The organism is Streptomyces sp. NPDC026062 (assembly GCF_055568375.1).
This window is the reverse complement of the sequence record NZ_JBVHOQ010000006.1, coordinates 1-115343: the sequence shown is the minus strand read 5'-3', so window position 1 is coordinate 115343 and position 115343 is coordinate 1. Positions and strand designations below refer to the sequence as shown.

The 115343-nt window shown below is 68.8% G+C and carries 101 protein-coding genes and 3 tRNA genes; 49 read left to right on the top strand and 55 right to left on the bottom strand.

Annotation, left to right across the window (positions count from 1 at the left end; genetic code table 11):
• Positions 1–332: 332 nt before the first annotated feature.
• The 3 genes from ACZ4LX_RS07470 to ACZ4LX_RS07460 all read left to right on the top strand — a co-directional run bounded on the left by ACZ4LX_RS07470 (position 333) and on the right by ACZ4LX_RS07460 (position 2755).
• Positions 333–992, top strand: a complete 660-nt coding sequence (locus tag ACZ4LX_RS07470; protein WP_467640288.1) for a response regulator — start codon at positions 333–335, stop codon at positions 990–992.
• A 257-nt stretch (positions 993–1249) separates the two neighbouring features.
• Complete coding sequence (locus ACZ4LX_RS07465) at positions 1250–1678, top strand: pyridoxamine 5'-phosphate oxidase family protein (protein ID WP_467640291.1); 429 nt, start codon at positions 1250–1252, stop codon at positions 1676–1678.
• 63 nt (positions 1679–1741) lie between these two features.
• Entirely contained in the window at positions 1742–2755 is a 1014-nt protein-coding gene (locus ACZ4LX_RS07460) for a phosphotransferase (RefSeq protein ID WP_467640294.1), read from the top strand.
• Positions 2756–2758: 3 nt separating this feature from the next.
• On the opposite strand, the gene ACZ4LX_RS07455 is transcribed toward ACZ4LX_RS07460, so the two are convergent.
• Positions 2759–4414, bottom strand: a complete 1656-nt coding sequence (locus ACZ4LX_RS07455) for a protein kinase domain-containing protein (protein ID WP_467640297.1) — start codon at positions 4412–4414, stop codon at positions 2759–2761.
• Positions 4415–4732: 318 nt separating this feature from the next.
• On the opposite strand from ACZ4LX_RS07455, the gene ACZ4LX_RS07450 reads away from it, so the two are divergent.
• From ACZ4LX_RS07450 to ACZ4LX_RS07425, 6 genes are all read left to right on the top strand, one after another.
• Positions 4733–6388 (top strand): protein kinase domain-containing protein, encoded by a 1656-nt coding sequence (locus ACZ4LX_RS07450; RefSeq protein ID WP_467640300.1) that lies wholly within the window; start codon positions 4733–4735, stop codon positions 6386–6388.
• A 366-nt stretch (positions 6389–6754) separates the two neighbouring features.
• Positions 6755–7315 (top strand): hypothetical protein, encoded by a 561-nt coding sequence (locus ACZ4LX_RS07445; protein ID WP_467640303.1) that lies wholly within the window; start codon positions 6755–6757, stop codon positions 7313–7315.
• An 85-nt stretch (positions 7316–7400) separates the two neighbouring features.
• A complete protein-coding gene (locus ACZ4LX_RS07440; protein ID WP_467640306.1) occupies positions 7401–8012 on the top strand; it encodes a PadR family transcriptional regulator in 612 nt (203 codons plus the stop codon).
• A gap of 239 nt (positions 8013–8251) precedes the next feature.
• Positions 8252–9025 (top strand): ABC transporter ATP-binding protein, encoded by a 774-nt coding sequence (locus ACZ4LX_RS07435; RefSeq protein WP_467640308.1) that lies wholly within the window; start codon positions 8252–8254, stop codon positions 9023–9025.
• Positions 9022–11868 (top strand): FtsX-like permease family protein, encoded by a 2847-nt coding sequence (locus ACZ4LX_RS07430; protein ID WP_467640311.1) that lies wholly within the window; start codon positions 9022–9024, stop codon positions 11866–11868. Before ACZ4LX_RS07435 ends, ACZ4LX_RS07430 begins: the two co-directional genes overlap by 4 nt.
• Positions 11869–11999: 131 nt before the next feature.
• On the top strand, positions 12000–12548 hold the full coding sequence (locus tag ACZ4LX_RS07425; protein ID WP_467640314.1) for a bacterial proteasome activator family protein: 549 nt from the start codon (positions 12000–12002) through the stop codon (positions 12546–12548).
• Positions 12549–12818: 270 nt separating this feature from the next.
• Here ACZ4LX_RS07425 and ACZ4LX_RS07420 read toward each other — a convergent pair whose 3' ends face one another.
• From ACZ4LX_RS07420 to pdhA, 7 genes are all read right to left on the bottom strand, one after another.
• Complete coding sequence (locus ACZ4LX_RS07420) at positions 12819–13808, bottom strand: NAD(P)H-quinone oxidoreductase (protein WP_467640317.1); 990 nt, start codon at positions 13806–13808, stop codon at positions 12819–12821.
• A 356-nt stretch (positions 13809–14164) separates the two neighbouring features.
• Positions 14165–15238, bottom strand: coding sequence for a potassium channel family protein (locus tag ACZ4LX_RS07415; RefSeq protein ID WP_467640569.1), 1074 nt, complete (start codon positions 15236–15238; stop codon positions 14165–14167).
• A gap of 20 nt (positions 15239–15258) precedes the next feature.
• Entirely contained in the window at positions 15259–16932 is a 1674-nt protein-coding gene (locus ACZ4LX_RS07410) for a molybdopterin molybdotransferase MoeA (RefSeq protein WP_467640572.1), read from the bottom strand.
• Between the two features lie 287 nt (positions 16933–17219).
• On the bottom strand, positions 17220–18068 hold the full coding sequence (locus ACZ4LX_RS07405; RefSeq protein WP_467640320.1) for an NTP transferase domain-containing protein: 849 nt from the start codon (positions 18066–18068) through the stop codon (positions 17220–17222).
• 236 nt (positions 18069–18304) lie between these two features.
• Positions 18305–19906, bottom strand: coding sequence for a dihydrolipoamide acetyltransferase family protein (locus ACZ4LX_RS07400; protein ID WP_467640323.1), 1602 nt, complete (start codon positions 19904–19906; stop codon positions 18305–18307).
• A complete protein-coding gene (locus ACZ4LX_RS07395; RefSeq protein WP_467640326.1) occupies positions 19906–20937 on the bottom strand; it encodes an alpha-ketoacid dehydrogenase subunit beta in 1032 nt (343 codons plus the stop codon). Before ACZ4LX_RS07395 ends, ACZ4LX_RS07400 begins: the two co-directional genes overlap by 1 nt.
• Positions 20934–22097: a pyruvate dehydrogenase (acetyl-transferring) E1 component subunit alpha gene (pdhA, locus tag ACZ4LX_RS07390; RefSeq protein ID WP_467640329.1), complete on the bottom strand. Its 1164-nt coding sequence runs from the start codon at positions 22095–22097 to the stop codon at positions 20934–20936. Before pdhA ends, ACZ4LX_RS07395 begins: the two co-directional genes overlap by 4 nt.
• A 262-nt stretch (positions 22098–22359) precedes the next feature.
• Here pdhA and ACZ4LX_RS07385 point away from each other — a divergent pair, with 262 nt between their 5' ends.
• Entirely contained in the window at positions 22360–22866 is a 507-nt protein-coding gene (locus ACZ4LX_RS07385) for an Lrp/AsnC family transcriptional regulator (RefSeq protein WP_467640575.1), read from the top strand.
• A gap of 100 nt (positions 22867–22966) precedes the next feature.
• Here the strand turns inward: ACZ4LX_RS07385 and ACZ4LX_RS07380 are convergent, their stop codons facing one another.
• Positions 22967–23560, bottom strand: a complete 594-nt coding sequence (locus ACZ4LX_RS07380) for a TetR/AcrR family transcriptional regulator (RefSeq protein ID WP_467640332.1) — start codon at positions 23558–23560, stop codon at positions 22967–22969.
• Between the two features lie 150 nt (positions 23561–23710).
• Here ACZ4LX_RS07380 and paaN point away from each other — a divergent pair, with 150 nt between their 5' ends.
• Positions 23711–25411 carry a phenylacetic acid degradation protein PaaN gene (paaN, locus tag ACZ4LX_RS07375; protein WP_467640335.1) on the top strand — a complete coding sequence of 567 codons (1701 nt, stop codon included), beginning with the start codon at positions 23711–23713 and terminating at the stop codon, positions 25409–25411.
• Between the two features lie 65 nt (positions 25412–25476).
• On the opposite strand, the gene ACZ4LX_RS07370 is transcribed toward paaN, so the two are convergent.
• The 3 genes from ACZ4LX_RS07370 to ACZ4LX_RS07360 are packed head-to-tail and all read right to left on the bottom strand — an operon-like array spanning position 25477 to position 28540.
• Positions 25477–26232 carry a TrmH family RNA methyltransferase gene (locus tag ACZ4LX_RS07370; protein WP_467640338.1) on the bottom strand — a complete coding sequence of 252 codons (756 nt, stop codon included), beginning with the start codon at positions 26230–26232 and terminating at the stop codon, positions 25477–25479.
• Positions 26229–27518: an HTTM domain-containing protein gene (locus ACZ4LX_RS07365; RefSeq protein WP_467640341.1), complete on the bottom strand. Its 1290-nt coding sequence runs from the start codon at positions 27516–27518 to the stop codon at positions 26229–26231. Before ACZ4LX_RS07365 ends, ACZ4LX_RS07370 begins: the two co-directional genes overlap by 4 nt.
• The gene (locus ACZ4LX_RS07360) at positions 27515–28540 is read right to left on the bottom strand and encodes a DUF5819 family protein (protein WP_467640344.1); all 1026 of its coding nucleotides are present in this window, start codon (positions 28538–28540) and stop codon (positions 27515–27517) included. The genes ACZ4LX_RS07365 and ACZ4LX_RS07360 overlap by 4 nt, the downstream gene beginning before the upstream one ends.
• Positions 28541–28654: 114 nt before the next feature.
• Here ACZ4LX_RS07360 and paaA point away from each other — a divergent pair, with 114 nt between their 5' ends.
• The 6 genes from paaA (at position 28655) to ACZ4LX_RS07330 (ending at position 33595) form a co-directional block, all read left to right on the top strand.
• Positions 28655–29659 carry a 1,2-phenylacetyl-CoA epoxidase subunit PaaA gene (paaA, locus tag ACZ4LX_RS07355; RefSeq protein ID WP_467640347.1) on the top strand — a complete coding sequence of 335 codons (1005 nt, stop codon included), beginning with the start codon at positions 28655–28657 and terminating at the stop codon, positions 29657–29659.
• Positions 29656–29946 (top strand): 1,2-phenylacetyl-CoA epoxidase subunit PaaB, encoded by a 291-nt coding sequence (gene paaB / locus ACZ4LX_RS07350; RefSeq protein WP_467640351.1) that lies wholly within the window; start codon positions 29656–29658, stop codon positions 29944–29946. The genes paaA and paaB overlap by 4 nt, the downstream gene beginning before the upstream one ends.
• Entirely contained in the window at positions 29943–30644 is a 702-nt protein-coding gene (gene paaC, locus ACZ4LX_RS07345) for a 1,2-phenylacetyl-CoA epoxidase subunit PaaC (RefSeq protein ID WP_467640354.1), read from the top strand. The genes paaB and paaC overlap by 4 nt, the downstream gene beginning before the upstream one ends.
• Entirely contained in the window at positions 30638–31144 is a 507-nt protein-coding gene (gene paaD, locus ACZ4LX_RS07340; protein WP_467640357.1) for a 1,2-phenylacetyl-CoA epoxidase subunit PaaD, read from the top strand. Before paaC ends, paaD begins: the two co-directional genes overlap by 7 nt.
• Entirely contained in the window at positions 31145–32203 is a 1059-nt protein-coding gene (locus ACZ4LX_RS07335) for a 2Fe-2S iron-sulfur cluster-binding protein (protein ID WP_467640360.1), read from the top strand.
• 237 nt (positions 32204–32440) lie between these two features.
• A complete protein-coding gene (locus ACZ4LX_RS07330; RefSeq protein WP_467640363.1) occupies positions 32441–33595 on the top strand; it encodes an acyl-CoA dehydrogenase family protein in 1155 nt (384 codons plus the stop codon).
• Positions 33596–33822: 227 nt separating this feature from the next.
• Here the strand turns inward: ACZ4LX_RS07330 and ACZ4LX_RS07325 are convergent, their stop codons facing one another.
• The 4 genes from ACZ4LX_RS07325 to ACZ4LX_RS07310 all read right to left on the bottom strand — a co-directional run bounded on the left by ACZ4LX_RS07325 (position 33823) and on the right by ACZ4LX_RS07310 (position 37272).
• The gene (locus ACZ4LX_RS07325; RefSeq protein WP_467640366.1) at positions 33823–34167 is read right to left on the bottom strand and encodes a rhodanese-like domain-containing protein; all 345 of its coding nucleotides are present in this window, start codon (positions 34165–34167) and stop codon (positions 33823–33825) included.
• Between the two features lie 46 nt (positions 34168–34213).
• Positions 34214–35239: a J domain-containing protein gene (locus tag ACZ4LX_RS07320; RefSeq protein WP_467640369.1), complete on the bottom strand. Its 1026-nt coding sequence runs from the start codon at positions 35237–35239 to the stop codon at positions 34214–34216.
• Positions 35240–35331: 92 nt separating this feature from the next.
• A complete protein-coding gene (locus tag ACZ4LX_RS07315) occupies positions 35332–36804 on the bottom strand; it encodes a DUF2252 domain-containing protein (protein ID WP_467640372.1) in 1473 nt (490 codons plus the stop codon).
• Between the two features lie 120 nt (positions 36805–36924).
• The gene (locus tag ACZ4LX_RS07310) at positions 36925–37272 is read right to left on the bottom strand and encodes a winged helix-turn-helix transcriptional regulator (protein WP_467640374.1); all 348 of its coding nucleotides are present in this window, start codon (positions 37270–37272) and stop codon (positions 36925–36927) included.
• 124 nt (positions 37273–37396) lie between these two features.
• On the opposite strand from ACZ4LX_RS07310, the gene ACZ4LX_RS07305 reads away from it, so the two are divergent.
• Positions 37397–38008: an FMN-dependent NADH-azoreductase gene (locus ACZ4LX_RS07305; RefSeq protein WP_467640377.1), complete on the top strand. Its 612-nt coding sequence runs from the start codon at positions 37397–37399 to the stop codon at positions 38006–38008.
• 365 nt (positions 38009–38373) lie between these two features.
• Here ACZ4LX_RS07305 and ACZ4LX_RS07300 read toward each other — a convergent pair.
• Positions 38374–38456: transfer RNA gene (locus ACZ4LX_RS07300), tRNA-Leu, on the bottom strand.
• 314 nt (positions 38457–38770) lie between these two features.
• Between ACZ4LX_RS07300 and ACZ4LX_RS07295 the strand changes: the two genes are divergently transcribed.
• The 6 genes from ACZ4LX_RS07295 (at position 38771) to pknB (ending at position 46882) form a co-directional block, all read left to right on the top strand.
• Complete coding sequence (locus tag ACZ4LX_RS07295; RefSeq protein ID WP_467640380.1) at positions 38771–39670, top strand: FhaA domain-containing protein; 900 nt, start codon at positions 38771–38773, stop codon at positions 39668–39670.
• A 10-nt stretch (positions 39671–39680) separates the two neighbouring features.
• A complete protein-coding gene (locus ACZ4LX_RS07290; RefSeq protein ID WP_148019768.1) occupies positions 39681–40196 on the top strand; it encodes an FHA domain-containing protein FhaB/FipA in 516 nt (171 codons plus the stop codon).
• A gap of 129 nt (positions 40197–40325) precedes the next feature.
• On the top strand, positions 40326–41816 hold the full coding sequence (locus tag ACZ4LX_RS07285; RefSeq protein WP_467640383.1) for a Stp1/IreP family PP2C-type Ser/Thr phosphatase: 1491 nt from the start codon (positions 40326–40328) through the stop codon (positions 41814–41816).
• 22 nt (positions 41817–41838) lie between these two features.
• Complete coding sequence (locus tag ACZ4LX_RS07280) at positions 41839–43251, top strand: FtsW/RodA/SpoVE family cell cycle protein (RefSeq protein WP_467640385.1); 1413 nt, start codon at positions 41839–41841, stop codon at positions 43249–43251.
• Positions 43248–44711 carry a peptidoglycan D,D-transpeptidase FtsI family protein gene (locus ACZ4LX_RS07275; RefSeq protein ID WP_467640388.1) on the top strand — a complete coding sequence of 488 codons (1464 nt, stop codon included), beginning with the start codon at positions 43248–43250 and terminating at the stop codon, positions 44709–44711. The genes ACZ4LX_RS07280 and ACZ4LX_RS07275 overlap by 4 nt, the downstream gene beginning before the upstream one ends.
• Before the next feature lie 167 nt (positions 44712–44878).
• Positions 44879–46882 carry a Stk1 family PASTA domain-containing Ser/Thr kinase gene (pknB, locus tag ACZ4LX_RS07270; RefSeq protein WP_467640391.1) on the top strand — a complete coding sequence of 668 codons (2004 nt, stop codon included), beginning with the start codon at positions 44879–44881 and terminating at the stop codon, positions 46880–46882.
• Between the two features lie 65 nt (positions 46883–46947).
• Here pknB and ACZ4LX_RS07265 read toward each other — a convergent pair whose 3' ends face one another.
• The 6 genes from ACZ4LX_RS07265 to ACZ4LX_RS07240 are packed head-to-tail and all read right to left on the bottom strand — an operon-like array spanning position 46948 to position 51569.
• Positions 46948–47676 carry a class E sortase gene (locus tag ACZ4LX_RS07265; protein WP_467640394.1) on the bottom strand — a complete coding sequence of 243 codons (729 nt, stop codon included), beginning with the start codon at positions 47674–47676 and terminating at the stop codon, positions 46948–46950.
• 34 nt (positions 47677–47710) lie between these two features.
• Complete coding sequence (locus tag ACZ4LX_RS07260; protein ID WP_467640397.1) at positions 47711–49162, bottom strand: class E sortase; 1452 nt, start codon at positions 49160–49162, stop codon at positions 47711–47713.
• A complete protein-coding gene (locus ACZ4LX_RS07255; protein WP_467640400.1) occupies positions 49159–49797 on the bottom strand; it encodes an aminodeoxychorismate/anthranilate synthase component II in 639 nt (212 codons plus the stop codon). The genes ACZ4LX_RS07260 and ACZ4LX_RS07255 overlap by 4 nt, the downstream gene beginning before the upstream one ends.
• Positions 49794–49982, bottom strand: coding sequence for a hypothetical protein (locus ACZ4LX_RS07250; protein WP_467640403.1), 189 nt, complete (start codon positions 49980–49982; stop codon positions 49794–49796). The genes ACZ4LX_RS07255 and ACZ4LX_RS07250 overlap by 4 nt, the downstream gene beginning before the upstream one ends.
• Positions 49983–50038: 56 nt before the next feature.
• Positions 50039–50776, bottom strand: a complete 738-nt coding sequence (locus ACZ4LX_RS07245) for a class E sortase (RefSeq protein ID WP_467640405.1) — start codon at positions 50774–50776, stop codon at positions 50039–50041.
• Positions 50777–50801: 25 nt separating this feature from the next.
• Complete coding sequence (locus ACZ4LX_RS07240; protein ID WP_467640408.1) at positions 50802–51569, bottom strand: DUF881 domain-containing protein; 768 nt, start codon at positions 51567–51569, stop codon at positions 50802–50804.
• Between the two features lie 141 nt (positions 51570–51710).
• On the opposite strand from ACZ4LX_RS07240, the gene crgA reads away from it, so the two are divergent.
• Positions 51711–51965 (top strand): cell division protein CrgA, encoded by a 255-nt coding sequence (crgA, locus tag ACZ4LX_RS07235; protein WP_136326732.1) that lies wholly within the window; start codon positions 51711–51713, stop codon positions 51963–51965.
• 318 nt (positions 51966–52283) lie between these two features.
• Here crgA and ACZ4LX_RS07230 read toward each other — a convergent pair whose 3' ends face one another.
• Together ACZ4LX_RS07230 and ACZ4LX_RS07225 are read right to left on the bottom strand one after the other, a co-directional pair.
• A complete protein-coding gene (locus tag ACZ4LX_RS07230; protein ID WP_467640413.1) occupies positions 52284–53183 on the bottom strand; it encodes a rhomboid family intramembrane serine protease in 900 nt (299 codons plus the stop codon).
• 165 nt (positions 53184–53348) lie between these two features.
• Positions 53349–53876, bottom strand: a complete 528-nt coding sequence (locus ACZ4LX_RS07225) for a peptidylprolyl isomerase (protein WP_467640416.1) — start codon at positions 53874–53876, stop codon at positions 53349–53351.
• Between the two features lie 380 nt (positions 53877–54256).
• Between ACZ4LX_RS07225 and ACZ4LX_RS07220 the strand changes: the two genes are divergently transcribed.
• A complete protein-coding gene (locus ACZ4LX_RS07220) occupies positions 54257–54982 on the top strand; it encodes a DUF5324 family protein (RefSeq protein WP_467640419.1) in 726 nt (241 codons plus the stop codon).
• A gap of 121 nt (positions 54983–55103) precedes the next feature.
• On the opposite strand, the gene ACZ4LX_RS07215 is transcribed toward ACZ4LX_RS07220, so the two are convergent.
• Both ACZ4LX_RS07215 and ACZ4LX_RS07210 read right to left on the bottom strand, forming a co-directional pair.
• Complete coding sequence (locus tag ACZ4LX_RS07215; protein ID WP_467640422.1) at positions 55104–55862, bottom strand: response regulator; 759 nt, start codon at positions 55860–55862, stop codon at positions 55104–55106.
• On the bottom strand, positions 55859–57121 hold the full coding sequence (locus tag ACZ4LX_RS07210; RefSeq protein ID WP_467640578.1) for a sensor histidine kinase: 1263 nt from the start codon (positions 57119–57121) through the stop codon (positions 55859–55861). The genes ACZ4LX_RS07215 and ACZ4LX_RS07210 overlap by 4 nt, the downstream gene beginning before the upstream one ends.
• 227 nt (positions 57122–57348) lie before the next feature.
• Between ACZ4LX_RS07210 and ACZ4LX_RS07205 the strand changes: the two genes are divergently transcribed.
• Together ACZ4LX_RS07205 and ACZ4LX_RS07200 are read left to right on the top strand one after the other, a co-directional pair.
• Positions 57349–58269: an ABC transporter ATP-binding protein gene (locus ACZ4LX_RS07205; protein WP_467640425.1), complete on the top strand. Its 921-nt coding sequence runs from the start codon at positions 57349–57351 to the stop codon at positions 58267–58269.
• On the top strand, positions 58266–59246 hold the full coding sequence (locus tag ACZ4LX_RS07200) for an ABC-2 transporter permease (protein ID WP_467640428.1): 981 nt from the start codon (positions 58266–58268) through the stop codon (positions 59244–59246). The genes ACZ4LX_RS07205 and ACZ4LX_RS07200 overlap by 4 nt, the downstream gene beginning before the upstream one ends.
• A 104-nt stretch (positions 59247–59350) precedes the next feature.
• Here ACZ4LX_RS07200 and ACZ4LX_RS07195 read toward each other — a convergent pair.
• Positions 59351–59423 (bottom strand) — tRNA-Ala (locus ACZ4LX_RS07195).
• Positions 59424–59593: 170 nt separating this feature from the next.
• On the opposite strand from ACZ4LX_RS07195, the gene ACZ4LX_RS07190 reads away from it, so the two are divergent.
• Together ACZ4LX_RS07190 and ACZ4LX_RS07185 are read left to right on the top strand one after the other, a co-directional pair.
• Positions 59594–60145, top strand: a complete 552-nt coding sequence (locus ACZ4LX_RS07190; RefSeq protein ID WP_467640431.1) for a helix-turn-helix domain-containing protein — start codon at positions 59594–59596, stop codon at positions 60143–60145.
• An 82-nt stretch (positions 60146–60227) separates the two neighbouring features.
• Positions 60228–61664 carry a serine/threonine-protein kinase gene (locus tag ACZ4LX_RS07185; protein ID WP_467640434.1) on the top strand — a complete coding sequence of 479 codons (1437 nt, stop codon included), beginning with the start codon at positions 60228–60230 and terminating at the stop codon, positions 61662–61664.
• A 64-nt stretch (positions 61665–61728) separates the two neighbouring features.
• Here the strand turns inward: ACZ4LX_RS07185 and ACZ4LX_RS07180 are convergent, their stop codons facing one another.
• From ACZ4LX_RS07180 to ACZ4LX_RS07170, 3 genes are all read right to left on the bottom strand, one after another.
• Positions 61729–63063 (bottom strand): hypothetical protein, encoded by a 1335-nt coding sequence (locus ACZ4LX_RS07180; protein ID WP_467640437.1) that lies wholly within the window; start codon positions 63061–63063, stop codon positions 61729–61731.
• Positions 63063–64979 (bottom strand): vWA domain-containing protein, encoded by a 1917-nt coding sequence (locus ACZ4LX_RS07175; protein ID WP_467640440.1) that lies wholly within the window; start codon positions 64977–64979, stop codon positions 63063–63065. Before ACZ4LX_RS07175 ends, ACZ4LX_RS07180 begins: the two co-directional genes overlap by 1 nt.
• Positions 64980–65162: 183 nt before the next feature.
• Positions 65163–65297: a DLW-39 family protein gene (locus ACZ4LX_RS07170; RefSeq protein WP_003958712.1), complete on the bottom strand. Its 135-nt coding sequence runs from the start codon at positions 65295–65297 to the stop codon at positions 65163–65165.
• A gap of 348 nt (positions 65298–65645) precedes the next feature.
• Between ACZ4LX_RS07170 and ACZ4LX_RS07165 the strand changes: the two genes are divergently transcribed.
• Complete coding sequence (locus ACZ4LX_RS07165; protein WP_467640443.1) at positions 65646–66017, top strand: DUF6344 domain-containing protein; 372 nt, start codon at positions 65646–65648, stop codon at positions 66015–66017.
• A gap of 350 nt (positions 66018–66367) precedes the next feature.
• Here the strand turns inward: ACZ4LX_RS07165 and ACZ4LX_RS07160 are convergent.
• The 9 genes from ACZ4LX_RS07160 to dnaA form a co-directional block, all read right to left on the bottom strand.
• Positions 66368–66441: transfer RNA gene (locus ACZ4LX_RS07160), tRNA-Ile, on the bottom strand.
• Positions 66442–66518: 77 nt separating this feature from the next.
• Complete coding sequence (locus tag ACZ4LX_RS07155) at positions 66519–67127, bottom strand: DUF3566 domain-containing protein (RefSeq protein WP_467640446.1); 609 nt, start codon at positions 67125–67127, stop codon at positions 66519–66521.
• A gap of 93 nt (positions 67128–67220) precedes the next feature.
• Positions 67221–69890 carry a DNA gyrase subunit A gene (gene gyrA / locus ACZ4LX_RS07150; protein ID WP_467640449.1) on the bottom strand — a complete coding sequence of 890 codons (2670 nt, stop codon included), beginning with the start codon at positions 69888–69890 and terminating at the stop codon, positions 67221–67223.
• Positions 69891–69957: 67 nt separating this feature from the next.
• Complete coding sequence (gyrB, locus tag ACZ4LX_RS07145) at positions 69958–72063, bottom strand: DNA topoisomerase (ATP-hydrolyzing) subunit B (RefSeq protein WP_467640452.1); 2106 nt, start codon at positions 72061–72063, stop codon at positions 69958–69960.
• Positions 72064–72466: 403 nt separating this feature from the next.
• A complete protein-coding gene (locus ACZ4LX_RS07140; protein ID WP_467640455.1) occupies positions 72467–73015 on the bottom strand; it encodes a DciA family protein in 549 nt (182 codons plus the stop codon).
• The gene (gene recF / locus ACZ4LX_RS07135; RefSeq protein ID WP_467640458.1) at positions 73012–74142 is read right to left on the bottom strand and encodes a DNA replication/repair protein RecF; all 1131 of its coding nucleotides are present in this window, start codon (positions 74140–74142) and stop codon (positions 73012–73014) included. The genes ACZ4LX_RS07140 and recF overlap by 4 nt, the downstream gene beginning before the upstream one ends.
• Before the next feature lie 167 nt (positions 74143–74309).
• Positions 74310–75188 (bottom strand): phosphogluconate dehydrogenase (NAD(+)-dependent, decarboxylating), encoded by an 879-nt coding sequence (gene gnd / locus ACZ4LX_RS07130; protein ID WP_363066938.1) that lies wholly within the window; start codon positions 75186–75188, stop codon positions 74310–74312.
• A gap of 143 nt (positions 75189–75331) precedes the next feature.
• On the bottom strand, positions 75332–76462 hold the full coding sequence (dnaN, locus tag ACZ4LX_RS07125) for a DNA polymerase III subunit beta (RefSeq protein WP_148022051.1): 1131 nt from the start codon (positions 76460–76462) through the stop codon (positions 75332–75334).
• A gap of 1101 nt (positions 76463–77563) precedes the next feature.
• The gene (dnaA, locus tag ACZ4LX_RS07120; RefSeq protein ID WP_467640461.1) at positions 77564–79423 is read right to left on the bottom strand and encodes a chromosomal replication initiator protein DnaA; all 1860 of its coding nucleotides are present in this window, start codon (positions 79421–79423) and stop codon (positions 77564–77566) included.
• A gap of 380 nt (positions 79424–79803) precedes the next feature.
• Here dnaA and rpmH point away from each other — a divergent pair, with 380 nt between their 5' ends.
• From rpmH to ACZ4LX_RS07075, 9 genes are all read left to right on the top strand, one after another.
• Complete coding sequence (gene rpmH, locus ACZ4LX_RS07115; protein WP_010985740.1) at positions 79804–79941, top strand: 50S ribosomal protein L34; 138 nt, start codon at positions 79804–79806, stop codon at positions 79939–79941.
• Positions 79942–79962: 21 nt separating this feature from the next.
• A complete protein-coding gene (gene rnpA / locus ACZ4LX_RS07110; RefSeq protein WP_467640464.1) occupies positions 79963–80334 on the top strand; it encodes a ribonuclease P protein component in 372 nt (123 codons plus the stop codon).
• Positions 80331–80690, top strand: coding sequence for a membrane protein insertion efficiency factor YidD (yidD, locus tag ACZ4LX_RS07105; RefSeq protein ID WP_467640467.1), 360 nt, complete (start codon positions 80331–80333; stop codon positions 80688–80690). The genes rnpA and yidD overlap by 4 nt, the downstream gene beginning before the upstream one ends.
• Positions 80691–80693: 3 nt before the next feature.
• Positions 80694–81956, top strand: coding sequence for a membrane protein insertase YidC (gene yidC / locus ACZ4LX_RS07100; RefSeq protein WP_467640470.1), 1263 nt, complete (start codon positions 80694–80696; stop codon positions 81954–81956).
• A 14-nt stretch (positions 81957–81970) separates the two neighbouring features.
• On the top strand, positions 81971–82480 hold the full coding sequence (locus ACZ4LX_RS07095; protein WP_362540011.1) for a Jag family protein: 510 nt from the start codon (positions 81971–81973) through the stop codon (positions 82478–82480).
• Positions 82481–82564: 84 nt separating this feature from the next.
• On the top strand, positions 82565–83305 hold the full coding sequence (gene rsmG / locus ACZ4LX_RS07090; protein ID WP_467640473.1) for a 16S rRNA (guanine(527)-N(7))-methyltransferase RsmG: 741 nt from the start codon (positions 82565–82567) through the stop codon (positions 83303–83305).
• A 292-nt stretch (positions 83306–83597) separates the two neighbouring features.
• On the top strand, positions 83598–84674 hold the full coding sequence (locus ACZ4LX_RS07085; protein ID WP_467640581.1) for a ParA family protein: 1077 nt from the start codon (positions 83598–83600) through the stop codon (positions 84672–84674).
• On the top strand, positions 84671–85828 hold the full coding sequence (locus ACZ4LX_RS07080) for a ParB/RepB/Spo0J family partition protein (RefSeq protein WP_467640476.1): 1158 nt from the start codon (positions 84671–84673) through the stop codon (positions 85826–85828). The genes ACZ4LX_RS07085 and ACZ4LX_RS07080 overlap by 4 nt, the downstream gene beginning before the upstream one ends.
• Positions 85829–86053: 225 nt before the next feature.
• A complete protein-coding gene (locus tag ACZ4LX_RS07075) occupies positions 86054–86671 on the top strand; it encodes a GNAT family N-acetyltransferase (RefSeq protein WP_467640478.1) in 618 nt (205 codons plus the stop codon).
• 125 nt (positions 86672–86796) lie between these two features.
• On the opposite strand, the gene trxA is transcribed toward ACZ4LX_RS07075, so the two are convergent.
• From trxA to ACZ4LX_RS07040, 7 genes are all read right to left on the bottom strand, one after another.
• Positions 86797–87126, bottom strand: coding sequence for a thioredoxin (gene trxA, locus ACZ4LX_RS07070; protein WP_219569130.1), 330 nt, complete (start codon positions 87124–87126; stop codon positions 86797–86799).
• 42 nt (positions 87127–87168) lie between these two features.
• On the bottom strand, positions 87169–88131 hold the full coding sequence (gene trxB, locus ACZ4LX_RS07065; protein WP_467640481.1) for a thioredoxin-disulfide reductase: 963 nt from the start codon (positions 88129–88131) through the stop codon (positions 87169–87171).
• A gap of 133 nt (positions 88132–88264) precedes the next feature.
• Positions 88265–88486 carry a hypothetical protein gene (locus ACZ4LX_RS07060; RefSeq protein WP_467640484.1) on the bottom strand — a complete coding sequence of 74 codons (222 nt, stop codon included), beginning with the start codon at positions 88484–88486 and terminating at the stop codon, positions 88265–88267.
• A gap of 701 nt (positions 88487–89187) precedes the next feature.
• Positions 89188–89892 carry an RNA polymerase sigma factor SigM gene (sigM, locus tag ACZ4LX_RS07055; protein WP_467640487.1) on the bottom strand — a complete coding sequence of 235 codons (705 nt, stop codon included), beginning with the start codon at positions 89890–89892 and terminating at the stop codon, positions 89188–89190.
• A 71-nt stretch (positions 89893–89963) separates the two neighbouring features.
• On the bottom strand, positions 89964–91679 hold the full coding sequence (locus tag ACZ4LX_RS07050) for a protein kinase family protein (RefSeq protein WP_467640490.1): 1716 nt from the start codon (positions 91677–91679) through the stop codon (positions 89964–89966).
• A gap of 128 nt (positions 91680–91807) precedes the next feature.
• Positions 91808–93973 carry a murein biosynthesis integral membrane protein MurJ gene (gene murJ, locus ACZ4LX_RS07045; protein ID WP_467640493.1) on the bottom strand — a complete coding sequence of 722 codons (2166 nt, stop codon included), beginning with the start codon at positions 93971–93973 and terminating at the stop codon, positions 91808–91810.
• Positions 93974–94022: 49 nt separating this feature from the next.
• Positions 94023–96317: a DUF6049 family protein gene (locus tag ACZ4LX_RS07040; protein ID WP_467640496.1), complete on the bottom strand. Its 2295-nt coding sequence runs from the start codon at positions 96315–96317 to the stop codon at positions 94023–94025.
• 179 nt (positions 96318–96496) lie between these two features.
• Between ACZ4LX_RS07040 and ACZ4LX_RS07035 the strand changes: the two genes are divergently transcribed.
• On the top strand, positions 96497–97939 hold the full coding sequence (locus ACZ4LX_RS07035) for a CCA tRNA nucleotidyltransferase (RefSeq protein WP_467640499.1): 1443 nt from the start codon (positions 96497–96499) through the stop codon (positions 97937–97939).
• A 133-nt stretch (positions 97940–98072) separates the two neighbouring features.
• On the opposite strand, the gene ACZ4LX_RS07030 is transcribed toward ACZ4LX_RS07035, so the two are convergent.
• The 4 genes from ACZ4LX_RS07030 to ACZ4LX_RS07015 all read right to left on the bottom strand — a co-directional run bounded on the left by ACZ4LX_RS07030 (position 98073) and on the right by ACZ4LX_RS07015 (position 101948).
• Positions 98073–98456 (bottom strand): LppU/SCO3897 family protein, encoded by a 384-nt coding sequence (locus ACZ4LX_RS07030; protein ID WP_467640502.1) that lies wholly within the window; start codon positions 98454–98456, stop codon positions 98073–98075.
• 251 nt (positions 98457–98707) lie between these two features.
• The gene (locus ACZ4LX_RS07025) at positions 98708–99976 is read right to left on the bottom strand and encodes an MFS transporter (RefSeq protein WP_467640505.1); all 1269 of its coding nucleotides are present in this window, start codon (positions 99974–99976) and stop codon (positions 98708–98710) included.
• Between the two features lie 123 nt (positions 99977–100099).
• Complete coding sequence (locus ACZ4LX_RS07020) at positions 100100–101182, bottom strand: inositol-3-phosphate synthase (protein ID WP_467640508.1); 1083 nt, start codon at positions 101180–101182, stop codon at positions 100100–100102.
• 61 nt (positions 101183–101243) lie between these two features.
• Positions 101244–101948 (bottom strand): PadR family transcriptional regulator, encoded by a 705-nt coding sequence (locus ACZ4LX_RS07015; RefSeq protein WP_467640511.1) that lies wholly within the window; start codon positions 101946–101948, stop codon positions 101244–101246.
• A 401-nt stretch (positions 101949–102349) separates the two neighbouring features.
• Between ACZ4LX_RS07015 and ACZ4LX_RS07010 the strand changes: the two genes are divergently transcribed.
• Positions 102350–105091 carry a transglycosylase domain-containing protein gene (locus tag ACZ4LX_RS07010; protein ID WP_467640514.1) on the top strand — a complete coding sequence of 914 codons (2742 nt, stop codon included), beginning with the start codon at positions 102350–102352 and terminating at the stop codon, positions 105089–105091.
• A gap of 135 nt (positions 105092–105226) precedes the next feature.
• On the top strand, positions 105227–106723 hold the full coding sequence (locus ACZ4LX_RS07005) for a glycosyltransferase family 87 protein (RefSeq protein ID WP_467640517.1): 1497 nt from the start codon (positions 105227–105229) through the stop codon (positions 106721–106723).
• A 44-nt stretch (positions 106724–106767) separates the two neighbouring features.
• On the opposite strand, the gene ACZ4LX_RS07000 is transcribed toward ACZ4LX_RS07005, so the two are convergent.
• The 3 genes from ACZ4LX_RS07000 to ACZ4LX_RS06990 form a co-directional block, all read right to left on the bottom strand.
• Positions 106768–107799: an alanine racemase gene (locus ACZ4LX_RS07000; RefSeq protein ID WP_467640520.1), complete on the bottom strand. Its 1032-nt coding sequence runs from the start codon at positions 107797–107799 to the stop codon at positions 106768–106770.
• Between the two features lie 133 nt (positions 107800–107932).
• The gene (locus tag ACZ4LX_RS06995) at positions 107933–109051 is read right to left on the bottom strand and encodes a lipid II:glycine glycyltransferase FemX (RefSeq protein ID WP_467640523.1); all 1119 of its coding nucleotides are present in this window, start codon (positions 109049–109051) and stop codon (positions 107933–107935) included.
• Positions 109052–109238: 187 nt separating this feature from the next.
• Positions 109239–109559: a hypothetical protein gene (locus tag ACZ4LX_RS06990; protein ID WP_467640526.1), complete on the bottom strand. Its 321-nt coding sequence runs from the start codon at positions 109557–109559 to the stop codon at positions 109239–109241.
• 280 nt (positions 109560–109839) lie between these two features.
• On the opposite strand from ACZ4LX_RS06990, the gene rpsF reads away from it, so the two are divergent.
• The 4 genes from rpsF (at position 109840) to rplI (ending at position 111561) form a co-directional block, all read left to right on the top strand.
• Complete coding sequence (gene rpsF, locus ACZ4LX_RS06985) at positions 109840–110130, top strand: 30S ribosomal protein S6 (RefSeq protein WP_018101872.1); 291 nt, start codon at positions 109840–109842, stop codon at positions 110128–110130.
• 71 nt (positions 110131–110201) lie between these two features.
• Complete coding sequence (locus ACZ4LX_RS06980) at positions 110202–110816, top strand: single-stranded DNA-binding protein (RefSeq protein ID WP_467640529.1); 615 nt, start codon at positions 110202–110204, stop codon at positions 110814–110816.
• A gap of 43 nt (positions 110817–110859) precedes the next feature.
• Positions 110860–111096, top strand: coding sequence for a 30S ribosomal protein S18 (rpsR, locus tag ACZ4LX_RS06975; RefSeq protein ID WP_003967857.1), 237 nt, complete (start codon positions 110860–110862; stop codon positions 111094–111096).
• An 18-nt stretch (positions 111097–111114) separates the two neighbouring features.
• Positions 111115–111561 (top strand): 50S ribosomal protein L9, encoded by a 447-nt coding sequence (gene rplI / locus ACZ4LX_RS06970; protein WP_073733221.1) that lies wholly within the window; start codon positions 111115–111117, stop codon positions 111559–111561.
• Positions 111562–111725: 164 nt separating this feature from the next.
• Here rplI and ACZ4LX_RS06965 read toward each other — a convergent pair whose 3' ends face one another.
• Entirely contained in the window at positions 111726–113063 is a 1338-nt protein-coding gene (locus ACZ4LX_RS06965) for an MATE family efflux transporter (protein WP_467640532.1), read from the bottom strand.
• A gap of 459 nt (positions 113064–113522) precedes the next feature.
• Here ACZ4LX_RS06965 and dnaB point away from each other — a divergent pair, with 459 nt between their 5' ends.
• Entirely contained in the window at positions 113523–115001 is a 1479-nt protein-coding gene (dnaB, locus tag ACZ4LX_RS06960) for a replicative DNA helicase (RefSeq protein WP_467640535.1), read from the top strand.
• Between the two features lie 153 nt (positions 115002–115154).
• On the top strand, positions 115155–115343 hold a 189-nt coding region (locus ACZ4LX_RS06955; RefSeq protein ID WP_467721115.1), incomplete at its 3' end, for a transposase.

Sequence of the window (115343 nt, the reverse complement as noted above, 5' to 3'; positions counted from 1 at the left end):
GCTCCTCCGTCGGTCCGGCCCCCGGGGTCTGCCGGGAAACCAGTGCGGCTCGCCTGCGTCCGTACCCGTGCACGGGGTGGGTGCCGCTCGGTTCGGAACAGGCGTGACAGGTGCCCCGGCGAGCGCCCTGTAAAAGGCACGTTACCCAGTGCCTTGCGGAACTGCGAAACCCTATCTGACCTGCGATTTTGCTTGGATATCCAAGTAAATCGAGGAATTCGGGAACTCTCGCTGGTCACAGCACTGGTAACAGCCTTGCAGGCCGCCGGAACAACGGCACGTTATCCCGCCGGACGGCGGCAGGGAAGAGGGGAGTGTGTGAGACTGCGTTTGTGCGCAAAGAAGGAAAAATCACTGTTTTTCTGCTGGACGACCATGAAGTCGTCCGCCGCGGAGTCCATGAGCTCCTCTCGGTCGAGGACGACATCGAGGTCGTCGGCGAGGCCGGCACGGCTGCGGACGCGCTGGTGCGGATCCCCGCGACCCGGCCCGATGTCGCCGTCCTGGACGTACGGCTGCCGGACGGCAGTGGAGTGGAGGTCTGCCGCGAGATCCGGTCCCGGGACGAGTCCATCAACTGCCTGATGCTGACCTCGTACGCCGATGACGAGGCACTTTTCGACGCGATCATGGCGGGCGCTGCCGGATATGTGCTCAAGGCGATCCGCGGCAATGAACTGCTGAACGCGGTACGCGACGTGGCCGCCGGAAAATCCCTGCTCGACCCCGTGGCCACCGCGCGGGTGCTGGAACGGCTGCGCGACGGGAAGAAGGGCCGGGGCGACGACAAACTCGCCGGCCTCACCGACCAGGAACGCAAGATCCTGGATCTGATCGGCGAGGGGCTGACGAACCGGGTGATCGGGGAACGGCTCCACCTCGCCGAGAAAACGATCAAGAATTACGTCTCCAGCCTGTTGTCCAAACTGGGCATGGAACGGCGCTCGCAGGCCGCCGCCTATGTGGCACGTCTCCAGGCCGAGAAGCGCTGAGCCCGACGGTCACCCGTCCACCCGTCCACTCGTCCGCACTTCCGCAGTACGTCCGCACGTCCCGCATCTCCGTTCGTCCGGACTTCCCGCATCTCCACTTGTCCGCACTTCGGCTCGTCCGTGCGTACGCGCTTCCGCACGTCCGCGTTTCTGTGCGCAAGGGGCCTCGGTCCCCGGTGATCTTCGGGACTTAGGTCCCTCCTACCCGGGGCTGCGGCCTCTTCTGCCTCTCCCCGCCGTGACGGACAGTGGAGAGCATGTCCTCAGAGGAACTCCACGCGATCCAACTGCTCGACCGGGTGCCCTACGGCCGGCTGGCGACGAGTATGCGAGCCCTCCCGATCCTGACGGTGGCCCGGCACATCGTCGCCGACGGCCGCGTCGTGCTGCGCATGCACGCCGGTCTCGGCTATCACGACGCCTGCGACGGCTCCGTCGTGGCGTACGGCGCGGACAACTACAACGCCGCCGCCTCGGCCGGCGGCAGTGACCTGTGGTCCGTGCAGTTCACCGGACCGGCGCAGCTCGTCGAGCCGACCCGCGCCCAGCGCGAGCTCTTCGGCCCCACCCCGGTCGAGGTCAACGGCGAACCCTTCGAGCCGGCGTACCTCCGGCTCGACCCCCACTTCGTCACTGTGCACACTCTGGACTTCCACGCAACTCCGCAGATCCGCAACGCAGCGTGATCTAACATCTGGCGAGTGCCGCGCTCATATGTAACCTCCCCGCCTGTTCCTCCGGTCGGCGAGGTGCTGAGCCGCTACCCGGACGCCGGAGAGCCGCTCACCTGTAAACCTCTTGCCCAAGGCCTGCTCAACCACGGTTACCGGGTGTCCACGACCCGCCGTTCCTACTTCCTCAAGCACCATCTGGACGACTCCACCGGCGACCGCGCCACGATCGTCCGCCAGCACCGGGCCACCCAGCGGCTCCAGTCACTGGGAGTACCCGTCGCGCCTCCCGTCGTGGACAGCGACGGCGACACCGTCACCGAGATCGGCGGCCGCTGTTACGCCCTGCACCCCTGGGTCGACGGACTGCACCGGGCAGGCGCCCAGCTCACCGTCGCCCAGTCGTTACGTCTCGGGGCGCTGCTCGGAGCCGTACACACAGGTCTTGAGCAGGTGATGGGCACCGGCGCGGGGATCGGTGCGGGGATCGGTGCCGGGGCCGGCGGGCGGTCCGGACACGCCAGCCCGGACCCCTCCGACACGTTCGCGCTGATCGACGAACTGCTGGCCGCGGCGCGCGGCCGGCGGCCCCGGGACTCCTTCGACGAACTGGCCGAGCACCGGCTCCTGGAGCGGCGCAAGCTGCTGGAACAGCACGCGGACCGCCGTCCGCCCGCCCCGGACGGTCCGGCGACCGGCTGGGTGCACGGTGACTTCCACCCGCTGAACGTGCTCTACCGGGGCGACGACCCGGTGGCGATCCTGGACTGGGACCGGCTGGGGGTGAAGCCGCGCGCGGAAGAGGCGGTACGGGCCGCGGCGATCTTCTTCGTGCAGCCCGCGGGGGAGCTGGAGCTGGCGAAGGTACGGGCCTACGCGCGCGCCTACCGGCGGGCGGCCGGTGCGGGGCCGGACGAACTGGCCGCGGCGGTGCACCGGGTGTGGTGGGAGCGGCTCAACGACTTCTGGATACTGCACTGGCGGTACTGCCTGAACGACCGCAGGGCCGACCCGCAGTTCCCCGCGGTGTCGGCCCTGGCGGTCTGGTGGACCCGTGAATACGCCGCGGTGCTCGACGCGTTCACCGGGTAAGGGTCACCCGGCGGTCGTGCCCCCGGCGCTCGTGGTGGCTCCTGCGGCGGTGTTCCCGGCGTCCGCACCGGCGTCCGCGCCCGTGTCCGTGCCCTCGGTGGCGCCCTCGTTACCCTCGGTGGTACCGGTGTTGCCCTCGCTGGTCCCGGTACTTCCCTCGGTGGTACCGGTGTTGCCCGCGCCGCCCCCGGTGTTTCCGCCGGTCGTGCTGGTACCACCGCCCGTGTTCGTACCCTGCGTGTTCGTCTCCGTCGGGGAGGGGGTGGGAGTCGGCTCGGCCGTCTCGCTCGGGGTGTACGACGGGGTGTACGAGGGCTGCCGGGGCGTCTCCTGCTGATCGCCCGTGGAGTTCCCCGGCTGCTCGGTGTCCTGCGTCGTCTCCTCGTCGGTCGGCGAGGCCGACGTCTCCGTCGAGGAGGACGAACTGGACGACGAGGAGGGCGGCGCCTCGGGCGTCTCGCCGCTGCCCTGTGCGGCGTTGACCGCGATCGCGACACCCGCACCGATCGCGATCAGCGCGAGCACGATGAACAGCCACATCTTGCCCCGGCCGTCACCGCCCTGCCGGGTGCTGCCGCCGTCGTATCCCCCGTCGTCCGGGTTCATCGGCGGCAGGATCGGGCCCTGCGAGGTGTCGCCGTACTGCTGGTAGTTCATCGCGCGGGTGGCGCCGGTCATGCCCCGGGGCGGGGTGCCAGGACCGTCGTTCATCACGACGGGGCCGGTGTTCCACGTACCGGTGTGACCGCCCTGCACCTGGAGCATCTGGAGGCTGTACTGGACCAGTCCGCGCATCTCCTCGGCGCTCTGGAACCGGTCGTCCGGGTCCTTCGCGAGCGAGCGCATGACGAGCCCGTCGAGCTCCGGCGGCACCGCGCCCTGCGAGATCTCCGACGGCGGGACCGGAGTGTCCTGCACGTGCTGGTACACCACGGAGAGCGGCGTCTCTCCGGTGAACGGGGGCCGCAGCGCGAGAAGTTCGTAGAGCAGACAGCCGGTGGCGTACAGGTCGGAACGGTGGTCGACGGCCTTGCCGAGCGCCTGCTCGGGGGAGAGGTACTGCGGCGTGCCCATGACCATGCCGGTCTGGGTCATCGTCGACTGCGCGCCGTGCAGGGCACGGGCGATGCCGAAGTCCATCACCTTGACCGCGCCGGAGTGCGTGATGATCACGTTGGCCGGCTTGATGTCACGGTGCACGATGCCGTGCTGGTGCGAGTAGGCCAGTGCCTCCAGCACCCCGGAGACAATGATCAGCGCCTGCTCCGGAGGCGGGGCCTCCGCGTTGAGCAGGAGGTCACGGATGGTGCGGCCCTCGACCAGCTCCATGACGATGTACGGGACGGTCTGGCCGGCCACGGTGTCCTCGCCGGAGTCGTACACCGCCACCACCGCATGGTGGTTGAGGCCGGCGACCGACTGTGCCTCACGCGTGAACCGGGCCTTGGAGACCGGGTCCTCGGCAAGGTCGGAGCGCAGCAGTTTCACCGCGACCGTACGTCCGAGCCGGACGTCCTCGGCCGCGAAGACCTCGGCCATACCGCCTCGGCCCAGGCGGCCGGTCAGCCGGTAGCGCCCGTCGCCGACGACACCGCCGATGCCCCAGGAGTCGGTGCCATCCGGAACTCCGCCGCCGTTTGCTTCGGGTTCGGGTGCCATCAGTCCTCGCCGTCGTTTCTGTCCGCGCGTCCGCGGTTCTCACGGTGCCTTGCTGCGCAGCCGGCCGCGTTGCCGGCTTCATTGCGACGTCACGCTACAGCCTTCGTCGGACACACCGTTTTCGAGAGGGACGGGCCATCCAACCGGCTCGCGCGCCCGGCACGCAAATTCCATGCGGTTCCTGTAACGCTTCCGAGACGCTTCTTGTGCGTAGGGTCACGGAACGGGCACCTGGCTTGACGTGTCGTACCCCTCGGGCAGACTTGGCCAGTAATACGGATCTTCGCGCGGTCGCGCGGACCTAGGGGGAAGCAAGTCATGAGCCAGGACGGCGCACAGGGTGCCCAGGGTCGCTACGCGGGCGGTTCGGTCGCCGGTGGCCGCTACCAGCTGCGTGACCTGCTGGGCGAAGGCGGGATGGCCTCCGTATATCTGGCTTACGACTCCGCCCTCGACCGGCAGGTCGCCATCAAGACGCTCCACACGGAGCTCGGCCGCGAGCAGTCGTTCCGCGAGCGCTTCCGGCGCGAGGCGCAGGCGGTCGCCAAGCTCCAGCACACCAACATCGTCTCCGTCTTCGACACCGGCGAGGACGAGCTCGGCGGCGCGCTGATGCCGTACATCGTCATGGAGTACGTCGAGGGGCAGCCGCTCGGCTCCGTCCTCCAGACGGACATCCGTAACTACGGTGCGATGCCCGCCGACAAGGCGCTCAAGGTGACGGCCGACGTGCTGGCCGCCCTGGACACCAGCCACGAGATGGGCCTGGTCCACCGCGACATCAAGCCCGGCAACGTGATGGTGACCAAGCGCGGTGTCGTGAAGGTCATGGACTTCGGTATCGCCCGCGCCATGCAGTCGGGCGTCACCTCGATGACGCAGACCGGCATGGTCGTCGGCACCCCGCAGTACCTCTCCCCCGAGCAGGCGCTCGGCCGCGGTGTGGACGCCCGCTCCGACCTGTATTCGGTCGGCATCATGCTGTTCCAGCTGCTGACCGGCCGCATCCCCTTCGACGCGGACTCCCCGCTCGCCATCGCGTACGCGCATGTGCAGGAGGAGCCGGTCGCCCCGTCCACCATCAACCGGTCGATCACCCCGGCGATGGACGCCCTCGTCGCCCGCGCCCTGAAGAAGAACCCCAACGAGCGCTTCCCGAGTGCCGCCGCGATGCAGGACGAGATCGCGCGCGTGCTGAACGCGAGCGGACAGACGGGCGCCCCCGTGATCGTCAGCGGCACAGGCGCACCGTCGAACAGCGGCTCGGGGGTCGGATCGGCCGTCTTCCCGCCGGTCGACCAGTCCACCCCCGCACCGCCGAACGTCCAGACGCCGTACCAGCCGGGCCCCTACCAGTCGCAGCAGCAGCCGGGCCCCTACGGCACGCCGACCCCGGCTCCCGCCCCGGCGGCGTCGTACGGCTATCCGCAGTCGGCTCCCGCGTACCAGACGCCGGCGGCGATGTCGCCGATGCAGCAGCAGACCCCGCCGCCGTACTCGGTCCCGGCACAGACGCACGCACCGTCCTCGGGCGGCGGCTCGAAGCGGAACATGCCGGTGATCGTCGGCTCGATCGTCGTCGCCCTGATCGCGATCGGCGGCCTGATCACGGCGCTCGCGATGAAGGACGACGACTCGGGCAAGGGCGGCACCGAGGCCACGTCGAGCGAATCCCCGGGCGGTGACCACAAGGATCCGGAGCGGAACCGGACGATGAAGACCGATGCCTGCACGGCCGCGAGGGAGGACACCGACGACCCGAGCAAGGTCAGCGCCCCGAGCTTCCTCTACAAGGACATCCTCTCGGCCCGCGCCTGCGCGGACGCGGCGGGCTGGACCATCAAGCAGATCAAGGTCCCGGGCAACGCCTACGCGGAGGACCAGGTCATCGATCAGTTCCCCACGCCTGGCGCCGCGGTCTCCGAGACGGGTGCGCACTTCGAGCTGCGCATCGCTACGGGCGACCCGGCGTAGGGGCGCGGGGTAGCGCGGGGGCGCACGCGAGGTAGGGCGTGGCTCAGGGGCGCGACTCAGAGGCGCCGGGGCGGGGCTTGGGGCTTATGTGCCTCTTCGCCGTACGGCGGTTCACGTGCGGCCGTTCGCGTGTGACGGTTCGCCTGCGGCCGTTCGCGTGCGGCGGTTCACGTACGTCACTTCGTCGTACGTCCGTCCGCCGTATGTCCCTTCGCGGTATATCCGTGTCGTCGTATGTCCGCGTCGTCGTATGTCCGCGTCGCCGTACGTCCGCGTCGTCGTATGTCCGCGTCGCCGTACGTCCGTCCGCCATCCGTCCGCGTCACCTGAGATGCCGGACATAACGTCACATGTGACGCTGACGTCATGGCTTCAGGACGCCCCACCTCACGGCCTTCACGGCCCTCACGGTGCGTGGCCTGCCTGGCACTGACGGCAGCCACCGCACTGGGGGCCATAACGGGCACGGAAGCCGCCCATGCCGCTCCTCCCGCCGCCGAGTCCACGGGGTCGCCCGCCACCCCGCCGGACACCCCGTCCACCGCCCCGCCCACCACCTCCGCACCGCCGTCGCCGAGCGCCGGATCACCGCGCCCGGACCATGCCAGGTCGCCGTTGGCCGGGTGGCCCGCCGGGGAGGGGCGGCCTCGGCCCGGGAGGACGCTGACGCCCCAGGAACTCGCGCGGGCCGATGCCCTCGACGAAGCCGAGGACGATGCCGAGAACGAGTCGCCGGCGACTCGGCCCGCCGCCGATCCGGCCGTCGTTCCGGAGTCGAGCGCATCCCCCGGCACCGGCCGGATCTCGCGTCAGGCCCTTGACGGAGCAGCGGTCGAGCAGGTCAAGCAAGTCTCGCTCGGCGCCGGAATCGCCCTGGTCGGACTGGGCATCGGCTTCCTCGCCTTTCGTCTGCGCCGCTCCGGCTGACCACCGCACAGCGGGGGCTGCGATCGCCGCGGCACGGGCCCGGGGAGACTTGCGTTCGGCAACATACTCGGTATACATACTCAGTATGTCGATCCGTCACGGGCTGCTGGCCCTCCTCGAACGAGGGCCCAAGTACGGCTCTCAGCTCCGCACCGAATTCGAATCGCGCACCGGTTCCACCTGGCCGCTCAACGTCGGGCAGGTGTACACGACGCTGAGCAGGCTGGAGCGCGACAACCTGGTCGTCCAGGACGGCGAGGACGACCAGGGGCACGCTCTCTACTCGATCAGCGACGAGGGACGGACCGAGCTGCGCACCTGGTTCGAGACGCCGGTCGACCGGAGCAGCCCGCCCCGCGACGAACTGGCCATCAAGCTCGCCATGGCCGTCGGCGCTCCGGGAGTCGACATCCGGTCCGTCATCCAGTCCCAGCGCCACCACACGGTGAAGGCGATGCAGGACTACACCCGTCTCAAGGCGCAGGCGCTCACCGACGCGCCCGCCAACCGCGACGAGGTCGCCTGGCTGCTGGTACTGGAACAGCTGATCTTCCAGGCCGAGGCAGAGGCCCGCTGGCTGGACCACTGCGAGTCCCGGCTGGTCCGGCTCGCCGAGGCCGCCGCCACGGAGCCCGAAGCCACCGCGCTCCCGCGCAACGGAGCACGCGCCGCCTCCCGGCCCCGCGCCCGCCGCTGAGCCGCTGAGCTGAGCCACTTAGCCGCTGAGCCGCTGAGCCGCTGAGCCGGCGTCCCATGTCGCTCAGCCACGTCTCCGGCCAAGGGCCCGGCCCGACCGCCGGGATCGCTCGGCCCCGGCCACGGCCTGCCGCCCAGGCCGCCCGCAGCCGGTGTCCGGCCGACGGCCCCTGGCCCGCCGGCCGGACACCGGCTGCGGGCCACAGACCACAGACCCGTTCCTAGGGGGAACCGACCGTCATGTCCCTGCACGTCCCCTCCCCGTCCCCAGCCGCTCCGCCCCACCCGGTGGACGCGCCGGTGCTCGAACTCCGCGACCTCACCCGCACCCACGGCACCGGGATCGCCCAGGTCCACGCACTGCGCGGGATCAACCTGGCGGTGCACCCCGGTGAGCTCGTCGCCGTGATGGGCCCGTCCGGCTCCGGCAAGTCCACCCTGCTGACGCTCGCCGGCGGGCTCGACACCGCCACCGGCGGCCAGGTCGTCATCGAGGGCCAGGACATCTCCACGCTCGGCCGCAAGGGCATAGCTGCCCTGCGCCGCCGCAGCGTCGGCTACGTCTTCCAGGACTACAACCTGATCCCCGCCCTGACCGCCGCCGAGAACATCGCCCTGCCGCGCGAACTCGACGGTGTCTCGGTCCGCAAGGCACGCAAGGAGGCCCGTGCCGCGCTGGAGGAGATGAAGCTTCTCGACGTCGCCGACCGCTTCCCCGACGAGATGTCCGGCGGCCAGCAGCAGCGCGTCGCCATCGCCCGCGCGCTGGTGGGGGACCGGCGCCTGGTGCTCGCCGACGAGCCGACCGGGGCCCTCGACTCCGAGACCGGCGAGACCGTCCTCGCGCTGCTGCGCAACCGCTGCGACCAGGGCGCCGCCGGTGTGATGGTGACGCACGAACCGAGGTACGCCGCCTGGGCGGACCGGGTGGTCTTCCTGCGAGACGGCTCGATCGTCGACCAGACCCTGGCCGTCGGAGCCGAATCGCTGCTGGCCGCCGGGAGCGCCGAGTGAGCCTCTTCACGGGGTGGCGCGCCGCCCTCCGGATAGCCCGACGCGACGCCCTGCGGTCGAAGGGCCGCAGCGCCCTGGTGGTCGCCATGATCGCGCTGCCGGTGCTCGGAGTGACCGCCGCCGACATCACGTACCGCAGTGTGGACTCCACCCTGGCCGAGCAGCTGACGGCCCAGATGGGCTCGGCAGACGCCCTGTACAGCGACCCGGGCATGGGACCGCTCCAGCAGATGCCCGAGGGGAACTGGTACGACACCGCCGGTGACGAACCGCCCGAGGAGGACGTGCCGCCGATCAACATGCGCACCGTCTTCCCCCAGGGCGCGCGGGCGATCGGCATCCAGTCCGTGCCCGCCGCGGTCACGACCGCGTACGGGATCACCAACACCGAGATCGTCGAGTTCAAGACCTCGGACCCGATGGCCCGCGGCAAGATCGACCTGGTCGAGGGCGAGTTCCCGCGCGGCACCGGCGAGATGGTGGCCACGAAGCCGTTCCTGAAGTCGTCGGGGCTGCACATCGGCTCCAGAACGACCGTCAAGAGCGCGGGCCGGAGCTACACCATCACCGGCTTGGTCGAGCAGCCCGACGACCTGGAGTCGCAGAAGCTGTACGCCGAACCGGGATCCGTCATCGCCCCGTGGCAGGCCGCGGCCGACCGCGACAAGAAGGTGCTCCCGCCCAACACCGGCTCGATCGAGTGGCTGGTCAAGGGAGCGGGCGGGACCGGAGTCAGCTGGGGCGACGTACTCGCGGCCAACAAGGCCGGCGCCCTCGTCACGTCGCGCCAGGTGGCTCTGAACCCGCCGCCGGACTCCGAGGTCCCGATGGCGCGTTCGGCGAGCGGCTACTCCGACAACGGCTCCGGCGAGCTGAGCACGGCCCTGATCACCGTGGTCGCCATGGCCCTCCTGGAGATCGTCCTGCTCGCCGGACCTGCCTTCGCCGTCGGTGCGCGCCGTTCACGCCGCCAGCTCGGGCTGGTGGGCACCTGCGGCGGTGACCAGCGCCATGTCCGCGCCGTGGTCCTGTCCGGCGGTCTGGTGCTCGGTGCCGCAGGGGCGGTGGCCGGTGTGGCCGGCGGGCTGCTGCTCACGGTGGCGTTCCGGCCGCTGATCGAGGACTGGGCGGGACGCCGCTTCGGCTCCCTGGTCCTGAAGCCGACGGAGCTGCTTGTCATCGCCGCCCTCGGCCTGGTCACCGGGGTTCTCGCGGCAGCCGCTCCGGCGATCGTGGCCGCCCGGCAGTCCGTACTGGAATCGCTCACCGGACGACGCGGGGTGCGCCGAAGCTCCCGGGTGCTGCCCACCGTGGGCTCCGTGGTGCTGGCCCTCGGCATCGTCGTCGCCGTCTACGGCGGTACCAGCGGCACCTCAGCGCTCGTCGCCGGAGGTTCGGTCATCGCCGAACTCGGTCTGCTCGCCTGCATTCCGGCGATCGTCGGCATGCTGGGCCGGTTCGGCCGCAGGCTGCCGCTCTCGCCGAGGATGGCGCTGCGCGACGCCGCCCGGAACCGTGGCCGCACCGCTCCGGCGGTCGCCGCCGTGATGGCGGCCGTCGCGGGTTCGGTGGCCGTCGCGACGTACATGTCCAGCAGTCTCGCCGAGTCCGACCACGACTACACGCCCATGCTCACCAAGGGAACGATGGTCCTCTCGGCCACCGACGCCGAGACGACCGAACGGCTCCCGCTGATCCGGGCGTCCGTCGAGCAGAACATCACGGTGACCGGCGGCCACGCCGACTTCTCCCGGGTCTGGGCCGGCAGCGACTGCAACGTCTACTACGAGGACGACGACAGCGGCTGCGGCAGCATCGAACTGGTCAAGCCCACCGGCAAGGGCCACACCTGTCCGCTCAACACGACGGGCGCCAAGCAGCTCGCCGCCCGGCTCTCCGCGGACGAGCACCGGGAGATGATGAACTCCCCTGCCTGTGTGGACGAATACCTTTCCTCCGGCAGCTTCAGCTCGGACGCGAACAACATCGTGGTCGGCGGCACGGACCTGCTCCACACCTACGCCAAGCTCGACGACCCCGAGGCCGTCGCCGCTCTGAAGGCCGGCACCCCCGTCCTGCTCAACCAGGCGTACGCGAAGAACGGCGAGGTCACGCTCAAGGTCGTCCACACGTACAACGTCAAGGACAAGAAGAACCGCAAGCTGCACCCCGGCCCGGCCCGTAGGACCACGGACCGGCTCAAGGTCTACGTCGCGGACGCCGAGTACGCCGCCACCCCCGGCATCCGCATGATCCTTCCCCGTCCGACCGCCGAGCGGCTGGGCCTGCACACCCAGCTGGCCGGCAGCGTGTACGCCGTACCCAGCCAGCCCACGGACGCCGAGGAGCAGCGCGTCTCGGCCGCCATCGACCAGGCCGGCGGCGGATTCTGGCTCCAGACCGAAGGGGATTCCGGCAGCCGGATGGACATCGCGCTGCTGATCCTCACCCTCTTCGCAGGAGTGGTGACCCTGGGTGCGGCGGCGATCACCACCGGACTCGCCAAGGCGGACGCGGAGGCCGACCTCACCACGCTGAGCGCGATCGGCGCTCCCCCACGGGTGCGGCGGACGCTCTCGGGCTTCCAGTGTCTGGTGGTGGCGCTCACCGGGGTGCTGCTCGGCACGGCTGCGGGCCTGGTGCCCGCCGTGGCACTGCGCCTCGTCGACCTGCGCAACTCGATGGCCGCGATGCGGGAGGAGCCCATGGAGTCCGCGTTCACACCGATCGTGCTGCCCTGGGCGACCATCGGGCTGCTGGCCGTGGCCGTACCGCTGCTGGCCGGGCTGCTGGCGGCGGTTCTCACCCGCTCCCGGCTGACGCTGGCACGGCGCGCCGGGTGAGCCCGCACAGGGCCGCCGCACCCGTCTGACCGGCAGCTTCGACACACATCCGGTGCCCCCGGAAACGGTGGATCATCCGTTTCCGGGGGCACCACCATGTTGTACGGCGCGTGTGCGAGACAATGAACAGCATGGAGATGCCGAGGAATGAACGGTCGCAGGAGCACCCCCAAGTCCTCGTGGTGGGGCAGGACGGAATGGCGATCGGCGGCGGTGGCACTGACGACGAGTCGCGGGAGGTTCCGGTGACGGAGATGGTCGAACAGCCCGCGAAGGTCATGCGCATCGGCAGCATGATCAAGCAGCTCCTGGAGGAGGTCCGGGCGGCGCCTCTCGACGAGGCGAGCAGAGTGCGCCTGAAGGAGATCCACGCCAGTTCGGTCAAGGAACTGGAGGACGGCCTGGCGCCGGAGCTGGTGGAGGAGCTGGAACGGCTCTCCCTGCCGTTCACCGAGGAGTCCGTGCCTTCCGAGGCGGAACTCAGGATTGCTCAGGCCCAGTTGGTCGGCTGGCTGGAGGGCCTTTTCCACGGCATTCAGACGGCGTTGTTCGCCCAGCAGATGGCGGCCCGTGCACAGCTGGAGCAGATGCGCCGCGCGCTGCCCCCCGGTAGTGGTCACGAGGAGGAGGAAGGCGGCGCGGACCCGCACGGGGCGCTCCGCTCCGGCCCGTACCTGTAGTACCGACCCGCTCCCGCTGATCCACGGACCCACCGATTCACGGATCCACCGATTCACCGATTCACGGATCCACGGATCCACGGATCCACGGATCCACTGATCTCACACGACGGGCCCAGCACACGGTTTGCGTGTGCTGGGCCCGTCGCGCGTCCGGGAGTCCGGGAGTCCGTCCGGACGGGAAACAGTCCGTCGGGGAAACAGCCCGTCGGGGAAACAGCCCGTCCGGGAATCAGTCCGTCGGGGAAACAGCCCGTCCGGGTCTCCTGATCAGGCGGAGGCGGGTGCCTGCAGGAGGACCTTGCCGACGTGAGTGCTGGACTCCATCACCCGATGGGCCTCTGCCGCGTCCCGCATCGGCAGGGTGCGGTCCACGACCGGCCGCACGACGCCGTCGGCGATCAGCGGCCAGACGTGTTCGCGTACGGCCGCCACGATCGCGGCCTTCTCCGCGAGCGGGCGCCCGCGCAGCGACGTAGCCGTCACGGCGGCCCGCTTGTTCAGCAGGGCGCCGAGATTCAGCTCGCCCTTGGCCCCGCCCTGCAGACCGATGATCGCGAGCCGCCCGTTGACGGCCAGCGCCTGCACGTTCCGCTCCAGGTATTTCGCACCGACGATGTCGAGGATGACGTCCGCGCCGGCCCCCTCCGTCGCCTTGCTGAGCTCCTCGACGAAATCCTGTTCCCGGTAGTCGATGAGGATGTCGGCGCCGAGTTCCGCACAGCGGGCCAGCTTCTCCGGGCCCCCGGCGGTCACAGCGACCTGCGCACCGACGGCTTTGGCGAGCTGGATCGCCATCGTGCCGATACCGCTGGACCCACCGTGCACCAACAGCGTCTCGGCAGGCCGCAGATGGGCCACCATGAACACGTTGGACCAGACGGTGGCCGTCACTTCGGGCAACGCCGCGGCGAGCGTGAGGTCCAGCCCCTCCGGTACGGGAAGCAGCTGCCCGACGGGAACGGCGACCTTCTCCGCATAGCCGCCGCCCGCGAGGAGCGCGCACACCTCGTCGCCGACCGACCAGCCGACGACACCGGGGCCGACAGCCGAGATGCGGCCCGCGCACTCCAAGCCCGGATAGAGGGAGGCGCCGGTAGGCGGGTTGTAGAAGCCCTGCCGCTGGAGTACATCGGCCCGGTTCACCGCACTGGACACGACATCGACGAGGACCTCGCCCTCGCCGGGTACGGGATCGGGCACCTCGGCCCAGACGAGTGCCTCGGGGCCACCGGGTTCGGGAATCGTGATCGCATGCATGGCCGCGAGGCTACTCCGTGGCGTGTGAACGGACACGATGTGCGGTGGTGCGGCGCGGAACAGCGCGGGTCCGGCCTGGGACGGGCTGAGCGGGTGCGGGGCGGGTGCGGGTGCGGGACGGGCGGGGCGGGTGCGGGACGGGCGGGACGGGCGGGACGGGCTGAGCGGGTGCGGGGCGGGTGCGGCGGTGCGGCCACCCCGGGGGCGCGGACGCGCGGGACGGCCCGCCATGGCTCCGCCCCGCCCCGAGGCGTCGGGACAGGGCGGGGCTGGGGGAGGCGGCGGTGGCGGAGGCAGTGGTGCGGAGGCAGTGGTGGCGGAGGCGGGAGCGGACCTCTGTTGCCGCCTCGACTCGTTCAGCCGCGCGGAGCCGCGTGCGGCGGGTGGTTCAGGGGCGGTTCATTGGAAGCGCGCACGATGGTGATCAGGCGGTCCGTCAGCTGCAACGGGCTGGCCGCCGGATCGTCGTACCCCAGAAGCCGGTGGCCGCGCAGGACGCTGACGACGAGGTCCTCGGTCTCCCGGACGTTCTTGCCCACCTCGGCCTTTATCACCGGCCGTTCGACGAGATCGAGTCCGCTGCCCTGCTGGATCAGGTCCTCCATCACCGTGCCCGCACTGGGACTGAGCACGGACAGCCCCAGCAGTCGGCCTGCCGCACTGGCGCTGGTGATGACCGCATCGGCGCCGGACTGCCGCAGCAGAGGAGCGTTCTCCTCCTCGCGCACTGCGGCCACGATCTTCGCACCCCGGTTGAGTTGCCGGGCGGTCAGTGCGACCAGCACCGCCGTGTCGTCGCGCTGGGTGGCGATGATGACCTGACGCGCCTTCTGAAGCTCGGCCCGCAGCAGGACATCGCTGCGGGTGGCGTCCCCGAGCACTCCGGTGAAGCCCTCGGCGTTGGCGATCTCTATCACCTTGGACGCCGGGTCGACGATGACGATCTGGTCCTTCCGCAGCCCGGTGGCGCAGAGTGTCTGGATCGCCGAACGGCCCTTCGTGCCGAAGCCGACGACGACGGTGTGGTCACGCAAGTTGGTTCTCCAACGCTTCAGCCGGAAGTCCTCGCGGGTCCGTTCCGTGAGGACCTCAAGGGTGGTGCCGACCAGGATGATGAGGAAGAGCACGCGCAGCGGTGTCACGAGCACCACATTGATGAGCCGGGCACCGGCGCTGTACGGGGTGATGTCGCCGTACCCCGTGGTGGAGAGGGTGACCGTCGCGTAGTACACCGCGTCCAGGAGGTCGACGGTGCCGTCGGCGGCGTCGTGGTAACCGCCGCGGTCGACCCAGACGATCAGCACCGTCACGGCGAGCACGGCCAGAGCCATCATCAACCGCTTGGCGACCTGCCGGGCCGGTCCGTCGACGACCCTGCGCGGAAGCATCACCCGGGTGGGAACGACATGCTCGTCGGCCCGCCTGGCCATCGCGTCATGGCCGGGAAGTTTCACGTGAAACACCCTTCAGTCCACGGCGTCGCCGAGGCCCACGGTAGATCGAGGATCTCCACCTCGGTGCCGGACCGTACCCCGCCCGGCTCCACAACGGCCAGCCCGTCCGCGACAGCGACACCGCGCAGCATGGCGGGACCGTTGTAATGCAGGGGTACGACGTGATCCGTACCCCCATCGGTTCCCCGGCCGTCCCAACGAGTTGAGGATCCGAAAGCCGGTCCCGGGGATCCGGCTGTGCGATGGACCACGGGCACCAGACGGGTGTCGTGCGGGTGCCCGTGCACGTCGTCGTGAACGGCGACGCGGTAGGGCTCCTCCGAGGTCCGGCCAGCCAATCCGCGGAGCAGCGGCTCGGCCAGGGTGAGCAGCCCGGACACCGCAGCCAGTGGATTGCCCGGCAGCCCGACCATGTACGGCCCTCCGGCCCCGAGCCTGGCCAGCAGCATGGGGTGACCGGGGCGCACGGCGACTCCATCGATGAGCAGTTCGGCACCGATCCGGGCAAGGACGGGGTGCACATGGTCGACAGGTCCGGCTGCGGTACCACCGGTGGTGACGATCAGATCTGCCTCGGATTCGGTGAGTGCCTGCTGAAGGGCCCCCGCATCGTCGCCGAGGCGGCGCGGCGCGGATACCTCGGCGCCCAGGGCACACAGCCAGGGGCCGATCATCGGGCCGAGAGCATCCCGGATCAGCCCGTCGTGCGGCAGCCCGGACGTGAGGAGTTCGTCACCCAGGACGAGAACGTCGACGCGCGCCTTCGGCCGGACCGGCAGCTCGTCGTAGCCGGCGGCAGCGGCCAGCCCGAGGACGGCGGGCGTCACCAGCGTGCCGGCCGGGAGAAGTTGCTCGCCCTTGCGGCACTCCTGCCCGCGCGGCCTGATGTCCTGCCCCGGGTCCACGTGGCGTTGTGCGTGCAGCAGCCCCTTGGCCTCGTCGGCGTGGGCGTGTTCGCTGCGGATGACGGCGGTGACGTCCGCCGGGATCCGGGCTCCTGTGGCAATGCGGATGGCGTCGCCGTCGGGAAGCGGGGTGAGGGTGGCGTGGCCGGCGAGGATCCCCTCGTTGTCCCGGATGGTCCACGGTCCGGGCCCTGAGACGGCCCAGCCGTCCATGGCGGAAGTGTCGAAGGACGGCAGGTCGGTGAGAGCGGCGAGCGGCCCGGCCAGCACCTGCCCGAGCGCCTGGCCGAGGGGAAGCCGCACCGTACGCGGAGTCACCGCCCGGCCGGCCCCGGCGGCCACGGCACGGGCCTCGCCCCACGGGGTGGCGCGGGTATGCGGCCGGCCGTGAGTCCCCGCCCGCCCCCGGTCGGAGACGGGTACGGAGGCGGCTACGGGGGCGGAGGCGGAGAGGGCGGTGGGAATGGGCGCAGGGACGTGCTCGGTGCTGCCAGGGGGGTGCGGGCCGGCGGGGTGGGCGGGAGCGGCGGAGCTCGCACGGTGGGGCGAGGCGATGGGGTCCGCGTGACGCGAAGAGGTGGCTGGATCGGCCCGGGGCAGGTCCGAGGGCGGGTTCGCGGGGTTCTCGGGGTTCGCGGGGTTCGCGGCTGGGTCCGGAGGCGGGGCCGCGCACTGGAAGCGCACGGAGGGCTGGCCCAGACGTTGGTCCGAGGGCGTTTCCGAGGACGGGTCCGAAGGCTGATCCAGACGTTGGTACGAGGACAGGTCCGCAGGCTGATCCGAGGGCGAGGGCTCGGAACCGGGCCCTCCGCGTGGACCTGTCCCCGCGTCTGCCTCCGGGCCTGTCCCCGCGTGTACTCCCGGTCCCGTCCCCGCGTCGTTCCCGGAGGCTGCCCGGACGTCCGCCGCCGGGCCTGACACCGAAGGCGCCTGTCGGCCGACCAGGGCGAGGGCCTGCGCCACGGCCCGCTCCGCGTCGGCTTCGGCTTCGGCTTCGGCTTCGGCTTCGGCTTCGGCGGCACTGTGCCGTTCGGTGCCGCCGCTGCGGCGCGTCATGGCGTCTCGGTCTCGTCCGCCCACCGAAGGGCGAGCGCGGCAGCCTTCCGGGCGGCCTCGGCCACTGCCTCCGAGCCTCCACCGTCACCGCTCGCCTTCGCCGCCGCGTAGCCGACCAAGAAGGTCGTCAGGGGCGCGGCAGGGCGGGCGACACCGTGGGCGGCATCACGGGCGAGGTCGAGCAGGACGTCGGTGTCGACGTCGAGCTCGATGCCCAGTTCGTTCTTGACTGCGGTGATCCATTCGTCCAGCACGCTCCCATGCTCCCTGATCCGGGCCCGGGCCGAAGCGATGTCCTCCCAGGTGTCGCAGTCGAACGAGGCGAGCGGATCCGCCGCCACTCTGGACAGCGTCAGTTCATGGGTGAGCAACCGCAGGGGCAGACCTGCCAGACCGCCGTGCTCGGTGGCGATGAGCGCGAGTTCGCGGCGCAATGGCTCCGCCCGGTAGACGGCGACCAGTGGCTGGTCCCGGTCGTGCTGGTCGGTGCAGACAGCGCCCTCGGCATCCGGCCGGCCGGCCGCTTCCAGCAACGAGCCGACCGTGTCCGCTCCCAGGAACGGCAGATCGGCGGAGAGCACGAGTACGTGTTCCGCCGTCGTGTGCCGGACTCCCGCACCGAGCGCGGCCAACGGGCCGCCACCTTGGGGCTCTTCGCGCGTCCAGGTCACCGCGCGCGCGGTGGGCCGCCTTCCCCCCACCACCACGGTGATCCCGGCACCGGCACAGGCGCCGAGCACCCGGTCGAGCAGCGCGCGGCCACCGACCCGGACCCCGGGCTTGTCGGCGCCGCCAAGCCGCTTGGCGGCCCCTCCGGCGAGAACGATGGCGTCATACGCGGTCATGCCCCGAGTATGCGTGCCACACCGTGAGGCGGAGCCTCCCCGTCCACGATCCCGTGGATCGACACGGAAGAAGAACGGAACGCGGGGTACCGGAACGGGAGGAACGGGAGTACTGGAACAGGGGTACCGGATCGGGGCCACCCGGTACCGGCACCGCCCGGTACCCGGGATCGCCCCGTACCGGCACCGCCCGGTACCCGGGATCGCCCCGTACCGGGATCGCCCGGCGCCGCGCCCTAAAGCGTCCGCAGCAGCACCGCCGGATGTTCCACACAGTCGGCCACGTAGCGCAGAAAGCCTCCCGCCGTTCCGCCGTCACAGACCCGGTGGTCGAAGGTCAGCGAGAGCTGGACGACCTGTCGCACAGCCAGCTCACCCTCGTACACCCACGGCTTGGGGACGATCCGGCCGACGCCGAGCATCGCCGCCTCCGGGTGGTTGATGATCGGAGTCGAACCGTCGACCCCGAACACCCCGTAGTTGTTGAGCGTGAACGTGCCGCCGGTCAGCTCCGCCGGCTTCAGCGTCCCCGTCCGTGCCGCCTCGGTCAGCCGGGCGATCTCCGCCCCGATCGACTCCACGTTGCGCGCCTGCGCGTCCCGGACGACCGGGACGACAAGACCGCGTTCGGTCTGGGCCGCGAACCCGAGGTGGACCTCGGGCAGCCGGACGATCTCGCGCGCCTCCACGTCCACAGTGGAGTTGAGCTCGGGCCAGCGGGCCAGGGCCGCCGTGCAGATACGGGCGAGGAGCGCCAGCACCGACACCTTCGGGGCCGCACCGGAACCGCCGACGCTGTTCATCGCCGACCGGGCCGCCATCAACTCGGTCGCGTCGGCGTCCACCCAGCACGTCGCGTCCGGGATCTCGCGCCGGCTGCGCGCCAGCTTGTCGGCGACCGCGCCGCGTACACCGCGCAACGGAATCCGTTCGCCCACAGGAAGTGCCGCCGCCCCGGCGGTCACCGAGGTCCGCACGGGTGTCGCCACGGCCCGCCCGGCAGTCACCGCCGTCCGCGCCGCAGACGCCGCAGGCGCCGCACTCACCGCCGTGTCCGCCAACGTGTCCGTCGCCACGGCAGCCGGTACCGCGGCCGCCGACCGGATGGCGGACTCGACATCGGCCCGCAGAATCAGCCCGTCGGGCCCGGATCCCGCGAGCCGGCGCAGATCGAGATCGTGCTGCCGCGCAAGCTTGCGCACCAGCGGAGAGACGACAGCAACCGGCCCCCGCACACCGTCCGCACCCCGCACGCCGTCCACACCCCGGCCGCCGTCCACACCTCGTCGGGAGACGGCAGCGTCACCGGGCGCCGCAGCGGCGGAGGCAACAGAACCCGCGGGTCCGACTCCGGCTTCGACTTGGACTCTGGCTTCGGGTTCGGCTTCGGCTGCGCCTCCGACTTCGGCTCCGGCTCCGGCTCCGGAGGGAGCCGAAAGTCCCTCCGGCCGGACCCGCCGACGCCGCACCGGCGGCGCCCCGGTCCCGTACCCCACCAGCACATTCCCGGACCCGGACGGCTCCGCCTCGGCGGCCCCCGCGCCGGAACCGGATCCCACACCGGAACCGGCGCCGGTCACCGAGGGCTCCACGCTCCCCACCGCGACCGTCAGCAGCGGCGCACCGACGGGGAGCTCCGTCCCCTCCTCGCCGAATCGTGCGGTCACCACGCCCCCGTACGGGCACGGCACCTCCACCATCGCTTTGGCTGTCTCGACCTCGACGACGGGCTGGTCGATGGCAACCACATCGCCGACCTCCACCAGCCAGCGCACGATCTCCGCCTCGGTCAGTCCCTCACCGAGATCCGGAAGCCTGAACTCAAGCACCTGAGCCATCAGTTGTCCGCCTCCCACTGCAATCGTGCGACGGCGTCGAGCACCCGGTCCACACCCGGCAGATGGTGGCGCTCCTGCATCGGCGGCGGATAGGGGATGTCGAAACCGGCGACGCGCAGCACCGGCGCCTCCAGGTGGTGGAAGCAGCGCTCGGTGATCCGGGCCGCTATCTCGCCTCCCGGGCCGCCGAAGCCGGTGGACTCATGGACGACGACCGCGCGCCCCGTGCGCCGCACCGAGGCGGCGACGGTCTCGTCGTCGAACGGGACCAGCGACCGCAGGTCGACGACTTCGAGGTCCCAGCCCTCCTCGACGGCGGCCTCCGCCGCCTCCATGCAGACCGGCAGCGACGGCCCGTACGTGATCAGCGTGGCGCTGCGTCCGGGGCGGCGCACGACAGCCCGCCCGACGGGTTCGACCGCAGCCGGTGCCTGCGGCGACCAGTCCGCCTTGGACCAGTAGAGCCGCTTGGGTTCCAGGAAGACCACCGGGTCGTCGGACGCGATCGAGGCCCTCAGCAGCCCGTACGCGTCCTCGACCGTGGCGGGCGTGACGACATGGAGACCCGGGGTCGCCATGTAGTACGCCTCCGAGGAGTCGCTGTGGTGCTCGACGCCGCCGATGCCACCGCCGTACGGGACCCGGACCGTGATCGGCAGCGGCATCGCGCCCCCGGTCCGGTTCCGCATCTTGGCGACATGGCTGATGAGCTGCTCGAACGCCGGATAGGCGAAGGCGTCGAACTGCATCTCCACGACGGGCCGGAGCCCGTACATCGCCATGCCGACAGCCGCCCCGAGGATTCCGGCCTCGGCCAGCGGGGTGTCGGTGCACCGCTCGTCGCCGAACTCCTTCGCCAGGCCGTCGGTGATCCGGAAGACCCCGCCCAACGTGCCGACGTCCTCACCGAGGACGTGCACGGAGGGATCCTCGGCCATCGAGTCGCGCAGCGCGCGCCCGAGTGCCTGCGCCATGGTGGCGGGCTTGGCCTTCGCCGTCCGCTCCCGGGCCGTGGCCGCTGCGGTGGTCATCGCCCTGCGCTCCCGTCATCCGTGCCGTGCTCGTCGTGCTCCGCGTCCAGCTCGACCTGAAGGCGGGCCACCTGCTCGCGCAGTTGCGCGGTCTGCTCCGCGTAGACGTGGGCGAACAGATCCATCGGATCGAGCACCGGGTCCGCGTTCATCCGCTCCCGCAGCCGCGCCGCCATCCGATCCGCGGCCACGCGTGCCTCCTCGATGCCGTCGTCCCCGAGCAGCCCGCGACCGGTCAGCTCCCGCTCCAGGATCCGGACCGGGTCGTGGGCCCGCCAGGTCTCGACCTCGCCGCTGTCGCGGTAGCGCGTCGCGTCGTCGGCGTTCGTGTGCGCGTCCATGCGGTAGGTGACCGCCTCCACGAGCGTCGGACCGCCACCGCTCCTGGCGCGCGCCACCGCCTCGGAGAGCACCTGATGCATGGCGACCGCGTCGTTCCCGTCGACCAGCCGGCCGGGCATGCCGTAACCCACGGCCTTATGGGCCAGGGACGGTGCAGCGGTCTGTTTGGCCAGGGGCACGGAGATGGCGAAGCCGTTGTTCTGCACGAGGAAGACGACCGGGGCCCGCCAGACAGCCGCGAAGTTCAGCGCCTCGTGGAAGTCGCCCTCGCTGGTGCCGCCGTCACCGACCATGGCGAGCGCCACCACGTCGTCCCCCTTGAGCCGTGCCGCATGGGCCAGACCCACGGCATGCGGCAGCTGGGTGGCGAGCGGGGTGCACAGGGGAGCAATGCGGTGCTCGCGCGGGTCGTACCCGGTGTGCCGGTCGCCGCGCAGCAGGGTCAGCGCCTCGACCGGGTCCAGTCCCCGCGCCACGGCCGCGAGCGTGTCCCGGTAGCTGGGGAAGAGCCAGTCCTGCTCCTCCAGCACCAGGGCGGCCGCCACCTCGCAGGCTTCCTGCCCGGTGCTCGACGGGTAGACGGCGAGCCGGCCCTGCTTGGTGAGCGCGGTCGCCTGTGTGTTGTACCGCCGGCCGCGCACGAGCTCGGCGTAGAGCCGCAGCAGCAGCTCAGGGTCTGCGTCGGCCACGGCGTCCGTACCGAGCACGCGGTACGGCTCGGGGTCCGGGAGCAGGGGCGCGGGATCGGTGAGCGGCTTCCAGGCCGGGGGCGGCGTGGGCCGGTAGGCGGCCGCACCGGGCAGCTCTTGGACCGTCATGACAAGCACCTCCTGGCGTCGAGGGGTATCGAGCGGCATCTGTCGATACCGGGGGTACCCGATACCGAGGGGTGTCGAAATACATCGAAATATCTAGATCGGTGCGAGGCGCACATGTGGTGCGCCTCACCTACCGATTGTTCGGTCGCGAGCGCATTTTGGCTACAGGCACCTTCAGCCTGTGGACAAACGGTTCTCCACAGCCTGGGATGGGCACAGGTTGTCCAGGACGGGAAGGCACGGGAACATGGCAGCTGAACAAATGGCCGACGGGGACTGGGAGCCCGGCCGAATTCCTCCGGCGCGCCCGCTGGACGCCATCGACGACGCCATCCTCCGACTGCTCCAGACGGACGGCCGCGCCTCGATACGGTCGGTGGCCGACCGCGTCCACGTATCGCGGGCCAACGCGTACGCCCGGATCAACCGGCTCATCGACGACGGTGTGATCCGCGGCTTCACCGCGCGGGTGAACCATGAGCGGGCGGGGCAGGGAGCCTCCGCGTACATCACACTCAAGATCGTCCAGAATTCCTGGCGCACCGTGCGGGAACAGCTCCAGGCCCTGCCGGGAGCTGTGCACATCGCGCTGGTCAGCGGCGATTTCGACGTCCTGCTACTGGTGCACACCCCGGACAACCGGTCACTGCGCGAGCTGGTCCTGACGAGAATCCAGGCCATTCCGGAGGTGCTCTCCACCCGCACACTGCTCGTATTCGAGGAAACGGACCTGACCCCGGGCTCCGACCGGCCCGCGGAACTCACCTGATCCAGGGTTCCGACCGGCCGACGGAACTCACCCGCCCCCTGCCCCCGACCGGCCCGTGGAACTCACCTGGGCCGGGCCACCCCGCCCGCCGGACAGCGCGTCAGCGGCTGGACTTCATGCCTTCGAAGGCCAGCTTTACGACGGTGTCGGCGAGCCGCTCCCCCTCCGCGCCACCGTCCGGCAGCGGCCGGAACCACTCCACCAGCGAGTTGACCATTCCGAACAGCAGCCGCGTCGCCAGCCGTATGTCCACGTCCGAGCGGAGATCACCATCCGCGACCGCCGCCTTGAGCAGGTCGGCCACACGCTGGTCGAACTCGCGCCGCCGCTCCAGGGCCCAGCGCTCGGTCTTCGTGTTGCCCCGCACCCGCAGCAGCAGCGTGACATGGGGCAGTTCGGCTATCAGCACCTCGACGGTGCGCCGGGTGACGTACTCGACGCGCTCGATCGCACGGCCCCGCGTCGCACCGGACTCGTCAAGGATGCCGAAAAGCCCGTCCAGCGCCCGGCTGACCGCACGCCGCAGCAGTTCTTCCTTGCCCGCGACATGGTGGTAGATGGACGACTTGGAGATGCCGGCCGCCTTTGACAGGTGCTCCATCGACGTGCCGTCGTAGCCGCGCTCGTTGAAGACACGGACGGCGACGGTGAGCAGAGTCTCCGGGGTGTACGTGTCCCGCTTGGCCGTGGTCATGCCCGCGATCCTCCCCTACGAGTGGGGCCGGCGGGAAAATGGGGCGGACTTGTCCACAGGTTTCGCGGGCCCCCTTGTCCCGACCGATCGTTCGGTTACTCTAACTCTGTCTACCCGTCCCTGCCCAGCTCGATGAGGAGTTGGTCCGTCATGGCCGCCGAGCTCTCCCCGCACCTGCTGTCCGAGAAGCACCGCCCCACGCTCGACCAGGCCCTCGACGCGATCCGTACGCGTGCCTACTGGTCGCCGCACCCCGAGCACCCGAAGGCGTACGGCGAGGGCGGCGCGCCCGGCAGCCTGGGCGCCGCCGAGGGCAAGGCCGCCTTCGACGCCGTTCTGCGCACCCGTCTCGACCTGGGGCAGCCCGGGACCGACGGCTGGACGGGCGGCGAGATCTCGCCGTACGGCCCGGAGCTGGCCGTCGAGTATCCGCACGCCGACCTCGACGTGCTGCTCCCCGCGATGCGCGCGGGCATCCCCGCCTGGCGCGAGGCCGGCCCGGAGACCAGGGCACTGGTCTGCCTGGAGATCCTGGCGCGGATCAGCGCCCGCACACATGAGTTCGGCCACGCGGTGATGCACACCAGCGGGCAGGCCTTCATGATGGCTTTCCAGGCCGGCGGCCCGCACGCCCAGGACCGCGGTCTGGAAGCGGTGGCGTATGCGTACGAGGAACAGATGCGGGCGCCCCGAAGCGCCGACTGGTCCAAGCCGCAGGGCAAGCGCGACCCGCTCGACCTGCACAAGACGTTCACCGCGGCCGGACGCGGTATCTCGCTGCTGATCGGCTGCAACACCTTCCCCACGTGGAACGGCTACCCCGGCCTCTTCGCCTCCCTCGCCACCGGCAATCCGGTCCTGGTGAAGCCGCATCCCCGGGCGGTGCTCCCGCTGGCCCTCACCGTTCAGCTGGCGCGCGAGGTGATCGCCGAAGCCGGCTTCGACCCCAACCTGGTCGCGCTGGCCGCCGAGCGCCCCGGCGAGGGCATCGCCAAGACGCTGGCGGTCCGTCCGGAGATCAGGATCATCGACTACACCGGCTCCAGCGAATTCGGCGACTGGCTGGAGACCCACGCCCGCCAGGCGCAGGTGTACACGGAGAAGGCCGGCGTCAACACCATCGTCGTCGACTCCACGGACGACTACCGGGGCATGCTGTCCAACCTGGCGTTCTCGCTCTCCCTCTACAGCGGCCAGATGTGCACCACCCCGCAGAACCTCCTGATCCCCCGGGACGGCATCACCACAGACGTCGGCGACAAGTCGTACGACGACGTGGTCACCGATATCGCCGCCGCCGTCACCGGCCTCCTGGGTGACGACGCGAGGGCGAACGGGCTGCTCGGCGCCCTGGTCAACCCGGATGTGAAGGCCCGCCTGGAGGCCTCCGCACAGCTGGGCGAGGTCGCTCTCCCCTCCCGCGAGGTGACCAACCCGGACTTCCCCGAAGCGGTCGTCCGCACACCGCTGATCGTCAAGCTCGACGGCAGCAAGACGGACGACGAGTCGCCGTATCTGTCGGAGTGCTTCGGCCCGGTCTCGTTCGCGGTCGCGGTCGATTCGACGGCGGACGCACTGGAACTGCTGCGCCGCACCATCAGCGAGAAGGGAGCGATGACGGTCGGCGCGTACACCACCTCACCGGAGGTGGAGCGCGCGGTGGAGGACGTCTGCCTGGACGAGTCGGCGCAGCTCTCCCTGAATCTGACCGGTGGCGTGTACGTCAACCAGACGGCGGCGTTCTCCGATTTCCACGGTTCGGGAGGAAACCCCGCGGCAAACGCGGCCCTGTGCGACGGCGCCTTCGTGTCCAACCGCTTCCGCACCCTGGAAGTCCGCCGCCAGCGCTGAGCCCCGCGCCCACGCCCACCGGTCCGCAGACCCCAGGGGCCCCAGGCCCCTGGGGCCCCGTCCGGCTACTTCGGTCCCTCCCCCGCCCCGGTTCCACTGCCCGGGCCCGGAATATCCGCGTACCGCTGCACCCACGCATGCATCGCGATCGCCGCCGCAGCCCCCGCGTTGATCGACCGTGTCGACCCGAACTGCGCGATGGAGCACACCATCGAGGCGTGCTTGCGAGCCTCCTCCGTCAGTCCTGGCCCCTCCTGCCCGAACAGCAGGACACACCGGCGCGGCAGCTCGGTCCGCTCCAGCGGCACCGCGCCCGGCAGATTGTCGATACCGATGATCGGCAGTCCTTCGGCCGCCGCCCAGGCGGTCAGATCGGCGGTGTCCGGGTGGTGGCGGACATGCTGGTAGCGGTCGGTGACCATCGCACCGCGCCGGTTCCAGCGCCGCCGCCCCACGATGTGGATCTCCTTGGCGAGGAAGGCGTTCGCGGTGCGCACCACCGAACCGATATTGAAGTCGTGGCCCCAGTTCTCCACCGCCACATGAAAGTCGTGCCGCCGCAGATCGAGATCGGCGACGATCGCCTCCCGGGTCCAGTAGCGGTAGGCATCGCCCACGTTGCGCCGGTCGCCGTGGGCGAGCAGCTCGGGGTCGTACCGCTCGCCCTCCGGCCAGGGCAGTGGATGCGGCCCGACGCCGACCTCCGTCCCGAACCCTTCGTCGTACTGCGCGGGCTCGCCCGCCGTCGGCTCCACTGCGGACGGTTCGGCCGCCCCGTCCGCACCATCGGTACTGCCTGTACTGCCTGTCTCACTGCTCACCCGACGAGCGTATGGCCCCCGCCTGCGTGGTGCCGCCCCGCGTCCCGGTCCTCGACGCCGGCACCGACGCCGGCACCGACGCCGTCACGGCCACCGCCACCTTCACCGTCCCGCGCCCCTGCCTCCAGCCCCGCCCCCGGCACCTCACCGCGTCGCCGGAACAGCCGATCCCGCCCGAGGGCCGCCTTTCCGCCGAGCCACACCAGGAAGACGGTCGGGAGGAAGACGGAGTCAGCGGCGATCATCGCCATCGAGAAGAAGGGGAGCCCCAGCAGCAGGGCGATACCGAGGTGCTCGCAGATCATCGCAACGAGCAGCACATTCTTGACGCGCCGGTTGAACAGGGTGAACGGGAAGGCGACCTGCACGATGACCGTGGCGTACGTCAGCACCATCACCATCACACCGCTCGACGCGAGAAGGCCGGAGAGGCCGGGCCAGGGTGTGAAGTAGTCGAGGTTGAGCGGGTAGTACAGCGCGGTGCCGTCCTGCCAGCGTGAACCCTGGATCTTGTACCAGCCCGCGGTCGCGTAGATCAGACAGACCTCGACCATGATGACGACGAGGGTGGCATTGTGCGTGAGGTTGGCGATGAGATCGAGCAGAGTGCGCGACTCGCTGTGCGGCGCGTACCGGTTCACGGCCCACCAGACGCCGTGGCCGATCCACAGGATCCAGAAGAAGACCGGCAGCCAGGCGGTCCCGCCCAGGTTGTCCGTCACCGTTGCCCCGCAGAGGACCGCGCCGAAGGCCACCCACAGCAGTGGGCCGGCCACATCCCCCCGGCGAGGCCCCGCACCGGCCGTACGCCGCGCACGGCGGGCGTCCAGGGACCAGACCTGCCCGCACCGGGTCAGCACCAGATAGATCGCCATGAGGTGGATGACGTTGTCGCCGCCGTCGCCCATGAAGATGCTGCGGTTCTGGAGGGAGAGCACACCGGCCATGAACAGCACGGACATGGCCCGCGTGTGCCATCCCACCATCAGCAGAGCGGAGGCGATCAGCGCCAGCGCGAACACGATCTCGAACCAGACAGCGCTGTCCGACCACATCAGGGTGGTGAATGCCTGATTGCCGGAGATGAGCTGCTGCGCCATGTCCCAGCGCCACGGTCCGTCGGGGCCGTACATCTCGTGCCGGTGCGGAATCTCGCGCAACAGGAACAGGAGGTACGTGGCGGAGAAGCCGATCCGGATGACAGCGCTCTGGTACTGCCCCAGGGACGCGGCCGTGATGCGCTGGATACCGCGGGCGAGCGTGCGGTCGAAGCCGGCTGTGCTCACTGGTCCGCCTCCTTCGATTCGGCCGAACCCTCGGGGAGGTCGGCCGCGGTGACGGTCCACCAGGGCAGTACCCGGTAGGACGGCTTGGTGCTGATCGTCTCGCCGCTCCAGGCCGGGGCCGCCACCGACCGGGCCTCGGACCGGACCTGGATCCTCAGGATGTCGCCGCCGTAGTCGTGCTCACTGAGGCGCAGCATCACGATGCGCCGTATGTACTGCTCGGACAGCCTGCCGCGCAGGCCGTTGGCCTTGTTCTGGTTGTCGTGCGAGCCGACGTAGAAGTCCCAGCCCCGGCGGAGTTCGTTCTGCTGAACGTGGCTGGGCAGCAGATTGCCGCGTATCGCCTCGCTGTCCTCGCCGGTGAGGCTCATCCAAGAGGTGGTCCGCCGCTTTTCGGGGCCGGATATCTCGGCGCGCACATGCACGGCGATGTTCTGTTGCAGAGGGTTGGGGGCGAAAAGCTTCCAGTTCTGCTCGAACTCGGGGTAGATCCATTGGTCGACCGCCTCGCCGTGCTGCTTGGTCAGCGTGTTGGACGGGGCGACGTGCAGGAACACCATGGCCAGCTGGATACCGGCGATCACCCCGATCACCGACAGCGCCACAGCGGCGACGACCTGGTACGGAAACGAGAGTCCGGCCATACCGACGGGCGGCTCGGTATCGGCGCGCATCTCGGTACCGGCGCGCGGCTCGGCATCGGCGACAGGGCCGACGGCATCGGTGCGCGGGCCCGACCCGGCGGGGGACACCGCGTCAGCGGGCAGACCGGCATCCGGCAGAAGCCCGGCACCACCGGTACGAGGCCCCGCATCCGTATCCGGCACCGGCTCGGTGCCAGGCCCCGCATCGGTACCCGGGCCCGGAGCAGCCCGCAGACCCCTTTCCGTACGGGGCTCGGGAACGGTCCGCGTATCGGGGCCGGCCACGGCACCGGCCCCACCGCCGCCGCCAACCCCGCTGCCCTCGCCCCTGCCCTCGCCCCTGCCCTCGCCGACGCCCTCGTCGTCGTACGAATTCATCCCGCCCCGATCCCCGTCGATCCCGGTCAGTTATCCACAGGGTTGACACCCTACGGGCCCCGGACTCACCATTGAAGACATTGAACCGAACGATCGGTCGGTAGGGAGTCCGGGATGGCGGCAGTGACTGCGGGCCAGACAGCGCAGGCGACAGCAGGCAGCAGCGAAGGGGCGGACGAGGTCCTGGAGGCGGCCTTCGACGCCGCGGTGGCGGCCGACGAGCGCATCGAGCCAGGCGACTGGATGCCCGACGCCTACCGCGCCTCGCTGGTCAGGCAAATGGCCCAGCACGCCCACTCCGAGATCATCGGCATGCAGCCCGAGGCCAACTGGATCACCCGGGCCCCCTCCCTGCGCCGCAAGGCCATCCTGATGGCCAAGGTGCAGGACGAGGCGGGGCACGGGCTGTATCTGTACAGCGCGGCAGAAACCCTCGGCACGAGCCGCGAGGAACTGCTCGACAAGCTGCACGCGGGCCGCCAGCGATACTCGTCGATCTTCAACTATCCGACCCTGACCTGGGCGGACGTGGGTGCCATCGGCTGGCTCGTGGACGGCGCCGCGATCACCAACCAGGTCCCTCTCTGCCGCTGCTCCTACGGCCCCTACGCCCGGGCCATGGTCCGCATCTGCAAGGAGGAGTCCTTCCACCAGCGCCAGGGATACGAGCTGCTGCTCGCCCTCAGCCACGGGACACCGGCGCAGCACGAGATGGCTCAGGACGCCGTGAACCGGTGGTGGTGGCCGTCCCTGATGATGTTCGGCCCGCCGGACGACGCCTCGTCGCATTCGGCACAGTCGATGACCTGGAAGATCAAGCGCCATTCCAACGACGAGCTGCGGCAGCGCTTCGTGGACATCTGCGTGCCGCAGGCCGAGGTCCTGGGCCTCACCCTCCCCGACCCCGACCTCCGGTGGAACGAGGAGCGCGGTCAGCATGATTTCGGGGCGATCGACTGGACGGAGTTCCAGGAGGTCCTGAAGGGCAACGGGCCGTGCAACGAGCAGCGCCTCACCCAGCGCCGCCGGGCACATGAGGAAGGCGCCTGGGTCCGGGACGCAGCCGCCGCGTACGCACAGAAGCACACGGATGTACCGAACGGGGAGGCGACAGCATGAGCAGCTCGACCGACTGGCCGCTGTGGGAGGTCTTCGTGCGCTCGCGGCGCGGGCTCGCCCACACCCATGCCGGGAGCCTGCACGCCCCGGACGCCGAGATGGCCCTGCGCAACGCGCGCGATCTGTACACGCGCCGCTCCGAGGGCGTCTCGCTCTGGGTGGTGCCGTCCAGCCAGATCACGGCGTCCTCGCCGGACGAGAAGGACACGTTCTTCGAACCGGCGGGTGACAAGGCCTACCGGCACCCGACCTTCTACGCGATCCCGGACGGGGTGAAGCACCTGTGACCGCTGCCCTCGCACTCGGCGACGACGCGCTGGTGCTGTCACACCGGCTGGGGGAGTGGGCGGGCCACGCCCCGGTACTGGAGGAGGAGCTCGCCCTCGCCAACATCGCCCTGGACCTGCTGGGGCAGGCCCGGGTGCTGCTCTCCCTGAGCGGTGACGAGGACGAACTGGCGTATCTGCGCGAGGAGCGCGCCTTTCGCAACGTCCAGCTGGTCGAGCAGCCGAACGGCGACTTCGCCCACACCATCGCCCGCCAGCTGTACTTCTCGGTCCACCAGCACGGCCTGTACGAGCAGCTGGCGGCCGGTGACGGCGAATTCGCCGGGCTGGCTGCCAAGGCCGTCAAGGAGGTCGCCTACCACCGGGACCACGCGGAGCAGTGGACCCTGCGCCTCGGTGACGGCACGGCCGAGAGCCATGGGCGCATGCAGAACGGGGTGAACGCCCTGTGGCGCTACACCGGCGAGCTGTTCCAGCCTGTCGAAGGCGTGGACGTGGACTGGCAGGCGCTGCACAGCCGTTGGCTGGACGCCATCACCACCATGCTGGAACGGGCCACGCTGACCGTCCCGGCCGGACCGCAGTCCGGCGCCTGGACGGCCGGTGCCGGCCGTCAGGGCATCCACACCGAGCCCTTCGGCCGGATGGTCGCCGAGATGCAGCATCTGCACCGAAGCCACCCGGGGGCGTCATGGTGACCTGGACGCCCCTGGAGGAGGAGCTGCGCAGCCTGGCGGGCGCAGTCCCCGATCCGGAGCTGCCCGTACTGACCCTGGAGGAGCTGGGCGTGCTCCGGGGCGTGGAGGTGCTCGCACCGGGCCATGTCACGGTCCGGATCACTCCGACCTACACCGGCTGCCCCGCCATAGAGACCATGTCCACGGACATCGAACGCGTACTGCACGACCACGGTATGACCGAGGTCTCCGTCGTCACCGTCCTCTCTCCCGCCTGGTCCACGGACGACATCAGCGCGCAAGGGCGGCGCAAGCTCGCCGAGTTCGGTATCGCGCCCCCGAGGCCGCACACCGCGCAGGGCGCCGCCTCAGGACCTGTGCCCCTCACCCTGTCGGTGCGCTGCCCGCACTGCGGCTCGACCGACACGGAGCTTCTGAGCCGATTCTCGTCGACCGCCTGCAAGGCACTGCGCCGCTGCGCGTCGTGCCGTGAACCGTTCGACCACTTCAAGGAGTTGTAGATGTTCCATCCGCTCCGGGTCAGCGCGATCGAGCGGCTCACGGACGATTCGGTGGCCGTCACCTTCGCCGTGCCGCCCCAGCTTCGCGAGACCTTCCGCCACAAGCCCGGCCAGCATCTCAATGTCCGTTACACGCTAGGCGGAGAGGAGATCCGGCGCTCGTATTCGATCTGCGCACCGGCCACCGAGCAGCCGGCCGACCCGGCGCTGCGGGTAGGCATCCGACTTGTCGACGGCGGCGCGTTCTCCACGTACGCGCTCAAAGAGCTGGCGGTCGGCGACCAGGTGGAAGCCATGCCTCCGATGGGCCGCTTCGTCCTCGCCCCACGCGCCGGACAGTTTGCGGCGATCGTCGGCGGCAGCGGCATCACCCCGGTGCTTTCCATCGCGGCGACCCTGCTGGCCCGGGAGTCCGATGCCTCGTTCTGCCTGATCCGGAGCGACCGGACCGCCGCTTCGACGATGTTCCTGGACGAGGTCGCCGACCTCAAGGACCGCTATCCGGACCGATTCCAGCTGGTCACCGCGCTCTCCCGGGAGGAACAGCAGGCGGGTCTCCCCTCCGGCCGTCTCGATCGCGAACGGCTCACCGGCCTGCTTCCGGCACTGCTGCCGGTGACGGAGGTCGAGGGCTGGTACCTCTGCGGTCCGCTCGGCCTGGTCCGGGCCTCCGAGGGCGCGCTGCACGGTCTGGGTGTCGACCGGACCCGCATCCACCAGGAGATCTTCCACGTGGAGGACAGCCCGGAGGCCTCCATCCGGCCACGGACGGAGGCCTCCGCGCACAGCACGCTCACAGCGACTCTGGACGGCCGCTCGGGCACATGGCCGGTGCAGGAGGGCGAGTCCCTGCTGGAGACGGTGCTGCGCAGCCGTTCCGACGCGCCGTACGCCTGCAAGGGCGGAGTGTGCGGGACCTGCCGGGCCTTTCTGGTCTCGGGCGAGGTGCGAATGGACCGCAACTTCGCGCTGGAGCCGGAGGAAACGGACGCGGGGTACGTACTGGCCTGCCAGTCCCATCCGGTGACCGGGGAGGTCAGTCTCGACTTCGACCGCTGACCGTCAGCCACCAACCGCAGGCCGGGGCCGGGGGCGTTCTTGGCACAGCACCGGGACGGCCTGGACGGCAACGCCGCTGACCCCAAAGCACGCCTCACATCCCACATCCCACACCCCGCGCCCCGCGCCCGCGCCCCGCCGGACTGTTCCCTTCTTGTAGAACCTGTTCTATCTTGACGCTCCGTCAGCTTCAGGTAGGGCCCATACGGTCACAGCGGTTCGCGGGAGGCCAGGACAGTGGACTTCACCTTCACCGAGGAACAGCAGGCAGCCGTCGAGGCGGCTCAGGCAGTCTTCTCGGGCGTCGCCCTCGATGCGGTGCCCAGCCCCGCCCTCGTAGCGGGGGCGGTGGCCGAGGACATCGACCGGGCGCTGTGGGCCTCTCTCGCCACCGGAGATCTACTGAGCCTGACACTGGCTCCTAAGCACGGCGGAGCAGGCCTCGATCTGGTCGCGCTCTGCCTGGTCCTGCGCGAGTCCGCGAAGGTGCTCGCCAGGGTTCCGCTGCTGGAGACATGCGCGATCGCGATGGCGCTCCAACGATACGGCGAGCAGGACCTGGCGGCCGAACTGCTGCCGCGCATCGGCAGGGGAGACCTGGTCCTCACGGTCGGTGCCAACGGCCGGACAGGCCACGACCCGGCCGAACTCGCCGTCACGGCAAGGCCGGACGGTACCCACAGCAACAGCAACGGGACGGACTGGGTACTCGACGGCGTGCAGTCGGGGGTGCCGTGGGCAGGGGCCGCAGACTGGATCGCGGTGCCCGCCCACACGGACGACGGCCGGGCCGTGGTGGCCCTGGTCCGCCGGGACGACGACGGGGTCACCGTCGCCGAGCAGTTCTCCACCAGTGGCGAACTCTTCGGCGAGGTACGGCTGGACGCGGTCCGGATCGAGAGCCGCAGGCTGATCAGCACCACGGGCGCCTGGGAATGGCTGCGCTCCGTTCTCACCACAGGAACGTGCGCGCTCGCACTGGGACTCGGTGAGGCCGTACTGACCATGACGAGCCAGTACACCGGAAAGCGCGAGCAGTTCGGCTTCCCCGTGGCGACCTTCCAGGCCGTGGCCGTACAGGCGGCAGACCGCTACATCGATCTGCGGGCCATGGAGGTGACCCTCTGGCAGGCGGCCTGGCGGATCGACGTCGGCGGGACCGGCGCGCTGCCACCGGCGGGCGACGTCGCGGTGGCGAAGATCTGGGCATCCGACGGAGTCCGACGGGTCGTACAGACGGCACAGCACCTGCACGGCGGCTTCGGCGCGGACACCGACTACCCCCTGCACCGCTTTCACGCATGGGCGAAACAGATCGAGCTCTCACTCGGGCCGGCAGCAGCCCACGAAGAGGCCCTGGGGGATCTGCTGGCCGCACACCCCCTCGGCTGAGACCACCGCCGGACGGGCCACGCACGCACCCGGACCAGGAGCGTCCACAGCACGGCCGACCGACAGAGCCCGGGTCCTCTCAGCGAGGACCCGGCGGGCCGGCCGAACAGCAATGAGCGAAGGACGAAGAACAAGGGACGAAGAGCGAAGGACACAGAGCGAGCACCGAACGCCAAAACCCGCACGCCGAAACCCGAACGCGGGACCTCGAACCCCGTACGCCGAGATCAGACGACGAAAGCGGGAGCACCGGTGTCGGTGACCATCGGGCGTCCCGCACCGTCCCAGGCGAGCATGCCACCATCGATGTTCACGGCATCGATGCCCTGCTGCACCAGGTACTGGGTGACCTGGGCGGACCGGCCGCCGACCCGGCACATCACATGCACGCGTCGGCCGTCCTCCACCGCTTCGGTCAGCTCACCGAAGCGGGCCACGAAGCCACTCATCGGAATGTGCAGGGCGCCGTCGACATGTCCGGCCGCCCATTCGTCGTCCTCCCGGACGTCCAGCACGAAGCCGTCCGCCGGCACCGCCGTGACGTCGACCGCGGGGAGCGGAGCGAAATTCATGGGTCATGCCTTCTCTCGTAAGTGCGCACCGAAGTCACCGGAAACGCTACTGCACCAAGCCCGCCAGCTCGGTCTCACGCTGTGAGACCTCACCCAGCAATTGCTCGGCGATCTCTTCCAGCAGGTGATCGGGATCGTCCGGAGCCATCCGCAGCATGGCGCCGATCGCGCTCTGCTCCAGCTCCTGGGCGAGCACGGTCAGAAGTTCCTTGCGCTGGGTCAGCCAGTTCAGCCGGGCGTAGAGCTCGTCGGCCTCGCTGAGCTCCGCCTCGGGCAGTACCGGCCCGGCCGCCCATTCCTGGGCCAGCTCCTTGAGCAGCGCCTCGTCCCCGCGCCCGTACGCGGCGTTGACCCGGGTGATGAACTCGTCCCGGCGGGCCCGCTCCTTCTCGTCCTGGGCCAGATCCGGGTGGGCCTTGCGTGCCAGTTCACGGTAGAGCTTGCGTGCCTCGTCGGTCGGCCGGACCCGCTTCGGCGGCCGGACCGGCTGCTCCGTCAGCATGGCCGCCGCCTCGGGGGACAGCCCGTCGGAGTCGATCCAGTCGTGGAACAGCTCGTCGATACCCGGCATCGGCATCACGATCGACCGCGCGTCCTGTGCCTTGCGCAGATCCTCGGGATCACCTGTTCTGGCGGCGCGCGCCTCCGCGATCTGCGCATCGAGCTCGTCGAGCCGCGCGTACATCGGTCCCAGCCGCTGGTGGTGCAGCCGGGAGAAGTTCTCGACCTCGACCCGGAACGTCTCGACCGCGATCTCGAACTCGATCAGAGCCTGTTCTGCCACCCGCACGGCATGCGCCAGCCGCGCCTCGGGACGCTCCTGCTCAGCAGTCTCACCGGCTGCGGGAGCACCGGCCGCGGGAGCACCCGCGTCGCCGTCCGCGCCGTCCGCGCCGTCCGCGCCGGGCGCGACGGCACCGGCATCCGCATCGGCTGCGGCGTCTCCGGCAGCCCCGGTGGGGCCGTCCGCGACCGCCTCCGCAGGGGAGGCGGACTGCTCGTCCTGCGGTGCGTCGTCCTGCCGGGCATCTTCGTTCCGGGTGGTCGGCACCCCGGGGGCTTCGTGGGTCACCCGTCCAGCGTATGGCCACGGCCCGCCCGCCGAGGACGCACGGTCGGCACAGCGGACCTGCACCCCCGCGGCAGCGGGCACCACGACGAGCGTCACACCCCCCGCTCAGCGGCTATCCGGCCCGCACCGATGGCCCGCACCAGTTCCGCGTGGTCCGCCTCGGTGCGGTCCGCATACGTCACCGCGAAAGCGGCCACCGCCTCGTCCAGCTCGTCGTTCTTCCCGCAGTACCCGGCGATGAGTCTCGGATCGGCACTGTGCGCGTGAGCCCGTGCCAGCAGCGCACCGGTCATGCGGCCGTAGTCGTCGACCTGGTCGGCCGCCAGCGCCGCCGGGTCCACGCTGCCCTTCCGGTTTCTGAACTGCCGTACCTGAAAGGGCCGGCCCTCCACGGTCGCCCAGCCCAGCAGAATGTCGCTGACGACCTGCATCCGCTTCTGCCCCCTCACCACCCGGCGTCCCTCGTGCCCCACCTCCGGTACGTCGAAGCCCACGGCCGGCAGATAGGGCGCCAGCACCGAAGGCCTGGCCTCCTTCACCTGCAGGACCAGCGGTTCACCCCGGTGGTCCTGCAGCAGCACCACGTACGACCTGGTGCCCACGCTCCCCGTGCCGACCACCCGGAACGCCACATCGTGGATCGCGTACCGGGCCAGCAACGGCACCCGGTCCTCCGAGACGGTGCCCAGGTAGTCGCCCAGCCCAGCCGCCACGGCTGCGGCCTCCGCGTCCGGTACCCGGCGCAGCACCGGTGGCGCGTCGACGAACCGGCGCCCGCCGTCCCCGGAGTCCTCCGTGGATTTCGCGGCGAAGCGGGCGCTGGTGTTGCTGCGCGCCTTCTCCGACACCCGCTCCAGGGTGCCCAGCAGATCCCGCGCGTCCGTGTGCGAGACCAACTCCTCGTCGGCGATGGCGTTCCACGCGTCCAGCGCGGGCAGCCGTGCCAGCAGCCGCATGGTCCGCCGGTACGCGCCCACCGTGTCGTACGCGCCCCTGCGACAGGTGTCCTCGTCAGCACCGGCCTCGCGGCCCGCGAGCACCAGCGAGGCCGCGAGACGTTTGAGGTCCCACTCCCAGGGGCCGGACACGGTCTCGTCGAAGTCGTTGAGGTCGATGACCAGGCTGCCCCGGGCATCCCCGTACAGCCCGAAATTCGCCGCGTGCGCGTCACCGCAGAGCTGAGCGGCCACCCCGGTGACGGGTGTCCCCACCAGGTCGTGGGCCATCAGGCCCGCCGAACCCCGCAGAAAAGCGAACGGCGTGGCGGCCATCCGCCCCACCCGTATCGGTGTGAGACCCGGCACCCGGCCCTGATTCGACTCGTCGACCGCCCGCACCGCGTCGGGCCGCCCCGCCGGCAGAACCAGGGAGCTGTGGGAGGCGCGGGGCACGGACCGGCGCAGGGCCTTGCCCGCATGCTTCGGCGACAGCGATGCGCACCGGCCCCTCGGGTCCGCGCGCCGGGCGAACCCGGGCACGACGGGAATGCGCGCACTCCCCTCAGCGGCCCGCTCACCGGCCTTCGCGGCCTGCTGTGCCGGCACGGTCGCTTCGATCTCGCTCATGGCGCGCAGCCTCCCCCGACCGCACCCGGCGCCGCCGTCGGCGTCCGGTGTCCCGGTCCAGCATCAACTGCCGGAGACCGTACCGCTGTCCACCGATCTCCCGCCCGGACTCCGGCTCGGTCAACAGCCGCCGAAGTCGTCCTTCAGGTGGGTCTTTGCCCAGCTGCCCAGTTCCTTGAGTGCGGGCTCCATCGCGGCGCCGGCCTGGGTCAGCCGGTACGACACCCTCAGCGGCGGCCCCTCGTCGACCTCCCGGACCACCAGCCCCGCCGCCCCCAGTTCGGTCAGCCGGTCCGAGAGCATGCGCTCGCTGATGCCCGGAATGGCACGGCGCAGATCGGCGAAGTGCACCGGCTGCTGCATCAGTACGGAAACGATCGGCCCCGTCCAGCGCTTGCCGAACAGCTCGAAGACGCGGCTGATCCCCACGTCCACCCGCCTGCACGCCTGCTCGCTGCGATCCGCCATGGGCCCAGGGTACTGCGTGGAGGTGATGGACTTACTATTCGTAAGCCACTATGTTATTACTAGCTACATACGAAATATTGGGCCGCCGCACAGACCCATCCCTTACCGAACCGTGGAGACCCTCATGGCCACCCTTCTGCACCTTGATTCCGCCGTCTTCCCCCAGGGTTCCGCGTCACGCGAGGTCACAGCCGCCTTCGTGCGGACCTGGCAGGAGCAGCACCCCGACGGGAAGGTCGTCTACCGCGACCTCGCCGCCGAGCCCCTGCCGCATCTGAATGCCGAGGCCGTCGCGGCCGGAGCGGAGCACCCGCTGCGCGGCGAACTCGCCGCGGAGCTCGCCGCCGCGGACGCGGTCCTGATCGGCGCCCCGATGTACAACTTCACGATTCCGTCGACGCTCAAGGCATGGCTCGACCACGTGATCATCGTCGGACACAACGCCGGCCCCGACAGCCCGGTGGCAGGCACCCCGATCACCGTCGTCGCCAGCCGCGGCGGCTCGTACGCGCCGGGCACCCCCCGCGAGGACGCCGAGTTCGTGCAGAACTATCTGGGCAAGCTGCTGACGTCGATGTTCGCCGCCGAGGTCGACTTCATCGTCCCGGAGCTCACCCTGGCCCACACCAATCCGCAGATGGCCGAGCTCATCCCGCTCGCCGACACCTCCCGCGCCAAGGCACTCACCGACGCCTCCGAGAAGGCCAAGACCCTCGCTTCCCGGCTCGTCGCCTGAGACACCTCACCCACACCGAGACGTCCGAAACCCAGAACGGGGACGACTCAGGACGAGGACGACTCAGGACGAGGACGACTCAGGACAGGTGAAGAGCAAGAAGGGCCGGGGCTCCGTAAGCCCCGGCCTTCTTCGGATCTTCGGTCCCTCATGCTCCGAACACGAGAGACCACGAGCGCGGAGCCCGGGAGCTCTGGAGCCCACAAGCCCGGAACTCGAAGCCCGGATCTCGAAGCCCGGATCTCGAAGCCTGGAGCCCGGAGCGCGAATCGGGCGTTTCACGTGAAACCAAATCGCCCCGGCACCTGTCTGCACCGAAACTGAAGAAGCCCCACAGACCGTTGGCCTGTGGGGCTTCCTGCTTGTGCGCGAGGGGGGATTTGAACCCCCACGTCCCTAAGGACACTGGCACCTGAAGCCAGCGCGTCTGCCGTTCCGCCACTCGCGCATGAGTGGTGTTTCCAGACTCTCACTTGTTTGGTGAGCGCCTGGCGACAAACGGAAGATTAGCACGCTGGACAGGGTGGATTCACATCCGTTTGTTTCGCGGAACGTGCGGAGGGAACCGGGAACCCGGAACCGCATCCCCCCACTCCTTCTGAGTGCACCCAAGGTGCGGGACACTGTGAGGAGGCCCCCTCTACGATCCGTGTGAGGGGGGACACTCATCCACAGCGCAGACAAGGGGAACCAGCCGATTTCCCGACGCGTGGATACGATCAGTAAGCAGTACAGGGACGACGACACCGGAGGAGGTGCCCCATGGGAGTCATGAAGCGTTTCGAGCAGCGTCTCGAAGGTCTGGTCAACGGCACCTTCGCCAAGGTCTTCAAGTCCGAGGTCCAGCCGGTCGAGATCGCCGGTGCCCTCCAGCGGGAGTGCGACAACAACGCCACCATCTGGAACCGCGAGCGGACCGTCGTCCCCAACGACTTCATCGTCGAGCTCAGCGCCCCCGACTACGAGCGGCTCAGCCCGTACTCGGGCCAGCTGGGAGACGAGCTCTCCGGGCTGGTCAGGGACTACGCCAAGCAGCAGCGGTACACCTTCATGGGACCCATCAAGGTTCACCTGGAGAAGGCGGACGACCTCGACACCGGGCTCTACCGGGTGCGCAGCCGCACCCTGGCGTCGAGTTCGTCACAGCAGGAACAGCACGGCCAGCACGGCCAGCAGGGCCAGCAGGGATTCCAGAACCACCCGGGACAGCAGGCCGCGCCGCCCGCCCGCCCCGGACGTCCCCAGGCACCCGGCGGCTACGGCTACCCGCCCAGCTCCGCCCCGCCCATGCCCGCGGCCCCGCCGCCGGGCGCCAGGCACGGCGGAGCACCAGGATCCGACCGGCGCCCGCCGGCCACCCCCAGCCCCCTGTCGAACACGCAGGTGCGACGCTGGATCGAGATCAACGGCACACGTCACCAGATCTCCCGGCCGACGCTGGTGATGGGACGCAGTACCGACGCCGACGTGCGGATCGACGACCCCGGCGTATCCCGTCGGCACTGTGAGATCAGGACCGGAACTCCCTCGACGATCCAGGATCTCGGATCCACCAACGGCATCGTGGTAGACGGGCAGCACACAACCCGCGCTACGCTCCGCGACGGCTCGCGGATCGTCGTGGGCAGCACCACCATCGTTTACCGGCAAGCCGAAGGGTGAAGCGGGGGCAATGTCAGAGCTGACCCTTACGGTCATGCGGCTAGGATTCCTGGCTGTTCTGTGGCTGTTCGTGATCGTGGCCGTCCAGGTCATTCGAAGTGACCTGTTCGGAACGCGCGTCACGCAGCGCGGCTCACGCCGCACTGCTACCGACGCGCGGCCTCCACAGGCACGCCAGACCGCTGCGGCACCGCCGCAGCAACGCCAGCAGCCCGGCCGCCAGCGCCGGGGAGCACCGACCAAACTGGTCGTGTCCGAAGGGACGCTCACCGGCACCACGGTGGCGCTCCAGGGCCAGACCATCACGCTGGGCCGGGCCCATGATTCAACGATCGTGCTGGACGACGACTACGCGTCCAGCAGGCATGCCAGGATCTACCCCGACCGTGACGGCCAGTGGATCGTCGAGGATCTCGGTTCCACCAACGGCACGTACCTGGACCGGACCCGTCTCACCACCCCGACGCCTGTTCCGCTGGGCGCGCCGATCCGGATCGGCAAGACCGTCATCGAGCTGCGGAAGTAGTACGACAATGAGCGAGCGGAGCGAGCGAGCCGCGGCGGCCCGGGCATCGGACCCGGCCAGGCTCCCGACCGGAGGGTGGGCAGTGTGGCTCGAGACCGGTTGTACCCCGAACCGACGGGCGAGGTGCGCATGAGTCTTTCCCTGCGCTTCGCCGCCGGATCGCACAAGGGCATGATCCGCGAGGGCAACGAGGACTCCGGCTACGCCGGACCGCGTCTGCTCGCCATCGCCGACGGCATGGGCGGTCAGGCGGCCGGTGAGGTCGCCAGCTCCGAGGTGATCTCGACGCTCGTCCAGCTCGACGACGACGTGCCCGGCTCCGACATCCTCACCTCGCTCGGTACGGCGGTCCAGCGGGCCAACGACCAGCTGCGCATGATGGTCGAGGAGGACCCCCAGCTGGAGGGCATGGGCACCACGCTCACCGCGCTCCTGTGGACGGGCCAGCGCCTCGGCCTCGTACACGTCGGCGACTCGCGCGCCTATCTGCTGCGGGACGGCGTCCTGACGCAGATCACGCAGGACCACACCTGGGTCCAGCGGCTGGTCGACGAGGGCCGGATCACCGAGGAGGAGGCCACCACCCATCCTCAGCGCTCCCTGCTGATGCGCGCGCTGGGCAGTGGCGACCACGTCGAACCCGATCTCTCCATCCGTGAGGTCCGGGCCGGCGACCGCTATCTGATCTGCTCCGACGGGCTCTCCGGTGTCGTCTCCCACCAGACGATGGAGGAGACGCTCGCCAGCTACCAGGGCCCGCAGGAGACCATCCAGGACCTCATCCAGCTCGCCCTGCGCGGCGGCGGTCCGGACAACATCACCTGCATCGTCGCCGATGTCCTCGACGTCGACAGCAACGACACCCTGGCCGGTCAGCTCAATGACACCCCGGTCATCGTCGGAGCCGTCGCGGAGAACCAGGCCGCCCAGCTGAACGACGGCGGCGCCATGGAGACCCCCGCCGGACGGGCGGCCGGTCTCGGCCGCCCCGTCCCGCCGCCCGCGGGCGGCTTCGGCCCTCCCGGCAGCGGTGACGACGTCGGCTACGACGGAATGCCGGACGGGGCCTTCGGGTCCTACTCCGACGACGACTTCGTCAAGCCCGGCGGCGGCCGCAAGTGGCTCAAGCGCTCCCTGTACGTCGTGCTCGCCCTGGCGGTCATCGGCGGCGGTCTGTACGGCGGATACCGCTGGACCCAGACGCAGTACTTCGTCGGCGCGAAGGACGACAACGTCGCGCTGTACCGGGGCATCAGCCAGGACCTCGCGTGGGTCTCGCTCTCGAAGGTCGAGAAGGACCACCCCGAGATCGAACTCAAGTACCTCCCGCCCTACCAGCGCGAGAAGGTCGAGGCGACCATCGCCGAGGGCAGCCTGGCCGACGCCCGTGAGAAGGTCACCGAGCTCGCCGCCCAGGCCACCGCCTGCAAGAAGGACGCACAGCGCCGCGCAGCCGAGAAGAACGCCCCCAAGGACACGGGCCAGGCCGCAGGTACGGACACGGACGCCGCCAAGACGTCCAGCACCACGAAGAGCAAGCAGACTTCAGCGACTCCCGCTCCCGGACCCAGCCTCTCGGAGGAAGAGAAGAAGCTGGTCCCGCAGTGCGGTAAGCAGTAAGCCGTAGGGGGCCTTCAGCACCATGAGCGTTGTCACCAACACGACCACGATCGGCGCGATCGACGCGCCGAGCCGGCGCAACACCGAACTGATGATGATGGTCTTCGCCATCGTCATCTCGGTGTTCGCCTACGCCAACGTGGGCCTCGCCATCGACGGCTCGCTGCCTTCCGGCATGATCGGATACAGCCTCGGCCTGATCCTGCTGGGCGGCGTGGCCCACCTCGTGGTGCGCAAGTTCGCCCCGTACGCGGACCCGCTGCTGCTGCCCCTGGCCACACTGCTCAACGGGCTGGGCCTGGTGCTGATCTGGCGGCTGGACCAGTCGGAACGACTGATCCAGCGGGCCGAGAACCTGTTCGGGACGTACACCCCGGACGCTCCGAAGCAGCTGATGTACTCGGCGATCGGCGTAGCGCTGATGGTCGGCGTGCTGGTGGTCCTCAAGGACCACCGCATCCTGCAGCGGTACACCTACATCTCCATGGTCGCGGCGCTGATCCTGCTGATCATGCCGATGTTCTTCCCCGCGGTGAACGGCGCGAAGATCTGGGTCAGCCTGGGCCCCTTCTCCATCCAGCCCGGCGAGTTCGCGAAGATCATCATCGCGGTCTTCTTCTCCGGCTACCTCATGGTGAAGCGCGACGCCCTGGCCCTGGCCAGCCGTCGCTTCATGGGTATGTACCTGCCGCGTGGACGGGACCTCGGCCCGATCCTCGTCATCTGGGCGCTGTCGATCCTGATCCTCGTCTTCGAGACCGACCTCGGCACGTCCCTGCTGTTCTTCGGCCTCTTCGTGATCATGCTGTACGTCGCGACGGAGCGGACCAGCTGGATCGTCTTCGGCCTGCTGATGTCCGCCGCCGGCGCCGTGGGTGTCTCCACGTTCGAGTCCCATGTCCAGCAGCGAGTGAACGCCTGGATGGACCCGTTCGCCTGCTATGCGAAGGACGGCGCCTGCGAGCAGATCGGCAACGCCATCATGTCCTTCGGGTCCGGCGGCACCCTGGGCACCGGCTGGGGCCAGGGCCACTCCGACCTGATCGGCTTCGCCGCCAACGCCGACTTCATCCTCTCCACCGTGGGCGAAGAGCTCGGGCTGGCCGGAATGATGGCCGTCCTGCTGATCTACGGTCTGATCGTCGAGCGCGGTGTCCGCACGGCCCTCGCCGCGCGTGACCCCTTCGGAAAGCTCCTCGCGATCGGCCTCTCCGGTGCCTTCGCGATCCAGGTCTTCGTCGTCGCCGGTGGCGTCATGGGCCTCATCCCGCTGACCGGTATGACGATGCCCTTCCTCGCCGCCGGTGGTTCGTCCGTGATCGCCAACTGGGCGCTGATCGGAATCCTGATCCGGATCAGCGACACCGCCCGCCGCCCCGCCCCGGCGCCCGCTCCTTCCTCCGACGCCGAGATGACCCAGGTGGTCCGACCGTGAACAAGCCCCTGCGCCGGATCGCGATCTTCTGCGGCGTCCTCATCTTCGCCCTGCTCGCACGGACGAACTACCTCCAGTACGTGAAGGCCGACGAGCTCAACACCCGCGACGAGAACCGCCGCGTCCGTATCGAGCGGTACGCGCACGAGCGCGGCAACATCATCGTCGACGGCGGCGCCGAGATCACCGGCTCCACCGAGACCGAGGACAGCGACTTCAAGTACAAGCGGGTCTGGAAGAACGGGCCCATGTGGGCGCCCGTCACCGGATACTCCTCGCAGGCCTTCGGTGCCACGCAGCTCGAATACATCGAGGACGGCATCCTCACCGGCAACGACGACCAGCTCTTCTTCGACAACACGATGTCGATGTTCACCGGCGACGAGAAGCAGGGCGGCAACGTCGTCACCACGCTCAACAGCGCCGCCCAGAAGGCCGCGTTCGAGGGCCTCGGCAACAAGAAGGGCGCCGTCGCCGCCCTCGATCCGCAGACCGGTGCCATCCTGGCGCTCGCCAGCACCCCGTCGTACGACCCCTCGACCTTCGCGGGCAACTCCGACAAGGACTCCAAGGCCTGGCAGAAGCTCCAGAAGGACAAGGACAAGCCGATGCTCAACCGGGCATTGCGCGAGACCTACCCGCCCGGCTCGACCTTCAAGGTCGTCACGGCGGCCGCCGCTCTGGAGAACGGGCTCTACACCGACATCGACGCGGACACGAAGTCGCCGCTGCCCTGGCGGCTTCCGCTGACCACTGGACAGCCCCTGGCCAACGAGGGCAACATCCCGTGCGAGAACGCCTCGCTCCGGGAGGCGCTGCGGATGTCCTGCAACACCGTCTTCGGCAAGATCAGCGATGACCTGGGCAACCAGAAGATGATCGACCAGGCCGACAAGTTCGGCTTCAACAAGGAGCTCTTCACTCCGGTGCGCTCCGCCGCGAGCGTCTACCCCAAGGACAACCGTCCGCAGAACGCCATGGCCGGCATCGGCCAGGCGTCCAACCGGACCACCCCGCTCCAGATGGCCATGGTGGCCGCGGCGGTCGCCAACGACGGCAAGCTGATGCAGCCGTACATGGTCGCCAAGCGGCAGTCGCCCAGCCTGGACGACATCTACACCCACGAGCCGGAGCAGCTCAGCCAGCCGGTCTCGGGTGAGAACGCCCAGAAGCTCCAGCAGATGATGGAGACCGTCGTCAGCTCCGGCACGGGCACGAACGCCAAGATCGACGGCGCCACCGTCGGCGGCAAGACGGGTACCGCCCAGCACGGCCTGAACAACAGCGAGAAGCCGTACGCCTGGTTCATCTCGTACGCCAAGACCGATGACGGCTCCCCCGTCGCCGTCGCGGTGGTCGTCGAGGACGGCGAGGCCAACCGTGACGACATCTCCGGTGGCGGCCTGGCCGCTCCCATCGCGAAGGCCGTCATGAAGGCCGTCATCGACAGCAAGAAGTGACGCCGCTCATACCGGGCACCGTATCTGCACATTGGGATACCGGTCAGGTATCAGGTATTGCCTGCGGGCTGATCACGTAGTGCGCGGCCGGTAGCGTATGCGCGAACAGCACACCGCCGGACCGCACACCGGTGCGGTCAGGACTGACGGAGAGGGCTGGAACAGTTATGGAAGAGCCGCGTCGCCTCGGCGGCCGGTACGAGCTGGGCTCGGTGCTCGGCCGTGGTGGCATGGCCGAGGTCTACCTCGCTCACGACACCCGGCTCGGCCGCACCGTAGCTGTGAAGACGCTCCGGGCGGACCTCGCCCGCGACCCGTCCTTCCAGGCCCGGTTCCGCCGTGAGGCCCAGTCCGCCGCCTCGCTCAACCACCCGGCGATCGTCGCGGTCTACGACACCGGTGAGGACTACGTCGACGGGGTCTCGATCCCGTACATCGTCATGGAGTACGTCGACGGGTCGACGCTCAGGGAGCTGCTGCACTCCGGTCGCAGACTGCTGCCCGAGCGCACCCTCGAAATGACCGTCGGCATCCTCCAGGCGCTCGAATACTCGCACCGCGCCCAGATCGTCCACCGCGACATCAAGCCGGCGAACGTCATGCTGACGCGCACCGGCCAGGTCAAGGTCATGGACTTCGGCATCGCCCGCGCCATGGGCGACTCCGGCATGACGATGACCCAGACCGCGGCCGTCATCGGCACCGCCCAGTACCTCTCCCCGGAGCAGGCCAAGGGCGAGCAGGTCGACGCCCGCTCCGACCTGTACTCCACCGGCTGTCTGCTCTACGAGCTGCTGGCCGTCAGACCGCCGTTCGTCGGGGACTCCCCCGTCGCGGTGGCCTACCAGCACGTACGGGAAGAGCCTCAGCCGCCCAGCAACTTCGACCCCGAGATCACGCCCGAGATGGACGCGATCGTGCTGAAGGCCCTCACCAAGGACCCCGACTACCGTTACCAGTCGGCCGACGAGATGCGTGCCGACATCGAGGCCTGCCTCGACGGTCAGCCGGTCGCGGCGACCGCGGGCATGGGCGCGGCCGGTTACGGCGGCTACGGCGGTTACGACAACGACCAGCCGACCACCGCCCTGCGGGCCGCGGACCAGCACGGCGAGCGCACCTCGATGCTGCCGCCGGTCAACCCCGACGACGACGGCTACGGCTACGACGACCGCCCCGACCGCCGCCGGCAGAAGAAGGGCAACACCTCGACGATCCTGCTGGTCATCGCGGGCATCCTGGTACTGGTCGGCGCGATCCTCATCGGCAAGGCGGTCTTCGGCGGCGACGGCGACAGCGGCGACGGCACGTTCAAGGCGCCGAACATGATCGGTTCGACCTTCAAGGAAGCACAGCTGCTCGCGGACAACACCAACACCCTCCTCAAGCAGGGGCCGAAGGAGGAGTGCGAGGAGCAGCCCGCCGGCAAGATCTGCCGGCAGACGCCGGCGAAGGGCGAGATGGTCTCGGAAGGCGACACCATCACGGTCTTCGTCTCCAGCGGAGCGCCGAAGGTCAGCGTCCCGGACGTCACGGAGAAGTCCGAGGCCAACGCACGCAAGGTCCTCGAGGACCAGGGGTTCACCGTCACCGTCAATTCGGTCGAGTCCGCCGACGCCGATCCGGGCACCGTCCTGGACCAGACGCCGAAGGGCAATGCCAAGGCCGAGAAGAACTCCGAGGTGAAGCTCTCGGTCGCCACGGAGAAGCTCCTCACCGTGCCCCCGGTGACCGACCGGTCGTACGACGACGCGCTGGCTCAGCTCACGCAGCTCGGCTTCACCAATGTCGGCAAGTCCGAGGTCGACAACGCCGAGAAGGAGGCGGGCATCGTGGTCGGCCAGACCCCGGGCCCCAACGAGAAGGTGGGCAAGGACACCGCGATCCTCCTCAAGGTGTCCAAGGGGCCGACGCAGCCCCCGACGGTCGCCGTCCCGGAGATCCGGGGCCACAGGGTGGCACAGGCCAAGCAGGAACTGGCCCAGGCCGGCTTCGTGAACGTCCAGTTCGCGGAGGGCAACTCGGGTGACGACAACGCCATCGTCACCGGCAGCGACCCGCAGCCGGGCACCCAGGCCGACCCGGCCGCCACGACCATCACGCTCACCACCATGGGCGGGAACGGCAACGGCAACGGCCTGCTCGGCGAGAACAACGGGCAGCAGCGCTGATCACGGCAGAGCGAGGCCCCGGTCACCGTTGAGGTGGCCGGGGCCTCTGTTCGTCGTGGTGCGGGTCAGCGCAGTTCCGCCGGCTTCGTACGGTCGCGGTCGACCTTCTCCGTACGCACCAGCTCACCCCACACGATGTAGCGGTACTTCGACGTGAAGACGGGCGTGCACGTCGTCAGCGTGATGTAGCGGCCGGCCTTCTTCGCGCCCGAGCCCTTCGGGACCGGCTGGAGTACGTCGACGTTGTACTTCGACGTCTCGGGAAGCTCCTTGAAGACCTTGTAGACGTACCAGGTGTCCTTGGTCTCGAAGACGATCGGGTCCCCGGTCCGTACCTTGTCGATGTTGTGGAACTTCGCCCCGTGGCCGTCCCGATGCGCGGCCAGGGTGAAGTTGCCCTCCTTGTCCGAGGGAAGCGCCGACTTCACGGGATCGGTGTAGTAACCGGCGATCCCGTCGTTGAGGTTCTCGGTGTCGGTGCCCTTCTTGACGAGCACCTCGCCGTTCTTCATCGAGGGCACGTGCAGGAAGCCGATGCCGTCCCTGGTGTCCAGCGCGCCCGGGCCGTCGGCCCAGCGGTCGCGGACGGTGTGGCTCTGTTTGGTGGCCTCGCGGTCGGCGAGCACGTTCGTCCACCAGAGGGAGTAGACGACGAAGAGCCCGAGCACCAGGCCTGCGGTGATCAGGAGTTCACCGAAGACGCTGATGGCGGTCGCGACGGGATGACGCCCTCGGGGCCGCACCGGCGGCGCGGCCTCACCGGTCTGCTCTTCGTCCTCGGTCCTCGCTGCCACCGCACCGCCCCTGTCGTGATGTCGTTCGGCCCGTTCAGTCCAGGAGCGCGTCGGGCTTTCCCTTGCTGCGCGGCCGTTCGTCGACCATCTTGCCCCAGACGATCAAACGGTACGTACTCGTGAATTCGGGCGTACAGGTCGTGAGGGTGATGTAGCGGCCGGGCTTCTTGAATCCCGACTGCGGCGGCACCGCGCCGATGACCGACACATTGGACGGCGAGGTCTGGGGCAGGACGCTCGTCATCTCGTACGTGTAGTAGGCCTCCTGCGTCTCCACGACGATCTTGTCACCGGGTGTCAGCCGGTTGACGTAACGGAAGGGCTCGCCGTGCGTGTTGCGGTGGCCGGCCAGGGCGAAGTTGCCCTGTTTGTCCGAGGGCATCGCCGTGCGCAGCGGTTCCTCGCCGTAGTGCCCGACCATGCCCCGGTCGAGGACCTTCTCCTTGCTGATGCCTTCGGCGATCGGCGTGACCACGTCGAGTTTCGGGATGTGGATGATGGCGAAGCCCTCACCCGGCGCGAACGCACCGGGGCTGCGTTTGCCCTTGGCCCAGTCGTCCTGGATCTTGTGCGTCTCCTTGCCGGCCATCTGCTCGGCGCGCACGTTCGTCCACCACAGCTGATAGGTGACGAACAGCAGCATCAGTACGCCCAGCGAGATGAACAGCTCGCCGACCACCCGGCTCACGACGACCGCCGGGCTGTCCTTCGCCGCCTTGGCCGCCCGTCGCGCCTCGACGCGCGACATCGGCTTCGGGGGTATGCCGCCCTCGCCGTCGGCCCCCGCCGCCCCGGCCCCCGCCGGTGCGTCCCCGCGCCTGCGCCCCCGGCCCTTCGCCGCCCGGCGCCGCTCGGCCCGCCCGCCGGTGACCGGGGTGGCGACGTCCGGTTCCCCGGCGTCCCCAGGACCCGATTCGCGCGCGTGGTCCGGCCGCGGACGGGCCGTCGCCACCGGAAGCACCTCCGTCACCGCCTGGTCGGCGACGACCGCGTGCCGGATCTCCGCCTTCCGCAGCGCGACGGTCTCGTCGTGGCGGGGCAGCTGAGCGGCGGGCGCGACGGGTGACGCGGCGGCGGGCGGGATGACTGACCCGATGGCGGGCGGGACGGGTGGCGTCTCGCCGGCCGGAGCCCGCGTGGGCCCCTGGTGGCCGTACCAGTCCCGTTCGTAGCCCTCGGGGTCGTACCACTCACGTGGAGGTTCCTGGGCCGCCTGCGGCCCGTACGACGCCATCGTCGACGCCGTGCCGCTGCCTGGATCCGTCGCCCCGCCCCGGTCCGCGGCCGCCGGCGTCGCGGAAGTGCTCTCCGCCCGGAACCACGGCGACGCGTGACGCCCCGGCAGCGGGTCGTTCAGCGGGTCCGCCAGGTGGTCCACCGCTGCCTCGAACGCACCCGCCGCCCCGAACCCGTCCGGTTCGTACGGTCGGTCCGGTTCGTACAAACCGTCCTGTCCGGCGTCGGATCCGTGACGGGGTGGGGTCACGCGACGGCCTTGCCCACCACCGGCGCGAGTCCCGCCGACCTCTCGACGGCACCGGCGTCACCGCACTGCGCCAGCCAGTTCGCCAGCATCAGATGACCGTGCTCGGTGAGCACCGACTCCGGGTGGAACTGCACGCCCTCCACCGCCAGCTCCCGGTGGCGCAGCCCCATGATGATTCCGTCGGCCGTCCACGCGGTGACCTCGAGCTCCTCCGGAACCGTGGCCGGCTCGGCGGCGAGCGAATGGTAGCGGGTCGCGGTGAACGGCGAGGGCAGACCCGCGAAGACGCCTCTGCCCTCGTGGAGCACCGGGGACGTCTTGCCGTGCAGCAGCTCGGGGGCGCGGTCCACCACGCCGCCGTACGCCACCGCCATCGACTGCATGCCCAGGCAGACGCCGAAGACCGGGACGCCGGTCGCCGCGCAGTGCCGCACCATGTCGACGCAGACGCCCGCGTGCTCGGGGGTGCCGGGGCCGGGCGAGAGCAGGACGCCGTCGAAGCCGTCCTGGGCGTGGGCCGTGGTCACCTCGTCGTTGCGGAGCACCTCGCATTCGGCGCCCAGCTGGTAGAGGTACTGCACGAGGTTGAAGACGAAGCTGTCGTAGTTGTCCACGACCAGGATGCGGGCGCTCATCGAAGGGCCCCCATCGCGTTCGTGCCGTCGCCGTCCACCGTCACGTCGCCGAACGGAAGCAGTGGCTCCGCCCATGGGAAGACGTACTGGAACAGGACGTAGACGACCGCCAGGGCGAGCACGAGCGAAATGAACCCACGCACCCACGCGTTGCCCGGCAGATGCCGCCAGATCCAGCCGTACATGCTGACCCCTCCATTCGGTACGGGACCAGACTAGAGCCTGCCCCGAGAGCCGTGGGTCAGCTGTGGAAAGCCGCCGGCCTGCCCGCGGTCACGGGCTGGGTCGCGTCCAGGTGCGCCCAGGCGATCAGCCGGTGGCTGCTGCCCCATTCGGGATCGCACGTGGTCAGCGTCAGATAGCGGCCCGGCCCGTCGAATCCGGACTTCCGGGGAACCGGGTCGATGACACCGACATCGCTGGGCACGGTCCGGTAGGGCTTCTTGTCGATGCGGTACGTGAACCACGTCGTCCCGTCCGTCAGGAGCACCGCGTCACCGGGGCGCAGCTGCGGGAAGTCCTTGAACGGATCGCCGTAGGTGCGCCGGTGCCCCGCCACCGCGAAGTTGCCGGTCGCACCCGCCGCCGCGGTGCCCCGGTAGTGCCCGAGACCCTTCTGCAAGGTCTTGACCCCGGTGTTCTCCAGGACGGGCCACTCCCAGTCCTTCCCGAAGCGGGGTATGTAGAGCATCGCGAACGGCTTCCCGTCCCGGTACCCCGCGGCTGCGGGCCCCGGAACCGACGGCTTCGCGTCGGACGGCTTCGGGACGGACGGGGACGCCGATGTGGACGGGGTGGGGGCGGGCACGGCAACCGCCCCCCGCGCCCACTGTTCCTGCAGGTCGTCGATCTGGCCCTCGGTCGCGCCCGCGGCCTTCACCCCGGTCCAGAACAGAACGTAGACGACAAAGAGGACGATCAGGGTGCCGACGGTGAGGCACAGCTCGCTGAACGTCCTGACGATCAGTCGCACCGACACCGGTCGGCCTCCCCGCAGCTGCTCGCTACTTCACCGGCTCCGCATAGTGGAGATCCACTGTGCCCGAGTAGCCGGGAAGAGTCACCGCCCCGTGCTCGTCGACTTTCCAGCCGAGCCCGTACGCCTTCACGTACAGCAGGTAGTTCTGGATCGCCGGGGAGGCGTCGAGGGCCCCCTCCAGCTTTCCGGGATCACCGACGGCGGTGATCTTGTACGGCGGCGAGTAGACCCGCCCCTGGAGGATCAGGGTGTTGCCGACGCAGCGCACCGCGCTGGTGGAGATCAGCCGCTGGTCCATGACCTTGATGCCGCGGGCGCCGCCCTTCCACAAGGCGTTGACGACCGCCTGGAGATCCTGCTGGTGAATGACCAGGTCATTGGGTTGCGGATCGGGGTAGCCGGGGCTCGCGGTGGCGTTCGACGGGGCGTCGTCCAGGGTGACGGAGACCGCGCGGCCGGACAGCTTCGCGGTGCCCGCGGCGCGTTCCAGCGCCCTGAGCTTGACGTCCTCCGCCTTGGTGCTGCCGTCGTCGCGCTGGGCGAGGGTGTCGATCTCCTCGCGCATGGAGGCGGCGGACTCGTCCAGAGCGGCATTCTTCTCGCTGCGCTGCTGAATGAGATCGGAGAGTTTCAGCAGCGAGGAGTCCGTACGGATATTGGTGCCCTTGGCGGTATTGGCACTGGTGACGAAGATGAGGCCGGCCAGGGCGAAAACGGCAGCGGTGAGCACTTTGGCCGGATGCCGGAAGGTGCGCCGGACCGGCCCTGGGGGAGAGTCGGCAGAATTGCTCAACGTACCCTTATCTCCTTAGGCGCCACGGAAGCACTACGCTAACGGACGCCCGGGGGAGGCATCATTCCCCCTCGCGCCCAGCCCCGGCGCCAGCCACAGTTCCCTGCGCGGTCACGCAGCGCATCGACAGGAGAGTTCCTCGTGCCGAAGTCACGTATCCGCAAGAAGGCCGACTTCACGCCCCCTCCGGCGAAGCAGGCAACCAACATAAAGCTGACCAATCGCAGTTGGGTGGCGCCGGTGATGCTGGCGCTGTTCCTGATCGGTCTGGCCTGGATCGTCGTTTTCTACGTGACCGACGGCGACCTGCCGATCGACTCACTGGGCAACTGGAACATCGTCGTCGGCTTCGGCTTCATCGCCGGCGGCTTCGGCGTCTCGACCCAGTGGAAGTAGCTCCACGGACCGCGTAGGACCACAGCGGGCACCCGTCCCGCAACCCTTGCCCTGAGTTACCCACAGCGTTATCCACAGGCGGGGGAAAAGGTCAGACGATCTGTGGATAACTCATCGGCCGTTGACGCCGGTGTGACTGCGCCCGCCGCCCGACACAGACGGCACGCCCCTTGTCCTAGCTGGAGAAAGCTGGAAATGCCCAGCTCAGCGACAAGGGGCGCAGTTGTATCCGCAGGATGCACACGATCGCGCGCACGCTGTGGACAACTTCGATCACAAACGGTCCATAGAGGGCTCACGGCTTGCGTGGCACGGCACTCAGGTGAGTGCGGCCGTTCTGGCGACCACGATCAGGACCACCGCGGCCAGCACCACGGCGCAGGTGCCGTACTGCACGAGATTGCGCCGCTCCCGTGGGGCATGCACCATGCCGATCGCGATCAGCGCGCCGGCGATCAGCCCTCCGACATGCGCCTGCCAGGCGATTCCGCCCCAGGGGTTGAAGGTGATGACCAGGTTGATCGCCAGGATCGTGAAGACCGGACGCATGTCGTAGTTCAGCCGGCGCATCAGCACCACGGTGGCGCCCAGCAGGCCGAAGATGGCGCCCGAGGCACCCAGCGAGGGCTGGTTCGGCGCGGCGAGCCAGTAGGTCAGCGCGCTGCCCGCCAGCCCGGAGATCAGATAGAGCGCGAGATAGCGGACCCGGCCGAGGGCCGCTTCCAGCGGACCGCCGAGCCACCACAGGCCCAGCATGTTGAAGGCGATGTGCCAGATCTCCTGGTGCAGGAACATCGCCGTCACCAGCCGGTACCACTGGCCTTCCGCGACACCCTCGACCGGGCTGCCGATGTCATAGGGAGCCCGGCCCAGCAGCGCCAGGTCGTAGACCAGCGTCTCGTTGGCCAGCACCGCGGCAAACACCGCGATGTTGATCCCCAGGAGGATCTTGGTGATCAGCCGGGGGTCGGCCGCGATTCTGCCGCCGGCGAGCGTACGCGGGCGGGCGGCCGCCGGGTGGTGTCCCGTACCCGCCCCCTGGCGCACACAGTCCGGGCACTGGAAGCCGACCGAGGCGCTGACCATGCAGTCGGGGCAGATCGGGCGGTCGCAACGGGTGCAGCGGATCGCCATCCCCCGGTCCGGGTGGCGGTAACAGCCGGCCGGACCGTCGACGGACGGGGTCGGGTCCTGGCCGCGCGGCGGCTGCTGGTCCATCGGTCCCATCACTCCCGGTCCCCTAGGTCCTCGTCGCGGCGGAGCACGCACGGCGCCGCCCTGCGTGTCCGCTCTCTCAATCAAGTACGGACAGACAGGGCGGTTGGTTCCCGACGGAGGATCCGGACGGCGACCGGATAGTGACCGGACGGTGACGGCAGGCGATCAGCGCTTCTCGACGACGACCGACTCGATGACCACGTCCTGCAGCGGGCGGTCGGTGCGGTCGTTGGTCGGGGTGGCCGCGATGGCGTCCACCACCTTCTGGCTCGCCGGGTCCACCACCTCTCCGAAGATGGTGTGCTTGCGGGTCAGCCACGCGGTCGGCGACACCGTCACGAAGAACTGCGAGCCGTTGGTGCCCGGACCCGCGTTGGCCATCGCCAGCAGGTACGGCTTGGTGAAGGCGAGGTCGGGGTGGAACTCGTCACCGAACTCGTACCCGGGACCGCCGGTTCCGTTGCCCAGCGGGTCACCGCCCTGGATCATGAAACCGCTGATGACGCGGTGGAAGACGGTGCCGTCGTAGAGCCGGTCCGTGGTCTTGGCCCCGGTCGCGGGATGGGTCCACTCACGCTCACCGGTGGCGAGCTCGACGAAGTTCTTGACCGTCTTGGGCGCGTGGTTCGGCAGAAGCCGGATCTCGATGTCGCCCTGATTGGTCTTCAAGGTGGCGTAAAGCTGCTCGGCCACGATCTGCCTTCCGTAAGTCTGCTCTGAGGTCATCCGATCCTCGCACGGACCGCCCCGCCCGGCGCCCGGCCGCACTGCGCCGCACAGGCCCGGTACACCGTTCCGCCCCTCCCCGGCCGACGGTCCGCGGCTTCCCGCGTCGGCCGCCGGCGGAGGCCGGCGGAGACATGCGCCCCCGCGCGTGACGAACTGGCGCATGCCGGGGCAAACCGTGGCATTGTCGTCGGCAGGCTCCCCTTGCACCTGCTTGCCGCGAGGCATCCCTGATGGCCCGAATGACCCGGATGCCCGCCCCGCGTGCCGCACAGGTCCTCTGCAGGCATGATCTCGAATTGGGTGGAAAGGCGGAGTACCAACCCGCCACCAAGGAGGAGGATCCCGTGACCCGCATCGACAGCGTGCGCGCCGCAACCGACTCGGCGAGGGACAGCGTGCAGCACGCCGCGGTAGCGGTGGCGCCCTACGCCGACTCGGCCAAGGAACAGGCCGTTCACTACGCGCACGAGGCCCGCACACTGCTCGCGCCGAAGGTGTCGAAGGCAGCTCAGCAGGCCCGTGTCCAGTACGACGCGCACCTCGCACCACGTCTCGAACTCGCCCTCGCACACGTGCCCCCCAGAGTCGACGAGGCCGCCCGGAGCGCCGCGCTGCGCAGCCGCCGGGCCGCCCGGAGCGCCGCGGACTACACCGTCCCCCGCTTCGAGCACGCCATCGCCGCCGCTCAGCCCGTGGCCGAGGAGGCCACGGCCCGCAGCTCGGCCGCGCTGGCCGCGCTGCGCGGTCAGGTGACGGCGAAGGAGATCAGGAAGCTGACGCGGAAGCACGAACGGCGGGCCAGGTGCGGCCGCGCGTTCAAGGGACTGGCCGTGGCCGGAGTCCTCGCGGGCTGCGCCTACGCCGTCTGGCGCTGGTGGGACAAGCAGGCCAACCCCGACTGGCTGGTCGAGCCTCCCGCCCCCACCGAGGTCGACGACCGTGACCCGCTGACCTCGGTCGACGGGAGTGACCGGACGATCCTGGACCCGGAGGTCCGGGCCAAGCAGTCCGACGCGGAGGCGGAGGGACTGGACGCCCCGGACGGACAGGACCCGGACGACCGCCCCTGACCTCCCGCTGACGGGCCGCCGGCCTGTCGGCGCGCGGAGCGGAAAAGACCCCCTTGGCCTGCGACTTCGCAGATCAAGGGGGTCTGATCATGCGCAGCCTGGGAGATTCGGACGCCGGACGTCACCTTCGCGTCCCGGCCCCGCCGAACGGTGAGTCCCCGCCCGGATTCGTCGGGCCGGGAGCCGGGGCCGTGGCCCCGTCCCCCGCCCTGACCAGACCGGTCTCGTAGGCGAGAACCACCGCCTGGACCCGGTCGCGCAACTGGAGCTTGGCGAGGATGCGGGAGACGTGGGTCTTGACCGTGGTTTCGGAGAGGCTGAGACGGACGGCGAGTTCGGTGTTGCTCAGGCCCTGGGCGAGCAGGTGCAGAACGTCCCGCTCTCGCGGAGTCAGGGCGTCCAGGCCGGGATGCGGCGCGGCGGCCTCCGCTTCGGGCACCCGGCGGCCATGGCGCTCGATGAGGCGCCGGGTGATGGACGGGGCCAGAAGCGCATCGCCGGTACGCACGAGCCGGACGGCGGCGACGAGGTGTTCCGGGGTGACGTCCTTGAGGAGGAAGCCGCTGGCACCGGCCGACAGTGCCTCGTGGACGAGGTCGTCGAGGTCGAAGGTGGTCAGCATGATGACGCGGGGTGCGGTGACCGGGTCCGGAAATTCGCGCAGGATGCGGCGCACCGCCTCCAGGCCGTCGAGTCCGGGCATCCGGATGTCCATGAGGACGACATCGGGGCGCGTACGGAGCACGGCGTCCACGGCCTCGGCGCCGTTGGCCGCCTCGGCCACCACGTCGATGCCGTCAGCCACGAGAATCATGCGGAATCCGGTACGCACGAGCGCCTGGTCGTCGGCGACCACCACACGTACGGGGTGCCCGGTCACGACGGCTCCAGAGGGATCATGGCGGCAAGGCGATACCCTCCGCCGGGGGTCGGCCCGGTGTGGAGCGTGCCGCCGTAGACCGCGATCCTTTCCCGCAGTCCGATCAGCCCGTGCCCTCCGCCTCCCGCCGCGCCGGGACCCGGTGTGCCGCCCGTGTCCACGACCTCTGTGTGCAGGGCGCCGGAATCGTAGGCGAGCGCGACGCTCACGCTCGCGCCCCGCGCGTGCTTGGTGGTGTTGGTCAGCGCCTCCTGGACCACGCGGTAGACGGTGAGCCCGATGCCGGACGGGACCGGACGGCGGCTGCCGGTCACCGTCAGCCCGACGCTCAGGCCCGTGTCCCGTACCCGGCCCACGAGCGCGTCGAGTTCGTCCAGGCCGGGTTGCGGAGCGAGGTCCCTGGCCAGGGCAGCGGGATCGTCTTCCGCGTTCAGGGTGAGCAGCCCCATCGTGTGCCGCAGTTCCACCAACGCCGACCGGCCGGCGGCCTCCACCGCCAGGAGCGCCTGGCCGGCCGTCTCGGGTTCGCTGCCCATGATCTTCCGTGCCGCGCCGGCCTGGATGACCATCATGCTGACGTTGTGGGTGACCACGTCGTGCAGCTCGCGGGCGATACGGGCCCGCTCGCGCTCGGCAGCACGGCGCAGCTCCGCGGCCTGTTCCCGCTCCAGGTCCGCCATACGTTCCTGACGTGCGTCGGCCCGCAGCCGCCACTGCCGCATGCCGTCCGCGACGACGGCGAGCGGCAGCACGATGAGCAGCGCGACGTACTCGTTCTGAATGGTGGGTACGTCCGGGGTCCTGGCCCCGTTCAGGACGAGCAGCGCCACGGCGACGCTCACGAGCGTGGGTATCCGGTACGGGCTGTGCACAACGGCGGAGTACGTCGCGACCAGGGCCGCGTAGAGGATCATCCGCGCCTCACTGCCCGGCGCCATCAGTCCTGCGGCGATCACCGCCCAGAGCACGGCCAGCGGGTACCGGCGGCGCAGGGCGAGGGGCAGGGCGCACAGGAGCATCGGTCCCAGCGCGCCGACGTAGTTGCCGGAGCCCTCGACCACGCGCACGGTACCGTCGACGATCTTGTACGTACGGTCCATACCGACGCTCAGCCCGGAGTTGACCGCGGCGATCACGGCGAACAGGGCGAAGACACCGTCGAGGATCAGCTCACGCCTTGAGGGACGGGGCAAGGGACCCGTCGGCCGCTTCAGCGCCGCGAACCCGGCTCGCAGGCTGTCCGTCGCCGATACGTTCATCACCCGCCGATTGTCACAGGCCCCGCCACCCCGCGGCGTCCTCCTTTCAGCCCGTGCTCGCACGCCGGCGTACTTCGCTCGTCTACATCTCCCGGAGGACCCCGGCCCTGGTCCTCCGGGCGCAGGAGAGGAAAGGGTCCGGGCGCCGGACGCGCCCGCCCGCCCCCCGCTCGTAGCGTCCCAGCGACGCAGGTCACAGGGACCCGCACCGCCGAGGAGGACAACACGTGACTGCCGCATTGAGCGCCCGGGGCCTGGGCAAGAGATACCGACGGCGCTGGGCCCTGTCGGACTGCACCCTCGACGTTCCCGCGGGCCGCGTCGTCGGCCTGGTCGGCCCCAACGGAGCCGGCAAGTCAACCCTGCTGAACCTCGCCTCCGGCATGCTCGCCCCGACCACGGGCACCATCGAGGTCTGCGGGGGCCGCCCCGCCACCGGCTCCGCGCAGCTCGCCAGGGTCGGCTTCGTCGCCCAGGACACCCCCACGTACTCCGCCCTGACCGTCGCCGACCACCTCGCGCTCGGCGCCCGCCTCAACCCCGGCTGGGACGCCGCGCTCGCCCGCGACCGGATCCGCCGCATCGGCCTCGGTCCCGACCAGCGCGCCGGACGTCTGTCCGGCGGGCAGCGCGCCCAGCTCGCCCTCACGCTGGGCCTCGCCAAACGCCCCGATCTCCTCGTCCTCGACGAGCCGGTCGCCGCCCTGGACCCGCTGGCCCGCCGCGAGTTCCTCGACGACGTCACGGAGGCGATCGCCGGGCAGGAAATGAGCGTCCTGCTCTCCTCCCACCTGGTCTCCGACGTCGAACGGGTCTGCGACCACGTGATCGTGCTCGTCGACTCCCGCGTGCAGGTGAACGCCGGGCTCGCCGACCTGCTGACCGGACACCTCCGTGTGACCGGCCCGGCCGGTGTCCCGGCAGGCCTGCCCGCCCCCCACCACGCCCTCACCACGTCCCGTACCGCCGATGGCTGGACCACACACGTCGTACGCACCGACGCCCCGGCGCGGCTCCCCCACGATCCCGCGTGGACGGTCGAACCACTCTCCCTCGAAGACATCGTCCTGGCCTGCATCGGCCGCCGCACCACCTCCGCCCCGGGCCCCGGCCTCCGTACCGTCGACGCTCGGGAGACCCGCCGATGATCTGGCTGACCTGGCGACAGTTCCGCACCCAGGCAACGGTGTTCATCGGAGCGCTGACAGCCCTCGCCGCCCTTCTCGCCGCAACCGGTCCTCGCCTGGCCGACCTGCGCACCACCGCGGGGCGCGGTCTCGTGGCGCAGCTCACCGGCACCGAAACCGCCCTCTACTTCGTCGGCGGTGTCACCGTCCTCCTCGTACCGCCCCTGATCGGCATGTTCTGGGGCGCCCCGCTCGTCGCCCGCGAGCTGGAGAGCGGCACCCACCGCCTCGCCTGGAACCAGGGGGTCACCCGCAGCCGCTGGCTGCTGACCAAACTCGCCTTCACGGGTCTCGTCACCGTGGCCGCGAGCGGCCTGATCAGCTTCGCGGTCACCTGGTGGAGCAGCCCCGTCGACCAGGCCGTCGCCGCGGGCGGATCCGACAACACCGACAGCTTCGTCCCACGCATCGACCCGGCGGTCTTCAGCGCCCGCGGCATCGTTCCGCTCGGCTACGCCCTCTTCGCCTTCGTCCTGGGCGTCACCTTCGGCGTCATCATCCGCCGCACGCTCCCCGCCATGGCCGCCACCCTCGCCACGTACACCGCGGTTCTCCTGGCGATGCCGCTGTGGATCCGGGCCCACCTGGCCCCGGCCACCACCCTCACGGTCCCCTTCACCCACGACCGCATGGCGAACTACCTCCTCGACTCCGTCTCCCACGTCGACATCGGCAGACCGGACACCTGGACCGTCGCGGAGCAGACCCTCGACGCCACCGGACACCCCGCCCACGCCCTGCCACCCGCGTACACCGACTGCGACTCGATCAAGGCATGCGTCGACGCCCTCGCCCGGGCCGGCTACCACCAACGCGTCACCTATCAGGCCGCCGGCAACTTCTGGACCCTGCAGTGGGCGGAGACCGGTGTCTTCCTCGGCCTTGCCGTCGCCCTGGGTGCGCTGGCCGTCCGGTGGACCCGCAGACGTCTGGACTGACGGATTCGGCCGCACCAGCGGTGCTGCCGCACCAGCAACAGGAAAGCGGGATAAAAAAGGACCCCTCTGACTACGTTTCCGCAGTTCAGAGGGGTCCACCGAGGTGGAGCCTAGGAGATTCGAACTCCTGACATCTGCCTTGCAAAGGCAGCGCTCTACCAACTGAGCTAAGGCCCCGAACAGCGGGCAGCGTCCACCATCAGGTGTCGTGCGCCACCGCCGCAGACCAGAGTACCGGGTGACCCCCTGAATCCTCCAAAAAGATAGGGACTCCCGGTTGGCAACCACTCTCCGTAAGATGCTCGTCGAGGTTCGCAGCAGCGAAGCCGCAGCGAAGGGGAGACGCCATGGATGCAGCGCAGCAAGAGGCAACGGCCAGAGCCAGGGATCTCCAGCGAAGCTGGTACGGGGAGCCGCTGGGCGCGCTCTTCCGACGGCTGATAGATGATCTGGGCCTGAACCAGGCCCGGCTCGCCGCGGTGCTCGGGCTGTCCGCTCCCATGCTCTCCCAGCTCATGAGCGGCCAGCGGGCGAAGATCGGCAATCCCGCGGTCGTCCAGCGTGTCCAGGCGCTCCAGGAACTGGCCGGCCAGGTCGCGGACGGCAGCGTCAGCGCGGGAGAGGCCACCGAGCGCATGGAGGAGATCAAGAAGTCCCAGGGAGGCTCCGTGCTCACCGGTACCGGCCAGACCACGACGCACGGCGGCGGCGGCCCCACCGTCCGCCGCGTGGTCCGCGAGATCCAGTCACTGCTGCGGTCCGTCGCGGCCGCCGGTGACATCATCGATGCCGCCGACTCCCTCGCCCCGACCCACCCCGAACTGGCAGAGTTCCTCAGGGTGTACGGCGCGGGGCGCACCGCCGACGCGGTGGCGCACTACGAGGGACACCAGAACTAGTACCCCGCCCGGCAGCCGGAGGATCCGGGTCCGGGCGCAGGCACAACGACGCACGGACCTGGACGGGAGCGGGCGCAGCGCAATGGGTGAGGTCTTCGCCGGTCGGTACGAACTGATCGATCCGATCGGACGGGGTGGGGTCGGCGCTGTCTGGCGTGCCTGGGACCACCGACGCCGCCGATATGTGGCGGCCAAGGTCCTTCAGCAGAGCGACGCGCACACACTGCTGCGCTTCGTGCGTGAGCAGGCGCTGCGGATCGAGCATCCGCATGTGCTCGCCCCTGCGAGCTGGGCGGCGGACGACGACAAGGTCCTGTTCACCATGGACCTGGTCAGTGGCGGTTCGCTGGCCCATGTCATAGGCGACTACGGCCCGTTGCCCCCGAGGTTCGTCTGCACGCTGCTCGACCAGCTGCTGTCCGGGTTGTCGACGGTGCACGCCGAAGGGGTCGTACACCGGGACATCAAGCCCGCCAACATCCTGATGGAGGCCACCGGAACCGGCCGGCCGCATCTGCGGCTGTCCGACTTCGGCATCTCCATGCGCAAGGGCGAGCCCCGTCTCACCGAGACGAACTACGTGGTGGGGACTCCGGGTTACTTCGCACCCGAGCAGATGCTGGGCGCGGAGCCGGACTTCTCCGCGGACCTCTTCGCCGTCGGCCTCGTCGCCCTGTATCTGCTCCAGGGCCGGAAGCCCGACTCCCAGGCGCTCGTCGAGCACTTCGCCTCGCACGGGACGCCCAGCGCCCCCGAGGGCATTCCCGAGCCGCTCTGGCAGGTTCTCGCCGGGCTGCTGCAGCCGGACCCGCAGGCCCGGTTCCGTACCGCCACAGGCGCGCGCAAGGCCCTGACGGCAGCCGTCGAGATGCTGCCGGAGCCCGGGGCCGACGAGGAGCCCGTGGAGGTCTTCGACCAGATCGGCCCGCTGCCCGCGGGATTCGGCCCGACCGGCCCCGTACAGCCCCCGCAGGACCCGCAGACCTCCCAGACCTCTCAGACCTCGCAGAACCCACAGCCCCCGCAGACCTCCCAGGCTGCCCAGATCCCCCAGCCGGCGGACGGACAGCCGGTGACCGAGCAGCACGCCCACGAACACCGGGCCACCGGACAGCAGTCGTACGGGCACCCTCCGGCCGCGATGTCGGAGACGGGCAGCTTCCACCTCCCGCCGCCCCCGCCGCAGGCCGCACCCGTACCCGTACCCGCGCCCCAGGCCGCCGCGCATCCCCTCACTCCGCACTCCCCGGCCCACCCGGCAGCCCCCTTCCCCGCCGCCGTACCGGATCCCTCGCAGGCCCCCACCTCCCCGGTGCGGCACGAGCAGCCGCCCACCCGCGCCTATACCGGCCAGTACCCGCACGCCCCGGTCGCGGCACACGTCCCGTCGCCCGCGTCGCACGCGGCTCCGCACGCCCCGCGAACGCGTCCGGGACCGTCCCCGAAGGTGGCGGTCCCGGTGCTGCTGGTGGCGCTGGTCTGTTTCGCCGTGGGCATCTGGGCGCTGACCCAGGCCTGAGCCGAGGCCGAACCGGCCCGGGGACCGCGCCGGTTCGGCCTGCCGCACCGGCGCGGTCCCCGGCCTACCAGGCCTGCGGCGGCGGCCCTCCGTACGGAGGCTGCCCGGTGACGGCGGCGACACGGCGCCGGGCGATGAGCATCCACGCGCCCAGCGCCAGGACCAGCACGGTGCCCGCGCCGATCCCCGCCGCGCCGATCAGCTTCATGTGGTCGCTCTTGCTCGCGGCGGCCTGCGGGCCGCTCCGGCCGCTCCTGGCCAGGTCCTTGTCGTCATCCGTGACCGCGAAGATCCCGGGATCGCCCGCGTACGGCGTCTTGCCGGCCGTGCCGTCGACCTTGACCGACAGCGTCAGCGGGAACGGCTCGCTGCCGTAGTCCTTGGCGACCTCGGGGCTCAGCGAGACGGACAGGTAGTACCAGCCCGCGAAGCGCATGGCGCTGACGCTGCTGCTGGAGTCGAACCTGTTCCGGTACGCGACCGGAGGCACCGGGTCCAGCGAGACGGATGCCGGCTTGCCCGCGTACGCCATCGGCGACGCGTCGTCGACATGGCCCTGGGCCGGGTTGTCCAGGGACAGGGCGAGCGCGCTGCCGATGTACTCGTCGGAGGCGGGGCTGTTGCCGAGGCCGGCCGTGGCGAAGATCTGCTGCCCCCAGTCCAGCGGAACGCGGTAGAAGAGGGTCTGTCCCGGCTTGATCCCGTCCTTCCACTCACCCGTGTCCAGACTCGTCGCGTCGTAGTAACTGGTGCCGCCGTGCCTGCGGTTGTCGGAGACGGGCGTGGGCGGCGCGGGTGAGGCGGACGGCCAGTCCTCCGGCGCCTCGGTCGGCATCGCGGCGTCGTCGGCGAGCTGCGGCTCCGAGGTGTAGCGCAGTTCGAGATCCCACTCCTCGGGCCCCGAGGTGGCCTTGGTCTCGCGCTCGACCAGGACGTTGTACGTACCGGGGCCCTGGCAGGTGCCGCTGTCCTTCTCCACGACCCGGTAGGCGTACGCGGTGATCGGGCGGGGGAACTCGGCGGACGCGAAGTTGGCCTCCTCGGAGCTGCACCGCAGGTCCGAACTGTCCCTGATGCTGACCGTGATTCCGTCCCCGTAGGCGACCTTGCCGCCGCCCCTGGGCACGGCGACGGCCGAGACGTACGCGTTGGTCGTCGCGTCCAGGTTCAGGCGGTAGTAGAGCTTCTCGCCGACCTTGATCGAACTCTTGTGGACCGAACCGGCCTTGAGCTCCGTCGCATCGGTGTTGACCGCAGCGCCGCTCACCGCCTTCGCCTCCGGGTCGAAGGCGTACGGAGCGGCGTCACCGGACCCGTACGCCGCTCCCGGCAGCGCCACCACCGCGCACATCGCCGCGACCACGGCCGGCGCCACCCGGCCCCTGCTGCGCTGCCTCATCACGCGCTTCCCCTCGTCGTCCGTGCGGCTGCCCCGCGGCGGCTGCGTACATATACGAACACAGCGACCAGCACAGCCATGACGGCCGCCCCGGCAGCAGCCGCGATGCCGGTCCATCCTGCCCCTCCCGCACCACCGGTGTCTGCGGACGCGATCGAATCGGCCTTGTGCCCGGGGCCCCGCGCGGCCGTACCACCGGGCTTCTTCGCCGCCGCGGGAGCGCCGTGCTCGGGACCGGTCCGTTCCTCTCCGGGCACCGACACCCTCAGCACCAGACCGATCTGCGGATTCTCGGCGATCTCCGCGGCCTGCGCGCCCAGCGTCACCGAGATGTAGAAGCCGCCGTCGGTGTGCACCGGCTGGACGTCGGTCCGGTTCTCGTAGCGGTTGGTCCAGGCGACCGGAACCCCGCCCATCGCCACGGCCGCGGGACGGCCGCTGTATATCGCGTGCGGGTTGAACTCCGTGCCTCCGGTGAGCGGGTGGCGCGCCGGCGTGTAGAGCCGGGTCGCCCCGTAGGAGTACGTGACCGTGGAACGGTCCACCGTGGGCTCGTTCGCGAACTCCACGTCGTAGCGCACCTGCTGGCCCCAGTCCGCCGGCACCTTGTACCAGAGCGTCTGGGACGGCAGGATCCGGTCGCGCCACACGCCCTCGCCGATCGTCTCGGCGTCGTTGAAGCCGGTGCCCCCGCGAACGTCACGGGGCTCACCCGTCGGCAGGGCGGCCTTCCTGCCGCCCGAGCCGTACTCCGTCTGCGACTGGGCGGGGGTCACCCCCTCCGCCAGCGGTGCCTCGACCCCGTACACCAGCTCAACGGGCCAACGCGCCGCGTCGGAGCCCTTCTTGCTCTCCCGCTCCACCACCAGCCGGTACCGGCCGGCGCGGTCACAGGTGCGGGTTCCCTGCTCCGAGCGGACGCGGGCGACCGCCGAAGTGAGCGGAACCGCTCCCTCCTTCTGCAGGAAGCGCTCGGTGTGCGTCCCGCAGGAGCCGTTCCCGTCGTACTCGATCGTGGTGCTCAGCGCGTCGAACGTGTCCACGGCGGCCCCGGGTTGCGGCACCGCCGTCGCCGCGAAGTCCACCGTGGACACGGCGTCCAGATCGACCGCGTAGTAACGCTTCTCACCCGGCCCGATGGTGTCCAGATACTGCCCGGGCACGAGCACGGGGGCCCTGTCGGCTGTGGCAGCGCCCGCCACCCGCTCGCCCCGCAGGCGGTAGCCGTCGGCGGAGAGCTGGGAGGCGCGCTGGAGCTGACGGGCCAGCGCCTCGGCGTCCGGTGCGTCGTAGTAACGGCCGTTGCCCGCGTTCGCGATGCACTCCAACTGCTTGCGGGCCGCGCCCTTCACCTGGAATCCGACGGTGTCGATCCGCAGCCCGACCCCCTCCTTGCCGAGCTGCTCGGCGACCTCGCAGGGCTGCGGCGTACCGCAGTTGTCCTCGCCGTCGGAGATCAGCAGGATCGTTCGCGTACCGATGGCCCCGTGCGCGGGCTGAGGCAGGTCCTGCGCGGCCTTGCGAAGCGACAGGCCGATGGGGGTGTCCCCCCTGGGACGCACGGCCTCCACCGCCCGCTTCATCGCGGCCCTGTCGAGCGTGCGCACGGGGCGTACGAGCCGGGTGTCCGCGCAGCCCTGCGGCCGGTCGGCCCCGTACACCCGCAGTCCGGTGGGAAATCCGTCCGGGAGGCCGTCCACGACCGTGGAGACGGCCGTACGGGCACTCTCCATCCGGGTGCGCCCCGTACCGTCTTCGTCCCCCATGGATCCGGACGAGTCGAGCACCATGACCAGGCTGCCGCTCCCCTGGGACCGGACCGTGTCAGGTGCGCCGACGGCGACCGCCGGGTCCGCCATGACCGGCACCGCGCCCACTGCCAGGGCGAGCAGCGCCCCGCCGGTCCATGTCCTCATCCGCACAGTGCGGTGGTGATCGCGTGCCCTCACGCATGCCCCCTCGACCGAGTTCCCGGCTTCTTTGCTTAAGCAACCTATTGATTTGCTTAGGTGAACTCAAGGGCACAGGCGTCACGGTCCCGCAACAGCACGAAGCCCCGGCCGCATCCGCGACCGGGGCCCGCTACAGGCTGTTCCGTCTCACACACCCGAACCTGCGGGCACGGAGTCAGTCGCCTCCGTCCACAGATCCTGCTCGGCGCGATCCGCCTGGATCTGGCGGTACACGAGGAGCCCGCCGATGGCGGCCAGTGCGACCAGGAGAAGCTTCTTCACCGCGCGACCTCGTCTTTCCTTGGCATTGGGGAGTTCTGCTGACCGACTATACACATCGGCCGATATCGACCGGTGACCTCCCCGCAACCCAACTGGCGCCTACGGAGGAGCGATCACCGGAGGGATGTGCACCGGCCGGCCGTCGAGTACGGACGCCCGCCGGGAGCCCCCGGGCCGCGCCCGCCCCGGTCCGGCCCGGCCCGGACCGCGCGTCCCGGAGCCGGTTGCACCATACGAGTGGTGTTCATCTGAAGAACGGCATATCGGTGGCGTCGGTCCACGAAAACGCGAGCCGGATCCACATCATCAGAAAGGTAAGCAAAACGGACCACCTGAAAGTGAGGGGCCATGAGCACCTTCAAGGCCAAGAGCATCTGGACCGCCCTCGTCACCGCGTTCTTCGCCCTGCTCGCGTCGCTGGGCTTCGCGAGCACCACCGCCTCGGCCACGGAAGCCACGGTCACGGAGCCGGCGGCCACGAGCCACGAGCACAGGGCCGCGACCCCGGCAACTCCGAACGCCCCGTCGGTGCGATGGACCCTTCCGCGTGACCGGGCGCTGCCACCCACGATGAAGCAGCGCATCCGCGCCGAGGCGCACGGCTCCTCACCCGCGACCCGGCAGCTGTCCGCGGACACGACGGACACCGCGCACACCACCGGCACCGCCCGCGCCTCGCACGGCGCCCCTGCGGGAGACGCGTCCCTCCTCCCGCCCTGAGAGCGGCGCACCTGACACTGCGAGGCCCCTGGCCCGGGATTCCCCGGCGGGGGCCTTCTTCATGCCCGGACACGTTTCCGCCCGGTACACCGATGCCGCGCCCCGGCGAACTCGCACAGCACCCGCCCACCGCCGCACCGCCCGCCGGGCGGCAACGGAGCGCGCGCAGTGCTCCGCGGTACGGCCGACGCCCCGGGACGGTCCACGGCTTCGGCCGCGAACCCGGCCCCACGCCGCTGCGCCCCGGTACCGGTCATGGCTGCCGCCCCTGGCCCCTGGTTCTTGACGGGACAACGCAAGACATACGCCGAAGGCCCCCCACCGGTACCGGTGGGGGGCCTTCGTTGAAGTGGGGCTAACAGGATTTGAACCTGTGGCCTCATCCTTATCAGGGATGCGCTCTAACCAACTGAGCTATAGCCCCGCCGCGCTTTTGTGTCGCGCTGACGTGAAGAAGATTAGCGCACGTCGGGGCCAGTCCCAAAATCGATACCCGCGTCGCTACTCGTCCTCGGCCAGCGTCAGCTCGACGCCGCCCACGAAGCCCGCCGACAGGTTGTAGATGAAGGCGCCCAGCGTCGCCAGCGCGGTCGCCAGCACCACGTCGATCACGGCGATGACCGAGGTGAAGATCAGCACCCGCGGCAGGGACAGGAACGACTGCAGGTCGAAGCCGTTGCCCTCGTTGGAACCGGTCGCCTCGCTGATCGTGCCGCCGACGGTCTCGAAGACGCCCATCGCGTCCATGACCATCCACAGCACCGCCGACGCGACCACCGTGCAGATGCCGAGCGCGATGGACAGCAGGAAGCTGACCTTCATCACCGACCACGGATCGGCCTTGGCCACACGCAGACGTGCCTTGCGGGTACGCGGAGTCGTCCGCGCCCCCGTCCGGGGTCTACGGGTCGCCTGGGCAGCTCCCGCGCCCTGCATGGCGCCCTGCCGCCCCCCGTGGGACCGGCCACCCTGGGTCCCGCCCGGGGGCGAGGGGTAGGCCTGCGGCGGGTGGTACGGGCCCGCCTGGCCCGGTGCGGGTTCGCGTTCACCGGGCAACGGCCCGGTCGCGTAACCCTCGTACTGGGGCTGAGGGCCCCTGGTATCCGTCACAGTGCCCCCTTGGGAGTCCGTGGCAGAGCCACGGGCGCCGTTCCCGCCGGCTTCGGAAGCGGCCGAACCGGCGCCCGTGGCTCCACTCACGCTCTACTCCTCGTGCTCCCCGGTCGAGGACGTGTTGCCCTCGACTGTGCCGTCGGCCGTGTTCTCGGCAGTCGCGTCGGCCGTGGTGGCCTCTGCTGTCACTGCCCCGGCCGACTCGCCTTCGGCATCGGGGTCGACGGATCCGTCGACCTCCTCGGCCTCACGGCCTGCCTCGGCGTTGCGCGCGATGCCCACAACGGCGTCTCGCTTGCCCAGATTGATCAGTTGGACGCCCATGGTGTCACGGCCCGTCTCCCTGACTTCATTGACTCGCGTACGAATCACACCACCGCCGAGCGTGATGGCCAGGATCTCGTCCGTCTCCTCGACCACCAGCGCACCGACCAGCGAGCCCCGGTCCTCCACGATCTTGGCGGCCTTGATGCCCAGGCCGCCGCGACCCTGAACGCGGTACTCGTCGACAGGGGTCCGCTTCGCGTACCCGCCGTCAGTGGCAGTGAACACGAAAGTACCGGGCCGGACGACATTCATCGAGAGCAGTTCGTCTCCCTCGCGGAAACTCATGCCCTTGACACCCGAAGTGGCGCGGCCCATCGGGCGCAGCGCTTCGTCCGTCGCGGTGAACCTGATCGACTGGGCCTTCCTGCTGATGAGCAGCAGGTCGTCCTCGGACGACACGAGCTCCGCGCCGATCAGCTCGTCGTCACTGCCATCGGCCGTCTCGCGCAGGTTGATGGCGATGACACCGCCGGAACGAGGCGAGTCGTAGTCCTTCAGCGCGGTCTTCTTCACCAGACCGCCCTTCGTCGCGAGGATCAGGTACGGCGCGGCGTCGTAGTCGCGGATCGCCAGGATCTGCGCGATCTCCTCGTCCGGCTGGAAGGCCAGCAGGTTGGCCACGTGCTGGCCGCGGGCGTCGCGGCCGGCGTCCGGGAGCTCGTAGGCCTTGGCCCGGTACACCCGGCCCTTGTTGGTGAAGAACAGCAGCCAGTGGTGCGTCGTCGACACGAAGAAGTGGTTGACGATGTCGTCTTCCTTGAGCTTCGTGCCGCGCACCCCCTTGCCGCCGCGCTTCTGCGAGCGGTAGTCGTCCGTCTTCGTGCGCTTCACATAGCCGCCGCGGGAGATCGTGACGACGATGTCCTCCTCGGCGATCAGGTCCTCGATGGACATGTCGCCGTCGAAGGGCACGAGCTTGGACCGCCGGTCGTCGCCGAACTTGTCGACGATCGCCGCCAGCTCCTCGCTGACGATCTGCCGCTGCCGCTCGGGCGACACCAGGATCGCGTTGTACTCGTTGATCTTCGCCTGGAGCTCGTCGTGCTCGGCGGTGATCTTCTGGTGCTCCAGCGCGGCCAGCCGGCGCAGCTGCATCTCCAGGATCGCGTTCGCCTGGATCTCGTCGATCTCCAGCAGGCCCATCAGGCCCTCACGCGCGACCTCGACGGTCTGGCTGCGCCGGATGAGGGCGATGACCTCGTCGATGGCGTCCAGGGCCTTGAGCAGCCCGCGCAGGATGTGCGCGCGCTCCTCGGCCTTGCGCAGCCGGAACCTCGTACGCCGGACGATGACCTCGATCTGGTGCGTCACCCAGTGGCGGATGAACGCGTCGATCGACAGGGTGCGCGGCACCCCGTCCACCAGCGCCAGCATGTTGGCGCCGAAGTTGGACTGCAGGTCGGTGTGCTTGTACAGGTTGTTCAGTACGACCTTGGCGACCGCGTCCCGCTTCAGCACGACGACCAGACGCTGGCCCGTGCGCGACGAGGTCTCGTCACGGACGTCCGCGATGCCGCCGACCTTGCCGTCCTTGACCAGGTCGGCGATCTTCTGGGCGAGGTTGTCGGGGTTGGTCTGGTACGGAAGCTCCGTCACGACCAGGCACTGGCGGTTCTGGATCTCCTCAACCGCCACGACCGCGCGCATCGTGATCGAACCACGGCCCGTGCGGTACGCCTCCTCGATGCCCTTGCGGCCCACGACGAGCGCGCCCGTCGGGAAGTCCGGGCCCTTGATCCGTTCGAGGAGGGCGTCCAGGAGCTCCTCCTGCGAGGCCTCCGGGTGCTCCAGGTACCACTGGGCGCCGGACGCGACCTCGCGCAGGTTGTGCGGCGGGATGTTGGTCGCCATGCCGACCGCGATGCCCGCCGAACCGTTGATCAGCAGGTTCGGGAAGCGCGCCGGCAGAACCACCGGCTCCTGGTTGCGGCCGTCGTAGTTGTCCTTGAAGTCGACGGTCTCCTCGTCGATGTCCCGGACCATCTCCATGGACAGCGGCATCATCTTGCACTCGGTGTACCGCATGGCGGCGGCCGGGTCGTTGCCCGGAGAACCGAAGTTGCCGTTGGAGTCCACCAGCGGCATGCGCATCGACCAGTGCTGCGCCAGGCGGACCAGGGCGTCGTAGATCGAGGAGTCGCCGTGCGGGTGGTACGTACCCATGACGTCACCGACGACGCGGGCGCACTTGTAGAAGCCCTTCTCGGGCCGGTAGCCGCCGTCGTACATCGCGTACAGCACCCGGCGGTGGACGGGCTTGAGACCGTCCCGCACGTCGGGCAGGGCGCGCGACACGATGACGGACATCGCGTAGTCGAGGTAGGAGCGCTGCATCTCCGTCTCGAGCCCGACGGGCTCGACACGCATGCCCACGCCCTCGACGGGCGGGACCTCTTCGGGCGTCACGGGGGCAGGGGTGTTCTCGTCGGCCATTGCTGGTCAAAGTCCTTTCGCGCTGCGGCTTGGAGGGTCGCCGGACCCTCCTCCTTGTACGGCCGACTCAGATGTCGAGGAAGCGGACGTCCTTGGCGTTGCGCTGGATGAACGAGCGCCGCGCCTCGACGTCCTCACCCATCAGCACCGAGAACAGGTCGTCGGCCTGCGCCGCGTCGTCGAGCGTGACCTGGCCGAGCACACGGTGGTCGACGTCCATCGTGGTGACACGCAGCTCCTCGGCGTTCATCTCGCCGAGGCCCTTGAAGCGCTGGATCGAGTCTTCCTTGATCCGCTTGCCGTTCTGCTTCCCGAGCTCGACCAGGGCGTCGCGCTCGCGGTCCGAGTACGCGTACTCGAAGTCGTCCCGGCCCCACTTGATCTTGTAGAGCGGCGGGCGCGAGAGGTAGACGTGGCCGGCCTCGACCAGCGGTCGCATGAAGCGGAAGAGGAAGGTCAGCAGCAGGGTGTTGATGTGCTGACCGTCGACATCGGCGTCCGCCATCAGGATGATCTTGTGATAGCGCAGCTTCTCGATGTCGAAGTCCTCGTGGACCCCGGTACCGAAGGCCGAGATCAGCGCCTGGACCTCGGTGTTCTGCAGGATCTTGTCGACCCGGGCCTTCTCGACGTTCAGGATCTTGCCGCGGATCGGCAGAATGGCCTGGTACATCGGGTTGCGGCCGGACTTCGCCGAGCCGCCGGCGGAGTCACCCTCGACGATGAAGATCTCGCACTTGGTCGGGTCGTTCGACTGGCAGTCGCTGAGCTTGCCGGGCAGCGAAGCGCTCTCCAGCAGGCCCTTGCGCCGGGTCAGATCGCGCGCCTTGCGGGCCGCCACGCGGGCGGTCGAGGCGGCGATGCCCTTGCGGATGATGTCGGCGGCCTCGTTGGGGTTCCGGTCGAACCAGTCCGTCAGCTGCTCGTGGACGACCTTCTGTACGAAGGTCTTGGCCTCCGTGTTGCCCAGCTTGGTCTTCGTCTGGCCCTCGAACTGCGGCTCGCCCAGCTTCACCGAGATGATGGCCGTCAGGCCCTCGCGGACGTCCTCACCGGTGAGGTTGTCGTCCTTCTCGCGCAGCAGCTTCTTGTCGCGCGCGTACCGGTTGACCAGCGAGGTCAGCGCCGCACGGAAGCCCTCCTCGTGCGTACCGCCCTCGTGCGTGTGGATCGCGTTGGCGAAGGAGTAGACGCCCTCGCTGTACTGCGTGTTCCACTGCATGGCGATCTCGACCGAGAGCAGCCGCTCCTTGTCCTCGGCCTCGATGTCGATCACCGACTGGTGAATGACGTCGCCCTTGCGGGAGTTGAGGTATTTGACGAAGTCGACGATGCCGTTCTCGTAGTGGTACGTGACCGAGCGGGCCGCCTCCTCCTCGGGGACGTCCGCGGCCTCCGTGCTGTCCGCACCGGCCGTGGCCTTCGCCGACTCGCGCTCGTCGGTCAGCTTGAGGGTGAGGCCCTTGTTGAGGAAGGCCATCTCCTGGAAGCGGCGCGAGAGCGTCTCGAAGGAGTACTCGGTCGTCTCGAAGATGTCGCCGTCGGCCCAGAAGGTGACGCTGGTGCCCGTTTCACCGGTCTCCTCGTTACGGGCCAGCGGGGCCGTCGGGACGCCGAACTTGTAGTCCTGGGTCCACCGGTAGCCGTCGGTCTTCACCTCGACGGCCACCCGGGTGGACAGCGCGTTGACCACGGAGACACCGACTCCGTGCAGACCACCGGAGACGGCGTAGCCGCCGCCGCCGAACTTGCCGCCGGCGTGCAGCACGGTGAGGACGACCTCGACGGCGGGCTTGCCCTCGGACGGCACGATGCCGACCGGGATGCCACGGCCGTTGTCGATCACGCGCACCCCGCCGTCGGCGAGGATCGTGACGTCGATGGTGTCCGCGTGCCCGGCCATCGCCTCGTCGACCGAGTTGTCGACGACCTCTTGCACGAGGTGGTGGAGACCGCGTTCACCGGTCGAGCCGATGTACATGCCAGGTCGCTTGCGGACCGCGTCCAGACCCTCCAGCACGGTGATCGCGCTGGCGTCGTACGAGGCTTTCACCTCACCCGAGGCCTTCACCTCGGCCGAGGCGGGAGCAGCGCTGCTCTCGCCGGGGGTGGACGGAATGTTCTCGTTGGGGTTGCCGGAATCGGCCACGAAGCGCCCTTTCTGGCACAGCACAGGCCGTTCTCCGGGCAGGCGGGAGCGGCTGCGTCGTTCGGCTTGTATCGACGAATCCCGCAAGGACGCGGGATTGTCCACCAGTCTACCGGTAGCGCCGACCCGAATGGGGGTTTGCCGGTACCTGAGTCCGCATGTGCCGCCCTGAATGAGAGCCTGACGACTCCCCATATCCGGGAAGGGGCCTCAAGAGGCTCACACGGGCATTGAGCGCTTCTGCCTGTCAGCCTTCCACTACGGTGAGGGACGCCCGCTCCCCGCCGTACGGTTGCAACCACCACGCATCTCCACAACGGAGACAACCGGCCTATCGGTGACAAACAGGGCACACCGCATCCCCGGTGTCTCGCGCACAGCACGGTGATCGCGCCAGGTCAGAAGAGAAAGCCCAGGTCAGACGCCGTCATCCATAGGTGTCGCCCGGTCCGGTACTCCCCGGAGCGCGCAGCGGACCATATCTGCGCGCGGGCCCTCCAGGCCCCAGGACCTTGATCATCCGCACGGTTCCATGCCCCAGATCCGCGTTCAGCCGGGCCACCAGCTGCGGCGCCAGCAGCCTCAGCTGCGTCGCCCACGCCGTGGAGTCGCACTGCACCGTCAGTACCCGCTCATCAGGGGCCTCGTCATAACGCAACGGCACACAGTGATTGGCGAGATCATCACCCACGATCTGCGGCCAGCGGCCCATCACACCGCCCACCGCGGCCGGTGTCTCCCAGCCACGCTCGGTGATGAGACGGTTGATCGCGGCCCCCAGCGGCAGCGGATCCCGGCCGTCCGCCCGCGCACCGGAACGCAGCCCGCCGCCCCGCCGGGCCTGCTTCTTCTGCTGCGCCGCCGCACCACGCGCCCGCGCCTGCTCCTTCGCCGCACGCAACGCCACCCGTGCCAGGTCCACGCCGGAGGGCTCCGGCTGCTTCGCCGGGTCCTTGCCCTCTCCCTCGCCGCTCACAGCCGCTCCACCTCCCCGGCGGACACCGCGTACCGCGTACCGGCCAGCACCCCGGGAACGTCGTCGTCCACCGCGGCCGTCACCAGCACCTGCTCACCGGGGGCCACCAGCTCCGCCAGCCGCTCCCGTCGCCGGGCATCCAGCTCGGCGAAGACGTCGTCCAGCACCAGCACCGGCTCATTGCCCTCGGAGCGCAGCAGATCGTACGAGGCCAGCCTCAGGGCCAGCGCGTACGACCAGGACTCCCCATGGCTCGCGTACCCCTTGGCCGGCATGCCGCGCAGGCCCAGGACCAGGTCGTCGCGGTGCGGGCCCACCAGCGTCACACCCCGCTCGATCTCCTGCTTGCGCACCTCGGCGAGGGCCGCGATCAGCTGCGCGTACAGCTCCTCACGGGTACGGGCGGGCTCCACCCCGGCGCCCACCGAGCTCCGGTACTCCAGAGTCACCGGACCGCCGCCGGGCGCCACGTCCGCGTACGCCTTGTCGGCCAGGGGCTGAAGCGTCGCGATCAGGTCCAGCCGCTGTGCCAGCAGCTCGGCGCCCACCCGGCCCAGATGCTGGTCCCACACATCGAGGGTCGACAGGTCCATGGACCGTCCGCCGTGCCGGCGCGCCATCGCCGCGGACTTCAGCAGAGTGTTGCGCTGTTTCAGCACCCGCTCGTAGTCGGAGCGCACCCCGGCCATCCGCGGCGACCGTGCCGTGACCAGCTCGTCGAGGAACCTCCGGCGCTCGCCCGGGTCGCCCTTGACCAGCGCCAGGTCCTCCGGCGCGAACAGCACCGTACGCACGATCCCCAGCACGTCACGAGGTCTGACCTGCGACGATCGATTGATTCGGGCGCGATTCGCCTTGCCCGGATTCAGCTCGAGCTCGACCAGCTGGGACCGTTCGCCCTGGGTGACGGCCGCCCTGATGACAGCCCGGTCCGCGCCCATGCGCACCAGCGGGGCGTCGGAGGAGACCCGGTGGCTGCCGAGCGTCGCGAGATAGCCGACGGCCTCGACGAGATTGGTCTTCCCCTGGCCGTTGGCCCCCACGAACGCGGTGACGCCCGGGTCGAGAGGCACCTCGACCCGGGCGTACGAGCGGAAGTCGGCCAGCGACAGATGCGTGACATGCATGGTGTACGCCGACCTTCCCGGCTTCCTGCTCCGTGCTCCGCGGTGTGGGACGGACCGTCCGGTCCGGCCCGCACCTCGTTGTGGTTACAGCGTGTTCCCGACCGCTGCTTCTTGTCGTTACCGACCGCTGTGGGTCGTTCTCGACCGCTACCGCGTGTTCTCGACGGTTACTTCTTGTTCTCGACCGCGTGGCCGCCGAACTGGTTGCGCAGCGCGGCGATCATCTTCATCTGCGGGGAGTCGTCCTGGCGCGAGGCGAAGCGCGCGAAGAGCGACGCCGTGATCGCCGGCAGCGGCACGGCGTTGTCGATGGCCGCCTCCACGGTCCAGCGGCCCTCACCGGAGTCGGCGGCGAAGCCCCTGAGCTGGTCGAGGTGCTCGTCGTCGTCCAGCGCGTTGACCGCCAGGTCGAGCAGCCAGGAACGGATGACCGTGCCCTCCTGCCACGAGCGGAAGACCTCGCGCACATCGGTGACGGAGTCGACCTTCTCCAGGAGCTCCCAGCCCTCGGCGTAGGCCTGCATCATGGCGTACTCGATGCCGTTGTGGACCATCTTCGCGAAGTGGCCGGCGCCGACCTTGCCCGCGTGGACGGAACCGAACTTGCCCTCGGGCTTCAGGGCGTCGAAGACCGGCTGGACCTTCGCGACGTGCTCGGCGTCGCCGCCGTACATCAGCGCGTAGCCGTTCTCCAGGCCCCAGACGCCGCCGGAGACTCCGCAGTCGACGAAGCCGATGCCCTTGATCCCCAGCTCGACAGCGTGCTTCTCGTCATCGGTCCAGCGCGAGTTCCCGCCGTCCACGACGATGTCGCCGGGGGAGAGCAGCTCGGCCAGCTCGTCGATCGTGGACTGGGTCGCGGCACCGGCCGGGACCATCACCCACACGACGCGGGGACCCTTGAGCTTGCCCACAAGCTCTTCGAGGCTGTGGACATCGGCGACGTCCGGGTTGCGGTCGTAACCGATGACGGTGTGGCCGGCGCGGCGGATGCGCTCGCGCATGTTGCCGCCCATCTTGCCGAGGCCGACGAGACCGAGCTCCATCAGAGATTCCTTAAGCGTTGTGCCGATTCGTACCCAGGAACGAGCCTACGCCCGCCGGGGGACAGGACGCCGGGCATGCTCGGCGCTGAACATGCCCGTCGGGTCCTGCCGCGATTTTGGCGGCGGCAGGACCGGTGACCGGGTCAGCCGGAGAGGCGGACCGGCATGATCAGGTACTTGTACGCGTCGTCCGCCTCGGCGTCCACGGCCGGCCGGCCGCTGAGCAGCGCGGGCTTGGTGGACGTCGTGAAGGAGAGCTGGGCGACCGGGGAGTCGATGGCGCTCAGGCCGTCGAGCAGGAAGGTCGGGTTGAAGGCGATCGAGATGTCGTCGCCCTCCAGCACCGAGTCGACGCGCTCCACAGCCTGTGCGTCGTCACTGGAACCCGCTTCCAGGATCAGGACGCCCTGCTCGAAGCTGAGCCGCACCGGGGTGTTCCGCTCGGCCACCAGCGCCACGCGCTTGACGGCCTCGACGAAGGGGGCTGTCTCGATGACCGCGACCGAGTTGAACTCGGTGGGGAAGAGCGTGCGGTACTTCGGCAGATCGCCTTCGAGCAGTCGGGTGGTCGTACGCCGGCCCGCGCCCTCGAAGCCGATGAGGCCTTCACCGGCACCGGAGCCCGAGAGCGCCAGCGTCACCGTGTCCCCGCTGGTCAGCGCCTTGGCGGTGTCCAGCAGCGTCTTGGCGGGGACCAGCGCGACGGCGGAGGCGTCGGCGTTCTCCGGCTTCCAGAGGAACTCGCGGACCGCGAAGCGGTAGCGGTCGGTGGAGGCGAGGGTGACGGTGTCGCCCTCGATCTCGATGCGCACACCGGTGAGCACGGGCAACGTGTCGTCGCGGCCCGCCGCGATGGCGACCTGGGCGGCTGCCGAGGCGAAGACCTCACCGGGCACGGTGCCGGTCGCGGTCGGCATCTGGGGCAGGGCGGGGTACTCCTCCACAGGAAGGGTGTGGAGTGTGAACCGCGAGGAACCGCAGGCCACGGTCGCCCGTACACCGTCTGTGGAAATCTCCACCGGCCGGTTGGGCAGGGCGCGGCAGATGTCGGCGAGCAGGCGCCCGGAGACGAGCACCGTGCCGTCCTCCTCGATCTCGGCGTCCACCGAGACCCGGGCCGAGACCTCGTAGTCGAAGCTCGAGAAGCTGAGGGCTCCGTCCTCAGCCTTCAGCAGAAGGCCCGCAAGAACGGGCGCCGGCGGACGGGCCGGGAGGCTACGGGCCACCCAGGCCACAGCCTCCGCGAGTACATCGCGCTCCACCCGGATCTTCACCGGAACCGCCTCCTGCTGTTGCTCGCTCGCCCTGCTGGCCTTCGTCGTCTGGTCGGGCCGCTCCACCGATGCCGGGGGAGGAGGCCGGGGACCAGTCTGACGTACGGCACCGACACTCGGTGCTGCTCGGGGTCAAGTCGAGACAAGAGGCTCGGTGAGCTCCGGCGCCGAGTTGTGCACAGCCCCCACTTCGAAGCGGATTCCGGGCTAACTATAGGTGGCAGTAGTAGTAGGGCCTGTGGAAACGGTGGATAACGTCGTTTTCGCAGGTCAGGCCCACTTTTTTGTCCACTGGTCCTGTGGGTGGAACCGGTGGACAACCCGGGGTTTCTGTGGACACCCGAAAGTTGTGCACACCCGGTACACAGGGCAGGGGGGTTTCTCCCCAGGGCTGTCCCCAGTTTTACCCACGTTCCCCACAGCCCAACCGGCCCTCTTGGTGTGACGCCTTTCACTCGGCGCGGTGAAGGCGGGTGTTGCGTTGCCGAACAGTGGACAGCGGTGTGGAGAAGCCCGTCCTTCCTGGGGAAAACGATCGCCGGCCTGTGTACCGACAGTGGACAACCTCGACAGGCCCCTGTGGACGAAAAACTTGTCCACAGGCTGTGGATCATTGTTGACCACAAATCCCCAGGCCTCTGAGCTGGCCTGATGGAGTATCGGCTGTCGCGCCTGTGGAAGCAGTATGGACAACTTTTGGATCCCCAGGCTGTGGAGGGAAAATTCTCCCCAGATCTGTGGAGAACAGCCCTTCCGCGGCAGGTATTCGAACAGCGCGGCCGGTCAGCGGGCCTGCTCGATGGCCTGAGGAACGGTCAGGAACCGTCGATCGGGCCGCTCGTGGAACCTTCCGCGCCCCTTTGGAGGCGGCTCTCAGCGACGCCGGGCGAAGCGCGGCGTCGCATGGCGACGCACGGCCGGCGGCCGAGCCGCCCTCCCGTCCGCCTCGTCGCCGGCCTCCTGGCGACCTCGTGATCCGCCTCTTCGACGGGCCTGCTGGAACGCGGAAGGGCGCTCAGCGGACTCTTCGGGAGTCCGCTGAGCGCCCTTCTCGACGGTGCCCCGCCGCGGCGTGTGCGGAAGACGGTGCGGGAGAGCTCGTCAGCCGTTCTTGATGCGGTTGGTGAGTTCGGTGACCTGGTTGTAGATGGAGCGGCGTTCCGCCATAAGCGCACGGATCTTGCGGTCGGCATGCATCACCGTCGTATGGTCACGGCCACCGAACTGCGCACCGATCTTGGGCAGTGACAGGTCCGTCAGTTCACGGCACAGATACATGGCGATCTGGCGTGCCGTCACCAGCACACGGCTGCGGGACGATCCGCAGAGATCCTCCACGGTCAGGCCGAAGTAGTCGGCGGTCGCCGCCATGATGGCCGACGCCGTGATCTCCGGAGCCGAGTCCTCGCCGCCCGGGATCAGGTCCTTCAGCACGATCTCGGTCAGCCCGAGGTCCACCGGCTGACGGTTGAGGCTGGCGAAGGCCGTCACCCGGATGAGAGCGCCCTCCAGCTCACGGATGTTGCGGGAGATACGGGAGGCGATGAACTCAAGCACCTCGGGCGGGGCGTTGAGCTGCTCCTGCACCGCCTTCTTGCGCAGGATCGCGATGCGCGTCTCCAGCTCCGGAGGCTGTACATCGGTGGTCAGACCCCACTCGAAACGATTCCGCAGCCGGTCCTCCAGGGTCACCAGCTGCTTGGGCGGGCGGTCCGAGGACAGCACGATCTGCTTGTTGGCGTTGTGGAGCGTATTGAAGGTGTGGAAGAACTCCTCCTGCGTCGACTCCTTGCTCGCCAGGAACTGGATGTCGTCGACCAGCAGGATGTCGACATCGCGGTACCGCTTGCGGAAGGTGTCGCCCTTGCCGTCGCGGATCGAGTTGATGAACTCGTTGGTGAACTCCTCCGAGCTCACGTACCGCACCCGGGTGCCCGGATAGAGGCTGCGGGCGTAGTGCCCGATGGCATGCAGCAGGTGGGTCTTGCCGAGCCCCGACTCCCCGTAGATGAAGAGAGGGTTGTACGCCTTCGCGGGCGCTTCGGCCACGGCAACGGCTGCGGCGTGCGCGAACCGGTTGGACGCCCCGATGACGAAGGTGTCGAAGAGGTACTTCGGGTTCAGCCGCGCATGCGGTTCGCCGGGGCCGGGCGCCGGCGCGGGCTGCGCGCCCATCGGGCCGGTGCCGCCGCCGGGCCGTCCGGTACCGGCGCCCTGCCGGTGCTGGGGTTCCTGCATGTCGTGGCGCTCGGGGCGCTGCGGCTCGTACCCCTGGCGCTCCGGGGACTGTGTCTCGTATCCCTGGCGCTCGGGAGGCTGTGTCTCGTATCCCTGGCGCTCGGCATGCTGCGGACGGTAGTCGTGCTGAGGCTGCTGCTGGGGGCGGCCGCCGTACGGCTCGCGCCACTGATCGGCCGACGGCTCACGGTCCTGGAACCCGCCGAGCCGGGGCTGCTGCCAGGAGAGGTCTTCCTGGGTGCGCGGCCATGCGCCCGGTTCGGGGCGCTGCTGCTGGTAGTCGGGGTACGCGGGACGGGCGGTCGGCATGCCGTCGTCCGAGGGCCGGTGACCGTAGCCGTCGTAGGCGTCGTTGTGCTGACGCTCATCGTGCTGAGGACCCTGGTAGCGGTGCTGCGGCGGCTGCGGGGACTGGTGCATCGGGGGCGCCGGCGGGTTCGGCGGTTCTCCGGCGGAGTCGTCGACCGTGATCGCGATCCGGATCGGCCGGCCGCACTCGCGGCTCAGTGTCTCGCTGATGAGCGGGGCGAGCCGGCCCTCCAGGACGCGCTTGCCCCATTCATTGGGGACGGCGAGCAGCGCGGTGTCGGCAACCAGGGCGAGCGGCTGACAGCGCTCGATCCACTGCTTGTCCTTCGGCTCGATGCCCTGCTGGCCCTCCCCGAGGAGTTGCTCCAGCACTCGTGGCCACACTGCGGCAAGATCGGCAGGTACGTCAGCCACAAGACACGCTCTCTCGCTGGTCCCACGAATGTGTGTTTCTCGGGACGTATGGGTCGGGATGGGTGAGGACCGGCAGGCGGGAAGAAAAAGAACCGGGGTTCAGCCACGGTAGGCGGGCCGACCCGTGCGGTTCAAGTCGTTGTCCACAGGCTGTGCACAATGGGGGGTCCGACAGGGTCGGTTTGACCGGATGGCGTAGCCGCGCGTACCGTGACCAGGTCGAGTTGTCGATGGCTGCTGCCGCCTGCCTCCGATGGGCAAAGATCACGATCTGTGATTGTGAAGCGGTGCAACTAGGGCGTTTACGCGAGTCTCTCGTGGGCGCACGGTGACAGCCAGGCGATGTCCCGCCAATACACGATCATTACTGGAGCCCCCGAGTGAGCAAGCGCACCTTCCAGCCGAACAACCGTCGTCGCGCGAAGACCCACGGCTTCCGTCTGCGTATGCGGACCCGTGCCGGCCGCGCGATTCTCGCGTCCCGCCGTGGCAAGGGCCGCGCCAGCCTGTCCGCCTGATCGCGTACAGGTCGTCATGACGTGCTGCCTACCGAGAATCGGCTGAGGCGGCGCGAGGACTTCGCGGCCGCGGTACGACGAGGACGCAGGGCGGGCCGCCCTCTGCTCGTCGTCCATCTGCGCAGCGGTGTAACGGACCCGCACGTGACTGGGGAGACTGCTCCCCCGCCGCGTGCGGGTTTCGTCGTCAGCAAAGCAGTGGGTGGCGCGGTCGTCCGCACAGCGGTGAAGCGAAGGCTTCGCCATCTGGTCCGAGAACGGCTTCCCCTGCTGCCCCCCGGTAGCCTGGTTGTCGTACGCGCGTTGCCCGGTTCGGGTGACGCCGACCATGAACAGCTGGCCCGAGACCTGGACGCCGCCCTTCAGCGGCTGCTGGGAGGGGGCGCGCGATGAAGTACCCGCTGCTGGCTCTCATCAAGATCTACCAGTGGACGATCAGCCCACTTCTCGGTCCTGTCTGCCGTTATTACCCGTCGTGTTCCCACTATGGATATACGGCGATCGACCGGCACGGAGCGATCAAGGGAACGGCGCTGACAGCCTGGCGCATCCTGCGATGCAATCCGTGGTCACCCGGCGGCGTGGATCACGTTCCACCACGCAAACGTCCGCGTTGGCACGAACTGCTGCGTAGTGCCATGCGCGGCGACAAGGGCGGGGACTCCGCCGCTGATGTGCCTCCCGGGAAGTCGGCCACCGGCCTCCCGAGCTCGGCCGCAGAGACTTCGCCCAATGCTCAAGGAGCCTGATTAGTGGACACGATTGCCAGTCTGTTCAGCTTCATCACATGGCCTGTTTCCTGGGTCATCGTCCAGTTCCACAAGTTGTACGGGGCGATCTTCGGCCCGGACACGGGGTGGGCCTGGGGTCTTTCCATCGTGTCCCTCGTGGTGCTGATCCGTATCTGTCTGATCCCGCTGTTCGTCAAGCAGATCAAGTCGACGCGGAACATGCAGGTGCTCCAGCCGAAGATGAAGGCGATCCAGGAGCGCTACAAGAGCGACAAGCAGCGTCAGTCCGAAGAGATGATGAAGCTGTACAAGGAGACGGGTACCAACCCGTTGTCCTCGTGCCTTCCCATCCTGGCGCAGTCGCCGTTCTTCTTCGCCCTGTACCACGTGCTCTCGGCCATCGCGTCGAACAAGAAGATCGGTGTCATCGACCAGTCGCTGCTGGACAGCGCGCGTCAGGCGCACATCTTCGGGGCGCCGCTCGCCGCCAAGTTCATGGACAGCGCCGAAAAGGTCGAGGCACTGGGCGCCTCGCTCGTGGATGTCCGGATCGTCACCGCGGTCATGATCGTGATGATGTCGGCCTCGCAGTTCTTCACCCAGCGCCAGCTGATGACGAAGAACGTCGACCTGACGGTCAAGACGCCGTACATGCAGCAGCAGAAGATGCTCATGTACATCTTCCCGCTGATCTTCGCCGTCATGGGCATCAACTTCCCCGTCGGTGTCCTCGTCTACTGGCTGACCACGAACGTCTGGACCATGGGTCAGCAGATGTACGTGATCAACCAGAACCCGACCCCGGGCAGCAAGGCGCAGGAGCAGTACCTCAACCGTCTCCTGAAGAGCGTCACCGCGCATGGTGAGGTGCGGGGACGGACCAGGCGCAACACGGTCAAGCGGATCACGGCCAAGGGGCCTGACCGCAATGACATCGAGCGGAAGTTCGTCACGGGACTGGCCAAGCTCGGTCTGGCCCCGCAGGAGGACGGCACGGTGGCCAAGAGCGATACCGCCGTGGCCGAGGCCGAGGGCGGTACCGCACAGCGGCGTCACCAGCCCAAGCGCCAGACGAAGGCGAAGCGCCAAACCGCCGCAGGTCACCCGACGGGGGCCAAGGACACCGATTCCAGCGATTCCGAGTCCAAGACCTCCTTGCAGAAGAGCGCACCGCAGGACGACAAGTCCAAGCCGGCGGGCAAGCCCGCGTCCGGCTCCTCACGCCAAGCCAAGTCCGGACAGCGCAAGGGCCCGCAGCGGCCCAAGCACCCGTCCAAGAAGTAAGAAGGAGTCCATCCGTGACGGAAGGCACCACCTCCACGGCCGCTGAGGGCAGCGACACCTTGACCCGTCTTGAGCAGGAAGGGGAGATCGCAGCGGACTACCTTGAGGGCCTGCTCGACATCGCCGACCTGGACGGCGACATCGACATGGACGTCGAGGCGGACCGGGCCGCGGTCTCGATCATCAGCGATTCGGCACGTGAACTGCAGAAGCTCGTGGGTCGCGACGGTGAGGTGCTGGAGGCACTTCAGGAGCTGACGCGGCTGGCTGTGCACCGGGAAACCGGTGACCGGAGCCGTCTGATGCTGGACATCGGTGGTTTCCGGGCCAAGAAGCGCACGGAGCTCGCCGAGCTGGGTGCCAAGGCCGCGGACGAGGTCAAGAGCACCGGTGAGCCGGTGAAGCTGGACCCGATGACCCCGTTCGAGCGCAAGGTCGTGCATGACGCGGTTGCGGCCGCAGGTCTGCGCAGTGAGTCGGAGGGCGAGGAGCCGCAGCGCTTCGTCGTCGTCCTTCCGGCCTGACCGGACCCTCTTTTGTCGGCCCCGTCTGTTCGCAGGCGGGGCCGATCTTTGTCAGCCTGATAGTCAGCCACCCATGGTGCGGTGATGCGGTATGGAAGGACGGTTCCCGTGACGGAGGAAGTAGAGCTTGCCCAGGCGCCCGATGCGGCCCGGGATGTGTTCGGCGAGTGCTTTCCCGAGGCCGTTCGGTACGCGGAACTGCTGGCCGACGCGGGGGTCAAGCGAGGACTGATCGGTCCGCGCGAGGTCCCGCGTCTGTGGGAGAGGCATCTGCTGAACTGCGCGGTGCTCTCCGAGGTCGTTCCCGACGGCGTCACGGTCTGCGATGTGGGTTCGGGTGCCGGCCTTCCCGGGATTCCGCTGGCGCTGGTGCGGCCGGATCTGAAGATCACCCTGCTTGAGCCGCTGCTGCGGCGGACGAACTTTCTTCAGGAGGTCGTCGAGCTTCTGGGCCTGGACCATGTGACGGTCGTCCGAGGCCGGGCTGAGGAGGTTCTGGGCACGCTCCAGCCGGTGCATGTGGTGACGGCGCGGGCGGTGGCACCCCTGGATCGCCTGGCAGGCTGGGGGGTGCCCCTGCTTCGCCCGTACGGGGAGATGCTGGCCCTCAAGGGGGATACCGCCGAGGAGGAGATCAACGGCGCGCGAGCGGCCCTCAGCAAGCTCGGGGTAGTGGAGACCGAGGTGCTTCACGTGGGGGAAGGCTTCGTTGATCCGATGTCCACCGTGGTGCGTGTGGTGGTGGGCGAGAGCCCTGGTGGTGTGAGGTTCGCCGCGAAGCGAGCCAAGGCCGCGAGGGTCAGCCGGACACGGCGTCGTCGCTGAGCGGTGTAATGACGCTAAGTATCTGACCGTTACCTAACGTTTAGTTCCGATATCGGTCCTGTGTCGGTCAAGGAGCTGTGCGTACCCCGCGCGGAGTGTCGTGCCCCTGTAGCTACGCTGCAGGGGCATCGTGTTTCACGTGAAACGTCGCTCTCTGCTGCATGGAATCATCGGCCGCGGTCGTGCGGCTGCCACCCCTCGCCATCGCAGGCCCGTTAGGGCTACGGAGTTGTCCACAGAAGTGGATTCATCCACAGAAGAGCGGGCCTCGCTGGTTCACGACCCCGAAACCATGGCAGGCTCTGCTCATTACGAGCCTGAAGTCGAGGAGAGTGAATCCTTGCGGTCCGACGCCAACATCGCGGGACCGATGACCGATCCGGTCCCCGGTCCCCGAACCGAATCGGCGGGGGACGGTGTTTCACGTGAAACACCGCCGCCGATGGATGACACACCTATCGGTCGTGCGGCCCAGCTGGCGGTGGAGGCCCTCGGGCGTGCCGGCGAAGGCCTGCCGCGCCCTGACCAGACGCGAGTCATGGTGGTGGCCAATCAGAAGGGCGGGGTGGGTAAGACCACCTCGACGGTCAACCTTGCCGCGTCGCTTGCACTGCACGGTGCACGCGTTCTGGTGGTCGACCTTGACCCGCAGGGGAACGCCTCCACGGCTCTGGGTATCGACCACCATGCCGAAGTTCCCTCGATCTATGACGTCCTGGTAGAGAGCAAACCGCTCTCCGACGTGGTTCAGCCCGTCCCGGACGTCGAAGGTCTCTTCTGCGCCCCAGCCACCATCGATCTCGCCGGTGCGGAGATCGAGCTGGTGTCGCTGGTGGCGCGGGAGAGTCGACTTCAGCGGGCGATTCAGGCGTACGAGCAGCCGCTTGATTACATCCTGATCGACTGCCCGCCTTCGCTCGGCCTGCTGACGGTCAATGCCCTGGTGGCCGGTGCGGAGGTGCTCATCCCGATCCAATGCGAGTACTACGCGCTGGAGGGGCTGGGTCAGCTGCTGCGAAACGTCGACCTGGTGCGGGGGCACCTCAACCCCGATCTCCATGTGTCGACGATCCTGCTCACCATGTACGACGGCCGGACCAGGCTTGCGTCACAGGTTGCGGAGGAGGTGCGCAGCCACTTCGGCAAGGAGGTGCTGCGGACCAGCATCCCTCGCTCGGTACGGATCTCCGAGGCGCCGAGCTACGGGCAGACCGTGCTGACCTACGACCCGGGTTCGAGCGGTTCCCTGTCATATCTCGAAGCAGCCCGCGAGATCGCGCTGCGCGGGGTCGGGGTCCAGTACGAGGCCCAGCATGCCCACACAGGCAGTCTGAACAGCCAGCAGAACACTTCGGAGGGGATCCAGTGAGCGAGCGTCGTAGAGGTTTGGGGCGAGGGCTCGGTGCCCTGATCCCCGCCGCTCCGCAGGAGAAGCAGGTACCGTCCGCCGGTATGGGCACGTCCTTGCCCGGGACGCCGCCGGTGCTGACCTCCGAGCGGGGCGTGGCTGTCGCGAAGGTGACCACCCTTGGTTCGGGTTCCCCTGTGGTGCCGGAGCCGAGCGCACCTGTCTCGGTGCCCGAGGGGACCGGCGGGCCGGCCGAGGTGGCCGGGGCCTATTTTGCTGAGCTGCCCATTGACTCGATCGTGCCGAACCCCCGCCAGCCCCGCGAGGAGTTCGACGAGGACGCTCTTGCCGAGCTGGTCACCTCCATCAAGGAGGTCGGTCTCCTTCAGCCTGTCGTTGCGCGGAAGACGGGGCCGGGGCGCTTTGAGCTCATCATGGGTGAGCGCCGCTGGAGGGCCTGCCGTAAGGCCGGTCTGACGCAGATCCCAGCGATCGTACGGGCGACAGACGACGAGAAGCTGCTCCTGGACGCGCTCCTGGAGAACCTTCACCGGGCTCAGCTGAACCCCTTGGAGGAGGCGGCTGCGTACGACCAGTTGCTCAAGGACTTCAAGTGCACCCACGACCAGCTGGCCGACCGGATCGGTCGCTCACGGCCGCAGGTTTCCAACACCTTGCGCCTGCTGCGGTTGTCACCACGGGTTCAGCGCAGGGTCGCGGCCGGAGTGCTGTCGGCGGGGCATGCACGGGCGCTGCTCTCGGTGAATGACTCCGAGGAGCAGGACAAGCTGGCCCATCGCATTGTGGCCGAGGGGCTTTCGGTGCGTGCGGTCGAGGAGATCGTCACGCTCATGAGCTCCAGGCCCACGAGCTCCGCAAAGCCCAAGGGGCCTCGGGCAGGCGGCCGGCTTTCGCCGGCGCTGACTGACCTGGCGTCCCGGCTGTCCGACCGTTTCGAGACCAGGGTGAAGGTCGATCTCGGTCAGAAGAAGGGCAAGATCGTCGTCGAGTTCGCCTCGATGGAAGATCTGGACCGCATCCTCGGCAGCCTGGCGCCGGGCGAAGGTCGTGTTCTGGACCGTGCGGCTTCGGATGAGGCGGCCTCCACGGACGAGACTGCTTCTTCGGACGGGGCAGCGTCTTCGGACGAGACGGCCGAGGACGACAAGGGCTGACGTTTGAGCGGTGAGGGGCGGGCTGCCTTCCGATGGTGACGGAAGGCAGCCCGCCTTTTGCTCTCTGCAGAAGACGGTCCGCCCTTTGCTTTCTCACGGTGTCGGCTTGATCTCTTGGTGGATACGATGCGCTCTGGTAGAGCACATCCATTGATCCACCTCCGTGAACGGAGTGCACCAACCGTCGCGCGAGGGGGCGGGTGAGGGAAATGAGGAACGACCTTCATGGGGCGTCGGCTCGCACCGCTCACGCTGGACAACCTGTCTGATCTCCCCCGGAGCTGTCGTGCCTGTGTGTTCTGGGAGCTCGATCCTGTGCGTGGTGCCGCCGCGGTCAAGGGCGGGAGGGCCGAGGAGGAGAAGGAGGCCTGGATCTCCGCTGTTCTGCTTGAGTGGGGTTCCTGTGGCCGCGTGGTCTATGTGGATGATGTGCCTGTGGGCTTCGTCCTTTACGCGCCGCCCGCCTATGTGCCGAGAGCAACGGCCTTTCCGACGAGTCCTGTCTCCCCCGACGCGGTCCAGTTGATGACTGCCCTGATCCTCCCGGGCTATCAAGGCCAAGGACTGGGCCGAGTCATGGTGCAGACGGTGGCCAAGGACTTGCTTCGCCGAGGATTCAAGGCAATCGAGGCGTTCGGGGATGCCCGGTGGAAGGAACCTGCCTGTCTGTTGCCGGCGGATCACCTTCTGGCGGTGGGATTCAAGACCGTGCGGCCCCACCCGGTGCACCCGCGGCTGAGGCTGGAGCTGCGTACGACGCTTTCGTGGAAGGAAGACGTCGAGATGGCTCTGGACCGACTCCTGGGCGTCGTGCAGAAGGAACCGGCGCTGCGGCCGCTGTGAGCACTGCGTGGTCAGGAACGCGAAACGGGCCCATCCCTCAGGGATGGGCCCGTTTCGCGTTCACCTCTCACGCTTCACGCTTCACGCTTCATGTTTCACGTGAAACGAGGAGCTGCCGTCCTGCCCTATTCGGTGATGAAGCCTTCGAGGTCGCGAAGGATCGCGGCCTTCGGCTTGGCACCGACGATGGTCTTGGCGACCTCGCCACCCTGGTAGACGTTCAGCGTCGGAATGGACATGACGCCGTACTTCGCAGCGGTGGCCGGGTTCTCGTCAATGTTGAGCTTGACGATCTCGATCTCGCCGTGCTCGGCCGCGATGGCCTCTAGAGAGGGCGCGATCTGACGGCACGGGCCGCACCAGGCAGCCCAGAAGTCCACCAGCACGGGCTTGTCGCTCTTCAGGACGACCTCGTCGAAAGAGTCGTCGGTCACGTTCTTCAGGGCGCCGGCCACGGCGGCCTCCTTAACTTCGCGGGGTGTGGGGTGAGACGTGGATCAGACGGTGGCTGCGGCGGCCGTCTCGTCGTCGGCGAGCGCGGCCAGGAAGCGCTCGGCGTCGAGAGCAGCGGAGCAGCCGGTGCCGGCAGCGGTGATGGCCTGCCGGTAGGTGTGGTCGACGACGTCGCCGGCACCGAAGACACCGGCGAGGTTGGTGCGCGTCGAGGGGGCGGCGACCTTCAGGTAGCCCTCGTCGTCGAGGTCGAGCTGGCCCTTGAAAAGCTCTGTGCGCGGGTCGTGGCCGACGGCGATGAACAAGCCGGTCACGGGAAGCTCGGACGTCTCACCGGTCTTGGTGTTGCGCAAGGTCAGAGCGGAGAGCTTCTGCTCGCCCTGCACACCGGCGACCTCGCTGTCCCAGGCGAACTTGATCTTCGGGTCGGCGAATGCGCGGTCCTGCATCGTCTTGGAGGCGCGCAGTGAGTCGCGGCGGTGGACGATGGTGACCGACTTGGCGAAGCGGGAGAGGAATGTGGCCTCTTCCATGGCGGTGTCGCCGCCGCCGACCACGGCGATGTCCTGGTCCTTGAAGAAGAAGCCGTCGCAGGTCGCACACCAGGAGACGCCGCGTCCGGAGAGTGCGTCCTCGTTGGGCAGACCGAGCTTGCGGTGCTGCGAGCCGGTCGTGACGATGACGGCCTTGGCGCGGTGAACTGTGCCGGCGGTGTCGGTGACCGTCTTGATGTCGCCGGTGAGGTCCACGGAGATCACGTCGTCCGGGATGAGCTCTGCGCCGAAGCGTTCGGCCTGGGCGCGCATGTTGTCCATGAGGTCCGGGCCCATGATCCCGTCCTGGAAACCGGGGAAGTTCTCCACGTCGGTGGTGTTCATCAGCGCGCCACCGGCGGTGACGGCGCCCTCGAACACCAGCGGCTTCAGCGAGGCGCGGGCCGTGTACAGGGCGGCTGTGTAGCCCGCGGGGCCGGAGCCGATGATGATCACATTACGCACGTCGCTCACGGGTTTCTTCCTCGTCTCTGCAGACTGCCTACTGTCCACGCCTACTGGGGTCGGTTCAACGACTCTCACCCCACCCAACGGATCCTACGGGGGATGCATTCCCGACGTGCCAGGGCGCCATCCGGCGGGATTCTCAGGGGCGTGCGTAGGCGCGCGTCAGCAGGAGCTTCCCCTTGGCCGCGGGCTCGGCCCCGACACACGCCGCGTCGACGACGTAGGCCTGGACCCTGTTTGTGTCCGTGGGGTGCGGCAGCACGACGAGGAAAGCATCGGCGCCCCGGTAGGTGCCTCGCTGCACGGCCAGGGCGACGCTGCCCCGGCCGATGCCCTGCTCCACACAGGAAGGGACCTCCACGCTCGGAGCACGGAGTGGAGCCTGGGTTGACGGGGACCCGGAGGGATCGGATGCCGACGACTCTGTGTCGGAGGAGGGGTCTCGTACCTCGTCGCTGGCTTCCTGCGGGGTGGCAGCATCCGTGCGAGAACCCATGAGGCTGCGGACCCGGTCCTCCAGAGTGCTCTGAGAAAACGTGTCCGAGCTGCGCTTCGAAAGGGCGGATCCTCCCATAGCACTGCTGTCGTCGCTGCTCTGGGACAGCTGGACATTCTGCAACAGGAAGATAGTTACGCCTACCAGGGCGGCTCCAAGAGCAGTACTGAGCACCGCAGTACGCCGATGCCGCCGCTTAGGGCGACGGCCGGGGCCCGTTCCAGCACGTGGGTGTCCGGCTGGGCGGTCTGTGAGCCCCGGGGAAGTTCCGGCAGATGCGGTTTCACGTGAAACATCTGTCGCCTCCGACACGGCTCCGGCGGATCGGGCCTCCTCAGCGAGAGCGGCATCGATGCGATCTGCGATCTCGGAAGGCATGGGCTCCGGGGCGGGCAGAGCGCCAAGCAGACTGCGGATCTCCTCCAGCGAGTCATGGACGGCGGCGCAGAGCTCGCAGTCGGCTATGTGGCGCTGGATGTCAGCCGTTCGGGAGGAGGAGAGCAGGCCCTCGGTGAGGTCGGAGATCTCGGAGACGTCCGGGTGTTGGGCCATGTCGGTCGTCGATGTCATGCGCGTCCGCCTCCGCCCTTCACTGCCGCCTGATCGCCCGTGTTTGCGTCTCTTGGTTCTGCCGGCGGTGGGACGGATGCTCTCGGCGTCCGGTTCCCTTCCGTCTGCCGTCCGTCTTCGCTGCCGCTCCCGCTGCGGAGGTGAGTGAGCTGAGGGGCCAGTCTGGCGCGTCCCCGGGCGCAGCGGCTCTTGACGGTACCGACCGGCACGTCGAGGACACGGGCCGCCTCGGCCACCGGGTAGCCCTGCATGTCGACGAGGACAAGGGCAGCGCGTTGTTCAGTGGGAAGGGTGGCCAGGGCAGCGAGAAGCTCGCGGTGGAGATCCTGACGCTCGGCCGGCTCCGCGGCGGACTCGTGCGGCTCCAGCAGTTGGTCGAATCGCTCGGGGTCGTCGACGGATGCGGTCTTCCGGGAGGACGCTTTACGGACCCGGTCGAGGCAGGCGTTGACGGTGATGCGATGCAGCCAGGTGGTGACGGCGGACTGGCCGCGGAAGGTGTGTGCGGCGCGGAACGCGGAGATCAGAGCGTCCTGTACGGCATCAGCCGCCTCTTCGCGATCGCCCAGGGTCCGCAGCGCTACGGCCCACAACCGGTCGCGATGGCGGCGTACGAGCTCACCGAAGGCGTCAGGTTCGCCGGCGACGTGGCGAGCGAGGAGGTCTGAGTCGCTGAGTGTTCCGGACGGCTCGGCGGCCACCTCCCCCTCCCTCCCTCTTTGAATCAAGGTCCGTCTGTCTATCACGGTTCAGGAGGCAGGGGGAGGGGCGATCAGCCGAGAACAGAGATCTCCGAGATTCCTCCGCGGTATCCACTGCCGGTGGTGTTCGGCGGGAGCTCCGTGATGTGGATCAGGATGTACCGCGTGCGAACGGGCTTGGCGAGGGTTTCCTTGAGGCTGCTTCCCACCGTGCCGAGCTGGGTGAGGTGTTGCGGGAAGTCTGCGAGGGACGAGGGCGCGGAGGCGTTTTCGTCCGCCGCCAGCACCTCGGTCTTCTGCCCACTGCTGTACATGGTGATGTCGATGCCGGAGACGTTCTGGACGCTCCCGAGGTCGACGACGATCCCGCTGCCGTCCTTACGGGGTGCGAGATTGCCGAAGTTCGGGTAGCCCTCGTAGCGCGGGGTGATCCATGAAGTGCCTGGTTGCCCGTCGACGGTGTTCGGTGCCTCATCCTGGCTGATGCCTGAGCCGCCAGGCATGAACTCCGCGGCATTGGCGATCTTCAGGGGCACAGCGGGCCGAGGCTTCGGCGCGTCGTTGTTCTTCGGGTTGGTCTGGGTGGTTCCCGGGGTGTCGGAGCTGCTGTCACGGTCGAGCAGCGTCTCGGCGAGCTGCCAGCTGCCGAGACCCAGCGCGGCGATGAGCAACGCGGAGACCGCCCACTTGAGCGCCTTTCCGGTGCGGCTCTGAAGCGGGGCGGGAGGCGCCACGACCGGCTGGGTGACACCGGCGCCGGGGCCGGCCGGGCGACCGTAGGTGCCCTGCTGGTACGTGGTCCGCTGATACTCGGGCGGCGCGGTGAAGGTGGGCTCGGGCGGGCGGATGCGCGGCATCGCCGCAACGGCCTTGGCAAGCTCGTCCGGGGTGGTGCACGGCTGTTCCTGGCGGGAGGCCGTGGCTCCGTCATTGGCGAGCGCCCGCATGGCGATCTCGGAGAGACCGCGGTGCACTCCGGCTCGCACCTGGTCGGGCGCGATCAGCCCCACACCCTTGGGAAGGCCGGTGAGGCCGTAAGCGTCGCTCTCGTAAGGCCAGCGCTGGGTGAGCGCGGCATACAGAAGCGCACCGATCGCCTCGGTATCGGCGCGTTGGGGTCCGTCGGAGGTGATACCTCGCAGCGCGGCGTTCACCGCGAGGCCACGGATGCGGTACTGGCCGGATGAACTGCGCAGCACCGCTCCGGGCGTGAGCCTCAGATGGGCCAGCCCCTCGCGGTGTGCGGCAGCCATGGCCTGGGAGAGCTGGCTGACAAGCTGGTAGGCGTCGTGAGCGTCCATCGGCCCCGCGCCCAGGAGGGCGGTCAGCTCGGTGGCGTCCGGAAGCCACTCGTGGACGACGTAGACGAGATCGTTCTCCTCCACGGCGTCGAGGACCTGCACGAAGCGGGGATCACCGAGAAGGGCGGACGAACGGGCCGCGGCCAGCACGGAGCGGGCTCGCGGGTGGTCTGCGGGCAGGAGGTGTACGCCCACCGCGCGGCGCAGTTTCTCGTCGACAGCACGCCAGCTGCTGAACCCGTCCAGACGGGTGACGCACTCCTCGAGCCGGTAGCGCCCGGCAAGTTTGTGCCCGCTGTGCAGATCAGGGGTCGGCACAGCGGATTCGGAGCCGCTCGGCTCGTTGTCCGTGTCCTTGGGGCCTTTGCCCGTTGATTCCTGCGCTTCTGCCGTACCGTCGCTCGTGGCCTCGTCCGCCTTCGCGGCCAGCGGCTCGTCGCCACTGTTGTCGGCCACGTCGACAGCAGCCGTGCTACGTTCCGCCACCGTCGTTCCTGCCTCCCCATCCGTTGGGCGATGCCAGCCAGCCCCGCACAGTCACGCCAATTGTGCCCACACTCCGGCGCTATGCACGACACGCGGAGTCCGGCGATGGTTGTGCGTGCCGGTGATCCTCAGCGGCCGAGCCGTCCTCGGACCATGCCGACCATGCCGTTGATCTCCTCGATCCGCATGCGTTTTGCCGCGACGAAGAAGACGCCCAGCAGAACTGCCCCACCGCAGACCAGCGCGATGAGTGAGCCTCCTGCGCCGTCGCCCAGGCCCTTGAGAAGGGCGAATCCCACACTGCCACCGACCACAGCTGCCGGAACCGCGGCGAGACACAGCCGGGCATAGGTGCGCAGCACGTGGGCACCGTCCAGATCACCGCCCAGTCGGTTGCGCAGCCGCCGCCAGGCGATACCGACCCCGACGGCGTAAGCGAGCCCGTACGAGGCGGCCATGCCGACCACAGCCCACTGAGCGGGAAGCACGACGTAGCAGACAGCCGAGGCGGCCGCGTTGACCAAGGCGACGATGACCGTGTTGTAGAAGGGCGTACGGGTGTCCTCGTACGCGTAGAACCCTCGCAGCACCACGTACTGGACGGAGTAGGGGATCAGGCCGAGGCCGAAGGCCATCAGGATGAAGCCCATGGAGCGGGCGGCCTCGGGGCCACTGGAGGCATAGAGCAGGGTGCACATCGGAACACCCAGAGCGAGGAACGTGAAGGCGACAGGCACGATGGCCACCGCCGAGTTGCGCAGGCCCTGAGAGATGTCGTCACGCACCGCACCCGGGTCGTTGTCGTGGGCAGCACGGGAGATGCGCGGCAGCAGTGCGGCCATGACCGAGACGGTGATGATCGCCTGCGGCATGCCCCAGATCAGCTGTGCGTTGGAGTAGGCAAGGAATCCCGCACCGTTCTGGCCGGATTCCTTGCCTGCGGAGGTCGCGAGCTGGGTGACGACCAGCACGCCGGCCTGGTTGGCGAGGACGAACAGAACCGTCCACTTGGCCAGCTTGACCGTCTTGCCGAGGCCGTGGCCCTTCCAGTCGAAGCGCGGGCGGAAACGGAATCCGGCCTCGCGCAGATACGGGATCATGGCCAGAGCCTGGACGACCAGGCCGAGCAGGGTGCCGATGCCCAGCAGGCGGATGCCCTCCGGCGGAATCGTCGTGACGCCCATCTGGGACTCGTGCGAAGTGCCGTATACCCAGATGAACAGGCCGAACGTGACGATCATGACGATGTTGTTGAGGACCGGGGTCCACATCATCGCGCCGAACTTCCCGCGGGCGTTGAGGATCTGCCCCATGACGACGTGCACGCCCATGAAGAAGATGGTGGGCAGGCAGTAGCGGGCGAACGTGGTGGCCACGTTGTTGGCCGCCGGGTCGGCGGCGATCGTCGAGGACATCAGGCGGATGAGCAGGGGTGCCGCAAAGACCGCTACGGCGACGATCAGCCCGAGCGCAACCATCACAAGGGTGAGCAGCCGGTTGGCGTAGGCCTCCCCGCCGTCCTCGTCGTCCTTCATCGAGCGGACGAGCTGGGGGACGAAGACCGAGTTGAGGCCGCCGCCTACCGTGAGGATGTAGATCATTGTCGGCAGGGTGTACGCGATGGTGAAGCTGTCGCCGAGGAAAGCGGCACCGAGCGCGGCAGTGATCACAAGGCTGCGGATGAAGCCGGTGAGCCGTGAGACGAGAGTTCCGGCGGCCATGACAGCGCTGGACTTCAGCAGACCGGACGCCCTGCCACCACCGGACTTCGCCGGCTGCGGGGCAGGAGCCGGAGTCGGCTCGGGCCGTTCCGGGCCCGGGGACCCGGCAGGACCCTCCTGATCCCGGAAGAGATGGGCGAACGCGTCCGGCTCCTCGCGGTTCACCGACGCCTGGGTGACGAGATCGTCCACGCCCACGAACTGGGTTGTGGCGGCATCGTCCCCGTACGGAAGGTGGCGCGACGGGCCGTCCGGCTCGGGGGGCGGGGTCTGCGCCCAGATCCGGGGGTCGGGGGGGTACTGGGCGGCCGGCGGCTGCTGGTAGAGCGGCTGCGGCTGCTGGTAGTAGCCGGGGGGTGGCGGCGGATGCGCGGCGCGGTCGTACAGCGCCTCCCCCACCGGGTCCTGGGCGGAGAGATCCTGGGACCGGTAGGGGTCGTAGCCGTAGGCCGTCTGCAGGTAGGGGTCGGCGGGCGGGGGCATCTGCTCCGGCCCGGGCGGCACCGGTGGCCCGCCGGATGACCCAGCTCCGCCCGTACCCTGACCGCGGTCACCGTCGTACGGCGCGTTCATCGAAACCCCACCTCATCGTCCCCGGCCGACCGGCCACGACAGACATCGCTCAACGGTCCACTTTCTCACCCGTGCCAGGCGGCTTCGTGCTTTCGGGACCGGTGTCCGGCGTCGGGTCACTCGGCTGCTCGGGTTGACTGCCGTCGTCGCCCGCCGCGCCGCCTGTGTTGGCGCGCTTGCGATGTGCATACATCCGGATGCCGGCGAGAACCAGGAGCAGGAGCCCTCCGGCGATCACGAGCAGCACGGTCGGAGTGAGCTCGGACACCTTCACGGTGAACGCCATCTCCTCGCCGTACGGCCGGCCGTCCTCCGTGTAGAGCTGGGCGGTCATCTGTACCTGACCGTTGATGTTGGCCGCAGCGTCGAATTTCACGGACTGGCTGTGGCCGGCGCCGACCTGGATCGGCTGCTCCGCAACTGCGCCGCCGTCGTTCAGCTCAAGACGCGTCGCATTCTCCGACTTCAACCGGAGCACCAAGTGCTTGACGTCCTGGAGCAGCCTGTTCTGCACCGTCACGGGAATCGTGGCGCTGCGGCCGGACAGGGTGACATCCGACTTCGAGATGAGCTGGACCTCGTTGGTGAGGCCCTGGAGGTAGGTGCGTACCGAGTCCCGGTACTGCTGGGCCTCCAGAGGCTTGCCCCGCCACGACGTCGACATGGAGCGGTTGATCGCGTTGCCGAAGGGGGTCACCACCCGCTCGGGCTGGGTGAGGATGACCTGGAAGTTGTCGAGAGAGGCCTGGGTGGACTTGATGTCCTGGAAGGCCTGGGTGGGCAGCTCCTGGCTGCGCAGCTTCTTCGGGTACTGGGATGCCCGGGGGACCGTGGTGGTCGCCTCAGCGTCGGGTTTCGCCGCCGAGGCCTGCAGCAGGGTCTGGGACTGAGTCCAGCGCCCGTCGTCGAGGGCGTGAAGCGCGCGGGCCATCGACTGGGCCTGGGCGATGGTCGGCATCCGCTGGGGCGCCACGACGACGCTTCGGTCCTCGTCCGTGTCCTGCTCGGACAGGGCGAGCGTGAGGGCCAGGAACTTCTGCACGGCGAGAGTGGAGTCCGCCGCCTTCGTCATGTCCCCCTGGAAGGCTGTGGAGAGCCGGGCGTCGGAGACCACCGCGGTGGTCCCGCCGCCGATGGGCCGCGCAGCGGTCGGCGTGTACAGGAGGCCCGCGGTCTCCTGGAGACTGTCGCTACGGGCGATCACATTGTGGGCACCGGCCGAAGTGGCGACATCCACGATCGACGGATCGACAGCACCGTCGACGGGCCAGGCGAAGTCGGTCGACGGCTTCAGGTGCAGGATGGTCTCCACGGTCACCCCGGCAACCTCGCTCGCCTTCTGGAGATGGCTGAGCGTGCCCGACACGTTTTTGCCGCGATGCGCGATGGATGCCAGATCGGGGTCCCCAAAGGGCAGTGCGACGACCTTGCCGTCGGACACTGCCGCTTCCAGGGAACTGAGCCACTTCTTGGCCACGGCCTGGTTCGTACCGGCAACCGTGGTGTCACCCGACTTGACGCGGTAGCTCTTGGTCATGGCGTCGACACTGGAGAGCAGATCCGGGTCGACGACCCAGGTAACGGGCAGCTGACTGCCGAGCGACACCATCCGTTCGAGACGGCCGCCCGGCGCGATCTCGGTGGCCAGGTCGTCGTCGGCGAACACCGGGGTCTGCTGCTCGTCGGAACCGGTCTCCGCAGTGAGATGCGCCGACGCGATCAGCGGCCAGAGGTAGCTGATCCCGGTCTTGGTGTCACTGTCCTTGTTCTGCCAGGGCAGGAAGGTCCGCTTGATCCCGAGCACGTGGTCGTACGGTGCGCTGGCTGTCCGGCCCGACAACGAGACGCCCAGCTGGTAGACCCCCTCGTCGTCCAGGCCCAGCTTGCTGACGGGCACGGAGAGAGTGAAGTCCTGGCTGACGCCCGATGACAGCTTGTCGAACTTGACCGTGTATTTGCCTCCCAGCGGATATGGATCCACCCCCGGGACAAATTCGGTGCGCTGCGCTGCCGCGTCGACCGACGTCCGGCCGTAGAGACGCGGGCTCACGCGCAGATCGACCTGCGCCTCGGTGACAGCTCTCTTGCCCTTGTTGGTCAAGGTGCCGGCGATGGTGAGCGTGTCCCCCTTCACAGGGGCACTCGGCGTCACGGTGTCCAGGGACACCGAGACGGTGGACCCCGTCGGAGCCTTGCTCGTCGGGTCGGCCTGCGCCTGCGGGGCGGCCACCCCGGCCAGCAGGGCGGCGACGAGTGGAGCCCCGGCGAGCGCCGCGGCGGTGCGCCGCAGCCACCGGCGGGCAGGAGGAGGACTCATCCCCTGAATGTCTGCCGCCTCGGCCACGCGTATCCGTCCCTCGTCGTCGTCAGCTGCGTCACTCGTTGTCCGTCGCTGCGTCCCCGCATGGTAACGATCTGCGCCGTGGCCAAGTGCCGGGGAGTGCGTCACATGATCGGGAGAGTCTCACAGGCGAGCGGAAACGATGACGCCCGGGCCGGTCCGGGCACGTACCCTTTTCTGTTGTGCCGAACGCCAATGAAGACAACTCCAGCGCCCTGACCCAGGTGCAGCTCCGCGCAGTCAGCGAACTGCTGCGGGTCTCCCCGGTCGCCGACGACCTCGCACGCCGATTCCAGGATGCCGGATTCAGTCTTGCCCTGGTCGGCGGCTCGGTCCGGGACGCACTCCTCGGCAGGCTGGGGAATGACCTGGACTTCACGACCGACGCACGTCCCGAGGCCGTACTGAAGATCGTCAGGCCGTGGGCGGACTCGGTCTGGGAGGTCGGGATCGCCTTCGGCACGGTAGGTGCCCAGAAGGACGGCTACCAGATCGAAATCACCACATACCGGTCAGAGGCGTACGACAGAACTTCGCGTAAGCCCGAGGTCTCCTACGGCGACTCCATTGAGGAAGACCTGGTCCGCCGCGATTTCACAGTCAACGCGATGGCGGTTGCACTGCCGCAGAAGGAGTTCGTCGATCCGCACGGCGGCCTCGCGGACCTGGCGGACCGAGTGCTGCGTACCCCTGGAACGCCCGAGGATTCCTTCTCCGACGACCCTCTGCGTATGTTGCGTGCCGCGCGGTTTGCGGCACAGCTGGACTTCGAGGTTGCTCCCGATGTCGTCGCGGCCATGACGGAGATGGCCGGCCGGATCGAAATCGTCTCTGCCGAAAGGGTCAGGGAGGAGCTCAACAAGCTCCTGCTCTCCTCGCACCCGAGGAAGGGGCTGGCCCTCCTCGTCGACACGGGACTGGCGCAGCAGGTCCTTCCGGAGCTTCCCGCGCTCCGACTGGAAAGTGACGAGCATCACCGTCACAAGGATGTGTACGAGCACTCTCTGACCGTTCTGGAGCAGGCGATCGACCTGGAGGAGGGCGGCCCGGACCTCGTTCTGCGTCTGGCTGCGCTGCTCCATGACATCGGCAAGCCGAGGACTCGGCGGTTCGAAAAGGACGGTCGGGTCTCTTTCCACCATCACGAGGTGGTCGGGGCCAAGATGGTCAAGAAGCGAATGACCGAGCTCAAGTACTCCAACGACATGGTCAAGGACGTGGCGAAGCTGGTGGAGCTGCATCTGCGCTTCCACGGGTACGGCGACGGAGAGTGGACCGATTCGGCGGTGCGCCGCTATGTGCGTGACGCGGGTCCTCTGCTGGGGAGGCTGCACAAGCTGACCCGATCGGACTGCACCACGCGGAACAAGCGCAAGGCCGCCGCCCTCTCGCGAACCTATGACGCGCTGGAGGAACGCATTGCTCAGTTGCAGGACCAGGAGGAGCTGGACGCCATCCGGCCGGACCTGGACGGTAACGAGATCATGCAGATCCTGAGCATCGGTCCTGGACCGGTCATTGGTAAGGCCTATGCGTTTCTGCTGGAACTGCGTCTGGAGAACGGGCCGATGGAGCATGACACCGCGGTAGCAGAACTGAAGAAGTGGTGGGAATCGCAAGACTGAGGCTTGCAGGCTGGTTCGGTCTTCGAGAGCGGGGGGCATGTTTCACGTGAAACATGCCCCCCCGCACACGCCAAGGGCGCTGTTTCACGTGAAACAGCGCCCTTGGCGTTCTGTCCTGCTGCCGTTTCGGGGATCAGCTACCCGGCTTCACCGGTATCAGGCAGAGCACCACACTGCTCCGGCTCTTACGCCTGCCCGAGGTCTCGCTGTACGCCACGTACTTCTCCGCGTCGCAGAGGGTCGTGTCGGAGGTGTTGTCGTGCACTTCGGCGACCTTGAACTCAGCTGCGGTCGACTCGCAGTCGGCAGACTCCATGTCAGGGCTGAAGTTGGTTCCCTTGTTCTGGAGGCAGTCACCAACAGTTGCGGCCCTGGCGTCGGACTCGAATACCTTGTCCCAGCCGAACTTCAGACCGGCAAGCACAGCGAGCGCCACCACGATGAGAATGATGTTGCGTGTGGCGAGGAATGCCTTCTTGCCGCCGGACATGTTCTGCGGCGGTCCCTGCGGAGGCATCCCCTGTGGAGGCATCCCCCGCGGAGGCATTCCCTGGGGGAACGGGCCGCCGGGCTGGCCGCCGTAGGGCTGCTGTGCCTGGTGCGGAGGATAGGGCTGTGGAGGGTAGGGCTGCTGAGGAGCGCCGTAACCCTGCTGCGGCGGATAGGGCTGGGCAGGCTGCTGCCCGTATGGGCCCTGACCCTGCTGCGGCGGATAGGTCATGTGTATACCCCCGTGGATCGTGCGCGCATGTTCTTGACGCGGGCACGCTATAGGACATCCCCGCTTCGACTCCAGCGAGTCATGGGTACGGCCACGGCTGCGTAGAGCACCGCCACTCCGATCACCACTGCGGATGACTTGCCGTCAGGAGGCAACAACAGTGCCGAGGTTGCGGCAGCTCCCACAAAGGCCACGTTGAACAGCACGTCATAGAGGGAGAAGATCCTGCCGCGGAAGGAGTCGTCCACCGAGGTCTGCACCACCGTGTCCGTCGCGATCTTCGCCCCCTGGGTGACGAGACCCAGGACGAACGCCGCGACGAGTATCGGCGCAGGGGAGAACCAGAGACCCAGCGCGGGCTCAAGGACGGCGGCGGTTGCTGCGCATACGGCAATCCAGCGGAAGCGGCCGAGCCGTTCCGCTGCCCAGGGAGTCACCACGGCCGCCACGAAGAAGCCCGCACCGGATGCCCCCACGGCCAGACCCAGCAGCGCGAGGCCGCCGGACTCGCTGTCCGCCCAGGCGTACCGGCACAGCATCAGGACCATGACGGTCAGCGCCCCGTAGGAGAAGCGGATCACCGTCATCGCGGCCAGCGCTCGTGCGGCGTGTCTTCGCTCCGCCAGGTGGCGCAGCCCGTCGACGAGTCCGTGCGCGGTGAGAGCGAAGGCCTTTCTCAGGCGCAGAGGGCTGTCGCTCCGGTCCGGCCCGAGGAGCCCGGAGGCGAGGCTCAAGGAGGCCAGTGCCGAGGCGAGGTAGAGCGCTGCCCCCAGAAGCACTACTGCGGCATCCGAGTCCGCCAACAGCAGCCGCACGGTGAAGGCGAGGCCCCCGCCCGCCGTGGCTGCGAGGGTGCCCGCAGTCGGGGACAGTGAATTGGCCAGCACCAGCAGGTCCCGGTCGACGACGCGTGGCAACGCGGCGGAGAGGCCGGCCAGGACGAATCGATTGACTGCGGTGACGCAGAGCGCCGAGGCGTAGAAGAGCCAGTCGGGGGCGGAGTCGAGGATCAGTAGCGCGGTGCAGCAGGCGAGCGCGGCGCGCAGCAGATTGCCGTAGAGGAAGACCTGCCGGCGTGGCCAGCGGTCCAGCAGCACCCCGGCGAACGGACCGATGAGCGAATAGGGCAGCAGGAGTACCGCCATTGTGGAGGCAATGGCACCTGCGGATGCCTGCTTCTCCGGGGAGAAGACGACATGTGCCGCGAGGGCCACCTGATAGACGCCGTCGGCCGACTGGGACAGGATTCGCACGGCCAACAGGCGGCGGAAGTTCCGGAGGCGCAGGAGTACGCGCAGGTCACGTACGACGGGCATGGAAGCAAGGGTCACATACGTTGAGGGTCCCCGGGCGGATTACCCGGGGACCCTCAACAGTGCGGGAGTCAGGGAGCGTTGCCGTTCCCTGCCATGCCGCGCCGACGCACCGTTTCCGGTGGGTCAGTTGGAGACGTCGCCACGGATGAACTTCTCGACGTTCTCGCGGGCCTCGTCGTCGAAGTACTGGACCGGCGGGGACTTCATGAAGTACGAGGACGCGGAGAGGATCGGGCCACCGATGCCGCGGTCCTTGGCGATCTTCGCAGCGCGGACGGCGTCGATGATGACACCGGCCGAGTTCGGGGAGTCCCACACCTCGAGCTTGTACTCCAGGTTCAGCGGAACGTCACCGAAGGCGCGGCCCTCAAGGCGCACGTACGCCCACTTACGGTCGTCCAGCCAGGCCACGTAGTCCGACGGGCCGATGTGGACGTTGTCCGCACCGAGATCGCGGTCACGGATCTGCGAGGTGACGGCCTGCGTCTTGGAGATCTTCTTGGACTCCAGGCGCTCACGCTCGAGCATGTTCTTGAAGTCCATGTTGCCGCCGACGTTCAGCTGCATCGTGCGGTCCAGGACGACGCCCCGGTCCTCGAACAGCTTCGCCATCACGCGGTGCGTGATGGTGGCGCCAACCTGCGACTTGATGTCGTCGCCGACGATCGGGACACCGGCCTCGGTGAACTTGTCCGCCCACTCCTTGGTACCGGCGATGAAGACCGGGAGAGCGTTGACGAACGCGACCTTGGCGTCGATGGCGCACTGCGCGTAGAACTTCGCGGCGACCTCGGAACCGACGGGCAGGTAGCAGACAAGCACGTCCACCTTGCGGTCCTTGAGGACCTGGACGATGTCGACCGGGGCCTCGGCCGACTCCTCGATGGTCTGGCGGTAGTACTTGCCCAGGCCGTCGTGGGTGTGGCCGCGCTGGACGGTGACGCCGGCGCTCGGCACGTCGCAGAGCTTGATGGTGTTGTTCTCGCTGGCGCCGATGGCGTCCGAGAGGTCGAGGCCGACCTTCTTCGCGTCGACGTCGAAGGCGGCGACGAACTCGACGTCCCGCACGTGGTAGTCGCCGAACTGGACGTGCATCAGGCCGGGCACCTTGCCGGCCGGATCGGCGTCCTTGTAGTACTCGACGCCCTGGACCAGCGAGGCGGCGCAGTTGCCCACGCCGACGATGGCTACGCGAACCGAACCCATTCCGGTTGCTCCCTGTGTGTAATGGATGTTTCTGATGAGTCCCCGCGGATCTGCGGAGAACTCACTTGGCGGTGTCGCCGGACGGATCCGGCGGGTTGTCATCCCGCCGGGGCAGGCCGTCCGGCTCTCCTGCGGTGTCCCGCTGAGCTGAGCCCTCGGGCGAGGATCGCCGATGATCCCGTCCCGACCGCTCGCTCTCGATGAGCTCGTTCAGCCAGCGCACTTCGCGCTCCACGGACTCCATGCCGTGTCGCTGAAGCTCAAGTGTGTAGTCGTCGAGGCGCTCGCGGGTGCGGGCCAGAGAGGCGCTCATCTTCTCGAGACGCTCCTCCAGCCGGCTGCGACGGCCTTCCAGTACCCGCATGCGCACCTCGTGCTCCGTCTGCCCGAAGAAGGCGAAACGAGCAGCGAAGTGCTCGTCCTCCCAGGAGTCGGGGCCGGTGTGCGAGAGCAGTTCCTCGAAGTGCTCCTTACCTTCTGCCGTCAGCCGGTAGACGATCTTGGCGCGGCGCCCTGCCAGTGAAGAAGCGGGTGCGACCGCGCGGCCGGTGCCGGGCGGAAGGTCTGCCGGAGCATTTCCCGGCTCCTCGATCAACCAGCCGTTGGCGACCAGCGTCTTGAGGCAGGGATAGAGGGTTCCGTAGCTGAAGGCACGGAAGATCCCCAACGAGGTGTTGAGGCGCTTACGCAGCTCATAGCCGTGCATCGGGGACTCGCGGAGCAGTCCGAGGACGGCGAACTCGAGGATGCCTGAGCGTCTGCTCAACCTCGCCTCCTCCCTCTCCGAGTGCTCTCGCGTGACCCTGTGCCGAGCCGATGTGCTGAGTCGATGTACCGAGCTGATGTATCGACTCGATACATCAGCACGATAGATCGGACTGTGGACCGCGACAAGGGGTGCCTCAGTGAGCGGCGTCACATCGCTAATTCGTAGCAACCGACTTGCGTATTTTGGGGTGAAGTTCGGCCCCGGGGGGGTTTTGACCGTGCGTAGTCTGTGCGGCATGCAGACCACCGGGAACCGCGTGACGTGCGAGCGCGTCAGTCTTCGCGGACTGACCGGACGCATTGCGGATGAGCCTCTCGTGGGGCTGGTCCGTCATTCGGGGGACCGGATCTCAGCTGCCGCTTCCAGGCGCTCTCGCCTGCCCGAGGAGTAGTCGTTCGATGAGCGAGCACCGTCGCAAGATGCCGCAACCGCAAGGTGGCGGGCGTGCCGCGGCCAGACGAGCCGCCCAGCAGTCCTCCGGACGCCGCGCAGCGCCGTCACGCGGAGTAACTTCTGAATCACCTTCCGGTTCGTATGGGGACGAGACCCCGTACGGCGGGCGTGCCGCGGCCAGACGGGCCGCTCAGCGTGGCGGCGGTGGCCGCGGTGGTTCCGACGGCGGCGGTGGCCGGCGTCGCGGAAGCGGGGGCGGCGGCCAGGAGGGCCCCGGCCGAGGCCGTGGGCGCGGCAGCCAGCGCCCGGCCAAGAAACGCTTCATCGACTACCCGCGCTCCGGCAGGCAGGGCCTGCGGCGCTGGATGCCGTCGTGGAAGCTCGTCTCCGGTCTCTGTATCGGCTTCCTCGGCCTTCTGATGGGGCTTGCCGGTCTCGCGTACGCGATGGTCGCCAAGCCTCAGGTCCAGGCGGCCGCGAGGGCGGAGAACAACGTCTATTTCTGGAAAGACGGCTCGCAGATGGTGGCCACCGGCGGTGAGGTCAACCGTCAGATCATCGACTACGCCCAGATCCCGGAAGCAATGCGCAACGCGGTCATCTCCGCCGAGAACAAGACCTTCGACACCGACCACGGCATTGACCCGATGGGTATCGCCCGCGCCGTGTTCAACATGGCCAAGGGCGGCCAGACCCAGGGTGGCTCGACGATCACCCAGCAGTACGTGAAGAACGCGCAGCTGTCGCAGGAACAGAGCCTGAGCCGTAAGTTCCAGGAACTCTTCATCACGCTGAAGGTCGGCAGCGAGATGGACAAGAAGGACATCATGGCGGGGTACCTCAACGTCTCGTACTACGGACGTGGTGCCTCGGGGATCCAGGCGGCGGCGCGCACGTACTACGGCAAGGACGCCAAGGACCTGAACCCGAGCCAGTGCGCCTTCCTGGCGACCTTGCTCAAGGGAGCCAGCTACTACGACCCCGCGGGTGCTCCGGAGATCGACTCCGTCGAGGCGACCGCGGAGAAGAACAGGGAGCGGGCCGAGAAGCGCTGGAGCTGGATCCTCGACGAGGAGGTGAAGGACGGCCGGATGGAGCAGTCGGAACGCGACAAGTACACGAAGTTCCCGATGCCCCAGAAGCCGAAGAAGAACGCCCAGCTGGGCGGTCAGATCGGCTATCTCGTCAATACGGCCAACACCTACATCGTCCAGAACGACAAGGACATCACCCGCGAGAAGCTCGCCCAGGGCGGCTACGAAATCCACACGACCTTTGACGAGAAGAAGGTCGAACAGCTCAGCAAGGCCGTCAAGAAGATCTACGACACGAAGATCGACACGAAGAAGCGGCCGAAGACGGACACCCACGTCCAGTTCGGTGGCTCCTCGGTCGACCCGAAGACCGGCGCGGTCGAGGCCATCTACGGCGGCCAGGACGCGACGAAGCACTACACCAGCAACGCCGACCCCACCGGGGCCGCAGTCGGCTCCACGTTCAAGCCGTTCGTGCTGGCCGCCGCCATGGAGTACGGGAAGCGGGACCCTTCCGGGGGCTCGGAGCAGGGTGAGTCGGAGCGTACGAAGGTCTCGCCGAAGAGCATCTACAACGGTGACGACAAGCTGAAGATCAAGAAGTACAACGGCGAGATCTGGACCGACGAGAAGGGCAGGGAGTGGCTCCAGGCCAACGACGGCCATGAGTCGAAGGGCAACATCACGCTTCGTGAGGCGATGCGGGTGTCGGCCAACTCGCCGTACGTCCAGCTGGGCATGGACGTCGGTACCGACAAGGTGAAGGCCGCTGCCATGGCGGCCGGTCTGAAGGACGACCGGTACATGGCGAGCTCCATCGTTCCGTCGTTCTCCATCGGTACCTCCTCACCCAGCACGACCAGCATGGCGGGCGCGTACGCCACCTTCGCGGCCAGTGGCCAGCAGCGTGAGCCCTTCTCGGTGACCGAGGTGAAGAAGCGCGGCGAGATCGTCTACCAGCACAAGGTGGTTTCCAAGAGCGCCTTCTCCAACGTCATCGCCGACAACGTGACGGATGTCCTCAAGAACGTCGTCGAAAAGGGAACAGGTACCCCGGCCAGGCTTCCCGGACGGGATGTCGCGGGCAAGACGGGTACGACGGACGGCAACAAGTCCGCCTGGTTCGTCGGGTACACCGCGCAGCTGTCGACCGCGATCAGCATGTACCGGATGGACGACGACGACAGCCACAAGAACCGTGCCTTCGAGGAGATGTACGGCACCGGTGGCGAGAAGACGATCCACGGTGCCTCGTTCCCTGCGCGGATCTGGCACGACTACATGGCCGGGGCGATGGAAGGCCAGGAGAAGATCTCCTTCCCGAAGCCGGAGCCGATCGGCGAGACCGTCTTCGGCGGCGGCGCCAAGAGCCCCGAGCCGACGCCGACGCCGACCCCCACGCCGACCCCGACTCCCAGTGAGACGGCGCCCGTCACGCCTTCGCCGACACCCACGGTTCCGACGCCCGACCCGAGCGAGACCTGCAGTACGTGGGACGTGACCTGTCAGAACAACGGCGGCAACTCCAACGGCTGGACCGACGGAGGCGCCGACAGCGGGACGACCGACGGCACCACGGGCAGCACGGACGCCGGGACCACTACCGGAACCACGGAGGGTGAGAGCACCGGAGGAGTCAGTCCCTCACCCGATACAGGTGGCAACGGGAACGGCAACGGCAACGGCAACCCCTGGGGTGGTGCGGTCGGCTAGCGCCCGGCAGGCAGCTCGTCCCACGCGTTCGCCGGAGCGGGCCGAAGTGGGCCGAGCAGTGTGATGAGGGCCGCGGCACCACAGGGTGCCGCGGCCCTCATCGTTTCCACACTTCGGTACGGCAGGATGTGCGGCATGCCAAGCGCAGAGGATACGAGCGTGCACCAGGAACCGTCTGTCGTACGGCCCACGCACCAGGACGAGGTCGCCGCGGCCGGCAGTGAGCTGATCGGCGGGAGGTCGGGCCGCTGGACGCGGCTGGGCAGCACCGCGCTCACGCCCGTGGGTGCCGTCGCGCTGGTGGCGATCGGGATGTTCGCGCTCGGCATGGTGCAGAAGCTGCCCTGCTACAACTGGGCATGGTTCAGAGGCGCCGGCTCCCAGTACACCCACGCCTGCTACTCCGATATCCCGCACCTGTACGCGGGACGTGGCTTCGCCGAAGGGCTGGTGCCGTACTTCGACCGGCTGCCCGGTGACATGCAGTTCCTGGAGTACCCGGTTCTCACCGGTGTGTTCATGCAGATCGCCGCCTGGCTCACCCCGGGTGGCTCCATCCAGGAGCAGGAGCAGGCCTACTGGCTCGTCAACGCGGGCATGCTGATGATCTGCACCGCCGTCATCGCCGTGTGTGTGGCACGCACGCACCGCCGCCGCCCCTGGGACGGGCTCCTGGTGGCGCTGGCGCCCGCGTTCGCGCTCACGGCCACCATCAACTGGGACCTGCTGGCGGTCGCTCTGACGGCTGCGGCGATGCTGATGTGGTCCCGGAGCCGCATCCTCGCCTTCGGCATCCTGATCGGGCTGGCCACGGCTGCCAAGCTCTATCCCGTCTTTCTGCTGGGCCCTGTTTTCGTGCTGTGCTGGCGGGCGGGGAAATGGCGGGAGTTCGGGGTGGCGGCGCTCGGCGCCGTCGGATCCTGGCTGGTGGTCAACCTGCCAGTGATGGTGTTCGCGCCCGAGGGCTGGAAGAAGTTCTACTCCTTCAGCCAGGAGCGCTCGATCGACTTCGGCTCCTTCTGGCTGGTCATCACCCAGCGCACCGGCGAATCCATCGATGTCTCCACGGTCAACACCGTCTCCACACTGGCGACGCTCGCCCTTTGCGTGGCGATCGGGGCGCTGACGCTGGTGGCACCACGCAGACCGCGGTTCGCTCAGCTCGCCTTCCTTGTCGTCGCGGTGTTCATTCTCGTCAACAAGGTCTATTCACCGCAGTACGTGCTGTGGCTGATCCCCCTCGCCGTGCTGGCCAGGCCGCGCTGGCGGGACTTCCTGATCTGGCAGGCGTGCGAGGTCATGTACTTCCTGGGCATCTGGATGTACCTCGCCTATACGACGAGCGGGGACAAGCACCAGGGCCTGCCGACGGAGGGCTACCAGCTGGCGATCGTCCTGCATCTGCTGGGCACGCTCTACCTCTGCGCCGTGGTCGTACGGGACATCCTGATGCCGGAGCACGACGTGGTGCGGCGGGATGGCTCGGACGACCCGTCGGGCGGTGTGCTCGACGGGGCCGAGGACGTCTTCGTACTGGTTGACGCGGCGGCACACCCGCCGCGCCAAGCCGCACTGGACGAGGCGGGCCCGCGGGTGGAGTGGGGGACGGCGGGCACAGCGGCCGCCGACTGAGCGGCCGCCGGCCTCAGCCGGTCCCTGAGCTGATGCTCAAGGCCTCAACGGTCCACGAGCCGGTCGAACTGCGTGGTCGTATGACGCAGATGGGCCACGAGTTCGTCGCCCACCCGCGGCTCCTCGGCGTCCGAGGGCACGAACAGGATGGAAACCTGCATGTGCGGTGGCTCGGCGAACCAGCGCTGCTTGCCGGCCCAGACGAACGGCGACAGATTGCGGTTGACGGTGGCCAGCCCTGCCCGGGCGACCCCCTTGGCGCGCGGCATCACGCCGTGCAGGGCCTTCGGGGCCTCCAGGCCCACGCCGTGCGAGGTGCCGCCCGCGACGACGACCAGCCAGCCGTCGGAGGCGGCCTTCTGCTGCCGGTAGCCGAAGCGGTCGCCCTTGACGACGCGCGTGACGTCGAGCACGGCGCCCCGGTACTCAGTGGCCTCGTGGTCGCCGAGCCACAGCCGGGTACCGATACGGGCGCGGAACCGGGTCTGCGGGAACTGCTGCTGCAGCCGGCCCAGTTCCTCGGCACGCAGATGGCTCACGAACATCGTGTGCAGCGGCAGCCTGGCCGCCCGAAGACGGTCCATCCAGGTGATGACTTCTTCGACCGCGTCCGAGCCGTCCGTGCGGTCCAGCGGGAGGTGCAGCGCGAAACCCTCGAGACGTACGTCCTCGATCGCGGCGTGCAGCTGTCCGAGCTCCTCCTCCTTGACGCCATGGCGCTTCATCGAGCTCATGCACTCGATGACGACCCGGGCGCCCACCAGCGCGTGCACGCCGTCCACTGACGAGACGGAGCGGATGACGCGGTCGGGCAGCGGCACCGGCTCCTCACCCCGCCGGAACGGCGTGAGCACCAGCAGATCACCGCTGAACCAGTCCTTGATGCGGGCTGCTTCGTAGGTGGTGCCGACCGCGAGGATGTCGGATCCGAAGCGGATCGCCTCGTCGGCCAGACGCTCGTGGCCGAAGCCGTACCCATTGCCCTTGCAGACCGGTACGAGACCGGGGAACTGGTCGAGCACGGATTTCTGGTGCGCCCGCCAGCGCGCGGTGTCGACGTACAGGGAGAGCGCCATGGCCGGTCCGGGACCTTTCTGGTGGCTGCGGTGGTGTCAGAGGGGTGCGGAGTCTCCGGAACGGATTCCGGAAGAGCCCATTGAAACGAATAAAGTCGGTTTCGTCAGCCTTGCGCGGCGGAACAGTGGGCGATCAGCGGCGCGACATGTAGATGTCGAGGGCCTTGTGCAGCAGCTTGTTGAGCGGGAAGTCCCACTCACCGAGGTACTCCGCGGCCTGGCCGCCGGTGCCCACCTTGAACTGGATCAGGCCGAAGAGGTGATCGGTCTCGTCCAGCGAGTCGGAGATGCCGCGCAGGTCGTAGACGGTGGCGCCCATCGCGTACGCATCGCGCAGCATCCGCCACTGCATCGCGTTGGAGGGACGGACCTCACGCTTGTGGTTGGCCGAGGCGCCGTAGGAGTACCAGACGTGCCCGCCCACGATCAGCATGGTCGCGGCAGCGACGTTCTCGCCCTCGTGACGGGCGAAATAGAGCCGCATCCGGTTGGGGTCCTCGTTGTTGAGAGCCGTCCACATGCGCTGGAAGTAACCGAGCGGACGCGGCCGGAAGCGGTCGCGCTCCGCCGTGATCTCGTACAGGCGCTGCCACTCGGCGAGCTCCGCGTAGCTGCCCTGGACAACCTCGACACCGGCCTTCTCGGCCTTCTTGATGTTGCGTCGCCAGAGCTGGTTGAAGCCCTTGTGCACGTCTTCGAGGGAGCGGTTGGCCAGCGGCACCTGGAAGATGTAGCGGGGCTGTACATCACCGAACCCGGCGCCGCCGTCCTCGCCCTGCTGCCAGCCCATCTTCCTCAGCCGGTCGGCGACCTCGAAGGCACGCGGTTCGATGTGCGTGGCCTCGACGTCGCGCAGACGCTTCACGTCCGGGTCCTGGATGCCGGCCTTGATGGCTGCGGCGTCCCAGCGGCGGATCACGACGGGCGGGCCCATCTTCACCGAGAAGGCGCCCTGCTGCTTGAGGTGTGCCAGCATCGGCTGCAGCCAGTCGTTTAGGTTGGGGGCGTACCAGTTGATGACCGGGCCCTCGGGCAGATACGCCAGGTACCGCTTGATCTTGGGCAGCTGCCGGTAGAGCACCAGACCGGCGCCGACGAGCTGGCCGCCCTTGTCGAACCAGCCCAGACTCTCCGAGCGCCACTCGGCCTTCACATCCGCCCATGCCGGGACCTGCATGTGACTGGCCGCGGGCAGGCTCTGGATGTACGCCAGATGCTGCTCTCGGCTGATGGTCCTCAGGGTCAGGCTCATGCGGGGCGCTCCTCGGCAGGTGTGTCCCCATCGGTCAGGGGCTCCGGCTCTCGCGCCGAAGCCTACTGTGACCGGGAAGCGCGCGGTCTGGCCCCGTCGTACCCGTGCGGTCCGGGTAGGGCGTACGGGGCGGCCCCGTCCGTGGACGGGGCCGCCCCGCCGGCTGCCGGGCGGTGCTGTGCCGAGGTCAGCTGATCACGCCGCCGAACAGCCCTCCGTGGGCCATACCGAGGAAGAAGCCGAGACCGGCAGCGCCCATGCCGAGGAACAGCGGGAACCTCTCCCGCGTGGTCGCGGAGATGTACAGCCCGTACCCGCCTGTGAAGATTCCGACGAGTCCGGCCCACGAGCTGATCAGATGCAGGTTGTGGAACATCGCCGTCACGAACGCGAGGGCGCCGAGCACCACCGTCACAGCCACCAGGGTGTCCTGGAGCGGGTGGGGCTTGCCGTCCGTCGCGAAAAGGGAGACGGAAGAGCGGGAGCGGGATCGCATTGCTTGTGCCATGGAGTACCTCCTGGCCGAAAGGCGGCGCATCGTGGCGCCGCTCACACCCGATGTGTACAGATTGCGTCTCCTGACCACCGGATTTCAACCGGAAGCCGGTCTGCGGGTACTCTGTACGGTCTGCACCGGTGTCTTCCCAGGCCAGCACAGTCAGCCCCTCCTCGAAGGAGGGTGTTGTCGGTGGCGGCCGTTGTGCTCGGAGACACTGATGCTTCACGCATCACGACCCTCCTGCCACGGAACGACCGTGGCCGCTGAGTCCAAAGGAGGTGGGTTCCACATGCGTCACTACGAGGTGATGGTCATCCTCGACCCCGATCTCGAGGAGCGAGCAGTCTCCCCGCTGATCGAGAACTTCCTCTCCGTCGTCCGTGAGGGCGAAGGAAAGGTTGAGAAGGTCGACACCTGGGGCCGTCGTCGGCTCGCTTACGAGATCAAGAAGAAGCCCGAGGGCATCTACTCGGTCATCGACCTGCAGGCCGAGCCTGCGGTCGTCAAGGAGCTCGACCGCCAGATGAACCTGAACGAGTCGGTCCTCCGGACCAAGGTCCTCCGTCCCGAGATCCACTGAGCTTCTAGCTCAGTGGTCATCGGGTTCGAGTAGCAAGCAGCCAGAAGCAATCCCCGCCGAGAGGTTCATCCATGGCAGGCGAGACCGTCATCACGGTCGTCGGCAATCTCGTCGACGACCCCGAGCTGCGCTTCACCCCGTCCGGTGCGGCGGTCGCGAAGTTCCGTGTCGCGTCCACTCCCCGCATCTTCGACCGGCAGACCAATGAGTGGAAGGACGGCGAAGGCCTGTTCCTCACCTGCTCGGTCTGGCGTCAGGCGGCGGAGAACGTCGCCGAGTCGCTCACGCGAGGCATGCGCGTTGTCGTGCAGGGCCGGCTGAAGCAGCGGTCCTACGAAGACCGCGAGGGCGTCAAGCGCACGGTCTACGAGCTGGACGTCGAGGAAGTCGGCCCCAGTCTCAAGAACGCCACCGCCAAGGTCACCAAGACCACCGGTCGCGGTGGTCAGGGCGGCCAGGGTGGATACGGCGGCGGTCAGCAGGGTGGCGGTAACTGGGGCGGCGGTCCCGGTTCTGGTGGCCAGCAGGGTGGTGGCGGTGCTCCCGCCGACGACCCGTGGGCCACGAGCGCGCCGGCCGGCGGCCAGCAGGGCGGGGGCCAGCAGGGCGGCGGAGGCGGTTGGGGCGGAAGCTCCGGCGGTTCCGGCGGCTCTGGCGGCGGCTATTCGGACGAGCCTCCCTTCTAGGGCAGCTCGTACCCCCACTTCTTGATCACACAGGAGAAACACCATGGCGAAGCCGCCTGTGCGCAAGCCTAAGAAGAAGGTCTGCGCGTTCTGCAAGGACAAGACCCAGTACGTGGACTACAAGGACACGAACATGCTGCGGAAGTTCATTTCCGACCGCGGCAAGATCCGTGCCCGCCGCGTCACCGGTAACTGCACGCAGCACCAGCGTGACGTCGCCACGGCTGTCAAGAACAGCCGTGAGATGGCGCTGCTGCCCTACACGTCCACCGCGCGATAAGGGAAGGGTGACCGAATCATGAAGATCATCCTCACCCACGAGGTCTCCGGCCTCGGTGCTGCCGGCGACGTCGTTGACGTCAAGGACGGGTACGCCCGTAACTACCTGGTTCCGCGTGGCTTTGCCATTCGCTGGACCAAGGGTGGCGAGAAGGACGTGGCGCAGATCCGCCGCGCCCGTAAGATCCACGAGATCGCCACGATCGAGCAGGCCAACGAGATCAAGTCCAAGCTCGAGGCCGTGAAGGTTCGTCTGGCTGTTCGCTCCGGCGACGCCGGCCGTCTCTTCGGCTCTGTCACCCCGGCCGACATCGCTTCGGCGATCAAGGCTGCCGGTGGCCCGGATGTCGACAAGCGTCGCGTCGAGCTCGGCTCGCCGATCAAGACGCTCGGCGGACACCAGGTGTCCGTGCGTCTGCACCCCGAGGTCGCTGCGAAGCTCGGCGTCGAGGTTGTTGCTGCCTGATCGGGCCGCACCTCAGCAGAACAGTGAAGGGCCACACCCCTCGGGTGTGGCCCTTCACCGTGTCCGTCGTCCTGGGCCTGCCTGAAACACGGTGAGCATGCCTCACGGCTGGCCGGTTTCACGTGAAACCGGATGTTTCACGTGAAACCGTCTGGGTGTACGGCTCAACGAGTGGCGCCGGTGACCATCCAGGCGCCGGAACGGGTGCGCAGCCAGAGTGTTGCCATTCGGACAAGCATCATCAGGGCCATCGCACCCCACAGCGCGGTCAGGCCGCCCCCGAGGACGGGAACAAGCAGGGCCACCGGAGCGAAGACGGCCAGGGTGATGAGCATGGCCCAGGCCAGATAGGGCCCATCCCCGGCGCCCATCAGCACGCCGTCCAAGACGAAGACGACCCCAGCGATCGGCTGGGTCAGTGCTACCACCAGCAGGGCCGGGAGCAGAGCGTGCTGAACGGACTGATCGCTGGTGAAGAGTGGTACGAACAGCGGACGGGCGAGAATGATCAGGGCTCCGAACACTACGCCGGAGACGATGCCCCACTGCACCATGCGGCGGCAGGCCTCGCGCGCGCCCTTGGTGTCACCCCCTCCCAGATAGCGCCCGATGATGGCCTGTCCGGCGATGGCGATGGCATCCAGCGCGAAGGCCATCAGGCTCCACAGCGACAGAATGATCTGGTGCGCCGCGATGTCGGTATCGCCCAGCCGGGCAGCGACGGCCGTGGCGATGAGCAGGACGGCGCGGAGCGACAGCGTACGGACCAGGAGAGGGACGCCTGCCTGGGCGCTGGCTCTGATGCCTGCGAGGTCGGGGCGCAGCGAGGCCCCGTGGCGCCGCGCGCCACGGACCACGACCACGAGATAGGCGACGGCCATGCCGATCTGTGCGATCACCGTGCCCCAGGCCGATCCTGCGATACCTAGGCCTGCGCCGTAGACGAGGCCTGCGTTGAGGGCCGCGTTGGCGGCGAATCCGCCGATGGCGACGTAGAGCGGAGTACGGGTGTTCTGCAGGCCCCGGAGCACGCCGGTCGCGGCCATCACCACGAGCATCGCGGGGATTCCGAGGCTGGAGATCCGGAGATAGGTGGTGGCGTAAGGGGCTGCGGTGTCGGAGGCGCCGAACACCTCGACGAGCCAGGGAGCAAGGGGGAGAGTGAGGGCGATGACGGCAAGGCCCAGCAGGATCGCCAGCCAGATGCCATCCATGCCCTGGCGGATCGCTGAGGCCAGATCGCCGGCGCCAACCCGGCGGGCGACGGCTGCGGTGGTGGCGTAGGCGAGGAAGACGAAGACGCTTACGGCGGTCGTCAGCAAAGCGGCGGCGACGGCAAGGCCGGCCAGCTGCGGAGTGCCGAGGTGGCCGACGATGGCGCTGTCGACCATCACGAAAAGGGGCTCGGCCACGAGCGCGCCGAAGGCGGGGACGGCGAGCGCGATGATCTCACGGTCGTGCCGCCGACGACGGGACGGCGGGGTCGCCGGTGCCTGGATCATGGGAGTCAATCTAATCTTCCACAGGTAATGGACGCAACTGTCTAGCGATCCTTACATTTCCCGGGGTGTGACGTTCTGGCATGTGCCGGATGTCGCGATCTTGTGCTGACTCGGAAAGTTTTTCTCCCCCACAGCCCGTGGATGGAGAAAGTGCAGGTCAGGCGGTTAATAGTGATGGCGTTATGAGTTTTTCCACAGCGCTGTCCCCTGGTCCGTGCACAGGTTCCGGGGAGTTCTCCACAGCATCTGGTCCGTCATCCACATGCCCTGTGGATAACCAGATTGGCTGACGCTTCCAGGCCGCCTACCGTGGTCCGGCGCCCCCACCTCGTTTCGGCTCTGGAAGCCCGCGGAACCCGACACACCGGAACCGGAGTCGGGCGTCCTAATTGTCGGTGCCGTGCCGTAAGAAAGAGTGGCACGGCTAGGTCCGCGGAGCGGACGGGAGGAGGTGGCCGGATGAGCATTCCCGAGCCTTTGGACGACCCCTGGGCCGACACCGGTCCCAGCGACCGGCTGCCTGTTTCCCGTCCTCGAAGGGGCGAGGGCAGGGACCGCGGTGAGCAGCACGACCGGGGCCGGGAGAGCGGCGGCTGGGAAGGCGGTTCCCCTGGCTTCGAGCGGGTCCCGCCTCAGGACCTCGACGCAGAACAGTCCGTCCTCGGTGGCATGCTCCTGTCCAAGGACGCCATCGCCGACGTCGTGGAGATCATCAAGGGCCACGACTTCTATCGCCCCGCGCACGAGACCGTGTACCAGGCGATCCTTGATCTGTACGCCAAGGGCGAGCCGGCCGACCCGATCACGGTGGCGGCCGAACTGGTCAAGCGTGGCGAGATCACCAAGGTGGGTGGAGCCCCGTATCTGCACACCCTGGTCCAGTCGGTGCCGACCGCGGCCAACGCTTCGTACTACGCGGAGATCGTTCACGAACGGGCCGTCCTTCGACGTCTCGTCGAGGCCGGTACGAAGATCACGCAGATGGGATATGCCGCCGACGGCGACGTCGACGACATCGTCAACTCCGCCCAAGCCGAGATCTATGCCGTCACCGAGCAGCGGACCAGTGAGGACTATCTGCCGCTGGGCGACATCATGGAGGGTGCCCTCGACGAGATCGAGGCGATCGGGTCACGCAGCGGTGAGATGACCGGTGTGCCCACTGGGTTCACCGACCTCGACGCCCTGACCAACGGTCTCCACCCGGGCCAGATGGTCGTCATCGCGGCTCGGCCCGCCATGGGTAAGTCCACGCTAGCCCTGGACTTCGCCCGCGCCTGCTCGATCAAGAGCAACCTGCCCAGCGTGATTTTCTCCCTTGAAATGGGGCGGAACGAGATCGCGATGCGTCTGCTGTCAGCCGAGGCGCGGGTAGCGCTCCACCACATGCGCTCGGGCACCATGACGGACGAGGACTGGACACGGCTGGCGCGGCGGATGCCCGACGTCTCGGCGGCCCCGCTCTACATTGATGACTCCCCGAACCTTTCCATGATGGAGATCCGGGCCAAGTGCCGCCGCCTCAAGCAGCGGAACGACCTCAAGCTCGTGGTCATCGACTATCTGCAGCTGATGCAGTCCGGCGGTTCGAAGCGTGCCGAGAGCCGTCAGCAGGAGGTCTCGGACATGTCCCGAAACCTTAAGCTGCTGGCCAAGGAACTCCAGCTCCCGGTGATCGCGCTTTCCCAGCTGAACCGTGGACCGGAACAGCGCACCGACAAGAAGCCCATGGTTTCCGACCTCCGTGAGTCCGGATCGATCGAGCAGGACGCCGACATGGTGATCCTGCTGCACCGTGAGGACGCCTACGAAAAGGAGTCACCGCGTGCGGGCGAGGCGGACCTGATCGTGGCCAAGCACCGTAATGGTCCGACGGCGACCATCACGGTCGCCTTCCAAGGGCACTACTCGCGCTTCGTGGACATGGCGCAGACCTGAGCCCGGATTGCGGATCTCAGGATTCTGTGGCCGAGTCTGATGAAGGATGGCCAAGCGGCGGGGAGACAACGCGACAACTACCAGGTCGCAGTGTCGCCTTAGCTGCCCCGGCCTGCCAGCCATCCGCCACCTCGAACCTGAGGTTCCCCCGAGATGCGGAGGATAGTGACAGAGGGTCAGATGGTTTTCATGAGAGGAACATCGACCATGGCTGCCCCCAGGAAGTACTCGCTGGAATTGCGTGAGTGTGCGGTGCGGATGTATCGCACCTCGGATCCGAAGCCACAGATCAAGAAGCTGGCCGTCGACCTCGGCGTCCACCCCGAGGCCCTGCGAGGCTGG

What these genes read in the sequence shown, in the direction of transcription:
- ACZ4LX_RS07465 (WP_467640291.1), top strand. Translation starts at nt 1,250, where the DNA reads ATGTCCTCAGAGGAACTCCACGCGATCCAACTGCTCGACCGGGTGCCC.
- ACZ4LX_RS07455 (WP_467640297.1), bottom strand. Translation starts at nt 4,414, where the DNA reads ATGGCACCCGAACCCGAAGCAAACGGCGGCGGAGTTCCGGATGGCACC.
- ACZ4LX_RS07450 (WP_467640300.1), top strand. Translation starts at nt 4,733, where the DNA reads ATGAGCCAGGACGGCGCACAGGGTGCCCAGGGTCGCTACGCGGGCGGT.
- ACZ4LX_RS07445 (WP_467640303.1), top strand. Translation starts at nt 6,755, where the DNA reads ATGGCTTCAGGACGCCCCACCTCACGGCCTTCACGGCCCTCACGGTGC.
- ACZ4LX_RS07440 (WP_467640306.1), top strand. Translation starts at nt 7,401, where the DNA reads ATGTCGATCCGTCACGGGCTGCTGGCCCTCCTCGAACGAGGGCCCAAG.
- ACZ4LX_RS07435 (WP_467640308.1), top strand. Translation starts at nt 8,252, where the DNA reads ATGTCCCTGCACGTCCCCTCCCCGTCCCCAGCCGCTCCGCCCCACCCG.
- ACZ4LX_RS07425 (WP_467640314.1), top strand. Translation starts at nt 12,000, where the DNA reads ATGGAGATGCCGAGGAATGAACGGTCGCAGGAGCACCCCCAAGTCCTC.
- ACZ4LX_RS07420 (WP_467640317.1), bottom strand. Translation starts at nt 13,808, where the DNA reads ATGCATGCGATCACGATTCCCGAACCCGGTGGCCCCGAGGCACTCGTC.
- ACZ4LX_RS07415 (WP_467640569.1), bottom strand. Translation starts at nt 15,238, where the DNA reads ATGGCCAGGCGGGCCGACGAGCATGTCGTTCCCACCCGGGTGATGCTT.
- ACZ4LX_RS07405 (WP_467640320.1), bottom strand. Translation starts at nt 18,068, where the DNA reads ATGACCGCGTATGACGCCATCGTTCTCGCCGGAGGGGCCGCCAAGCGG.
- ACZ4LX_RS07400 (WP_467640323.1), bottom strand. Translation starts at nt 19,906, where the DNA reads ATGGCTCAGGTGCTTGAGTTCAGGCTTCCGGATCTCGGTGAGGGACTG.
- ACZ4LX_RS07395 (WP_467640326.1), bottom strand. Translation starts at nt 20,937, where the DNA reads ATGACCACCGCAGCGGCCACGGCCCGGGAGCGGACGGCGAAGGCCAAG.
- pdhA (WP_467640329.1), bottom strand. Translation starts at nt 22,097, where the DNA reads ATGACGGTCCAAGAGCTGCCCGGTGCGGCCGCCTACCGGCCCACGCCG.
- ACZ4LX_RS07385 (WP_467640575.1), top strand. Translation starts at nt 22,360, where the DNA reads ATGGCCGACGGGGACTGGGAGCCCGGCCGAATTCCTCCGGCGCGCCCG.
- ACZ4LX_RS07380 (WP_467640332.1), bottom strand. Translation starts at nt 23,560, where the DNA reads ATGACCACGGCCAAGCGGGACACGTACACCCCGGAGACTCTGCTCACC.
- paaN (WP_467640335.1), top strand. Translation starts at nt 23,711, where the DNA reads ATGGCCGCCGAGCTCTCCCCGCACCTGCTGTCCGAGAAGCACCGCCCC.
- ACZ4LX_RS07360 (WP_467640344.1), bottom strand. Translation starts at nt 28,540, where the DNA reads ATGAATTCGTACGACGACGAGGGCGTCGGCGAGGGCAGGGGCGAGGGC.
- paaA (WP_467640347.1), top strand. Translation starts at nt 28,655, where the DNA reads ATGGCGGCAGTGACTGCGGGCCAGACAGCGCAGGCGACAGCAGGCAGC.
- paaB (WP_467640351.1), top strand. Translation starts at nt 29,656, where the DNA reads ATGAGCAGCTCGACCGACTGGCCGCTGTGGGAGGTCTTCGTGCGCTCG.
- paaD (WP_467640357.1), top strand. Translation starts at nt 30,638, where the DNA reads ATGGTGACCTGGACGCCCCTGGAGGAGGAGCTGCGCAGCCTGGCGGGC.
- ACZ4LX_RS07335 (WP_467640360.1), top strand. Translation starts at nt 31,145, where the DNA reads ATGTTCCATCCGCTCCGGGTCAGCGCGATCGAGCGGCTCACGGACGAT.
- ACZ4LX_RS07325 (WP_467640366.1), bottom strand. Translation starts at nt 34,167, where the DNA reads ATGAATTTCGCTCCGCTCCCCGCGGTCGACGTCACGGCGGTGCCGGCG.
- ACZ4LX_RS07315 (WP_467640372.1), bottom strand. Translation starts at nt 36,804, where the DNA reads ATGAGCGAGATCGAAGCGACCGTGCCGGCACAGCAGGCCGCGAAGGCC.
- ACZ4LX_RS07310 (WP_467640374.1), bottom strand. Translation starts at nt 37,272, where the DNA reads ATGGCGGATCGCAGCGAGCAGGCGTGCAGGCGGGTGGACGTGGGGATC.
- ACZ4LX_RS07305 (WP_467640377.1), top strand. Translation starts at nt 37,397, where the DNA reads ATGGCCACCCTTCTGCACCTTGATTCCGCCGTCTTCCCCCAGGGTTCC.
- ACZ4LX_RS07295 (WP_467640380.1), top strand. Translation starts at nt 38,771, where the DNA reads ATGGGAGTCATGAAGCGTTTCGAGCAGCGTCTCGAAGGTCTGGTCAAC.
- ACZ4LX_RS07290 (WP_148019768.1), top strand. Translation starts at nt 39,681, where the DNA reads ATGTCAGAGCTGACCCTTACGGTCATGCGGCTAGGATTCCTGGCTGTT.
- ACZ4LX_RS07285 (WP_467640383.1), top strand. Translation starts at nt 40,326, where the DNA reads ATGAGTCTTTCCCTGCGCTTCGCCGCCGGATCGCACAAGGGCATGATC.
- ACZ4LX_RS07280 (WP_467640385.1), top strand. Translation starts at nt 41,839, where the DNA reads ATGAGCGTTGTCACCAACACGACCACGATCGGCGCGATCGACGCGCCG.
- pknB (WP_467640391.1), top strand. Translation starts at nt 44,879, where the DNA reads ATGGAAGAGCCGCGTCGCCTCGGCGGCCGGTACGAGCTGGGCTCGGTG.
- ACZ4LX_RS07255 (WP_467640400.1), bottom strand. Translation starts at nt 49,797, where the DNA reads ATGAGCGCCCGCATCCTGGTCGTGGACAACTACGACAGCTTCGTCTTC.
- ACZ4LX_RS07250 (WP_467640403.1), bottom strand. Translation starts at nt 49,982, where the DNA reads ATGTACGGCTGGATCTGGCGGCATCTGCCGGGCAACGCGTGGGTGCGT.
- ACZ4LX_RS07230 (WP_467640413.1), bottom strand. Translation starts at nt 53,183, where the DNA reads ATGGACCAGCAGCCGCCGCGCGGCCAGGACCCGACCCCGTCCGTCGAC.
- ACZ4LX_RS07210 (WP_467640578.1), bottom strand. Translation starts at nt 57,121, where the DNA reads ATGAACGTATCGGCGACGGACAGCCTGCGAGCCGGGTTCGCGGCGCTG.
- ACZ4LX_RS07200 (WP_467640428.1), top strand. Translation starts at nt 58,266, where the DNA reads ATGATCTGGCTGACCTGGCGACAGTTCCGCACCCAGGCAACGGTGTTC.
- ACZ4LX_RS07190 (WP_467640431.1), top strand. Translation starts at nt 59,594, where the DNA reads ATGGATGCAGCGCAGCAAGAGGCAACGGCCAGAGCCAGGGATCTCCAG.
- ACZ4LX_RS07185 (WP_467640434.1), top strand. Translation starts at nt 60,228, where the DNA reads ATGGGTGAGGTCTTCGCCGGTCGGTACGAACTGATCGATCCGATCGGA.
- ACZ4LX_RS07180 (WP_467640437.1), bottom strand. Translation starts at nt 63,063, where the DNA reads ATGAGGCAGCGCAGCAGGGGCCGGGTGGCGCCGGCCGTGGTCGCGGCG.
- ACZ4LX_RS07175 (WP_467640440.1), bottom strand. Translation starts at nt 64,979, where the DNA reads ATGAGGACATGGACCGGCGGGGCGCTGCTCGCCCTGGCAGTGGGCGCG.
- ACZ4LX_RS07165 (WP_467640443.1), top strand. Translation starts at nt 65,646, where the DNA reads ATGAGCACCTTCAAGGCCAAGAGCATCTGGACCGCCCTCGTCACCGCG.
- gyrA (WP_467640449.1), bottom strand. Translation starts at nt 69,890, where the DNA reads ATGGCCGACGAGAACACCCCTGCCCCCGTGACGCCCGAAGAGGTCCCG.
- recF (WP_467640458.1), bottom strand. Translation starts at nt 74,142, where the DNA reads ATGCATGTCACGCATCTGTCGCTGGCCGACTTCCGCTCGTACGCCCGG.
- gnd (WP_363066938.1), bottom strand. Translation starts at nt 75,188, where the DNA reads ATGGAGCTCGGTCTCGTCGGCCTCGGCAAGATGGGCGGCAACATGCGC.
- yidD (WP_467640467.1), top strand. Translation starts at nt 80,331, where the DNA reads ATGAAGTACCCGCTGCTGGCTCTCATCAAGATCTACCAGTGGACGATC.
- rsmG (WP_467640473.1), top strand. Translation starts at nt 82,565, where the DNA reads ATGCGGTATGGAAGGACGGTTCCCGTGACGGAGGAAGTAGAGCTTGCC.
- ACZ4LX_RS07085 (WP_467640581.1), top strand. Translation starts at nt 83,598, where the DNA reads ATGGCAGGCTCTGCTCATTACGAGCCTGAAGTCGAGGAGAGTGAATCC.
- ACZ4LX_RS07075 (WP_467640478.1), top strand. Translation starts at nt 86,054, where the DNA reads ATGGGGCGTCGGCTCGCACCGCTCACGCTGGACAACCTGTCTGATCTC.
- murJ (WP_467640493.1), bottom strand. Translation starts at nt 93,973, where the DNA reads ATGAACGCGCCGTACGACGGTGACCGCGGTCAGGGTACGGGCGGAGCT.
- ACZ4LX_RS07030 (WP_467640502.1), bottom strand. Translation starts at nt 98,456, where the DNA reads ATGCCTCCGCAGGGACCGCCGCAGAACATGTCCGGCGGCAAGAAGGCA.
- ACZ4LX_RS07025 (WP_467640505.1), bottom strand. Translation starts at nt 99,976, where the DNA reads ATGCCCGTCGTACGTGACCTGCGCGTACTCCTGCGCCTCCGGAACTTC.
- ACZ4LX_RS07020 (WP_467640508.1), bottom strand. Translation starts at nt 101,182, where the DNA reads ATGGGTTCGGTTCGCGTAGCCATCGTCGGCGTGGGCAACTGCGCCGCC.
- ACZ4LX_RS07010 (WP_467640514.1), top strand. Translation starts at nt 102,350, where the DNA reads ATGAGCGAGCACCGTCGCAAGATGCCGCAACCGCAAGGTGGCGGGCGT.
- ACZ4LX_RS07005 (WP_467640517.1), top strand. Translation starts at nt 105,227, where the DNA reads ATGCCAAGCGCAGAGGATACGAGCGTGCACCAGGAACCGTCTGTCGTA.
- ACZ4LX_RS07000 (WP_467640520.1), bottom strand. Translation starts at nt 107,799, where the DNA reads ATGGCGCTCTCCCTGTACGTCGACACCGCGCGCTGGCGGGCGCACCAG.
- ACZ4LX_RS06995 (WP_467640523.1), bottom strand. Translation starts at nt 109,051, where the DNA reads ATGAGCCTGACCCTGAGGACCATCAGCCGAGAGCAGCATCTGGCGTAC.
- ACZ4LX_RS06990 (WP_467640526.1), bottom strand. Translation starts at nt 109,559, where the DNA reads ATGGCACAAGCAATGCGATCCCGCTCCCGCTCTTCCGTCTCCCTTTTC.
- rpsF (WP_018101872.1), top strand. Translation starts at nt 109,840, where the DNA reads ATGCGTCACTACGAGGTGATGGTCATCCTCGACCCCGATCTCGAGGAG.
- ACZ4LX_RS06980 (WP_467640529.1), top strand. Translation starts at nt 110,202, where the DNA reads ATGGCAGGCGAGACCGTCATCACGGTCGTCGGCAATCTCGTCGACGAC.
- rpsR (WP_003967857.1), top strand. Translation starts at nt 110,860, where the DNA reads ATGGCGAAGCCGCCTGTGCGCAAGCCTAAGAAGAAGGTCTGCGCGTTC.
- rplI (WP_073733221.1), top strand. Translation starts at nt 111,115, where the DNA reads ATGAAGATCATCCTCACCCACGAGGTCTCCGGCCTCGGTGCTGCCGGC.
- ACZ4LX_RS06965 (WP_467640532.1), bottom strand. Translation starts at nt 113,063, where the DNA reads ATGATCCAGGCACCGGCGACCCCGCCGTCCCGTCGTCGGCGGCACGAC.
- dnaB (WP_467640535.1), top strand. Translation starts at nt 113,523, where the DNA reads ATGAGCATTCCCGAGCCTTTGGACGACCCCTGGGCCGACACCGGTCCC.